This window comes from Pseudomonas schmalbachii (genome assembly GCF_017589465.1).
GTDB classification, from domain to species: Bacteria; Pseudomonadota; Gammaproteobacteria; order Pseudomonadales; family Pseudomonadaceae; genus Pseudomonas; species Pseudomonas schmalbachii.
In genome coordinates, this window is the sequence record NZ_JAELYA010000009.1 from 56,212 (window position 1) to 169,134 (window position 112,923).

Annotated in this window: 97 protein-coding genes, 2 pseudogenes and 1 riboswitch (2 of these 100 cut by a window edge); of the genes and pseudogenes, 59 read left to right on the top strand and 40 right to left on the bottom strand. The window is 66.9% G+C overall.

Annotated elements, in window-relative coordinates; genetic code table 11:
• Together JFY56_RS20710 and JFY56_RS20715 are read right to left on the bottom strand one after the other, a co-directional pair.
• On the bottom strand, positions 1 to 623 hold the 5' portion of the coding sequence (locus JFY56_RS20710; protein ID WP_208316034.1) for a putative 2-dehydropantoate 2-reductase. The gene continues 289 nt to the left of window position 1, outside the view; the window shows 623 of its 912 coding nt (coding positions 1-623); its start codon is at positions 621 to 623; its stop codon lies off the left edge, out of view.
• Between the two features lie 88 nt (positions 624 to 711).
• Positions 712 to 1,677, bottom strand: coding sequence for a response regulator (locus JFY56_RS20715; protein ID WP_208316035.1), 966 nt, complete (start codon positions 1,675 to 1,677; stop codon positions 712 to 714).
• A 140-nt stretch (positions 1,678 to 1,817) separates the two neighbouring features.
• Between JFY56_RS20715 and JFY56_RS20720 the strand changes: the two genes are divergently transcribed.
• Both JFY56_RS20720 and JFY56_RS20725 read left to right on the top strand, forming a co-directional pair.
• Positions 1,818 to 2,297 (top strand): YajQ family cyclic di-GMP-binding protein, encoded by a 480-nt coding sequence (locus JFY56_RS20720; RefSeq protein ID WP_208316036.1) that lies wholly within the window; start codon positions 1,818 to 1,820, stop codon positions 2,295 to 2,297.
• Positions 2,298 to 2,674: 377 nt separating this feature from the next.
• Positions 2,675 to 3,517, top strand: a complete 843-nt coding sequence (locus JFY56_RS20725; protein ID WP_208316037.1) for a mechanosensitive ion channel family protein — start codon at positions 2,675 to 2,677, stop codon at positions 3,515 to 3,517.
• A 62-nt stretch (positions 3,518 to 3,579) separates the two neighbouring features.
• On the opposite strand, the gene JFY56_RS20730 is transcribed toward JFY56_RS20725, so the two are convergent.
• Positions 3,580 to 5,370, bottom strand: a complete 1,791-nt coding sequence (locus tag JFY56_RS20730) for an AmpG family muropeptide MFS transporter (protein WP_208316038.1) — start codon at positions 5,368 to 5,370, stop codon at positions 3,580 to 3,582.
• Positions 5,371 to 5,406: 36 nt separating this feature from the next.
• On the bottom strand, positions 5,407 to 5,766 hold the full coding sequence (locus tag JFY56_RS20735; protein ID WP_208316039.1) for an MGMT family protein: 360 nt from the start codon (positions 5,764 to 5,766) through the stop codon (positions 5,407 to 5,409).
• 222 nt (positions 5,767 to 5,988) lie between these two features.
• Here JFY56_RS20735 and JFY56_RS20740 point away from each other — a divergent pair, with 222 nt between their 5' ends.
• Positions 5,989 to 6,996, top strand: a complete 1,008-nt coding sequence (locus JFY56_RS20740; RefSeq protein ID WP_208316185.1) for a DUF481 domain-containing protein — start codon at positions 5,989 to 5,991, stop codon at positions 6,994 to 6,996.
• 60 nt (positions 6,997 to 7,056) lie between these two features.
• Here the strand turns inward: JFY56_RS20740 and JFY56_RS20745 are convergent, their stop codons facing one another.
• A complete protein-coding gene (locus JFY56_RS20745; protein ID WP_208316040.1) occupies positions 7,057 to 7,815 on the bottom strand; it encodes an SDR family oxidoreductase in 759 nt (252 codons plus the stop codon).
• A gap of 111 nt (positions 7,816 to 7,926) precedes the next feature.
• On the opposite strand from JFY56_RS20745, the gene JFY56_RS20750 reads away from it, so the two are divergent.
• From JFY56_RS20750 to JFY56_RS20775, 6 genes are all read left to right on the top strand, one after another.
• A complete protein-coding gene (locus JFY56_RS20750; protein WP_208316041.1) occupies positions 7,927 to 8,664 on the top strand; it encodes a HugZ family pyridoxamine 5'-phosphate oxidase in 738 nt (245 codons plus the stop codon).
• A gap of 61 nt (positions 8,665 to 8,725) precedes the next feature.
• Complete coding sequence (locus JFY56_RS20755) at positions 8,726 to 9,196, top strand: FxsA family protein (RefSeq protein ID WP_208316042.1); 471 nt, start codon at positions 8,726 to 8,728, stop codon at positions 9,194 to 9,196.
• A gap of 193 nt (positions 9,197 to 9,389) precedes the next feature.
• The gene (locus JFY56_RS20760; RefSeq protein ID WP_003094064.1) at positions 9,390 to 9,683 is read left to right on the top strand and encodes a co-chaperone GroES; all 294 of its coding nucleotides are present in this window, start codon (positions 9,390 to 9,392) and stop codon (positions 9,681 to 9,683) included.
• A 51-nt stretch (positions 9,684 to 9,734) separates the two neighbouring features.
• Positions 9,735 to 11,375 (top strand): chaperonin GroEL, encoded by a 1,641-nt coding sequence (groL, locus tag JFY56_RS20765; protein WP_208316043.1) that lies wholly within the window; start codon positions 9,735 to 9,737, stop codon positions 11,373 to 11,375.
• A 205-nt stretch (positions 11,376 to 11,580) separates the two neighbouring features.
• A riboswitch (Fluoride riboswitch) is annotated at positions 11,581 to 11,644 on the top strand.
• A gap of 69 nt (positions 11,645 to 11,713) precedes the next feature.
• Positions 11,714 to 12,097, top strand: a complete 384-nt coding sequence (crcB, locus tag JFY56_RS20770; protein WP_208316044.1) for a fluoride efflux transporter CrcB — start codon at positions 11,714 to 11,716, stop codon at positions 12,095 to 12,097.
• A 16-nt stretch (positions 12,098 to 12,113) separates the two neighbouring features.
• Entirely contained in the window at positions 12,114 to 12,428 is a 315-nt protein-coding gene (locus JFY56_RS20775) for a DUF190 domain-containing protein (protein ID WP_208316045.1), read from the top strand.
• On the opposite strand, the pseudogene JFY56_RS20780 reads toward JFY56_RS20775, so the two are convergent.
• A pseudogene (locus JFY56_RS20780) lies at positions 12,386 to 13,185 on the bottom strand (phosphatase PAP2 family protein). The gene JFY56_RS20775 and the pseudogene JFY56_RS20780 overlap by 43 nt on opposite strands.
• Before the next feature lie 146 nt (positions 13,186 to 13,331).
• Here JFY56_RS20780 and JFY56_RS20785 point away from each other — a divergent pair.
• From JFY56_RS20785 to JFY56_RS20815, 7 genes are all read left to right on the top strand, one after another.
• A complete protein-coding gene (locus JFY56_RS20785; RefSeq protein WP_208316047.1) occupies positions 13,332 to 14,015 on the top strand; it encodes a response regulator transcription factor in 684 nt (227 codons plus the stop codon).
• Positions 14,005 to 15,279: a sensor histidine kinase gene (locus JFY56_RS20790; protein ID WP_208316048.1), complete on the top strand. Its 1,275-nt coding sequence runs from the start codon at positions 14,005 to 14,007 to the stop codon at positions 15,277 to 15,279. Before JFY56_RS20785 ends, JFY56_RS20790 begins: the two co-directional genes overlap by 11 nt.
• Before the next feature lie 82 nt (positions 15,280 to 15,361).
• Entirely contained in the window at positions 15,362 to 16,033 is a 672-nt protein-coding gene (locus tag JFY56_RS20795) for a class I SAM-dependent methyltransferase (protein ID WP_208316049.1), read from the top strand.
• A 3-nt stretch (positions 16,034 to 16,036) separates the two neighbouring features.
• Positions 16,037 to 16,741 (top strand): lipopolysaccharide kinase InaA family protein, encoded by a 705-nt coding sequence (locus JFY56_RS20800; RefSeq protein ID WP_208316050.1) that lies wholly within the window; start codon positions 16,037 to 16,039, stop codon positions 16,739 to 16,741.
• A complete protein-coding gene (locus JFY56_RS20805) occupies positions 16,738 to 16,968 on the top strand; it encodes a hypothetical protein (protein ID WP_208316051.1) in 231 nt (76 codons plus the stop codon). Before JFY56_RS20800 ends, JFY56_RS20805 begins: the two co-directional genes overlap by 4 nt.
• Before the next feature lie 314 nt (positions 16,969 to 17,282).
• Positions 17,283 to 18,479, top strand: a complete 1,197-nt coding sequence (pncB, locus tag JFY56_RS20810; protein ID WP_208316052.1) for a nicotinate phosphoribosyltransferase — start codon at positions 17,283 to 17,285, stop codon at positions 18,477 to 18,479.
• 97 nt (positions 18,480 to 18,576) lie between these two features.
• Entirely contained in the window at positions 18,577 to 20,052 is a 1,476-nt protein-coding gene (locus JFY56_RS20815; protein ID WP_208316053.1) for a helicase HerA-like domain-containing protein, read from the top strand.
• Positions 20,053 to 20,327: 275 nt separating this feature from the next.
• Here JFY56_RS20815 and JFY56_RS20820 read toward each other — a convergent pair whose 3' ends face one another.
• From JFY56_RS20820 to JFY56_RS20835, 5 genes and pseudogenes are all read right to left on the bottom strand, one after another.
• Positions 20,328 to 22,217, bottom strand: coding sequence for a methyl-accepting chemotaxis protein (locus JFY56_RS20820; protein WP_208316054.1), 1,890 nt, complete (start codon positions 22,215 to 22,217; stop codon positions 20,328 to 20,330).
• Between the two features lie 478 nt (positions 22,218 to 22,695).
• A complete protein-coding gene (locus JFY56_RS24750; protein WP_408004448.1) occupies positions 22,696 to 23,460 on the bottom strand; it encodes a methyl-accepting chemotaxis protein in 765 nt (254 codons plus the stop codon).
• A 90-nt stretch (positions 23,461 to 23,550) separates the two neighbouring features.
• Positions 23,551 to 24,591, bottom strand: a pseudogene (locus JFY56_RS24755) (cache domain-containing protein); the annotation flags it as partial.
• A 120-nt stretch (positions 24,592 to 24,711) separates the two neighbouring features.
• Positions 24,712 to 26,181: an inorganic phosphate transporter gene (locus JFY56_RS20830; RefSeq protein WP_208316056.1), complete on the bottom strand. Its 1,470-nt coding sequence runs from the start codon at positions 26,179 to 26,181 to the stop codon at positions 24,712 to 24,714.
• 222 nt (positions 26,182 to 26,403) lie between these two features.
• A complete protein-coding gene (locus JFY56_RS20835) occupies positions 26,404 to 26,625 on the bottom strand; it encodes a hypothetical protein (RefSeq protein WP_208316057.1) in 222 nt (73 codons plus the stop codon).
• Positions 26,626 to 26,888: 263 nt separating this feature from the next.
• Here JFY56_RS20835 and JFY56_RS20840 point away from each other — a divergent pair, with 263 nt between their 5' ends.
• Positions 26,889 to 27,200, top strand: coding sequence for a PsiF family protein (locus JFY56_RS20840; protein WP_208316058.1), 312 nt, complete (start codon positions 26,889 to 26,891; stop codon positions 27,198 to 27,200).
• 200 nt (positions 27,201 to 27,400) lie between these two features.
• Here the strand turns inward: JFY56_RS20840 and JFY56_RS20845 are convergent, their stop codons facing one another.
• Both JFY56_RS20845 and JFY56_RS20850 read right to left on the bottom strand, forming a co-directional pair.
• Positions 27,401 to 28,339, bottom strand: coding sequence for an RluA family pseudouridine synthase (locus tag JFY56_RS20845; RefSeq protein ID WP_208316059.1), 939 nt, complete (start codon positions 28,337 to 28,339; stop codon positions 27,401 to 27,403).
• A gap of 290 nt (positions 28,340 to 28,629) precedes the next feature.
• Positions 28,630 to 28,860, bottom strand: a complete 231-nt coding sequence (locus JFY56_RS20850) for a DUF2789 domain-containing protein (RefSeq protein WP_208316060.1) — start codon at positions 28,858 to 28,860, stop codon at positions 28,630 to 28,632.
• A gap of 223 nt (positions 28,861 to 29,083) precedes the next feature.
• On the opposite strand from JFY56_RS20850, the gene JFY56_RS20855 reads away from it, so the two are divergent.
• The gene (locus JFY56_RS20855; RefSeq protein WP_208316061.1) at positions 29,084 to 30,286 is read left to right on the top strand and encodes an MFS transporter; all 1,203 of its coding nucleotides are present in this window, start codon (positions 29,084 to 29,086) and stop codon (positions 30,284 to 30,286) included.
• A gap of 40 nt (positions 30,287 to 30,326) precedes the next feature.
• Complete coding sequence (locus tag JFY56_RS20860) at positions 30,327 to 31,190, top strand: LysR family transcriptional regulator (protein WP_208316062.1); 864 nt, start codon at positions 30,327 to 30,329, stop codon at positions 31,188 to 31,190.
• 245 nt (positions 31,191 to 31,435) lie between these two features.
• Here JFY56_RS20860 and JFY56_RS20865 read toward each other — a convergent pair whose 3' ends face one another.
• From JFY56_RS20865 to JFY56_RS20925, 13 genes are all read right to left on the bottom strand, one after another.
• Positions 31,436 to 32,593 (bottom strand): HPP family protein, encoded by a 1,158-nt coding sequence (locus JFY56_RS20865; RefSeq protein ID WP_208316063.1) that lies wholly within the window; start codon positions 32,591 to 32,593, stop codon positions 31,436 to 31,438.
• A gap of 93 nt (positions 32,594 to 32,686) precedes the next feature.
• Complete coding sequence (locus JFY56_RS20870; protein ID WP_208316064.1) at positions 32,687 to 32,908, bottom strand: hypothetical protein; 222 nt, start codon at positions 32,906 to 32,908, stop codon at positions 32,687 to 32,689.
• Positions 32,909 to 32,919: 11 nt separating this feature from the next.
• Positions 32,920 to 34,353, bottom strand: a complete 1,434-nt coding sequence (gene ccoN, locus JFY56_RS20875; protein ID WP_208316065.1) for a cytochrome-c oxidase, cbb3-type subunit I — start codon at positions 34,351 to 34,353, stop codon at positions 32,920 to 32,922.
• A 363-nt stretch (positions 34,354 to 34,716) separates the two neighbouring features.
• Positions 34,717 to 35,535, bottom strand: a complete 819-nt coding sequence (gene ppk2 / locus JFY56_RS20880; protein WP_208316066.1) for a polyphosphate kinase 2 — start codon at positions 35,533 to 35,535, stop codon at positions 34,717 to 34,719.
• A gap of 54 nt (positions 35,536 to 35,589) precedes the next feature.
• A complete protein-coding gene (locus tag JFY56_RS20885) occupies positions 35,590 to 36,882 on the bottom strand; it encodes an NTP/NDP exchange transporter (RefSeq protein WP_208316067.1) in 1,293 nt (430 codons plus the stop codon).
• A gap of 318 nt (positions 36,883 to 37,200) precedes the next feature.
• Positions 37,201 to 38,121, bottom strand: coding sequence for an aldo/keto reductase (locus JFY56_RS20890; protein ID WP_208316068.1), 921 nt, complete (start codon positions 38,119 to 38,121; stop codon positions 37,201 to 37,203).
• 166 nt (positions 38,122 to 38,287) lie between these two features.
• Complete coding sequence (locus tag JFY56_RS20895) at positions 38,288 to 39,664, bottom strand: sensor histidine kinase (RefSeq protein WP_208316069.1); 1,377 nt, start codon at positions 39,662 to 39,664, stop codon at positions 38,288 to 38,290.
• Positions 39,661 to 40,323: a response regulator gene (locus JFY56_RS20900; protein ID WP_208316070.1), complete on the bottom strand. Its 663-nt coding sequence runs from the start codon at positions 40,321 to 40,323 to the stop codon at positions 39,661 to 39,663. Before JFY56_RS20900 ends, JFY56_RS20895 begins: the two co-directional genes overlap by 4 nt.
• A gap of 2 nt (positions 40,324 to 40,325) precedes the next feature.
• The gene (locus JFY56_RS20905; protein WP_208316071.1) at positions 40,326 to 40,970 is read right to left on the bottom strand and encodes a tetratricopeptide repeat protein; all 645 of its coding nucleotides are present in this window, start codon (positions 40,968 to 40,970) and stop codon (positions 40,326 to 40,328) included.
• Complete coding sequence (locus JFY56_RS20910) at positions 40,967 to 41,767, bottom strand: SDR family oxidoreductase (RefSeq protein WP_208316072.1); 801 nt, start codon at positions 41,765 to 41,767, stop codon at positions 40,967 to 40,969. The genes JFY56_RS20905 and JFY56_RS20910 overlap by 4 nt, the downstream gene beginning before the upstream one ends.
• A complete protein-coding gene (locus JFY56_RS20915; RefSeq protein ID WP_208316073.1) occupies positions 41,754 to 42,440 on the bottom strand; it encodes a TenA family transcriptional regulator in 687 nt (228 codons plus the stop codon). Before JFY56_RS20915 ends, JFY56_RS20910 begins: the two co-directional genes overlap by 14 nt.
• A 10-nt stretch (positions 42,441 to 42,450) precedes the next feature.
• Complete coding sequence (locus JFY56_RS20920) at positions 42,451 to 43,917, bottom strand: AMP-binding protein (RefSeq protein WP_208316074.1); 1,467 nt, start codon at positions 43,915 to 43,917, stop codon at positions 42,451 to 42,453.
• Complete coding sequence (locus JFY56_RS20925) at positions 43,907 to 44,581, bottom strand: thermostable hemolysin (protein WP_208316075.1); 675 nt, start codon at positions 44,579 to 44,581, stop codon at positions 43,907 to 43,909. The genes JFY56_RS20920 and JFY56_RS20925 overlap by 11 nt, the downstream gene beginning before the upstream one ends.
• Before the next feature lie 173 nt (positions 44,582 to 44,754).
• Here JFY56_RS20925 and recC point away from each other — a divergent pair, with 173 nt between their 5' ends.
• From recC to JFY56_RS21005, 16 genes are all read left to right on the top strand, one after another.
• A complete protein-coding gene (recC, locus tag JFY56_RS20930; RefSeq protein WP_208316076.1) occupies positions 44,755 to 48,216 on the top strand; it encodes an exodeoxyribonuclease V subunit gamma in 3,462 nt (1,153 codons plus the stop codon).
• Positions 48,213 to 51,902 (top strand): exodeoxyribonuclease V subunit beta, encoded by a 3,690-nt coding sequence (gene recB, locus JFY56_RS20935; protein ID WP_208316077.1) that lies wholly within the window; start codon positions 48,213 to 48,215, stop codon positions 51,900 to 51,902. Before recC ends, recB begins: the two co-directional genes overlap by 4 nt.
• Positions 51,899 to 53,905: an exodeoxyribonuclease V subunit alpha gene (recD, locus tag JFY56_RS20940; protein WP_208316078.1), complete on the top strand. Its 2,007-nt coding sequence runs from the start codon at positions 51,899 to 51,901 to the stop codon at positions 53,903 to 53,905. Before recB ends, recD begins: the two co-directional genes overlap by 4 nt.
• 481 nt (positions 53,906 to 54,386) lie before the next feature.
• Positions 54,387 to 57,230: an ATP-binding protein gene (locus tag JFY56_RS20945; RefSeq protein WP_208316079.1), complete on the top strand. Its 2,844-nt coding sequence runs from the start codon at positions 54,387 to 54,389 to the stop codon at positions 57,228 to 57,230.
• Entirely contained in the window at positions 57,209 to 58,405 is a 1,197-nt protein-coding gene (locus JFY56_RS20950; protein ID WP_208316080.1) for an EAL domain-containing response regulator, read from the top strand. The genes JFY56_RS20945 and JFY56_RS20950 overlap by 22 nt, the downstream gene beginning before the upstream one ends.
• Before the next feature lie 100 nt (positions 58,406 to 58,505).
• Positions 58,506 to 61,742: a hybrid sensor histidine kinase/response regulator gene (locus tag JFY56_RS20955; RefSeq protein WP_208316081.1), complete on the top strand. Its 3,237-nt coding sequence runs from the start codon at positions 58,506 to 58,508 to the stop codon at positions 61,740 to 61,742.
• A gap of 75 nt (positions 61,743 to 61,817) precedes the next feature.
• Positions 61,818 to 62,468, top strand: coding sequence for a response regulator (locus JFY56_RS20960; protein ID WP_208316082.1), 651 nt, complete (start codon positions 61,818 to 61,820; stop codon positions 62,466 to 62,468).
• 498 nt (positions 62,469 to 62,966) lie between these two features.
• Complete coding sequence (locus JFY56_RS20965; protein WP_208316083.1) at positions 62,967 to 63,506, top strand: fimbrial protein; 540 nt, start codon at positions 62,967 to 62,969, stop codon at positions 63,504 to 63,506.
• Positions 63,507 to 63,554: 48 nt separating this feature from the next.
• The gene (locus JFY56_RS20970; RefSeq protein ID WP_208316084.1) at positions 63,555 to 64,295 is read left to right on the top strand and encodes a fimbria/pilus periplasmic chaperone; all 741 of its coding nucleotides are present in this window, start codon (positions 63,555 to 63,557) and stop codon (positions 64,293 to 64,295) included.
• 77 nt (positions 64,296 to 64,372) lie between these two features.
• Entirely contained in the window at positions 64,373 to 66,979 is a 2,607-nt protein-coding gene (locus tag JFY56_RS20975; protein WP_236032957.1) for a fimbria/pilus outer membrane usher protein, read from the top strand.
• A gap of 17 nt (positions 66,980 to 66,996) precedes the next feature.
• Complete coding sequence (locus tag JFY56_RS20980) at positions 66,997 to 68,001, top strand: fimbrial protein (RefSeq protein ID WP_208316085.1); 1,005 nt, start codon at positions 66,997 to 66,999, stop codon at positions 67,999 to 68,001.
• Between the two features lie 383 nt (positions 68,002 to 68,384).
• Positions 68,385 to 68,753, top strand: a complete 369-nt coding sequence (locus JFY56_RS20985; protein ID WP_208316086.1) for a YciI family protein — start codon at positions 68,385 to 68,387, stop codon at positions 68,751 to 68,753.
• Positions 68,754 to 68,771: 18 nt separating this feature from the next.
• Positions 68,772 to 69,299 (top strand): SRPBCC family protein, encoded by a 528-nt coding sequence (locus JFY56_RS20990; protein ID WP_208316087.1) that lies wholly within the window; start codon positions 68,772 to 68,774, stop codon positions 69,297 to 69,299.
• 14 nt (positions 69,300 to 69,313) lie between these two features.
• On the top strand, positions 69,314 to 70,096 hold the full coding sequence (locus tag JFY56_RS20995; protein WP_208316088.1) for a DUF899 domain-containing protein: 783 nt from the start codon (positions 69,314 to 69,316) through the stop codon (positions 70,094 to 70,096).
• Positions 70,097 to 70,130: 34 nt separating this feature from the next.
• Complete coding sequence (locus JFY56_RS21000) at positions 70,131 to 70,571, top strand: YybH family protein (protein ID WP_208316089.1); 441 nt, start codon at positions 70,131 to 70,133, stop codon at positions 70,569 to 70,571.
• Positions 70,572 to 70,583: 12 nt separating this feature from the next.
• Positions 70,584 to 71,831, top strand: coding sequence for an RNA polymerase sigma factor (locus tag JFY56_RS21005; RefSeq protein WP_208316090.1), 1,248 nt, complete (start codon positions 70,584 to 70,586; stop codon positions 71,829 to 71,831).
• Positions 71,832 to 71,956: 125 nt separating this feature from the next.
• Here the strand turns inward: JFY56_RS21005 and JFY56_RS21010 are convergent, their stop codons facing one another.
• Positions 71,957 to 72,379: a hypothetical protein gene (locus JFY56_RS21010; protein ID WP_208316091.1), complete on the bottom strand. Its 423-nt coding sequence runs from the start codon at positions 72,377 to 72,379 to the stop codon at positions 71,957 to 71,959.
• 2 nt (positions 72,380 to 72,381) lie between these two features.
• Entirely contained in the window at positions 72,382 to 72,669 is a 288-nt protein-coding gene (locus JFY56_RS21015) for a hypothetical protein (protein WP_208316092.1), read from the bottom strand.
• A 244-nt stretch (positions 72,670 to 72,913) separates the two neighbouring features.
• Here JFY56_RS21015 and JFY56_RS21020 point away from each other — a divergent pair, with 244 nt between their 5' ends.
• The gene (locus JFY56_RS21020; protein ID WP_208316093.1) at positions 72,914 to 73,561 is read left to right on the top strand and encodes a cupin domain-containing protein; all 648 of its coding nucleotides are present in this window, start codon (positions 72,914 to 72,916) and stop codon (positions 73,559 to 73,561) included.
• A 6-nt stretch (positions 73,562 to 73,567) separates the two neighbouring features.
• Here the strand turns inward: JFY56_RS21020 and JFY56_RS21025 are convergent, their stop codons facing one another.
• A complete protein-coding gene (locus JFY56_RS21025; RefSeq protein ID WP_208316094.1) occupies positions 73,568 to 75,421 on the bottom strand; it encodes an ABCB family ABC transporter ATP-binding protein/permease in 1,854 nt (617 codons plus the stop codon).
• Between the two features lie 196 nt (positions 75,422 to 75,617).
• Here JFY56_RS21025 and ald point away from each other — a divergent pair, with 196 nt between their 5' ends.
• The 3 genes from ald to JFY56_RS21040 all read left to right on the top strand — a co-directional run bounded on the left by ald (position 75,618) and on the right by JFY56_RS21040 (position 78,689).
• A complete protein-coding gene (gene ald, locus JFY56_RS21030) occupies positions 75,618 to 76,739 on the top strand; it encodes an alanine dehydrogenase (RefSeq protein WP_208316095.1) in 1,122 nt (373 codons plus the stop codon).
• A gap of 33 nt (positions 76,740 to 76,772) precedes the next feature.
• Positions 76,773 to 77,420: a dioxygenase family protein gene (locus JFY56_RS21035; RefSeq protein ID WP_208316096.1), complete on the top strand. Its 648-nt coding sequence runs from the start codon at positions 76,773 to 76,775 to the stop codon at positions 77,418 to 77,420.
• A 192-nt stretch (positions 77,421 to 77,612) separates the two neighbouring features.
• The gene (locus JFY56_RS21040; protein ID WP_208316097.1) at positions 77,613 to 78,689 is read left to right on the top strand and encodes an NAD(P)H-dependent flavin oxidoreductase; all 1,077 of its coding nucleotides are present in this window, start codon (positions 77,613 to 77,615) and stop codon (positions 78,687 to 78,689) included.
• A 197-nt stretch (positions 78,690 to 78,886) separates the two neighbouring features.
• On the opposite strand, the gene JFY56_RS21045 is transcribed toward JFY56_RS21040, so the two are convergent.
• From JFY56_RS21045 to JFY56_RS21055, 3 genes are all read right to left on the bottom strand, one after another.
• Positions 78,887 to 79,864, bottom strand: a complete 978-nt coding sequence (locus tag JFY56_RS21045) for a 2-hydroxyacid dehydrogenase (protein ID WP_208316098.1) — start codon at positions 79,862 to 79,864, stop codon at positions 78,887 to 78,889.
• Positions 79,865 to 79,963: 99 nt separating this feature from the next.
• Entirely contained in the window at positions 79,964 to 82,888 is a 2,925-nt protein-coding gene (locus JFY56_RS21050) for an autotransporter family protein (RefSeq protein WP_208316099.1), read from the bottom strand.
• 94 nt (positions 82,889 to 82,982) lie between these two features.
• Positions 82,983 to 83,927, bottom strand: coding sequence for a LysR family transcriptional regulator (locus tag JFY56_RS21055; RefSeq protein WP_208316100.1), 945 nt, complete (start codon positions 83,925 to 83,927; stop codon positions 82,983 to 82,985).
• Positions 83,928 to 84,109: 182 nt separating this feature from the next.
• Here JFY56_RS21055 and JFY56_RS21060 point away from each other — a divergent pair, with 182 nt between their 5' ends.
• Genes JFY56_RS21060 through JFY56_RS21075 form a run of 4 tightly spaced genes read left to right on the top strand, consistent with a single transcriptional unit; the run spans position 84,110 to position 88,901 of the window.
• Positions 84,110 to 85,618 carry an efflux transporter outer membrane subunit gene (locus JFY56_RS21060; protein WP_208316101.1) on the top strand — a complete coding sequence of 503 codons (1,509 nt, stop codon included), beginning with the start codon at positions 84,110 to 84,112 and terminating at the stop codon, positions 85,616 to 85,618.
• Between the two features lies 1 nt (position 85,619).
• On the top strand, positions 85,620 to 87,803 hold the full coding sequence (locus tag JFY56_RS21065; protein WP_208316102.1) for an FUSC family protein: 2,184 nt from the start codon (positions 85,620 to 85,622) through the stop codon (positions 87,801 to 87,803).
• 1 nt (position 87,804) lies between these two features.
• Positions 87,805 to 88,005 (top strand): DUF1656 domain-containing protein, encoded by a 201-nt coding sequence (locus JFY56_RS21070; protein ID WP_208316187.1) that lies wholly within the window; start codon positions 87,805 to 87,807, stop codon positions 88,003 to 88,005.
• Positions 88,006 to 88,016: 11 nt separating this feature from the next.
• Entirely contained in the window at positions 88,017 to 88,901 is an 885-nt protein-coding gene (locus JFY56_RS21075; protein WP_208316103.1) for an efflux RND transporter periplasmic adaptor subunit, read from the top strand.
• Positions 88,902 to 89,449: 548 nt separating this feature from the next.
• Here the strand turns inward: JFY56_RS21075 and JFY56_RS21080 are convergent.
• The 4 genes from JFY56_RS21080 to JFY56_RS21095 form a co-directional block, all read right to left on the bottom strand.
• Positions 89,450 to 90,100, bottom strand: coding sequence for a dual specificity protein phosphatase family protein (locus tag JFY56_RS21080; protein WP_208316104.1), 651 nt, complete (start codon positions 90,098 to 90,100; stop codon positions 89,450 to 89,452).
• 91 nt (positions 90,101 to 90,191) lie between these two features.
• Positions 90,192 to 90,575: a hypothetical protein gene (locus tag JFY56_RS21085; protein WP_208316105.1), complete on the bottom strand. Its 384-nt coding sequence runs from the start codon at positions 90,573 to 90,575 to the stop codon at positions 90,192 to 90,194.
• Positions 90,572 to 91,402 carry an SDR family oxidoreductase gene (locus tag JFY56_RS21090; RefSeq protein WP_208316106.1) on the bottom strand — a complete coding sequence of 277 codons (831 nt, stop codon included), beginning with the start codon at positions 91,400 to 91,402 and terminating at the stop codon, positions 90,572 to 90,574. The genes JFY56_RS21085 and JFY56_RS21090 overlap by 4 nt, the downstream gene beginning before the upstream one ends.
• A 209-nt stretch (positions 91,403 to 91,611) precedes the next feature.
• Positions 91,612 to 92,076: a multidrug transporter gene (locus JFY56_RS21095; RefSeq protein ID WP_208316107.1), complete on the bottom strand. Its 465-nt coding sequence runs from the start codon at positions 92,074 to 92,076 to the stop codon at positions 91,612 to 91,614.
• 99 nt (positions 92,077 to 92,175) lie between these two features.
• On the opposite strand from JFY56_RS21095, the gene JFY56_RS21100 reads away from it, so the two are divergent.
• From JFY56_RS21100 to JFY56_RS21110, 4 genes are all read left to right on the top strand, one after another.
• Positions 92,176 to 92,589 (top strand): MarR family winged helix-turn-helix transcriptional regulator, encoded by a 414-nt coding sequence (locus JFY56_RS21100; RefSeq protein ID WP_208316108.1) that lies wholly within the window; start codon positions 92,176 to 92,178, stop codon positions 92,587 to 92,589.
• Between the two features lie 73 nt (positions 92,590 to 92,662).
• Positions 92,663 to 93,859 (top strand): MFS transporter, encoded by a 1,197-nt coding sequence (locus JFY56_RS21105; RefSeq protein ID WP_208316109.1) that lies wholly within the window; start codon positions 92,663 to 92,665, stop codon positions 93,857 to 93,859.
• Positions 93,856 to 93,978, top strand: coding sequence for a hypothetical protein (locus JFY56_RS24550; RefSeq protein ID WP_268968891.1), 123 nt, complete (start codon positions 93,856 to 93,858; stop codon positions 93,976 to 93,978). The genes JFY56_RS21105 and JFY56_RS24550 overlap by 4 nt, the downstream gene beginning before the upstream one ends.
• Before the next feature lie 204 nt (positions 93,979 to 94,182).
• Positions 94,183 to 94,731 carry a glutathione peroxidase gene (locus JFY56_RS21110; protein WP_208316110.1) on the top strand — a complete coding sequence of 183 codons (549 nt, stop codon included), beginning with the start codon at positions 94,183 to 94,185 and terminating at the stop codon, positions 94,729 to 94,731.
• An 81-nt stretch (positions 94,732 to 94,812) separates the two neighbouring features.
• Here JFY56_RS21110 and JFY56_RS21115 read toward each other — a convergent pair whose 3' ends face one another.
• The 3 genes from JFY56_RS21115 to JFY56_RS21125 form a co-directional block, all read right to left on the bottom strand.
• Positions 94,813 to 96,165, bottom strand: a complete 1,353-nt coding sequence (locus tag JFY56_RS21115) for an outer membrane protein transport protein (protein ID WP_208316111.1) — start codon at positions 96,163 to 96,165, stop codon at positions 94,813 to 94,815.
• Positions 96,166 to 96,332: 167 nt separating this feature from the next.
• Positions 96,333 to 96,812, bottom strand: coding sequence for a hypothetical protein (locus JFY56_RS21120; RefSeq protein ID WP_208316112.1), 480 nt, complete (start codon positions 96,810 to 96,812; stop codon positions 96,333 to 96,335).
• A gap of 336 nt (positions 96,813 to 97,148) precedes the next feature.
• On the bottom strand, positions 97,149 to 98,003 hold the full coding sequence (locus tag JFY56_RS21125) for a sulfurtransferase (protein ID WP_208316113.1): 855 nt from the start codon (positions 98,001 to 98,003) through the stop codon (positions 97,149 to 97,151).
• A 251-nt stretch (positions 98,004 to 98,254) separates the two neighbouring features.
• Here JFY56_RS21125 and rnd point away from each other — a divergent pair, with 251 nt between their 5' ends.
• The 9 genes from rnd to hemP all read left to right on the top strand — a co-directional run bounded on the left by rnd (position 98,255) and on the right by hemP (position 108,672).
• Positions 98,255 to 99,379, top strand: a complete 1,125-nt coding sequence (gene rnd, locus JFY56_RS21130; RefSeq protein WP_208316114.1) for a ribonuclease D — start codon at positions 98,255 to 98,257, stop codon at positions 99,377 to 99,379.
• A gap of 20 nt (positions 99,380 to 99,399) precedes the next feature.
• Positions 99,400 to 99,693 carry a YcgL domain-containing protein gene (locus tag JFY56_RS21135; RefSeq protein WP_208316115.1) on the top strand — a complete coding sequence of 98 codons (294 nt, stop codon included), beginning with the start codon at positions 99,400 to 99,402 and terminating at the stop codon, positions 99,691 to 99,693.
• A gap of 258 nt (positions 99,694 to 99,951) precedes the next feature.
• Positions 99,952 to 100,884, top strand: coding sequence for a D-2-hydroxyacid dehydrogenase (locus JFY56_RS21140; RefSeq protein ID WP_208316116.1), 933 nt, complete (start codon positions 99,952 to 99,954; stop codon positions 100,882 to 100,884).
• 89 nt (positions 100,885 to 100,973) lie between these two features.
• Positions 100,974 to 101,423 (top strand): YcgN family cysteine cluster protein, encoded by a 450-nt coding sequence (locus JFY56_RS21145; RefSeq protein WP_208316188.1) that lies wholly within the window; start codon positions 100,974 to 100,976, stop codon positions 101,421 to 101,423.
• A 233-nt stretch (positions 101,424 to 101,656) separates the two neighbouring features.
• Entirely contained in the window at positions 101,657 to 103,549 is a 1,893-nt protein-coding gene (locus JFY56_RS21150) for a TonB-dependent receptor plug domain-containing protein (RefSeq protein ID WP_236032959.1), read from the top strand.
• Positions 103,550 to 103,635: 86 nt separating this feature from the next.
• Positions 103,636 to 107,562 (top strand): cobaltochelatase subunit CobN, encoded by a 3,927-nt coding sequence (gene cobN, locus JFY56_RS21155; protein WP_236032961.1) that lies wholly within the window; start codon positions 103,636 to 103,638, stop codon positions 107,560 to 107,562.
• Between the two features lie 16 nt (positions 107,563 to 107,578).
• Entirely contained in the window at positions 107,579 to 108,127 is a 549-nt protein-coding gene (locus tag JFY56_RS21160) for a MotA/TolQ/ExbB proton channel family protein (protein ID WP_208316118.1), read from the top strand.
• A gap of 5 nt (positions 108,128 to 108,132) precedes the next feature.
• Complete coding sequence (locus JFY56_RS21165) at positions 108,133 to 108,438, top strand: DUF2149 domain-containing protein (protein WP_208316190.1); 306 nt, start codon at positions 108,133 to 108,135, stop codon at positions 108,436 to 108,438.
• A gap of 51 nt (positions 108,439 to 108,489) precedes the next feature.
• Entirely contained in the window at positions 108,490 to 108,672 is a 183-nt protein-coding gene (gene hemP, locus JFY56_RS21170; RefSeq protein ID WP_208316119.1) for a hemin uptake protein HemP, read from the top strand.
• A gap of 278 nt (positions 108,673 to 108,950) precedes the next feature.
• On the opposite strand, the gene JFY56_RS21175 is transcribed toward hemP, so the two are convergent.
• Positions 108,951 to 111,005: a S9 family peptidase gene (locus JFY56_RS21175; RefSeq protein ID WP_208316120.1), complete on the bottom strand. Its 2,055-nt coding sequence runs from the start codon at positions 111,003 to 111,005 to the stop codon at positions 108,951 to 108,953.
• 95 nt (positions 111,006 to 111,100) lie between these two features.
• On the opposite strand from JFY56_RS21175, the gene JFY56_RS21180 reads away from it, so the two are divergent.
• The 3 genes from JFY56_RS21180 to JFY56_RS21190 form a co-directional block, all read left to right on the top strand.
• Positions 111,101 to 111,571: an MFS transporter gene (locus JFY56_RS21180; protein WP_208316121.1), complete on the top strand. Its 471-nt coding sequence runs from the start codon at positions 111,101 to 111,103 to the stop codon at positions 111,569 to 111,571.
• Positions 111,572 to 111,661: 90 nt separating this feature from the next.
• The gene (locus JFY56_RS21185; RefSeq protein WP_208316122.1) at positions 111,662 to 112,435 is read left to right on the top strand and encodes a class II glutamine amidotransferase; all 774 of its coding nucleotides are present in this window, start codon (positions 111,662 to 111,664) and stop codon (positions 112,433 to 112,435) included.
• Between the two features lie 171 nt (positions 112,436 to 112,606).
• On the top strand, positions 112,607 to 112,923 hold the 5' portion of the coding sequence (locus JFY56_RS21190) for a DUF2937 family protein (protein WP_208316123.1). The gene runs 208 nt beyond the window's last position; only the first 317 of its 525 coding nucleotides appear in the window; the start codon lies at positions 112,607 to 112,609; its stop codon lies off the right edge, out of view.

Genomic DNA, 112,923 nt, shown 5'->3' on the forward strand with positions numbered 1-112,923 from the left:
TCCGCATGCCCGGCCAGTTCGCCGTTGCGGCACTGGTGCAGCACGGTCAGCGGGTTGATTGCGCAGTTCATCGCCAGTTTGCGCCACAACCGTTCGAGGATGTCGTCGTTCCAGCCCACGGGAATCCCGGCGGACTTCAGCTCGTCCAGCCAGCCCGGCGCCGCGCCCTGCTGTTCGTCGCCGACCCAGGTCTGACCCTTGCCGGCGAAGACCACGCGGAAGTCGGCGGCGCGGAAGGCGCCTTCGGTGCTGGAGGCATACAGGCAGCGCGCGCGGGGCAGATGGCTGGCCACCGCCTGCTGGCTGCCGAGGCCGTTCTGCAACAGGATCAGTTCCGCCCCCGGCGCCAGACGCGCAGCCACGCTGGCGGCGGCCGCCTCGGCGTCGTAGGCCTTGCAGGCCAGCAGCAGACGCTGGATCTGGCCGGACTGGTCGGCGGTTTCCGCCGGGATCGGATAGAGGCTTTCCTGTCCGTCTTCGATCAGGCTGATGCCGCCGCAGGCGCGATAGGCATCGAGCCGCTGGCGGTCGCGCAGGAGCAGGCGCACGGGCTGGCCGGCGCGCGCCAGGCGCGCGGCCCACAGGCAGCCGAGGCTGCCGGCGCCGAGGATGTACCAGGTCATGGGTTGGTTTTTTGCCGGATTGCTGGGATAGGCGAAGTCTAGCGCAGGCCAGGGTCTGTTGACGTTTCGCTCCGGCCGCGACGAAACGTCAACAGATCCTCGTCATGCGGCTGGCATTGATTCGTCCACTGGCGTAGGACTCGGGCAGTAGTGTGCGGCCCTGTTCGAGCACGTCGTCGATGGTGGTCGGCAGCGCATGGGTATCCAGGCCGACCATGCCGATCCCGGCCTTGAGGGTGACGAAGCCCGTGCTGGTCTTGAACGCCTTGAGGTTGAGGCCGTCATGCAGGCGGCGGAAGCTGCTCGGCGAACACTCCTGCAGGTCGCCGAGCATGGCGACGAGGGCGAAATGCCGGTCGTCGATGCGCGCCAGTACGTCGAGCGGGCGCACCAGTTGCTGCAGGCGGCGGGCGACGCTATGGAGCAACTCATGGCTGATAGCTTCGCCATGCTGGACGGCGTGGCTGGCGAGCTCTGGAATGCCGATCAGCAGGTAGCACAATGCACCGCCGCGGGATTCCAGCTGGCGCAGGCTGTGCGCCAGCTTCTGCCGCAGGTAGCGCAGGTTGCCGAGGCCGGTGGGAGTATCGACCAGGTTGCGCTCCTCCAGGCGGGCGATGTTGTGGGTGAGCAGGCGGTTCTCCACCAGCAGGCGCTGCAGGGTGTTGCACAGGCGATCGGCGGCGAGCACGCGGGGCACCAGCTGTTCGCTCATCGAGGACTTGCTGATGAAGTCGTCCACGCCACGGTCGAAGGCCTCGGCGAGCGCCTTGTCGCCCTCCTTGCCGGTGAGCAGGATGATGTAGGTGTAGTGGTCGCCGTGCTCGTCGAGCTGGCGGATGCGCGAGGTGAGTTCCAGGCCGTCCATCTCCGGCATCATCCAGTCGGCCAGGACCACGCTGACCGGCTGCTCCTCCAGGCTCTGCAACGCCTCGTTGGCGCTGCTGGCGAAACGCACGTTCTGGTATCCCGCCTGGGACAGGGTGCGCCCGATCATGGCGCTGGAGAACTTGGCGTCGTCGACCACCAGGATGCTGAGGTTGTTGGTAGGCATTTGGAGGCTCGCAGGCAAGGTGGTACGCCTCTGCCGGGCGCACGCGTGACGGTCAGTTATAATGAGCGCGCATTTTTACCGTCAAGCCAGGCGCGCTCCCTTCTGTGAACCCGGTCGCGCCGCCCATCTGGAGAGATGACATGCCTTCGTTCGACGTGGTGTCCGAACTGGACAAGCACGAATTGACCAACGCCCTCGACAACGCCGCCAAGGAGCTCGACCGCCGTTTCGACCTGAAGGGCAAGTGCAGCTTCGAGCCCAAGGACAAGTCGGTCACCCTCACCGCCGAGGCCGATTTCATGCTTGAGCAGATGCTCGACATCCTGCGCGGCAACCTGATCAAGCGGAAGATCGACAGCCAGTGCATGGAGATCAAGGACGCCTATCCGTCCGGCAAGGTGGTCAAGCAGGAGGTGAACTTCCGCGAGGGCATCGACAAGGAGTTGGCGAAGAAGATCGTCGGCCTGATCAAGGACCGCAAGATGAAGGTGCAGGCCGCCATCCAGGGCGAGCAGGTACGGGTCACCGGCAAGAAGCGCGACGATCTGCAGGAAGCGATCGCCATGCTGCGCGGCGAATCGCTGGGCATGCCGCTGCAGTTCACCAATTTCCGCGACTGAGGGGGAACCTTAGGGTCTGTTGACGTTTCGTTCCGACCGCGACGGAGCCTGTTTTTGCGCGGGGCAAGGCGCGAGGAGAGTGGTTTGGTCATTCCAAATGAACGACGAGCAACGCGGCACCGCGCAAAAACAGGCCCGTCCCTTCGGGTTGCGCGGCAAATGGCGCCATGCGTCGTTGCGGGACTTGGCAAGGGAACGACCATTCCCTGCGTCCCGCGCCTAGCCTGGCGCCATTTGACGCAGCAACGCGGTTCGGAACGAAACGTCAACAGACCCTAACCATCCACTCGGCGTCGCATATGGCATCGAGTGGTCATTCTGCCGCCATGGCCACTGCCATGGCGGTTGCGTTTCATGCTGAAGAAAAGGGGGTTCCCATGGAATTCAACTACGACCAGATGCTAAAGCTTACCGAGACCTGGTTACCCATTGTGCTGGCCTACAGCGGGCAGATCCTGCTGGCCATCCTGACCCTGGCGATTGGCTGGTGGCTGATCAACGCCGTGACCAAGCGGGTCGGCCGGCTGCTCGCCGTGCAGCATGTGGACAGGACTCTGCAGGGCTTCATGGGCAGCCTGGTGAACATCATCCTGAAGGCCCTGCTGATCGTCAGCGTCGCCTCGATGATCGGCATCCAGACCACCAGCTTCGTCGCGGCCATCGGTGCCGCCGGCCTGGCCATCGGCCTGGCCCTGCAGGGCAGCCTGTCGAACTTCGCCGGCGGCGTGCTGATCCTGCTGTTCCGCCCGTTCAAGGTAGGCGACTGGATCGAGGCGCAGGGCGTGGCCGGTACCGTTGACTCGATCATGATCTTCCACACCGTGCTGCGCACCGGCGACAACAAGCGGGTGATCGTGCCCAACGGCAGCCTGTCCAACGGCACCATCACCAACTATTCGAGCGAGCCGCAGCGCAAGGTGGTCTTCGACATCGGGGTCGACTACAAGGCTGACCTGCAACTGGCCCGCAAGGTGCTGCTGGAACTGGCACAGGACCCGCGCGTGCTGCGCGATCCGGCGCCGGTGGCGGTGGTGAGCGCCCTGGGCGAGGGCAACATCACCCTGTCGTTGCGCGTCTGGGTGAAGAATGCGGACTACTGGGACGTGATGTTCATGTTCAACGAGAAGGCCCGCGGCGCCCTGGGCAAGCACGACATCGGCATTCCCTTCCCGCAGCGGGTAGTGAAGGTGGTGAAGGGCGAGATGCTGCTGGAGGAGTGACGCCTTCAGTGCTTCTGCAAGGAACAAGGGCCGGCTTATGCCGGCCCTTGCGTTTTCACGGTTCAGCTACGTTCGGCGCTGCCTTGCGGAGTCTCTTCCGGGGCGCCGTTGGTCTCGCCGCGGTTGCTTAGCCATAGCCAGACGATCAGCAGCAGGGTGGGCACGCCCAGCAGCGCGGTGAGCAGGAAGAAATGCTCGTAGCCCATGGATTCCACCATCCTGCCGGAGTAGCCGCCGACGAAGCGCGGCAGCAGCAGCATGGTGGAGCTGAGCATGGCGTACTGGGTCGCCGAGAACTTCAGGTTGGTCAGGCTCGACAGGTAGGCGACGAAGGCGGACGCCGCCAGGCCACCGCTGAAGTTGTCGAGCATGATGGTCAGCACGAACATGCTGACGTGGGGCTCGAACTGTGTCAGCAGGGTGAACACATCCTGGCCGAGGACGTTCGGGTCGGTGATCGTGCCCATCTGCGCCAGCATGGCGAACAGCACGTTGGTGGCCGCCGAGGCGGCACCGCCGAGGAACAGGATCGGCAGGATGCTGAAGCGGGCGATCAGCAGCCCGCCGGCGGCGGCGCCGATCAGCGTCATGACCACGCCGAACAGCTTGCTGACGCTGGCGATGATGTCCTTGGAGAAACCGGTGTCGATGTAGAAGACGCTGGCCATCACCCCCATCACCGTGTCCGACAGGCGATAGGTGGAGATCAGCCCGAGCAGCAGCAGCGCCTGCCAGCGATAGCGGCGGACGAACTCGGTGATGGGCGTCAGTACCGGCGCCATCAGCAGGCGGCCGGGGGCGGAGAAGCAGCTCAGGGCGATCAGCAGGTACATGCTGCCCAGCCACCACTTGTGCGCGCTGAAGGCGTTGGCCATCGCCGTGGTGGTGACCAGCAGGACGATCAGCACGATCACCGACACCGACTGGTGGACGAAGTCGAACTGCGGCAGACCCTTGCCGTGCACGGCCAGCAGCAGCGGGCGGCGCACTTTGGACAGCAGCTCGCGCACCGGGCGGATCTGCCGGCGGCCGTGGGGTGTCATGCACAGGCCGATGAATATCGCGTACAGCGCGGCGCGCGGCCAGGCAGTGTCCATCAGCGCGGTGATCATCGCCGGCACCGAGATCAGCAGCACCAGCAGTTGCAGCACGGACAGCACCTGGTGGTTGAAGGCGAAGGCCGAGCTGCCGGCCTGCGGCTGCACGTTCACTTCCGGCTCGCGGATCAGCAGGCTGGTGATCAGGCCGGGCAGCACGAGCAGGGCGAACAGCGCGTAGGTCAGGCCCCAGGCGGTCTGGCTGTAGTGCAGGTTGCTGGAGCCCAGCCATTCGGCGAGGAACAGCGCACCGGCGCTGGCCAGCAACAGGGAAATCCGGTAGCCGGTCATGTAGCAGGCGGCGAGGACGGCCTGGCGCTTGTTCTCGGCGATTTCCAGGCGATAGGCATCGATGGCGATGTCCTGGGTGGCGGAAGCGAAGGCCACCACCAGGGCCAGGCCGATCAGCACCGGCAGATGCGCCTGCGGATTGCACAGCGCCATGCCGAGCAGGCCGAGGCCGATCAGCGACTGCGAGAACACCAGCCAGGAGCGGCGCCGGCCGAGCTTGCCGATGTAGGGCAGGCGCCACTGGTCGAGCATCGGCGACCACACCCACTTGAAGGCGTAGACCAGACCCACCCAGCTGGCGAAACCGATGGTTTCCCGCGCCACGCCTGCTTCCCGCAGCCAGACCGAGAGGGTGTTGAACACCAGCATGGTCGGCAGGCCGGCGGCGAAGCCCAACAGGAGAAGCGCCAGACTGGCGGGAGACTTGAAGGCGATCAGCGCCTCTCGCCAGGATTGCTGTTTCATGCAGTTACTTCCAGCAAGAAAAAATTACCGCGCACTCTACTCGGACTGCTCCTGTCGAAGCCAGCCGTGTCGACGTACGTCCACACGATCATTATGGATTCTGACCCCCTCGGCACGCAGCCGGGCACGCTGTTCGTGCCCGGAAGGGCTGCCGGCGGGCAGGCTGATGCGCCCGCCGGCGGCGATCACCCGGTGCCAGGGCAGGCGGGTGCCCTCCGGCAACTGGCTGAGGATGCGTCCGACCAGCCGCGCCCCGCGCCCCAGGCCGGCGAGACGGGCCAGTTCGCCATAGCTGATCACCCGCCCCTCGGGAATCTCGGCGAGCACCAGGAACACCGCCTCGCGGCGCGCCTGCTGGCTTTCCAGGGGGTTGTGGGGGGTGCCGGAACTGCTCATGGACGGTCTCCGCTGATGTCCTTCATTCCTTTGTAGCCTGTTTGCCGGCGGCGCCGGCATTGGACCGCCGGCACCGTCCGGCGATCCTTGGGGCGACGGATGGTTCGTGCGGGCCATTCATCCGTCTGGCTGAACTCCCTGGAAGGAAGCCGGTCAGTCCTTGCTCTGGCGTCGGCTTTCCGGATAATGCCCGGCCCGTTTTCACATGGACCCAGATGAATCCTGCTCATGTTGTTGCGAAAACTGTTCTGTCTCATCCTCGTCTCGTTCCCGCTCTCCACCCTCGCCGATACCGTCTGGCTGAAGAATGGTGACCGCCTGACCGGCAAGATCAAGCTCTACGACGGCGGCAAGCTGCTGCTGAGCACCGACTATGGCGGGGATATCGCCCTCAAGTGGGACAAGATCGCCACCCTGGAAACCGACCAGAACCTGCTGGTCAAGCACGACGCCGCCACCGGCGAACACTCCCAGGGCCTGAAACCCGCGGAGCAGGGCAAGGTGACCCTGGTCAACGGCGCCGAACAGACGGTCGAGATGACCAGCATCGAGCAGATGATGCCACCCAAGCCGCTCGTCGAGGACTGGGTGTGGAACGGCAACATCGACTTCTCCCTCGAACGCAAGCACGCCGAGAACGATGTCGAGGACTACGACGTCGACCTGAAGACCAACGCCCGCCACGGCCGCTGGCGGCACAACCTGAAGGGCGAGTACAACCGCGAGAAGAAGGACGACGTGGTCGGCACCGACAACTACTCCGGCGAGTACGCCCTGGACCGCTTCCTCGACGAGCACTGGTTCTGGCAGGGCAGGGGCGAATACACGCGCGACATGATCGAGGACCTGGAGAAACAGCGCTCCATCGGTACCGGCCCGGGCTACCAGTTCTGGGACAACGAACTGGGCGCGTTCTCCATCGCCACCCTGGTCAACCGCAACGACTACGAATTCCGCGAGGCCGGCAAGGAGCACTTCTACTCCACCAGCCTGAAGTGGGACTACAACCGCTACCTGCTGGCCAAGCAGTTCGAGCTGTTCACCAACGGCGAGGTGGGCAAGCCGCTGGACTCGGTGGTCGATTACGCTCTGGAGAGCGAGGCGGGCATCCGCTACAAGCTGACGTCGTGGGCTTCGCTGAGCCTGAAGGCGGAGTGGGACAAGGTCGGCAGCAGCGAGGGCGACGTAGACCAGCGCCGCTATACCTTCGGCCTTGGCGTCGGCTGGTAACTGCGCTAGAAAAGAAAAAGCCCCGTTCTCACGGGGCTCTCGCTTCGCTGTCGACGTCTATTACAGACGCAGACCGCCGTCCAGCTCCAGGATACGACCGGTGTAGTAGTCGTTCTCGAGGATGTAGGCGACCGAGTGAGCGATCTCGTCCGGGCGGCCGAGGCGCTTGAGCGGGATGCCGGAGGTCATTTTCTCCAGGGCTTCCGGCTTCATGGCGTCGAGGATCTCGGTGGCGATGAAGCCCGGAGCCACGCCGGCGACACGGATGCCGTAGCGCGCCAGTTCCTTCGCCCACACCACGGTGTCGGCGGCGACGCCGGCCTTGGCCGCGGAGTAGTTGGCCTGCCCCAGGTTGCCCGCGCGGGAAACCGAGGAAATGTTGATGATCGCGCCCTGGCTTTTCTGCTCGATCATTTTCGCCGCCACTTCACGGGTGCAGAGGAACACACCGGTCAGGTTGACGTCGATCACCGATTGCCACTGGGCCAGCGACATCTTGCTCATCTCGCCGTCCTTGACCTTGATGGTCAGGCCGTCGCGGATGATGCCGGCGTTGTTCACCAGGCCGTGGATCGCACCGAAATCGCCGGCGACCTGCTCGACCATGTGCACTACCTGCTCTTCGTTGGCCACGTTGCAGATATAGGCACGGGCGTCGCCGCCGGCGGCCTTGCAAGCAGTCACCGCTTCGTCCAGTCTTTCACGGTTGAGGTCGACCAGAGCCAGTTTCGCACCCTTGGCTGCCAGGTACTCGCCCATCGCGCGGCCGAGACCCTGGCCACCGCCGGTGATGATGATGACCTTGTCTTTCAGTTGCATGTTGTAAACCCCTAAAAGCAGTTTCTGGTGGAGCCTCGCCGGCAGCTGCAAAAACTATTCTTCTTTATCTACCCGTCCGTTCGTGACGGCTTCTTTGCGAGGAGTCTTACGGTGAGTGTCAAAGCCGCCAAGCATGCCCGAGAATTGCTGCTCAAGGAATACCGTTCGGTGCTCTCCACCCAGTCGAAGAAGTGGGCGGGATACCCCTTCGGCTCCGTGGTGCCCTACTGCCTGGACGAAGCCGGGCGGCCGCTGATCCTGATCAGCCGGATCGCCCAGCACACCCGCAACCTGCAGGACGACCCGAAGTGTTCGATGCTGGTCGGCGAGCGCAATGCCGACGACATCCAGGCCGCCGGTCGCCTGACCCTGCTGGCCGAGGCCCGGCAGATCACCGATGCGGGCGCCATCGAAGCCGCGGCGCAGCGCTACTACCGCTATTTCCCCAGCTCGAAGGACTTCCACCGGGTCCATGACTTCGATTTCTGGGTGTTGGAGCCGGTGCAGTGGCGTTTCATCGGCGGTTTCGGCGATATCCACTGGATCGCCGCCGACAGCGTGCCGCTGGCCAATCCGTTCGTCGGCGAGGCCGAGACGAGCATGGTCGAGCACATGAACAGCGACCACGCCAATGCCATTGCCCACTACGTGGAACTGGCCGAACTGCCCGGCGGGGAGCCGGCGGAACTGGTGGGGATTGATACAGAAGGTTTCCACCTGCGCCTCGGCCAGACCCTGCACTGGCTGCCGTTCCCCGCGCCGTGCGGCAATCCTGGCGCGGTTCGCCAGGCGCTGGTGCAACTGGCGCGTGCGGAGGCCTGGCCGGGTACGGAAGTCATCCAGGCTTGAAATCGGGGGCGGCGGCTCCACGTTGTTAGTATTCGGGCCGCCGCCCGCTTAGGATCTATCAATGCGCGTTTCCCTGTTTTCCCTGTTGTTGTTCCCGCTGGTCGAACTGGCCGTCCTGATCAAGGTCGGCAGTGTCATCGGCGTCGGCTGGACCCTGTTCCTGATCATCGCCAGCGCCTTCGTCGGTGCCGCCCTGCTGCGTGTGGCCGGCCTGGCGACTGCCCTGCGTGCCCGCGAGCGCCTGGCTCGCGGCGAGCTGCCCGAGCAGGAGATGCTCGAAGGCCTGCTGATCGCGATCGGTGGCGGCCTGCTGATGCTGCCGGGCTTCATCAGCGACATCCTCGGCCTGTTCTGCCTCATTCCGTTCACCCGCCGCCTGCTGCTCAAGCGCGTCCGTCAGCGCATGCAGGAGCAGGCACTGCGCCAGCGCGCCTTCGCCGACGATCCGCAGGCACGCGATGCCGCCGGGCCTCAGCGCCCGAACGTGATCGAAGGCGAGTACCAGCGCCGCGACAACGATCGTCTGCGCTGAAAAATTTTTCGGTGCTGCCCTTGAAACATCCACCTGCGACCTCATGTAGCAGTCACCGCAAGGTCCCTGTCGAACGGACAGGCTGTCTTATGCGATTCGCCCGTCGGGTCGCTAGCCGGCCATGCTGGCCTTAAAAAACTTGCCGGACACCTGATCCGGCCGTTGGAAACCACTGTTTGGGAGAGTTACGACTATGAAGCTTCGTCCTCTGCATGATCGCGTCGTCATCCGTCGCAGCGAGGAAGAAACCAAGACCGCAGGCGGCATCGTGCTGCCGGGTTCTGCCGCCGAGAAGCCGAACCGCGGTGAAGTGGTAGCTGTAGGCACCGGCCGTGTGCTGGACAACGGCGAAGTGCGCGCTCTGGCAGTGAAAGTGGGTGACAAGGTGGTGTTCGGTCCGTACTCCGGCAGCAACGCAATCAAAGTCGATGGCGAAGAACTGCTGGTGATGGGCGAGTCCGAGATTCTCGCCGTTCTGGAAGACTGATCCGTCCGCCCATTCCCGTTTTCACCGCATACGAATTAGAGGAAAGAGAACATGGCTGCCAAAGAAGTCAAATTCGGCGATTCCGCTCGCAAGAAAATGCTGGTCGGCGTGAACGTGCTCGCCGACGCCGTCAAGGCCACCCTCGGCCCGAAAGGTCGTAACGTGGTTCTGGACAAGTCCTTCGGCGCTCCGACCATCACCAAGGATGGCGTTTCCGTTGCCAAGGAAATCGAACTGAAAGACAAGTTCGAGAACATGGGCGCCCAACTGGTGAAAGACGTTGCCTCCAAGGCCAACGACGCTGCCGGTGACGGCACCACCACCGCTACCGTCCTGGCCCAGGCCATCGTCAACGAAGGCCTGAAGGCCGTTGCCGCCGGCATGAACCCGATGGACCTGAAGCGCGGCATCGACAAGGCCACCATCGCCATCGTCGCCCAGCTGAAAGACCTGGCCAAGCCGTGCACCGACACCAAGGCCATCGCCCAGGTCGGCACCATCTCCGCCAACTCCGACGAGTCCATCGGTGAAATCATCGCCGAAGCCATGGACAAAGTCGGTAAAGAAGGCGTGATCACCGTCGAAGAAGGCTCGGGCCTGGAAAACGAACTGTCCGTCGTGGAAGGCATGCAGTTCGACCGTGGCTACCTGTCGCCCTACTTCGTGAACAAGCCGGACACCATGGTTGCCGAGCTGGAAGGCCCGCTGCTGCTGCTGGTCGACAAGAAAATCTCCAACATCCGCGAAATGCTGCCGGTGCTGGAAGCTGTCGCCAAGGCCGGCCGTCCGCTGCTGATCGTTGCTGAAGACGTCGAAGGCGAAGCCCTGGCTACCCTGGTCGTCAACAACATGCGTGGCATCGTCAAGGTCGCAGCCGTCAAGGCTCCGGGCTTCGGCGACCGTCGCAAGGCCATGCTGCAGGACATCGCCATCCTGACCGGCGGTACCGTCATCTCCGAAGAAGTCGGTCTGAGCCTGGAAGGCGCCACCCTGGAGCACCTGGGTAACGCCAAGCGCGTCGTGCTGAGCAAGGAAAACACCACCATCATCGATGGCGCCGGCGCGCAAGCCGACATCGAAGCTCGCGTCCTGCAGATCCGCAAGCAGGTCGAAGAGACTTCCTCCGACTACGACCGCGAGAAGCTGCAAGAGCGTCTGGCCAAGCTGGCTGGCGGTGTTGCCGTGATCAAGGTTGGCGCTGCCACCGAAGTCGAGATGAAAGAGAAGAAAGCCCGCGTTGAAGACGCCCTGCACGCTACCCGTGCTGCGGTGGAAGAAGGCGTGGTTCCTGGCGGTGGCGTGGCCCTGGTGCGCGCTCTGCTGGCCATCGAAGGCCTGCAAGGCGACAACGAAGACCAGAACGTCGGTATCGCCCTGCTGCGTCGCGCTGTCGAAGCTCCGCTGCGCCAGATCGTCGCCAACGCCGGTGACGAGCCGAGCGTGGTAGTCGACAAGGTCAAGCAAGGTTCCGGCAACTTCGGCTACAACGCTGCTACCGGCGTGTACGGCGACATGATCGAGATGGGTATCCTCGATCCGGCCAAGGTCACCCGTTCGGCTCTGCAAGCTGCAGCCTCGATCGGCGGCCTGATGGTCACCACCGAAGCCATGGTTGCCGAAGTGGTCGACGACAAAGCCGGCCCGTCCATGCCGGACATGGGCGGCATGGGTGGCATGGGCGGCATGATGTAATCAGCCTCCCGGCACCTGCTGTAGAAAGAGCCCCGCCTTAGTGCGGGGCTTTTTCGTTTCTCCGTAGGTTGGGCTGAGGTACGAAGCCCAACGATTTTCCCCGGCGCGTGCTGATGTTGGGCTTCGCTGTGCTCAGCGCCAACCTACGAAAGAGGAGGTCCCGCCTTGCGCGGGGCTTTTTCGTGGGCGGCTGTTTATGCCAACATGCCGCACAGGAGATGGCATTCCTCCTTCAACCGCCCCTCGTGGCTGATGATGCCTACGCATTGACCTGGAAAGGCGCGTAGGCGCTCGCCTGCAGCCTGTCCGGAACTCTCCGCTCGCAAGGACAGGAAAACATGTGGAAATCCATTCTCGCCATTGCCCTCGGCGCCGCGCTCGGTGCGTTGCTGCGCTGGGTGCTCGGTCTCAAGCTGAATACGCTGCTGCCGTCGGTTCCGCCCGGAACCCTGGTCGCCAATCTGGTCGGCGGCTACATCATCGGCGCGGCCATCGCCTTTTTCGCCAATACTCCGGGGATCGCGCCAGAATGGCGGCTGCTGATCATCACCGGCTTCTGCGGCGGCCTCACCACCTTCTCCACCTTTTCCGCCGAGGTGGTGACCCTGCTGCAGCAGGGCCGGCTGGTCTGGGCAATGGGCGCCATCGCCACCCATGTGGCCGGGTCGCTGGCCATGACGCTGCTGGGCCTGTTCTCGGTCCAGTGGATGATGAGCAGGTAGCTGTCGGGAGGTAGCCATGAACGGGTTTCAACTGACCTTCCTCACCCAGCAGGACCGCCGTCACGATGGCCTGCCGCTGGCGCAATGGCTGCTCGAAGAGGCCCGCCGCCAGGGCATTCGCGGCGCCACCCTGGTATCGGCCAGCGAAGGTTTCGGCAAGACCGGGCGAATCCATGCCGCGCATTTCTTCGAGCTGACCGACCAGCCGCAGGAGGTGCTGATGGCGGTGACGGCGGAAGAGGCCGACCGGCTCTTCGAAAAGCTGCGTGCCGTGGGGGTGAAGCTGTTCTACATGAAGACGCCGATCGAATTCGGCGTGCTCGGCGACTGACAGCGGCGCCTTCTCAGTCGGCAGCTTTCCACGTCCGGATGACCGTCCGTTCGCCGGCTGACGCGGGGCGATACAGCAGCAACGCATACAGCCCCAGGCAGATTACCCAGTCGAGCAGCGCCGTCCAGACATTGTGCGAGAGGAAGTGCGCCCCCTGCGCCATGCGCGACAGCGAGAACAGGCAGCCGAGGCCGAAGGCCAGCCAGAAGGCCTGGCGCGCCAGTTTCGGCTTGCGGTCGCGCAGGGCGAAGTACAGGGCGAACAGGACGAACCCCGAGGAGGCATGGCCGCCCGGCCAGCAGCGTCCCGGGTGATCGGTGGGCGGGCGTGGACTGAGCAGCGAACTGTAGGTCTCCTTGCCGCCGAACTGAGCCAGGTCCCACGGGCACTGCACCGCCGTCAGCACCTTGAGCGGCGTCACCACGCTGGCGGCGATCCCCATCGACAGCACGAGATAACCCAGCGGGCGGCTGAGATGCCGCCAGGGCTTGTGGATCACCCCGGCAAGGCTGGCAGCCAGGGCCAGCACGCCAAGCAGTATGATCAACTGCTTGGCGCGGTCATGCAGGACGTTTTCCAGGAACCAGCTGTGCCTGCCGATGAAGCCGCTACCCGGCTGGTACATCCAGTTCGCCAGCGCAAGATCGAGGCTGACCGGCTCGACGATCAGCAGCAGCGCCATCAGGCCGAGTGGAAGGGCGAGCGCCCACCCATAGTTGAGCGGGCGAGAAGGCAGAAAGGCGCGTGTTGAAGGCATGGGCATTCACATGGATCGGCGTGCAGAATTGCGCCAGCCTGCTCCCGCCGCTGTCGCCGTGCGGTGAATCGAATGTGAAGAAAGCGTCAAGGACGCCCAACCGGGGCGCGGGGACGCTACGCTAGGGAATTGCGGAGGAAAGTCGTATGCGCATTCTGTTGGTTGAAGACAATCGGGACATCCTGGCCAACATGGCCGACTACCTGGGGATGAAGGGCTACACCGTGGACTGCGCCCAGGATGGCCTGACCGGCCTGCACCTGGCGGCGACCGAACACTTCGACCTGATCGTCCTCGACGTGATGCTGCCCGCGCTGGACGGCTTCACCCTGTGCCGGCGGCTGCGCGAGGATGCCCGGCGCGATACCCCGGTGATCATGCTCACCGCCCGCGACCAGTTGGACGACCGCCTGCAGGGCTTCCGCTCCGGCGCCGACGACTACCTGCTCAAGCCCTTCGCCCTGTCCGAACTGGCCGCACGCATCGAGGCGATCCTCCGTCGCACCCAGGGCGGCGGGCGGCGTGAGCTGCAGGTGGCCGATCTGCGCTACGACCTCGACACCCTGGAAGTGACCCGCGCCAGCAAGCCGCTCAAGCTCAACCCCATCGCCCTCAAGCTGCTCGCCGTGCTGATGCAGAAAAGCCCGCACGTGGTGCGCCGTGATGTCCTCGAAGAGGCCGTCTGGGGCGACGACTGCCCGGACAGCGACAGCCTGCGCAGCCATGTCCACCAGCTCCGCCAGGTGATCGACAAGCCGTTCGCCACGCCGCTCCTGCACACAGTGCATGGCGTCGGTTACCGCCTGGCGGACGAGACGCATGGAATATAAGCAGAGCCTTTCCCGCCGGATCGTCTTCGCCTTCATCCTGATGACCGCCGCCGTGGGCGGGCTATTCTCCGTGGGCATCGTCGGCGTGGTGCACGTGGTCGAGGAACGCCTGATCTCCCGCGATCTCGGCGGCGAGCTGGAGCGCATCATCAATGACGACCTGCGCAACCGCCGGCGGCCGCGGCTGGACCCCGGCATGCGCTTCTATGTCAGCGACGGCCCCGGTGTCTACGCCATGCCGCCGGCCTTCTACCGGCTCGACGAAGGTTTCCACGAGGTCTTCGACGGCGCACTGTCGTTCCACGCGCTGGTGCGCGACCGCAACGGCCGGCGCTTCGTCCTGCTGCAGGACCAGAGCGATTTCGAGGCGCGCGAGCAGGTGCTGTACGCCGCCGTGGTCAGTTGCTACGTGCTGAGCCTGATCCTCGCCGGGGTGCTCGGCTGGATGCTGTCGCGCAAGGTGATGGAGCCGGTCGCCCGCCTGGCGCGGCAGGTACGCCATCGCGACCAGTTGCTGGAGCTGGCGCCGCCGATGGCGCCGGACTATGCCAACGACGAGGTCGGCGAACTGGCGGCCGCCTTCGACTACGCCATGGGGCGGCTGCAGGAGGTGCTGAATCGCGAGAAGCTGTTCACCAGCGACGTCAGCCATGAACTGCGTACGCCGCTGATGGTGATCGCCAGTAGCTGCGAGTTGCTGGCCGTGGAGCCGTCACTGGGGCCCAAGTCGCGCGCCCAGTTGCAGCGGATGACCGCGGCCTGCGAGGAAATGCGCGGTCTGGTGCAGACCTTCCTGCTGCTGGCGCGGACCAATCGCGAGGACCTCGCCATGGCCCCGCGCGCGGAGCTGCGGCAGATCGCCGAGGAAATGGCTGAGCAGTGGCGCGGACCGATCGAGGCGAAAGGCCTGCGGTTCGACTATCGGGCGGAGCAGGCGCCGGAAGGGCAGTTCAATGCGCCATTCCTGCGTTCCGTGATGAGCAACCTGCTGCGCAACGCCGTGCATTACACGGAGGCCGGCAGCATCCGCTTACAACTTTCCACCAGTGGATTCGTCGTCGAGGATACCGGCGAAGGCATTCCCGAGGAGCAGCGCGAAAGCGTGTTCCAGCCCTTCGTCCGTGGCCACTCCGCCCGTGGCGAGGGCCTTGGCCTGGGGCTTTCGCTGGTCAAGCGGATCTGCACGTCGGAAGGCTGGGAGGTTTCGCTGCATCCGGTCGAACCGCATGGTTGCCGCTTCGAGGTGCGGCTTCCCGCGGTTTGACGCTTTCTTCACATTTGTCTGACATCTGGATGACGAGTGTGAAGGTAGGTTCTGTTCGAAATTTGAACAGGACCTCCCACAAATGCCCAGCAAAGCCGTAGACCTCGATTTCTCCCGCAAATACGACCGGAGCCACTCCGAACAGTACCTGCACAAGCATCAGGCTGGCTTCTGGCGGAAACTTTCCCACGAGCGCGATGTCCAGATCGCCCGCAAGGCATTGAAACTCGCTGGCCAGCCGAACCTGGTGCTGGACCTGCCGTGTGGCGCCGGGCGCTTCTGGCCGATGCTGGCCGAGATGGAAAACCGCGTGATCATCGGGGCGGACAATTCCGCCGACATGCTCGCCGTCGCCTGCGCCCACCAGCCGGCGGAGGTGGTGAAGCGGGTACGTCCCCTGCAGACTTCGGCATTCGCCATCGATCTGTCGGACAACTCGGTCGACAGCATCTTCTCCATGCGCCTGATGCACCACATCGGCAAGTCGGAAGACCGCATGACCATGCTGCGCGAGTTCCATCGGGTAACCCGGGATAGCGTGGTGCTTTCCCTGTGGGTCGATGGCAATCTGAAGTCATGGAAACGCAAGCAGTTGGAGGCGAAGCGCGAACGGCGCGGCTACCAGAACCGCTTCGTGACCCCGGCTCGCACCATCGAGGCCGAATTCCGCCAGGCGGGGTTCGTCGTGCAGGACCATATCGATTTCTGCCCGCTGCTGCATATGTGGCGGGTTTACATTCTGCGCAAGGAGTAATGGATGTTCGCTGATCTGGCATCTCTGCAGCAAATTTCCGGTGAAAACGCCATCGATCGCTGGCTGCAGCTTCCCGGCAAATGGGTGGAGGAACCGAATCGGCGGCGTGGCGGCGAAAGCGGCGTGCAGCGCGTGCTGACCGACGACGGCCGCCTGCTCTATCGCAAGCAGCAGGTCGGCCACGTCTGCCGGGATTGGCGGCATCCGTTCGGCTACCCCACGGCGATCCGCGAGCGCGACGCGCTGAAGGCGATCCGCGCGCTGGGGGTCAACGTACCCACGGTGGTCTACGCCGGCTGTCGCAAGGTCGACGGCGAATGGCAGGCCCTGCTGATCACCGAATCGCTGGATGGCTATTCCAGCCTGGAAGAGTGCTACGCCCGCGGCGACCAGGATCGCTGGGGCGAGGCGCTGCACCAGCGCATCCTGCAACAGCTTGGTGCCGCCGTGGCCAGGCTGAATGCCGGCCACTGGCAGCATGGCTGTCTGTATCCCAAACACATGTTCGTGCGCGTGGAAGGCGAGAAGATCGACGTAGCGCTGATCGACCTGGAAAAGGCCCGCCGCCGGTTCAGCATCCAGCAAGCGGCCCGGCACGACCTGCAGCAGGCGCGGCGCCGTTCGTCGTGGACGGAAGCGCAATGGAGGGCGTTCGTCTACGGTTATGAAACGGCGTTTGGCAGCGCCATCAAAGGGTTGCGCACATGAAACTAGAAATAACGCGAGGTTTACTGCTCGTTGCAGCGCTGGGCGTCGCGACGCTTGCCGCCGCGGCCTGGCAGGAGCCTTCGCTTTCGGTGATCAAAACCGGCCAGGGAGCGGCCACCCCACACGCCCCGGCCCGGGTTCAGACCGATCAAAGGGCGCAGCCGGACAGCAACCTGCTGCTGCTGATGTTCGGCCTGTCGCAGGGCACCGGCGCGCAATGGCGTTGAGTCCGCGTCACTGGAGAAAAACCCCGCTTCGGCGGGGTTTTTCATGGCTGATCGCCGAGCCAGGGCTCGCGTAGGTTGGTGCTGAACGCAGTGAAGCCCAACGATGGCGATGTTGGGCTTCGCGTTGCTCAGCGCCAACCTACGGTGGGCATTGCGGCCCGTAAGCGGGCCATGCCCGCGATTCGCGCCCATGGGGCGCTCCTGCACCACGGTGTGCGCCAGTCGCAGGGAGGAATCTCTTTTATTGACCATTCGCCATCGCAACCCACTGCGATCCCATAGACTGAAGCCTTGTTGACCCGGACGAGACGAGCATGGCGGACAGCGCATTCTCCCAGCGAATCGTGCAGAACCTGCTGGATACCGACTTCTACAAGCTGAGCATGATGCAGGCGGTGCTGCACAACTACCCCAATGCCGAGGTGGAGTGGGAGTTCCGCTGCCGCAACCGCGAGGATCTGCGCGCGTACCTGGAGCAGATCCGCGAGCAGGTCGAGGTGCTCGCCGGTCTGGCCTACAGCCAGGAGGAACTGGATTTCCTCCAGCGGATTCCGTTCTTCACTGCCGACTTCATCCGCTTCCTGCGGCTGTTTCGCTTCAATCCGGACTACGTGCAGACCGGCATCCACAACGGTGAGCTGTATCTGCGCCTGAAGGGGCCGTGGCTGCATGTGATCCTCTTCGAGGTGCCGCTGCTGGCGACCATCAGCGAGATACGCAACCGCCAGCGTTATCCACAGGTGAGCCTGGACGCGGTGCGCGAGAGGCTGCAGGAGAAGTTCGACTGGCTGCGCCGTGAGGCCAGCGCGGGGGAACTGGACGGCTTCAAGATGGCCGATTTCGGCACCCGCCGGCGCTTCTCCTATCCGGTGCAGGAAACCGTGGTGGCCGGGCTGAAGAACGACTTCCCCGGCCAGTTCGTCGGCACCAGCAATGTCCACCTGGCGCGCACGCTGCAGGTCAAGCCGCTGGGCACCATGGCCCACGAATGGCTGATGGCGCACCAGCAGCTCGGCCCGCGGCTGATCGACAGCCAGATTGCCGCGCTGGACTGCTGGGTACGCGAGTATCGCGGCCAACTCGGCATCGCCCTGACCGACTGCATCACCATGGATGCCTTCCTCACCGACTTCGACCTGTACTTCGCCAAGCTCTTCGACGGCCTGCGCCACGATTCCGGCGACCCGCTGGTCTGGGCGGAGAAGGCCATCGCCCACTACGAGCGGCTGGGCATCGACCCGCTGACCAAGACCCTGGTGTTCTCCGACGGCCTCGACCTGCCCAGGGCCCTGGCCATCTACCGCGCCACCCGCGGGCGGATCGACGTCAGCTTCGGCATCGGCACCCATTTCACCTGCGATATCCCCGGCGTCGAGCCGATGAACATCGTGCTGAAGATGACCGCCTGCAATGGCCATCCGGTGGCGAAGATCTCCGACGCGCCGGGCAAGACCCAGTGCAACGACGAGAACTTCCTGCGCTACCTCAAGCACGTGTTCAAGGTGACCTGAAGGCGATTTCTGCAGCGCCCGGTTTGCGCCGCGGCGGTGGAGGGATCAATCTTGATGGATCGGCGGCGCGTCCGTCATCGCGCTTTCTGACTCAAGGATGTATGGAATGAACGAACTCATCATTGGCGCGGGTCCGGATGGCCAGCCGGTCTGCCAGGCCTGGAAACTGGCCAACCGCCACGGGCTGATCGCCGGCGCCACCGGTACCGGCAAGACCGTGACGCTGCAGCATCTGGCCGAATCTTTCAGCGATGCCGGCGTCGCGGTGTTCGCCGCCGACATCAAGGGCGACCTATGCGGCATCGCCGCCCAGGGCAATCCGCAGGGCAAGGTAGCCGAGCGGATCGCCGGCATGCCCTGGCTGAACCACCAGCCGAAGGCCTATCCGGTCAGCCTGTGGGACGTCGCCGGCAAGACCGGCCACCCGCTGCGCACCACGCTCTCCGAGATGGGGCCGCTGCTGCTGGCCAACCTGCTGGAGCTGACCGACAGCCAGCAGGCCGCGCTGTTCGCCGCCTTCCAGGTGGCTGACCGCGAAGGCCTGCTGCTGCTCGATCTGAAGGACCTGAAGGCGCTGCTCAACCACCTCAAGGAAAACCCCCAGGTACTCGGCCAGGATTCCGCGCTGTTCACCAACGCTTCCTCGCAGGCCCTGCTGCGACGCCTGGCGCTGCTCGAACAGCAGGGCGCCGAGGCGTTCTTCGGCGAGCCGGCGCTGCAGCTGGAGGACATCCTGCGCCCCGATCCGGACGGTCGCGGGCGCATCCACCTGCTGGATGCCAGCAAGCTGGTGCACGAGGCGCCGAAGGTCTACGCGACCTTCCTGCTCTGGCTGCTGGCCGAGCTGTTCGAGCAGTTGCCCGAGCGCGGCGACGCCGACAAACCGGTGCTGGCGCTGTTCTTCGACGAGGCGCACCTGCTGTTCAACGGCACGCCGAAGGCCCTGCAGGATCGCCTGGAGCAGGTGGTGCGGCTGATCCGCTCGAAAGGTGTCGGCGTGTACTTCGTCACCCAGTCGCCCGGCGACCTGCCGGACGACGTGCTGGCCCAGCTCGGCCTGCGCATCCAGCACGGCCTGCGCGCCTTCACCGCCAAGGAGCAGAAATCCCTGCGTGCGGTGGCCGACGGTTTCCGCCCGAACCCCGCGTTCGACACCCTCAAGGTGCTCACCGAACTGGGCATCGGCGAGGCGCTGGTCGGCACGCTGGAAGAGAAGGGTACGCCGGCGATGGTCCAGCGCGTGCTGATCGCACCGCCGCAGTCGCGTATCGGCCCGCTGGGCGATGCCGAACGCGCCGAACTGGTCCGCCGCTCGCCGATGGCCGGCCGCTACGACCAGCCGATCGACCGCGAATCGGCCTACGAACTGCTCAACGGCCGCACCGACCAGAAAATGGCACCCAACGGCGGCAAGGCGGCGAAAGAGACGGACTTTGGCGGCATCGCCGGCGATCTGCTCGGAACGCTGGCCAGCCAGACCGCCAAGACCATGGTCCGCCAGGCCGCCAACCAGATTGGCCGGCAACTGGTGCGCGGGTTGATGGGGGCGCTATTGGGCGGCAAGCGCCGGTAACGGCAGCGCCGCAGGTTGGGTTGACGAGTAGGATGGGTTGAGCCTGCGATACCCATCGATGGGCTTTCACCCTTGGCTCATGGGTATCGCTTCGCTCAACCCATCCTACGACTTGAGCGAAGCCCAACATCGGTCGTGCGTTGGCACCGTTGGCTCACGTAGGTTGGCGCTGAACGCAGTGAAGCCCAACATCGGGTGGGAGTTGGCACCGTTGGGCTTCGCAGGCTCAGCGCCAACCTACGAAGCCGCGTAGGGCGGGTGAAACCCGCCATTTCTCAGATGCGGAAACTATCCACCAACTGCCGCAAACGGCCGGACTGGTTTTCCAGGTCGGCGCAGGCGCGCAGGGTGGCCTGGAGGTTTTCCACACCTTCCTGGTTCAGCGTGTTGATCTCGTTGATATCGATGTTCAGCGACTCCACCACCGCGGTCTGTTCCTCGGTGGCTGTGGCGACCGACTGGTTCATTGCGTCGATCTCGCCGATCCGCCCGGTGACCACGCCCAGGCGCTGGCCGGCACGGTTGGCAATCTCCACGCTTTCCAGGCTGTAGCGTTGGCTCTCGGTCATGGTCGCCACCGCCTCGCGGGCGCCGACCTGCAGTTCCTCGATCATCTGCTGGATCTGCTGCGCGGAATCCTGGGCGCGGTGGGCGAGGCTGCGCACCTCGTCGGCGACCACGGCGAAACCGCGGCCCGCCTCGCCGGCGCGGGCGGCCTCGATGGCGGCGTTGAGGGCGAGCAGGTTGGTCTGCTCGGAGATGCCCTTGATCACTTCGAGGATCTGGCCGATGTTCACCGTGCGGCTGTTCAGCGCCTCGATATGGGTGCAGGACGCGCTGATCTTGTCGGACAGCTGGGTCATCGCGGCGATGGTCTGCTCGACCACCTGGCGGCCATCGCCGGCTTGCTGGCTGGCATCGGAGGCGTGGTGCGAGGCGTCGGCGGCGTTGCGGGCGATCTCCTGGGCGGCGGCGCCGAGTTCGTTGATCGCCGCGGCGACGCTGTTGGTGCGGTTGGCCTGTTCGTCGGAATTACTCATCGACGAGTTGGAGGCGTTCACCACCAGTTGCGAGACGTCATGCAACTGGCGCGCGGTGGTGGCGACCTCGCGGATCGACTGGTGGATACGCTCGACGAAGCGGTTGAAGGCATTGGCCAGGGCGCCGAACTCGTCCTGGCTGTGCACGGCCAGACGGCGGGTGAGATCGCCCTCGCCCTGGGCGATGTCCTGCATGGCGCGACCCATGGCGGTCAGCGGCTGCATCAGCACGCGCATCAGCATGCCCAGCAGGATCAGGATGGCGGCGATGGCCACCAGCGCGGCGACGATGGCCGAGGCGCGGAACTGGTTGAGCATGGCGTAGGCCTTGTCCTTGTCGATGGACAGGCCGATGTACCAGTTCACCGAAGGCAGGCCCTTGATCGGGGTGAAGCTGAAGATGCGCGTCGAGCCATCCAGCTCGGTTTCGCTGATCTCGCCGGCGATCTTCGGCGTGTTCGATGGATAGGCCTCGGACAGGTTCTTCATCACCAGTCGCTTGTCCGGATGGACCAGGATCTTGCCGTCGCCGCTGACCAGGAAGGCGTAGCCCATGCCGCCGAAGTCCAGGGAGTTGATGGTCTGCACCAGGGCCTCCAGGCTGAGGTCGCCGCCGGCCACGCCGAGCGGGCGGTCCGCCGCGCGCACCGGGGTGGCGAGGGTGATGATCAACTGCTGGGTCGCCGCGTCGACGTAGGGTTCGGTCAGGGTGGTGCCGCCGGCAGCCAGGGCGTCCTTGTACCAGGGGCGGGTGCGTGGGTCGTAACCGTCCGGCATCGGGCTCTGCGGACGCATGGTGAAGGCGCCGTCTTCCTGGCCCAGGTAGCTGAAGTTGAAGGTGGAGGCGAGGGCTTTCTGCTCCAGCAGGGCGCTCAGGCCCTCCGGCGAGCCGTCGCGGGCGATGGTCTGTGCGGTCTGCTCGATCAGCAGCAGCCGGCCGCCGAGCCAGTTCTGGATATTGTTCGCCGTCACTCCGCCCATCTCGTGCAGGTAGCCTTCGAGGTCGGCGCGGATGGCGTTGCGTTGCAGGTAGTCGTTGTACAGGGTGAACAGGGAGAACGCGGCGAAAACGACAAGGGAAGCGGCAAGGAGAATCTTGTGACTGAACTGGAGTCTTTTCATCATGCTGCGCGAAGTCCTTAAGGAGTGGGAAGCCTGAGACTGGCAAGGTTCCGGGCGACAGGTCCGTATCGCCCGGATTCATCCGCTGGCGCGGTAGCGCTGCGGAAACGTCCGGCGCGGAGGTAGCCGCGCAGGCCGTGCTGGCACGCCCATGTGCCAGGGAGTCGTCGAGCTGAGGCTCCGAAGGGATGCCGGACGCAGATGACGCGAGTTGCTCCGGACTGGATATCGGCAGCGGCGAGGGGAAGCTTGAGGCGGGGAGACGAATGGCGCTGGCCGGGGGATGACCGTCGGGTCGCGGGCAAACGTAGGTTGGTGCTGAGCTTGCGAAGCCCAACGGTGCCAACTCCCACCCGATGTTGGGCTTCACTGCGTTCAGCACCAACCTACGTGAGCCCAACGGTGCCATGCTCGGCCGATGTTGGGCTTCGCAGGCTCAGCGCCAACGAAGCCGCGTAGGGCGGGTGAAACCCGCCGTTTCTCAGATGCGGAAACTATCCACCAACTGCCGCAAACGGCCGGACTGGTTTTCCAGGTCGGCGCAGGCGCGCAGGGTGGCCTGGAGGTTTTCCACACCCTCCTGGTTCAGCGTGTTGATCTCGTTGATATCGATGTTCAGCGACTCGACCACCGCGGTCTGTTCCTCGGTGGCGGTGGCGACCGACTGGTTCATTGCGTCGATCTCGCCGATCCGCCCGGTGACCACGCCCAGGCGCTGGCCGGCGCGGTTGGCGATTTCCACGCTTTCCAGGCTGTAGCGCTGGCTCTCGGTCATGGTCGCCACCGCCTCGCGGGCACCGACCTGCAGTTCCTCGATCATCTGCTGGATCTGCTGCGCGGAATCCTGGGCGCGGTGGGCGAGGCTGCGTACCTCGTCGGCGACCACGGCGAAGCCACGGCCCGCCTCGCCGGCGCGGGCGGCCTCGATGGCGGCGTTGAGGGCGAGCAGGTTGGTCTGCTCGGAGATGCCCTTGATCACTTCGAGGATCTGCCCGATGTTCACCGTGCGGCCGTTCAGCGCCTCGATATGGGTGCAGGAGGCGCTGATCTTGTCGGACAGCTGGGTCATCGCGGCGATGGTCTGCTCGACCACCTGGCGGCCGTCGCCGGCCTGCTGGCTGGCGTCGGACGCGTGGTGCGAGGCATCGGCGGCGTTGCGGGCGATCTCCTGGGCAGCGGCGCCGAGTTCGTTGATCGCCGCGGCGACGCTGTTGGTGCGGTTGGCCTGCTCGTCGGAATTGCTCATCGACGAGTTGGAGGCGTTCACCACCAGTTGCGAGACATCATGCAGCTGGCGTGCGGTGGTGGCGACCTCGCGGATCGGCTGGTGGATGCGCTCGACGAAACGGTTGAAGGCATTGGCCAGCGCGCCGAACTCGTCCTGGCTGTGCACGGCCAGGCGGCGGGTCAGGTCGCCCTCGCCCTGGGCGATGTCCTGCATGGCGCGGCCCATGGCGGTCAGTGGTTGCATCAGCACACGCATCAGCATGCCCAGCAGCAGGACGATGGCGACGATGGCGACCAGCGTGGCGATGGCCGCCGAAGCGCGGAATTCGCCGAGCGAGGCATAGGCGGCGTCCTTGTCCAGCGCCAGGGCGACGTACCAGGTGACGCCGGGCAGGCCCTTCACCGGGCTCAGGGAAACCAGCTCGGTCTTGCCGTTCGCCTCGATCTCCTGCAGGCCGGCAACCATCTTCGGCGCGCCCTGTGGATAAATCTCGTCGAGGCTCTTGAATACGAGATCGGCATTCGGGTGCAGGAGGATCTTGCCGGCATCGCTGACCAGGAAGGCATAGCCGTTGCCGTTGAACTTCAGCGAATTGATGATCGCGGTGATGGTCTGCAGGCGCATGTCGCCAGCGGCGACGCCCAGCAGTTCGCCGTTGCGTAGCACCGGGACGGCCATGGCGAGGATCTGCTCCCTGGTGCCGGCGTCGATGAACGGCTCGGTCACCACCAGGCGCCCGGCGGCCACCGCGTCCTTGTACCAGCCGCGGGTGCGTGGATCGTAGCCGTCCGGCATCGGGTCGTCGGGACGCATGGTGAAGGTGCCGGTGGCCGCTTCGCCGAGATAGACCGAGGCGAAGTTCTGCTGCAGGACCTTCTGTTCCAGTACCTGCTGGATGGCGATGGGCGAAGCATCGCTGGCGGCCAGTTGCGCCGCTTCGCTTTCCACCAGATGGATGCGGCCTTCCAGCCAGATCTGGATATTGCTGGCGGTCAGGGTGCCGAGTTCGGCGAGATAGGACTGGGTATCCTCGTGGATCGCCTGGCGTTGCCGGTAGTCGTTGAACAGGACGAAACAGGCGAAGGCGAAGATCACGACGAGGGAGGCGGCCAGGAGGATCTTCCTGGCGAAGGACAGCGAGCGAAACATGGGTAAAGCACCTGCGGATGGAGCGGGAACTCCAGCTATCGGCAGGGCAGGATGTTACTTGAACGGTTGCGCAATAAAAAACGCCTGCCGAGGCAGGCGTTTTCATATCGCGGCGCTCTGTCAGACGAAGCGCGTAGCCAGCCAGAACAGGCCGGCGGCCAGGCTCATCGACGCCGGTAGGGTCAGGACCCAGGCCATCAGGATGTTGCGCACGGTGCCGCCCTGCAGGCCGCTGCGGTTGGCCACCATGCTGCCGGCGACGCCGGAGGACAGCACGTGGGTGGTGGAAACCGGCAGGCTGTAGATGTTCGCCAGGCCGATCGCCGCGGTGGCGGTGAGCTGGGCGCTGATGCCCTGGGCGTAGGTCATGCCCTGCTTGCCGATCTTCTCGCCGACGGTCAGTACCACGCGCTTCCAGCCGACCATGGTGCCGATGCCGAGGGCCAGGGCCACGGCGATGATCACCCAGAACGGTGCGTATTCGGTGGTGCTGGTCAGGTCCTTGCGCAGCTTGTCGAGGTCGGCCTTGTCGCGGGCCGGCAGGCCGGCGAGCTTGCTGACCTTCTTCGCCGTATCGTCCAGGCAGAGCAGGTAGCGGCGGACTTCGACGCGCGAATCGGCCGACAGGTCGGCGTAGCTGTTGACGCCATTCAGCGTGCTCAGCAGGCCGGTCAGGGTCGCTTCGGTCTGTTTCGGGTCGCAGCGGAAGTGCTCGGGCAGGTCGACGTTGTTGCCCTTGCCCAGGGCGAGCATTTCGCCGAGGGTCTCGCTGTTGCGCTGGTAGAACTGGCTGAGGTGCACGGCCGCATCGCGGGTGCGTTCGATCTGGTAGGTGGTGCTGTTCAGGTCGAGGACGAACTTGGCCGGGACGATGCCGATCAGCACCAGCATGATCAGGCCGATGCCTTTCTGGCCGTCGTTGGAGCCATGCACGAAGCTCACGGTCATCGCGGAAAGCACCAGGACCAGGCGGTTCCAGAACGGCGGGTGCTTTTTCTCGTCGACTTCGCGGCGAGTTTCCGGGGTTTTGTGCATTTTCGACAGCGGATACAGCTTCTTCAGGCCGATCAGCAGCAGCGCGGCGACCAGGAAGCCGGCCAGCGGCGAGAGCACCAGCGACAGGGCGATGTCGATCGCCTTCTGCCAGTTGATCCCGTCGCCCAGCGGCAGGTCGGTGAGCAGCGCGTTGGCCAGGCCGACGCCGAGGATCGAGCCGATCAGGGTGTGCGAGCTGGAGGCGGGAATGCCGAAGTACCAGGTGCCGAGGTTCCAGGTGATGGCTGCGGCGAGCAGCGAGAACACCATGGCCAGGCCGTGTCCGGTGTTCACGTTGATCAGCAGTTCCACCGGCAGCAGGTGGACGATGGCATAGGCGACGCCTACACCGCCCAGCAGCACGCCGAGGAAGTTGAAGATGCCGGACAGCACCACGGCGCGATAGGGCGACATCGCCTTGGTATAGATGACGGTCGCCACCGCGTTGGCGGTGTCATGGAAGCCATTGATGAACTCGAAACTGAGGACGAAGGCCAATGCCAGCACGAGGCTGACGGCAATCCACGGATCGAGCCCGCTGAAGAGATCAAACATGAAAGTTCTGTGACCAGTCTGAGACAGGGCGGCGATTATGCCAGAAGCTCAACTCGCCGTCCGGAACAAAGGCGGCACTGGCGTTGTCGTGCGACGCCACGCCACACAAGGCTTCCAGCCTGAGGGAAAAAACTTGAAACGCTTCCCCCCGGCGCTACCGGACCCTGTCGTTGGATTGAATTCAGGCGCAGCGAACGCCTTCCGTGCAGCGGGAAGGGCTACCTACTGGCTGCGTAATTCGGCTTCCTTCTCCGCCTTCAGGCGTTGTTCTTCGATCTTCTGCAGCTCCCGGTCGAAGGCCTTGTCGAGCAGGTTCTGGCGCTTGCGCCAGGGCTTCTTTTCGGGGTCCGGTTGGGCGGCATAGAGGGTGACTTCGCCGCCGTAAACTTCCTTGTAGCGTTTCTCCTGGCGCTCCAGTTCCGCGCGCAGTTCGTCTTTTGTCACGGGTCATCCTGATGACAGTGGCTGTTGGATCGCTCCGGAAGTGGCCGAAGCGCATCGTCGGGGGAGCAGTGTAGCCGCTCGGTGGAATCCGCGACCGGCCAAAAAAGGCGCGGGATTATAACCTCGCCTGTCGCGTCGTGGTGCGGACATGCCCGACGGATGGCATGGCGGCCGCCCGGGCATGCGCGGATTCGCCCGCAAACCTCGCGCTGGAGCGGCGGCGAGCTACGCTGAGTGGGGAATTCAACCAGGGAGATCCCGTCATGAACGCATTCCGGATTCCGCTGTTCGCCCTTGCCCTGCTGTTTTCCGCGCAGGGTTTCGCCGCCAGCGAGGCACAGCAGGCGCAACAGGAAAAGATGAAGACCTGCAACGCCGACGCCACGACCAAGGCGTTGAAGGGCGACGAGCGCAAGGCGTTCATGAGCACCTGCCTGAAGGCCAACGGCGATGCCACCACCATGAAGATGACGCCGCAGCAGATGAAGATGAAGAGCTGCAACGCCGACGCGGCCACCAAGGCGTTGAAGGGCGACGAACGCAAGGCATTCATGAGTTCCTGCCTGAAGAAATGATTCCTCGCGGCAAGGCCCGCCGTTACAGGCCGGAAAACACCAGCCAGGCGATCACGATGGCGTAGATTACGATGGCGACTTCCGATTGCAGTGACTGCGGGACCTTGCGGGGGAGGCTCATGGAATGACCTTCTCCGATTGTGGACAGGCCTTATAAAAAACAAGCAGCGCCGTGCCGGGTATGGGTATCGATATTGCTGCTACAGCCGATCCACGGAATCAATGGCCGGAATGACATCCGGCCATTCCAGTTGCAGCCCGCTGTCGAACTTCCTCGGTTCTCCACTCAGCGGATCGCTGAACTCCAGGCCGCGGGCCAGCAGTTTCAGTGGCCGCGAATAGTCCTCGGCTTCCCGCTCCTGGCGGCTAAGCAGCACGGGGTAGAGCGGGTCGTTGCACAGCCCGGCGCCCAGCGCGGCCATGTGCACGCGCAACTGGTGGCGCTTGCCGGTCACCGGCTGGAGATCGTAGCGCCACAGGTCGCCGCGCCGCTCCAGCACATCGATGCGCGTCTCGCTGTTCGGCGTGCCCTCGACTTCCTGCATGAGGATGAACGGATCGCCGTCGACCATGCGCGTGCGCCGGATGTGGGGGAACTCCAGCGCCGGCAGCGCCGGGGCGATCGCCTCGTAGCGCTTGTGGATGCGCCGCTCGCGGAACAGCGCCTGGTAGGCCGGACGACTGGCCGGGTTGGCGGAGAACAGCACCAGCCCGGCAGTGAGCCGGTCGATGCGGTGCAGCGGCACCAGCAGCGGATTGCCCAGGCGTTTGGCCAGGCGCGCCAGCAGGGTTTCCTCGACGTACTGGCCGGACGGCGTCACCGGCAGGAAGTGCGGCTTGTCCGCCACCACCAGATGCTCGTCGACATGCAGGATCGACTCGACGAAGGGAATCGGCGTTTCCTGCACGACCTCGCGGAAATAGTGGATGCGCAGTCCTTCCCGATAGACCGCCTGCGGGCCGACCGGCTTGCCCTCGGCGTCCAGCACGCGTCCGCGATCCATGCGGTCGAGCCAGGTCTCCCGGTCGATGGCCGGGAAGTGCGCGCACAGGCAGTCGAGCACCGTCGCCCACGGCCCGGCGGGCAGGTGCAGGGTGCTGGCGCGTTGCTGCGCGGCGGAGAAGGTGGGAGCGGACATGCTGGCGATGCTGGCAGGGAAAGCGCGCATTAGGCCGCAGCGGGGGCGGATCGTCAAAGGCGAGGGGATGGAGTGCGCGGCGCGGGGGCTGTTGAGGCATTGGGTAGGGCGGGTGCAACCCGCCATGCCCCCTCCGGATTGGCGGGTTGCACCCGCCCTACCTGTCTGGGCCAGAACCCGCGTAGGTTGGTGCTGAACGCAGTGAAGCCCAACGATGGCGATGTTGGGCTTCGCGTTGCTCAGCGCCAACCTACGGTGGGCATCGCAGCCCGTAGGGGCGCGAACGCCGCTCAGGGCGACAACCGCACCGCCAACTCGTCCACCTCCTCGGCCCAGTCGGAGTCATCCTCCAGCGCCTCGCGGAGGAAGTCGGCCTGCGCCTTGTTCCAGAAGGGCGCGTCCGGCAGGGCCTGCCCTTCGGCCAGGCGGTGCTGGCCGAGGAAGGCGTCGATATCGCTCTTGCCGTTGGCCAGTCCGAGTTGCTTGAACAGTTCACCGAGCGTGTGGTGGCTGGTATCCATGGGGCCTCCTGTGGATGGGATGCTGTTCGGTCCGTGCATCAACTATAGGCGCTGGTCCGGCCGGGGCCGTTCGCTGGAGGTGGATTGGCGACCGTTCATCCTGGCTCTCGACGAATGGCGGCATCGTCGCCGCGCCAGGAAAAATAGATAGCAGGCTTTCAATTTTCCCGGCCGCAGGCAATCATGTCGGCCTGTCTCCAGCCCTTGCGCCAGGCCACGTCCCATGAGCTCCGCCGAGCAGCGATCCGCTTCGACGACCCTGCAGATCATCTCCATCGTCACCTTCACCTTCGCCCTGTTCCTCGCCATCGGCGCCATGCTGCCGGTGCTGCCGGGCTTCGTCAGCCACGGGCTGGGTTTCGATGCGTTGGTCGCCGGGGTGGTAATCGGCTCGCAGTACATGGCCACCCTGGTGATGCGCCCGCTCGCCGGCCGGCTGGCCGATACCCATGGACCCAAGCAGGCGGTGGTCTACGGCCTGTGGGCGATGGGCGGCGGCGGCCTGATGTTACTGCTGTCGACCAGCCTGTCCGGGCTGACCTGGCTCAGCGTGTCGCTGCTGCTGATCAGCCGTCTGGCCATCGGCTTCGCCCAGGCGCTGATGGGCGTTGGCACAGCCAGCTGGGGCATCGCGCGGGTCGGTGTGGAGAACACGGCGCAGGTGATTTCCTGGAACGGCATCGTCTGCTACGGCGCCATTGCCCTCGGCGCGCCGCTCGGCGTGTTCATGGCCGATCACGCCGGGCTCTGGAGCCTGGGCGTCGGCACCGTGCTGCTGGCCGGCCTGGGCCTGCTGCTGGCGCGGAGCAAACCGGCGGTGGAGATCGTCCAGGGCGCGCGCATGGCCTTCCATGCCGTGCTCGGCCGCGTGCTGCCCTACGGCATGTGCGTGGCGCTGGGCTCCATCGGCTTCGGCACCATCGCCACCTTCATCACCCTGTATTACGCCAGCCTGGGCTGGGCCGATCCGGCCTGGTGCCTGACGGTGTTCAGCGTGACCTTCGCCGGCGCCCGCGTGGCGTTTTCCGGCATGGTGAACCGCTTCGGCGGCTTCCCGGTGGCGATCACCTGCCTGCTGGTGGAGTCCATCGGCCTGCTGCTGCTCTGGCTGGCGCCGAGCCCGGCCGTCGCCCTGGTCGGCGCGGGGCTCACCGGCGCCGGGTTGTCGCTGGTCTATCCGGCGCTCGGCGTCGAGGCCGTGCTGCGCATCCCGGCGAGCAGCCGCAGCGCTGCGCTGGGCGCCTATGCGCTGTTCTTCGACCTCGCCATGGGTGTCGCCGGCCCGCTGATGGGGGCGATTGCCGCGCATTCCGGCTATGCCTCGATCTTCCTTGCCGCCGCGCTGATGTCGGCGATTGGTTTCGTCGTCTGTCTGGCGCTGCAGCGCTGGACCCGCCGGCGCCACGAAGAACTGCCCCTCGACTGAGGTAAACTGCGCAGCTCCCCCGTGAGCCGATGGGCAGCCGATGGATATCGAACTGGCGCGAACCTTCCTGGAAATCGTCCGCAGCGGCAGCTTCGTCGCTGCCGCCGAGCGCCTGCACGTCACCCAGACCACCATCACCGCGCGGGTGCAGAACCTCGAATCCCAGCTCGATTGCCGCCTGTTCGTGCGCAATCGCGCCGGCGCGCGGCTGACCGCCGACGGCGAGCTGTTCGTCAGCTACGCCAACCAGCTGGTGCAGACCTGGGAGGCGGCGCGGCGCGACCTGCCGCTGCCGGAGGGATATCGCAACGTCCTCAACATCGGCGGCGAGGTCAGCCTGATCAATCCGCTGATGCTCAACTGGGTGACCCACCTGCGCGAGCACATGCCGTCCCACGCGGTGCATGCGGAGGTCGGCGACGGCAAGCAACTGCAGAAGCAGCTGGAACTGGGTCTGCTGGATGCCGCGCTGGTGTATCGCCCCGACTACTGGCCGGGCATGCAGGTCGAGCAACTGCTGGAGGAGAAGCTGGTGCTGGTCTGCCTGCCGGATCGGCCGGAGCCCTACGTGTACATCGACTGGGGCGAGGAATTCCGCCGCCAGCACAACGCCGCGCTGCCGGACAAGGCCAAGGCGGCGGTCAGCTTCAACCTCGGCCCGCTGGCCCTGCAGTACCTGCTGGAATGCGGCGGCAGCGGCTACTTCCGCACCCGCGTGGTGCACGCCTACCTGCAGAGCGGCGTGCTGCGACGGGTCGACAAGGCGCCGGAGTTCATCTTCCCGACCTACCTGGTGTATTCCCGCGAGAAGGACTCGCCGGCCCTGCAGCAGGCCATCGCCATCCTCCACGAGGTGATCGCCGAGGACATCGACTGGTCGCAGCGGTGGGATTACGAGATCTGACCCCGGGCGGGGGTAGGGGGCATTACTGTAGGAGCGCGCCATGCGCGCGATATATCGGCGGCGCCGGGACTTCCTTCGCGGGCATGGCCCGCTCCTACAGGCTGCAATGCCCACCGTAGGTTGGCGCTGAGCAACGCGAAGCCCAACATCGCCATTGTTGGGCTTCACTGCGTTCAGCGCCAACCTACGCGAATCCTGGTCGCGCCAAAGCTTCGCGAGCAGAGCGCGCTCCTACAACATAGGTCTCAGCTCACTGCCTGCAGCGCCGGTCTTTCAACTGCCGAAGACTGCAACCAGCAACGCTGCAACGCCGCGATCAGGTCGGTCTGGCTGACCAGGCCGGCCAGTTCTCCGCGCTCGTCCAGCACCGGCAGGCAATGCCGGCCTTCGTCGGACATGCGCCCCACCAACTGCAGCAGCGGCGTATCCAGGCTCGCCGTTTCCACCTGCCGGGTCATCACCTGCGCCACGCTGGGGCCGCCGAGGGCCAGGCGGCTGAACGGCGAGCGGCCGAGCAGGCCGGCGAGCAGGTCGGACTGGGTGAGGATGCCGACCAGCGCGCGGCGTTCGTCCAGCACCGGCAGCGCCTTGACGTGGAAGCGGCGGAACAGCTGCCGTGCCTGGGACAGGCGGGCGTGCGGGGACACCGTGCGCAGGTCGCGGGACATGATGTCCGCCGCCGTCACGCCGCCCATCACCCGTTCCGCGGCGTGGAGTTCGGTGGTGCGCAGCAGTTGCTCCAGGTCCTCGCGGGTGATGTCGACGAAGCCGCCGAACTCCTTCAGCGCCAGGTCCAGGTCGGCGCGGTTGAAATCCAGGCGCCGGCTCGGCAGCGGGTCGCGGGTGCGGTGCGGGTTGACCGGCGCGATGGCGAGCTGGCGCGGGTAGGCGTGGCGGGTCAGGTTGTTGAGCAGCAGCGCCGCGCCGATCAGCGCCAGCGAGACAACCAGAATGGGGTAGAGCAGCAGCAGGCCCTGCTGCTCCACCAGTGGCCCGCCGAGGGCCAGGCTGAAGGCCAGCGCGCTGCTCGGCGGGTGCAGGCAGCGCAGTGCGAACATCGCCAGCATGCTGCTGCCCATCGCCGCCGTGGCGGCCGGCCAGCCATGTCCAAGCCATTGCCCGGCGCCGAGGCCGATGGCGGCGGCCAGCAGGTTGCCGGCGAGCAGCGGCCAGGGCTGCGCCAGCGGGCTGGAGGCGACGGCGAACACCAGCAGCGCCGAGGCGGCCAGGGGCGGGCCGATGCGCTGGATGGCGTCACTGTCGAAGAGGGCGCTGCACAGCCACAGGCTGCCGCCCAGCGCCAGGCAGCCGCAGACGAGGATGCGCAGCCATTCGCGCGGCGATGCGGGCGCGGCTCCGGAAGACAGGCGTTTCAGCCAGTCGAAGTGGGTGGGAGTGCTCATGCTGGGGGCCCGAATTTAAAGAAGGGGCCGCAACGGCAGCCCCGGAACTCCCGACGGGGCATCGGGAGGGGTTCCATCCCTGGATATGGAAACTCAGGCGAGCAGCGAGTCTTCCGGGCGCTGCGGCAGTTCTTCCAGCGGCTCGATCACCCGTTCGCAGACCTTGCCGGTGGCGGCGGCGACCCGTTCGGCCACCGGCGGGTCGTCGGCGAAGGGCAGCAGCGCCGCCTGCTCGTACTTGCGTTCGCCGGCGCGCAGCGGGGCGACCACCAGGGCGGCGATCGCGGCGAGGAGAAGCCATTCGACGATGATCATGGGCGTTCTCCTCAGGCGGTCGCCAGGCTGTGCGGCAGCGGCTCGCTACCGGCCGCGCGCACCGTGCGCCAGGTGTTCCAGGCCATCAGCAGCATGCCGAAGGCGAAGGTTCCGCCACCGATCAGGCGCACGATGTAGCCCGGATGGCTGGCCTGCAGCGCCTCGACGAACGAGTAGGTCAGGGTGCCGTCGGCGTTCACCGCGCGCCACATCAGGCCCTGGGTGATGCCGTTGACCCACATCGCGGCGATGTACAGCACGGTGCCGATGGTCGCCAGCCAGAAGTGCGCGTTGATCAGCCCGACGCTGTGCATCTGCTCGCGGCCGTACAGCCGGGGGATCATGTGGTAGAGCGTGCCGATGCTGATCATCGCCACCCAGCCGAGGGCGCCGGCGTGCACGTGGCCGATGGTCCAGTCGGTGTAGTGGGACAGCGAGTTGACGGTCTTGATCGCCATCATCGGGCCTTCGAAGGTGGACATCCCGTAGAACGCCAGCGACACCACCAGGAAGCGCAGGATCGGATCGGTGCGCAGCTTATGCCAGGCGCCCGAGAGGGTCATCATGCCGTTGATCATCCCGCCCCAGCTCGGCGCCAGCAGCACCAGCGACATCGCCATGCCGAGCGACTGCGCCCAGTCCGGCAGCGCGGTGTAGTGCAGGTGGTGCGGGCCGGCCCAGATATACAGGGTGATGATCGCCCAGAAGTGCACGATGGACAGGCGATAGGAGTAGATCGGCCGCCCGGCCTGCTTCGGCACGAAGTAGTACATCATGCCGAGGAAGCCCACCGAGAGGATGAAGCCGACCACGCTGTGGCCGTACCACCACTGGATCATCGCGTCGGTGGCGCCGGAATAGATCGGGTAGGACTTCAGCAGGGTGACCGGCACCGCCAGGTGGTTGATCACATGGACCATGCCGGTGACCACGATAAAGGCGCCGTAGAACCAGTTGCCGACGTAGATGTGCCTGACCCGGCGGCGGGCGATGGTGCCGAAGAACAGGTAGGCGTAGACCAGCCAGATCACCGTCACCCACAGCGCCAGCGGCCACTCCATCTCCGCGTATTCCTTGGAGGTGGTGATGCCCAGCGGATAGCTGACGAGCATCGCCACGATGGTCGCCTGCCAGCCCCAGAACACGAACTTCGCCAGCCCGTCGGAGATCAGCCGCACGTTGCAGGTGCGCTGCACCACATAGAACGAGGTGGCGAACAGCGCGCCGCCGCCGAAGGCGAAGATCACCAGGTTGGTATGGATCGGCCGGATGCGGCCGAAGCTGGTCCAGGGCAGGTCGAAGTTCAGTTGCGGCCAGACCAGCTGGGCGGCGATGAACACGCCCATACCCATGCCGAGGACACCCCAGAACAGCGTCATCAGGGTGAACTGGCGGACCACGGCGTAGTTGTAGGACGGTGAATCGTGTTGCGAGGCAATCGTCATGGCTAGCGGTGCACGCGGAAACACCGGCACGCGGCGAAACGCGCGACGGAATGCGGGCTGCTCCTTATCGATGGAGTTTTCTATAGGACCTGTCGGTATTCGTCGCAGGAGGGCAGCGGAATAGACGACAGGAGCACGCGGTGCTTACCCACAAAGGGGTAGCCAGACGATGCTAGGAAAGGTGACGATTCATATCCAATGAATGTTATTGCAGATTTAGTGCAATTATTTTGCGGTTAACCGGAGCCGTAGGTTGGCGTTGAGCTTGCGAAGCCCAACGATGCCAATTCCCGGCAGACGTTGGGCTTCACTGCGTTCAGCGCCAACCTACGAAAAGCTCGCAGGCGTGCCGTGCTCCGGCGATCAGAAAGTCTCGTCCACATACTTGAACGGATAGTTGATCTCCTTGTACCGCCCGATCTTGCCGCGCTTGGGCAGCTTGACCTTCTTCTCGGTGATGTCCTCGTACGGGATGTGCTTGAGCAGGTGGCTGATGAGGTTCAGGCGCACGCGCCGCTTGTCCTCCGAGCGCGCGACGAACCACGGCGCCCAGGGCGAATCGGTGGCGTTGAACATCTCGTCGCGGGCACGGGTGTATTCGTCCCAGCGGGTGAACGACTTCAGGTCCATCGGCGACAGCTTCCAGATCTTGCGGCCGTCGGTGATGCGGTCCTGCAGGCGGCGCTCCTGCTCTTCGGCGCTGACTTCCAGCCAGTACTTGAGGAGGATGATCCCGGAGTCCACCAGGATGCGCTCGAACAGCGGGGTGACGGCGAGGAACTTCGTCGCCTGTTCCTCGGTGCAGAAGCCCATCACCCGCTCGACGCCGGCGCGGTTGTACCAGCTGCGGTCGAAGATCACCACCTCGCCGGCCGCCGGCAGGTGGGCGAGATAGCGCTGCGAATAAAGCTGCGACTTCTCCCGCTCGGTCGGTGCCGGCAGCGCCACCACGCGGAAGATGCGCGGGCTGACGCGCTCGGTGATGGCCTTGATCACGCCGCCCTTGCCGGCGCCGTCGCGACCCTCGAAGACGATGCAGACCTTCAGGCCCTTGTGCACCACCCATTCCTGCAGCTTGACCAGCTCGACGTGCAGCTTCTTCAGTTCCTTCTCGTAGTCCTTGGTTCCCAGTTTTTCGCTGGCGTCAGCGGCCTGGTCTTTTTTCTTCTTGCCTTTTGCCATTGCGTTCTCCGTATGGGTGAGCGGTGTGTCATCCCCGATCAGGATAGTTGCGATTCAGCGGGTCACCTGTGCGGCGTTACCGCGCGGGGCTTCGCGGCCGCCCAGATACCAGCCGAGCAGCCCCCAGATCGCGGCGCACACGGCGCCGGCCAGGGCGGCGAGCAGCACGCCGGCGCCGAGGCTGTCGAGCAGCGCCTTGGCCCAGGCGCTGATCGCGTCGCCGGCGCGGTAGACCACCGTGTCGATGAAGTTCTTCGCCTTGTACTTGGTCTGCGCATCCAGCGGTGCGAAGAGCATCTCCCGGCCCGGGCGGACGAAGGCGTACTCGCCGACCCGCCGCACCACCATCGCCACCGCCAGCACGGCGAAGGTCGGCGCCAGCGCCAGGGCGAGGAAGCCCAGGCAGACCAGCGCCGGCACCGTGGCGAGCAGCGCGCGCAGGCCGTAGCGCTCGGCGACCCGCCCGGCGACGAACAGCTGGGTGGCCAGCGACAGTGCCTGGACGATGAAGTCGAGCAGGCTGAACACGCGGATCTGCGTCTGGCGGTCGGGGAAGTGTTCGGCCACCAGCCGCGCCTGTTCGAAGTAGAGGAAGGTGCTGGCGGTGGCGAGCAGGATGACGAAGGCGCCGACCGCCAGCAGGTAGGGCGAGCGCAGCACCAGGACGATGCCGCTGAACGGGTTGCCGATCACCGGCTTGCGCGGGTTTTCGCTGGGCGGCGCACCGGGGCGGCCGGCGCCGCCGCGTTCGCGCCAGGTCATCAGGTAGTGCTTGGCCGGCAGGGTGGCGGCGAGCAGCGCGGCGGCCAGCAGGGTCAGGCCGGATTGCCCGAACGCATCGATCAGCAGCGCGCCCAGCGCTGGCCCGGCCAGCCCGCCGCAGCTCGCCCCGGCGGCGATGAAGGGAAACAGCCGGCGCGCCTGGCCCTCGTCGAACACGTCGGCCATCAGGCTCCAGGCCACCGAGACGACGAACAGGTTGTACACCGAGATCCACACATAGAACGTCCGCCCGGCCCACACCGACTCGCCGGCCTGGAACAGCAGGGCGAAGCCCAGCAGGTTGGCGACGAAGAAGCCGTATACCCAGTCCACATAGCGCCGCCGCGCCACCCGCGAGTTGAGCCAGGCGAACAGCGGCACCGCCAGCAGCATGACGACGAAGGTCGCGGTGAACAGCCACTGCAGGTTCTCCACCCCGCCAAGAATCCCCATCGCCTCGCGGATCGGCCGCAGCATGAAATAGCCGGCGAACAGGCAGAAGAACAGCGCGAACCCGCACACAGCCGCCACCAGCTCGCCGGGGCGGGCGTTGATGGCGGTGGTGAGGCGTTGGGTGGGGGCCATGGCTACATCGCTCGGCGTAGGAAGCTCTTGTAGGTTGGTGTTGAGCGAAGCGATACCCAACATCGCGGGCCGATTGCGATGGGTATCGCTTCGCTCAGACTGCGCGTCCCGACCCATCCTACAAATGCAAGCCCGCAGCTTGCGATTCCCTCACCCCAACCCTCTCCCGGAGGGAGAGGGGGCGCAACCGCGTCGGGCGATATGCTGTGCCAGCCGGCAACTCCGAACAGTCCCCTCTCCCTCGAGGGAGAGGGTTAGGGTGAGGGGGTAGCCTCGCGACAAAGCAAAGACAGTTACTCCTACGGATACAGGGCGCATTCAGGCGAACACCTGGACGATCTTCTCGCGCAGCGCCGCATCCGGCAGCGGGCCCGTGCCGGCGGTCAGGTTGTCGGCCATGTAGCGCGCCTTCGAGGTGGCCGGGATCGCCACGGTCACCGCCGGGTGGGCGAGGATGAATTTCAGCAGAATCTGCGCCCAGGAGGTCGCCTGCAGCTCCCCGGCCCAGTCCGGCAGCGGCTTGCCTTTCACCTGCTGGAGCAGGGCGGAACGCTGGAACGGCCGGTTGATCAGGGTCGCCAGGCCGTGGTCGGCGCAATACGGCAGCAGGCGCTTCTCGGCGCCGCGCTCGCCCACCGAATAGTTGAACTGCACGAAGTCGACGCCCTTTTCCTTTTCCAGCGTCTCGATCAGGTCGTCGTGGGCCGACTCCACATAGTGGGTGATGCCGATATAGCGCACCGTGCCCTGCTGCTTCAGCTCGCGCAGCAGGCCGAGCTGGGTGGCGGTGTCCATCAGGTTGTGTACTTGCACCAGGTCGATCTTCTCGCGCTGCAGCGCCTTCTGGCTGGCGCGGAACTGCGCCTCGCCGCTGGCCTTGCCGTGGGACGACAGCTTGGTGGCGAGGAAGGCCCTGTCCAGGTCGCCGCTGCGCTTGAGCAGCTCGCCGGTGACTTCCTCGGCGGCGCCGTAGCTCGGCGCGGTATCGATCAGCGTGGCGCCGCCGGCGAACAGCGTGCGCACCACTTCCAGCAGCGGCGCCAGGCTGGCGTCGTCGAGGCTTTCGTTGAACACCCGCGAAGTGCCGAGGCCGATCACCGGGATGTTTTCGCCGCTGCTCGGAATCTTGCGCTGTAACAGCGGCGCGGTGCCCCAGGCGGCGGGCGGGAACCACGGGGCAAGAGTGGCCAGGGCCGCCAGGCTGAGTCCGCCCTGGAGGAAGTGACGACGGTTGGACATGGGAAATCCTCCGCGTGTCGAATGGCGCATCGTTCGAGGATAGTCCCGTATGCCGGGCGGGGCGGGTGCAGATGTATCCCGATGTTTGACAGGAGTCGTAGGTTGGCGCTGAGCGCAGTGAAGCCCAACGATGGCGATGTTGGGCTTCGCGTTGCTCAGCGCCAACCTACGGTTGTTGTTCGGGCGCTGGAAGCTGCAGCAGCGCACACAGGCCGCCTTCGCCACGGTTGCGCAGGTCGATGCGGCCGCCCAGGCGGCGGGCGATCATGTCGACGATGGCCAGACCAAGGCCGGCGCCCTGGGGGTTGCCCTGGCTGTAGAAGCGTTCGAACAGGCGACCGGCCTGCTGCTCGTCGATACCCGGGCCATGGTCCTCGACGCTGAGCAGGAAGTTGCCGTCCGCACGCTGCAGGCGCACGCGGATTTCCCCGCCCGCTGGCGAGAACTGCGCGGCGTTGCTCACCAGATTCTGCAAGGCGATGTCGATGGCGCCGCCGTCGACGCAGGCACGGTAGTCCGCCGGGGCGACCTCCAGTTCCATCTCCAGGCCCTTGCCGAGCACCCACGGCGTCAGCTCCGCCAGACTGCTGCGGACCTGCGCCTCCAGATCGATCTCCGGCCAGTCCTGCAGCGCCAGTTGCGGTTCGACGCGGGCCATGGTCAGCAACTGGTTGACCACCCGGCTCAGGCGATCCACGCCGCCGATCAGGAATTGCAGGGCCTGGCTGCGTGTCTCGTCGTCGCCCGCCTGCAGCGCGTTCTGTGCATGCAGGCGCAGGACCGCCAGCGGCGTGCGCATTTCGTGGGCGGCGTCGGCGATGAAGCGATGCTCGCGCTGCAGCAGGGCGTCGATTTGCGACAGCAGACGGTTGATCGCCGCCTGCATCGGCTCCAGTTCGCGCGGCAGCGGCACCAGTTGCAGCGGTTCGAGGGATTCCGCATGGCGGGCGCGGATCACCCGGGCCATGTTCTGCAATGGCCGCAAACCCCAGCCGATGGCCCACCAGACCAGCGCGGCGAGCGCCACGCTGGCGATCAGGATCGGCCCGAGGGTGTGATGGACGATGCGCTGCACCAGGTCCTGGCGCACGTCGTTGCGTTCGCCGACCCAGATCAGCAGCCCCTGCTGCTCGTCCGGCAGGAGGATGCCGCGCCAGCCGTGACCTCCGGCAGTCAAATTGAACAGGCCGGGCGTGCGCGGCGGCGCGCTGAACGGCGGGGCGCTGGCCGAGCGCACCAGGCTCTCGCCGCCCGTGCTCCACACCTGGAAGGCCAGCTTGCTTTCGTACGGATGGCCGACGCGCTGCGGACCGGTGTGGCTGAGCGCCTCCTCGAAGGCCCGGTAGAGCGCCTGGCGGTCGCCGCCGGGCAGCGGCATGCGCATCACGCCCTGCAGCAGGCGGGCGTTCTGCGCCAGGTGGGCATCGTAGATTTCCGCCACCTCGTGGCTGCTGTCGAGGTAGTTGTAGAGGGCGATGGACAGGGTGCCGAGGGACAGCAGGAACATCACCATGAACAGCGTGCGGCGGCGCAGCGAGGTCATGCCTTGCCTTCCACCAGGTAGCCGATGCCGCGCACGGTGCGGATCAGCTCGCCGAACAGCTTCTTGCGCAGGTGATAGATGTGCACTTCGAGGGTGTTGCTTTCCGCCCCTTCGTCCCAGCCGTAGAGCAACTGGGTCAGGCGTTCGCGGGTGAAGACCTTGCCGGGCTGCGCCAGCAGTTCGTGCAGCAGGACGTACTCCTTCGGCGTGAGAACCACCGGCTGGCCGCGATAGCTGACCTGTTGCGTGGCCGGGTCGAGGCTGACGCCGGCATGCTCGATGACCACCTGGGCGCGGCCGGCGCTGCGGCGCAGCAGGGCGCGCAGGCGGGCCTTCAGCTCGTCGAGGTCGAACGGCTTGACCAGATAGTCGTCGGCGCCCGAGTCCAGCCCGGCGATGCGGTCGCCGGTGGCGTCGCGCGCGGTGAGGATCAGCACCGGCAGTGTCGAGCCGCCGCCGCGCAGGCGCCGCAATACCGTGAGCCCGTCCATGCGCGGCAGGCCGAGGTCGAGCACGGCCAGGTCGAAGTCCTCTTCCTGCATGGCGTGCAGGGCACTGGCGCCATCCAGCAGCCAGTCGATGGTGTAGCCCTCCTGGCGCAGCCCGGTGCGCACACCTTCGCCCAGAGCGGGATCATCCTCTACCAGCAATAGCCGCATGCTCAGTCCTGTTTCTCGCGGATTTCCCTGAGTAAAGCATCGATCTCGCCGCGCCGGCCCTGGTCCGCCAGCTCCCGTCCGGGGCGCGGCGGCGCCTGCAGGGCCTTTTCCAGCGCCGAGGCGGCGGCGTTGTACTGCTTCTGCCGGTACAGGTGGTCGCCCCAGAAGTACAGGCTGTCGATGCCGTCCGGATTCAACTGCAACGCCTTGCGCAGCATCTGCTCGGCCTTGTCCTCGTCGCCGAAGCCGAGCGGCCAGCCGGGCACGCGGTCGTACAGTGCGCCGAGGCTGGTATAGGCCGATCCTTGCAGGGCACCGGGGTCCAGTTGCAGCGCCTTCTCCAGGCTGGCGCGGGCGGTCTTCACCTTGCCCAGCGCACTCAGTCCACCCTCGGCGCCGGCCCAGCTGCTGCTGACGATGCCGTGCCAGATCCAGGCTTCCGCCGCGCCCGGCTGTTCGTGGGTGAAGGCTTCGCTGTCGGCGGCGAGTTTTTCGAAGGCGACGGCGCGTTGCGCTTCGGGCGTGCGGTACTGGATTTCCGCCCAGCGCTGCTGGATCGCGGCGAGGTGCTGGCTGCCGTTCGCGTCCAGCGCCCAGACCAGCGGCGTGACGAGGAACAGGCAGAGGCTGAGGATCAGGCGTTTCATTTCGGGTGCTCCTGGGTATGGCTGTAGCGGCGGATCAGCGGCAGCTGCTTGCGCAGGGCGCGGTCGACGATGCGCGGCAGCATTCCGTTGAGGCGCACGAAGAGCTTTTCCGGCCAGCCGAGGTAGAGCTCGCTGCGGCTCTTCTCGATGGCCTGCAGCACGGCGCGGGCGACATCCTTCGGCTCGTCCATGCTGACCTTCAGCGCGGCGTTCAGGGCCAGCACGGCGGCGCCGTTCATGCTCGTGCGGGTGGCGCGCGGGGCGACGTAGAGCACGTCCACCGGGGTGTCGGCGAGTTCCCGCCGCAGCGCCTCGGAGAAGCCGCGCAGGGCGAACTTGCTGGCGCAGTAGGCGGTGTAGCCGGGGTAGCCGATGGAGCCGTAGATCGAGCCGACGTTGACCACCAGCGCATGCGGGTTGGCGCGCAGCATCGGCAGCATGGCGCGGGTCAGTTGCAGGGTGGCGCCGATGTTGAGGGCGAGCAGGTCGTCGAGCTGCGTTTCGCCGATCTGCTCCAGCAGGGCGAAGCGATTGACCCCGGCGGCGTTGATCAGCAGGTTGGCGCCGCCCATCGCCCTGGCCGCGTCGAGCACCACCTGGCGCCCGGCGGCCGTGCGAAGGTCGGCCATCTGCCAGCCCAGCGTCTGTGGATAACATTGCCGCAGGGCGGCCAGGGCGCCTTCGTGGCGGCTCACCGCCAGCACCCGCGCACCGGCGGCGCACAGCTGTTCCGCCAGTTGCAGGCCGATGCCGCCGCTGGCGCCGGTGAGCACTGCGCGGCATTCAGACAGTCGCATGGCGCACCTCGGCAGCGGTCGCCCCGGCGCGCGGCAGGCCACGGAACATGTCGGCGTACAGGCGGTAGACCACCCGCGCGGAATGGATCACCGCGGCCTGGTCGTCGGCATCGTCGAGGCGGTTCATCAGGCTGCGATAGGTCTGCATGTGGTCCTGGTCCAGCGCGCCGTGGGAGCTCAGGTAGCTGAAGGCGTTCCCGGGCAGGCCGAGGCTGTCGCGGATGCTGCCGGCGGCATGGGTGGCGAGGGCGACGCTGGTGCCTTCGAGGACGTTGACCATGCCGAACAGGCCGACCGGGTTGCCGCGGGCGATGAGGTCGTAGAGATAGGCCACCATCAGCTCGATGGGCAGCGCCGGACGGCTGCCCTGCACGGCATCCGCATCGCCTCCGCAGGCGGCGATGTCGTCGAGAATCCAGCGTTCGTGGCCGTATTCCTCGTCGATGTACTCGCAGACGGCACCGCGCAGCCACTCCAGGCGGGCGGGCAGGCGCGCGCCGCAGGCCATCAGCAGCGGCACGGTATGGCGGACATGGTGGTAGGCCTGGGTGAGGAAGGCGACGTAGCCCTCCAGGCTGACCACGCCGGCCAGCGCCTCGCGGATCACCGGGACGCCGAACAGCGCCTCGCGTTCGCTGGCGGTGGCGGTTTGCAGGGTGTCGAAGAATGGCATGGCAATCACCTCATTCGGTAACCAGGGCTGACAGTTCGTTGCGGTAGCGCTCGAGAATGGCCGCGCGGCGCGGGCGGCCGTTGGCGGTGAGCGTGCCGCTGGCGAGATCGAAGGGTTGCGGCAGCCGCCGCCAGGCATGTATCTGCGCGTAGTCGGGCAGATTGCGGTTGGCCTGCTCCACGGCGGCGGCCAGCGTCGCGTCGGCGCACTGGGGGTCCAGCGGCCAGAGCAGGGCGAGGTTCTGGTGCAGGCCCTCGCCGTGGACGAAGGCCTGGAGGATGACGCCGTTCTGCGTCAGTTCCGCCTCGACCCATTCCGGATTGACGTTGCGGCCGAAGCTGGTGATGAACTGGTTCTTCTTGCGCCCGCCGAGGTACAGGTAGCCGTCCTCGTCGAAGCGGCCGACGTCGCCGGTGGGCCACCACTCGCCGTCGAACGGCGCCTCGCCGAGATAGCCGAGCGCTACCGAGCCGCTGACCAGCACCTCGCTGTCCTCCGCCAGCCGCACCTGCACATGCGGCAGCGGCTGGCCGACGCTGCCGGGGCGGTTGGCGCCAGGGCGGTTCAGGCACACCACCGAGGCGCATTCGGAGAGCCCGTAGCCCTCGTATACCGGCAGGCCGACCTGCGCCGCGCGGGCCAGCAGCTCGGGCGAGACGTGCGCGCCGCCGACCGCGACGAAGCGCAGCGGCCCGACCTGCATCTGCCCGCGCTCGATGGCCGTGACCAGGCCGAGCAGCAGTTGCGGCACGAGGATCAGGCTCTGCGCGCCGCTGAGGGCGATGCAGTCGAGCAGGCGCGGCCAGTCGACGCTGCTGGCGCCGCCGATGCCCAGCCGTTCCTGCGGCAGCAGGACGATCTCGGCGCCGGCCAGCAACGCGGCGTAGATGCCGAGGTTTTCCAGCAGCACCGCCAGCGGCAGGACCGCCAGGTAACGCTGCGGCTCGGCGGGACGGCTGGCCAGCTCCACTTCGTAGGCCACCCGCAACAGCGCCTGCGCGCTCAGGCAGACGCCCTTGGGCGCGCCGGTGCTGCCGGAGGTGTAGGTGATCTTCGCCGTGCCTGCCGGCAGGACCGCATCGCCCCGCTGCGGCCGGCGCCAGAATGGCGGGTCGGCGGCAAAGCCGAGCCCCGCCAGTTCCTCGGCCATGTCTCCATCGGCCAGCAGCAGCGTGGCGCCGGTCTGCTCCAGGCAGTGGGCGCGCTGCGCCGGGGTGAAGAACGGCGGCAGGATCACGCAGGGTCGTCCGGCGAGCAGTGCCGCCAGGTCCCAGAGCAGGGCCTCGGGACCGTTCTCCAGTGCCAGGGCGAATACGCCCGGGGGCTCCGCGCGCAGCCATTCCTCGCGCCGCTCCACTTCGTGCAGCAACTGGCCGTAATGGCAGACCAGGCCGTCGCCGTGCAGGGCGACCCGCCCGGGCTGGTGCGCGCCGAGCCGGCGCAGGGTTTCCCATAGTGCGCTCAGTTCAGGCTGCATGGCCGGTCTCGTTCAGAAAGGGAAAGCCCAGGCCGGCGAACACCCCGCCGCGCTGCAACAGGTCGCGACCGTGGCGGATGTTGCCGGCGAACACGTGCGGCTGCTGCGCGTAGTAGCTGCCCCAGTCGTCGTGCTCGTTTCCCAGCCGCTGCGCTTCGGCGCGGGCCAGCACCAGCGGTTCCAGACCCAGGCGGTGGAAGCTGTTGAGCAGGCTGGCGGCGCCGGTGAAGGCCACCCATTCCAGCCCGCGGGCGGCGAGCAGCCAGGTCGCCGCGATGATGATCAGGCGTGCGCTGCCGGCGCCGACGGAACTCAGGTTGCCGACCTCGACCAGCTCCGCCCGCTCCACCGCGCGCCCGGCCAGGCGCGACACGGGATGTTCCAGCGGCTCGTCGAGATACTGTTCGAGAAACAGCGGCCCCGACTCGGCCAGGCGCATCCCGGCGACCGCCAGCAACCGCCCCTCGGCATCGCGCAGGGCGAGCAGCTCCGGCAGGAAATGGCGGATGTCGGCATGGTGCGCATGGCTGAAACGGTCGTGGATGAACTCTTCCACCTGCTCGCGGCCGGCATCGCCGCTGCGCAGCAGTTCGAGGCTGGCGCGATGCTCCGCGCGCTGGTCGAAATGAAATGGGAACAGCGAACTCCATTCGTCGCCGGTCATGTGTCGCTCCCCCCCTGCGGGACTGTGCAATGGGGGCGAGTATCGGCAGCGAATCTGAAGGCAGTCTGAAGCTGGCCTGCGGGGCGCCCAACGGCAACGCTGGAAAAACCAACAGCGGATCGACGGTTTTTTTGCTGAAATGCCCGTTCTTCCGCCCGGCACATGGAGATTCGATGAGCGCGCAACTCAAGCCCGGCCTGATGGTCATCCACGGTAACCACCCGGAAGACCTGCGCGACCTGCTGGTGCAGTGGATGAGCCTGCATCCGCTGGCGCCGCTGGAGAACGAGGTGATCCTGGTGCAGAGCAACGGCATCGCCCAGTGGCTCAAGCTCGCGCTGGCGCGGGACGTGGAGGAGGGCGGCTGCGGCATCACCGCGGCGCTGGACGTGCAGTTGCCGGCGCAATTCCTCTGGCGTGCCTATCGCGGAGCGCTGGGGCGCGAGGAGATTCCCGAGGTTTCCGTGCTCGACAAGGCGCCGCTGACCTGGCGCCTGATGCACCTGTTGCCGACCCTGCTGGAACGCGAGCAGTTCCAGACCCTGCAGCGCTTCCTCGCCGACGACGCCGATCTGCGCAAGCGCCACCAGTTGGCCGAACGCCTGGCTGACCTGTTCGACCAGTACCAGGTCTACCGCGCCGACTGGCTGGAGGACTGGAGCCTAGGCCGCGACCAGCTGCGCCTGGCCAACGGCACGGTGCGCGAGCTGGACGAGGACAACCGCTGGCAGGCCGAGCTGTGGCGGGCGCTGATCGACGAGGTTGGCGCCGATGGACTGGCGAGCAGCCGCGCCGGGGTGCACCGACGTTTCCTCGATTGCCTGGAAGCCGCCATCGAACGTCCGAAAGCCCTGCCGCGCCGCGTCGTGGTGTTCGGCATCTCCGCCATGCCGGCGCAGACCGTCGAGGCGCTGGCCGCGCTGTCGCGCTTCGCCCAGGTACTGCTCTGCGTGCACAACCCCTGCCGCCACCACTGGGCCGATATCGTCGCCGACAAGGACCTGCTGCGTCACGAATACCGCCGCCAGCGCCGCCGCGCCGGCACGCCGGAACTGCTCGACGACGACCACCAGCACCAGTACGCACAGCCGCTGCTGGCCGCCTGGGGCAAGCAGGGGCGCGACTACATCAACCTGCTCGACCGCTACGACGACCCGGAAAGCTACCGCAACCAGTTCGACGCCGGGCGTATCGACCTGTTCAGCGACGACCAGCCGACCACGCTGCTCGGCCAGTTGCAGGACGACATCCTCGAACTGCGCCCGCTGGCGGAAAGCCGCGAGCACTGGCCGCCGGTCGATCCGCAAGACGACCTGTCGGTGCGCTTCCATGTCGCCCACAGCGCGCAGCGGGAAGTGGAAATCCTCCACGACCAGTTGCTCGCCCGCTTCGACGCCGACCCGGCGCTGCGCCCGCGCGACGTGATCGTCATGGTGCCGGACGTCAACACCTACGCGCCGCACATCGAGGCGGTGTTCGGCCAGTTGCCGCGCGATGATCGCCGCTTCATCCCCTACACCCTGGCCGACCAGGGCCAGCGCGGCCGCGAGCCGCTGCTGGTGGCGCTGGAACACCTGCTGCGCCTGCCGGAAAGCCGCTTCGCAGTGAGCGAAGTCCTCGACCTGCTGGACGTCGCCGCCCTGCGCGCGCGCTTTGGCCTGTCTGATGCCGACCTGCCGCTGCTGCGCCGCTGGATCGATGGCGCCGGCGTGCGCTGGGGGCTGGATGGCGCGCAGCGCGAACGCCTCGGCCTGCCCGCCGCCGACGAGGCGAACAGCTGGCGCTTCGGCCTGCGGCGCATGCTGCTCGGCTTCGCGGTGGGCGAGGGCGAGGCGTTCCAGGGCATCCAGCCGTATGCCGAGATCGGCGGGCTGGATGCCGCCGTGCTCGGCCCGCTGGCGAATCTGCTGGCGGCGCTGGAACGCACCTGCGACGAACTGGCCGGCGAAGCGACGCCGGAGCAGTGGGGCGAACGCCTGGGCGAGTTGCTGGAGCGCTTCTTCCGGGTCAGTGATGAACATGAAGAGCTGCTCCACCAGCAATTGCTGAAGCTGCGCGATGGCTGGCTGGAGACCTGTACCCATGCCGGCTTCGCCGATCCCGTGCCGCTCTCGGTGGTGCGCGAAGCCTGGCTCGGCGGGCTGGATGCCGGCGGCCTGAACCAGCGTTTCCTCGCCGGCGCGGTGAGCTTCTGCACCCTGATGCCGATGCGCGCCATTCCGTTCCGGCTGGTCTGCCTGCTCGGCATGAACGACGGCGACTACCCGCGCCAGCAATCGCCGCTGGACTTCGACCTGATGCGCAACGACTACCGCCCCGGCGACCGCTCGCGGCGCGAGGACGACCGCTACCTGCTGCTGGAGGCGCTGCTCTCGGCGCGCGACCAGCTCTATATCAGCTGGGTCGGCCGCAGCATCCGCGACAACAGCGAGCGGGCGCCCTCGGTGCTGATCGGCCAGTTGCGCGACCACCTCGCCGCCGGCTGGAAGCTGGCAGGCGACGGTAAGCTGCTGAAGGCCCTGACCCGCGAGCACCCGCTGCAACCCTTCAGCCGCAACTACTTCGAAGCCGAGGTCGAGGGCATCGACGGACTCTTCACCTACGCCCGCGAATGGCGCGAAGTGCATCGCGAGGAACTGCCGGCGAGCGGCGAGGAACCGCTGGCGCCGCTCACCCTCGACGCAGCCATCGGCCTGCGCGTGCTGGCCGACTTTCTCGCCAACCCGGTCAATGCCTTTTTCGTGCAGCGCCTGAAGGTGCGCTTCGGCGAGGAACAGCTGACCGGCAACGACGAGGAACCCTTCGAGCTGAATGGGCTGGAAAACTGGCAACTGCAATTCGAACTGAGCGAGCGCATGCGCCCGTGGGTCGAGCAGGACTGGCAGGCCGAGCGTCTGTCGCAGCGGCTGGAAGATGAAGTCGAGCGCCTGCGCCGCGAAGGCCGCCTGCCATTGGCGGCGTTCGGCGACTTCTCCGCGCGGGAACTGGCCGCGCCGCTGCACGACCTGCTTGCCCGCTATCGCGAGCAACTGGACTACTGGGCCATTGCCGAGGAAGAGCAGCGCGAACTTGTCCACAGCCATGCGGGCGTCGAGCTGTCCGACTGGCTCGGCGGACTGCGCCGCAACGCCGACGGCCGTCTCGCCAGCCTGCAACTGATCAGCGGCAAGCTGCACGAAGGGCGCGGCTACAAGTGGCACACGCTGGTACGTCACTGGGTGCGGCATCTGGCCCTGCAACTCTGCGGCGAACCGGTGAGCAGCCTGCTGGTCGGCCTGACCGACACCCTGGAACTGCCGCCGCTGTCGACGGAGCAGGCGCGCGCCGAGCTGGACCGGCTGATCGATGCCTGGCTCGAAGGCATGCGTCGGCCGCTGCCGGTGGCGTGCAAGGCGGCGTTCGGCTGGCTGACCGCTGGCGAGGATGAGCAGCGCAAGCTGGGTGAGGCGGCCAAGCGCTATGACGGCGGCTTCAACCTCAATGGCGAGGCGGCCTCGTCGCCGGCGCTGGCGCGGGTCTATCCGGACTTCGCCGCGCTGAACGCCAGCGGCGAATTCGCCACCTGGGCCGAGGCGCTCTACGGTCCGTTGTACAACCTCCTGACCCGTCAGGACGACGCGGAGGACGCCGCATGAGCGCGCCCGTGCAACTCGACGTACTGGATTTCCCGCTGCACGGCAGCCGCCTGATCGAGGCCAGCGCCGGTACCGGCAAGACCTTCACCATCGCGCTTCTTTATGTACGGCTGGTGCTGGCCCACGGCGGCGAACAGGCGTTCGGCCGGCCCTTGAGTCCGCCGGAAATCCTGGTGGTGACCTTCACCGACGCGGCGACGCAGGAATTGCGCGACCGCATCCGCCTGCGCCTGACCGAGGCGGCGCATTGCTTCGCCGAGCCCGAGGCGAAGCACGACGGCCTGCTGGTGCAGTTGCGCGACAGCTATCCCGCCGAACGCTGGCCCGGCCGCGCGCGCCTGCTGCGCCTGGCCGCCGAATGGATGGACGAGGCCGCCGTCTCGACCATCCACAGCTGGTGCTATCGCATGCTGCGCGAGCACGCCTTCGACAGCGGCAGCCTGTTCACCCAGGACCTCGCCGCCGACCAGAGCGAGCTGCTCGCCGAAGCCGTGCGCGACTACTGGCGGCGCAACTTCTACCCGCTCGCACGCGGCGCGGCGAATGCCGTGGCGCACTGCTGGTCCGGCCCCGAGGCACTGGCCCGCGCGTTGCAGCCGCTGCTGGCGCAGCAGGAAGCCGGCTTCCGCTATGCCGACCGGCCGCTGCTGGCGCCGGAGTCCCTCGCTGCGTTGCTGGAGCAGACCGGCGAGTGGTACGCCAATCGCGATGCCGCCGAAACCGGCGCCCGCGAAGCCTGGAAAGCCGAGCGCGAGGGGGTGGAAAAACTGCTGCACGACCTGCGCCCGCACCTCAACGGCACCAGCTATCGCGGCAAGGACGACGACGCCACCTTCGCCGGCTGGCTGGAAGCGCTGGCCGCCTGGAGCGAAGGCGGCGCTGCGCCGGACAATCTCGGCAAGTTCGGCCAGACGCGGATCAAGCTCAAGGGCAAGGCCACGGTGCCGGAACACCCGGCGCTGCAGGCTATCGATGCCCTGCTGGAGCTGGACGGCGATTGCCCGAATATCGCTCCCAGCCTGCTGCTGCATGCCCTCGGCGAAGTGCGCGCGGCGCTGGAAGCGGAGAAGCAACGCCGCGCCGAACTCGGCTTCGACGACCTGCTGATCCGCCTCGACCGCGCCCTGGCCGGCCCCGGCGGCGGGCATCTGGCCGAGCGCATCCGCGAGCAGTTCCCGGTGGCGCTGATCGACGAATTCCAGGACACCGACCCGCTGCAGTACCGCATCTTCGAGCGCATCTACCGCATTGCCGACAACCCGCCGGACCTCGGCCTGTTCCTGATCGGCGACCCCAAGCAGGCGATCTACGCCTTCCGCGGCGCCGATATCCACACCTACCTGCGCGCCCGCGCCGCCACCGCCGGCCGGCACTACACGCTGGGCACCAACTACCGCTCCACCGTCGATATGGTCGCGGCGGCCAATGGCTGCTTCGCCTTCGCCGAAAAGCACGAGCGTGGCGCATTCCGCTTCGCCGACGAGACGGGCGAAAACCCGGTGCCGTTCCATGGCGTCGAAGCCAACGGCCGCGATGAGGTGCTGGAGCTCGACGGACAGCCGGCGCCAGCCATGACCTTCTGGACACTGGACAACGACGGTCAGGTGGTCGGCTCCACGCTCTACCGCAAGGAAATGGCTGCCCGTTGCGCCAGCGCCATCCGCGACTGGCTCACGCTCGCGCAGCAGGATCGCGCCGGATTCCGCAAGGAAGGCGGATTGAAGCCGCTGCGCCCGGCGGATATCGCCATCCTCGTGCGCGGCCGCAGCGAGGCCGAGGCGATCCGCAACGAACTGGCGGCGCGGCGGCTGTCCAGCGTCTACCTGTCCGACCGCGACTCGGTGTTCGACAGCCCGGAAGCCGGCGACCTGCTGCACTGGCTGCGCGCCTGCGCCGATCCCGGCGATGACGGCGCCCTGCGCGCCGCGCTGGCGACCCGCAGCCTCGACCTCGACTGGCAGACGCTGGAGCGGCTGAACCAGGACGAGCGCTTCTGGGAAGACACCGTGCTGCGCTTCCGCGACTACCGCGCGCTGTGGCAGCAGCAGGGCGTGCTGCCGATGCTGCGTCGCCTGCTCGCCGACTTCGCATTGCCGGCGCGCCTGCTGCGCCAGGCGGACGGCGAACGCAGCCTGACCAACCTGCTGCACCTGGCCGAATGGCTGCAGCGCGAGGCGGTGGAACTGGACGGCGAACATGCGCTGCTGCGGGTACTCGCCGAACAGCTGGAAAACCCGTCCAGCGAGGAAATCCTCCGCCTGGAAAGCGACGCCGACCTGATCAAGGTGGTGACCATCCACAAGTCCAAGGGCCTGGAATATCCGCTGGTGCTGCTGCCGTTCATCTGCAGCTGGCGCGAGCTGGACGGCAAGAGCGCGACGCCGCCGAGCTTCCAGGACGGCGATGCGCGGGTGGTCGAGCTGTCCCGCGACAAGGATCTGGTCGCCGCCGCCTTCGACAAGGCCAACGACGAACGTCTCAGCGAGGACATGCGCCTGCTCTACGTGGCCCTGACCCGCGCGCGGCATGCGGTGTGGCTGGGCATGGCGCCGCTGGTATCCGGTAACGCCAAGAGCCCCGGTTTGCACAAGGGCGCGGTCGGCTATCTGCTCGGCGGGGGCGTGGCGCTGGCGGTGGAGGATATCCACAAGCGTCTCGAAGACCTGCAAACCGGTTGCACAGCCATCGCCATCGAACCGGCGCCGTCGGTGGATGAACAGCTGTATGTCGCGGAAGAGGCGGGCGCGCTGGGCAATGCCCGCGAGCCGCGTCGCCGCGTGGCGGAGAAATGGTGGATCGCCAGTTACTCCGCGCTGGCCGCGTTGGCGGTGGAGGGCGACGAGGACGAAATCCTGCCGCCGCCCGCCGCCGACGAGCCGACCAGCGCCAGCGAGGACCTGCTGCGCGAGAGCGTGCTGGAAGAGCGCCACGAAGCCGAGGCGCTGCCGGCGCCGGGCAGTCTGCATGCGTTTCCGCGTGGCTCCAATCCCGGCAGCTTCCTGCATGGCCTGCTGGAGTGGGCGGCGGACGAGGGCTTCGCTGCGCTGAGCGATGACGCCATTCGCGACCAGATCGCCCGGCGCTGCCGGCTGCGTGGCTGGGAGGAATGGATCGATCCGCTGAGCGACTGGCTGCCGCGTCTGCTGCGTACCGATTTCCTCCTGCCCGATGCGGCGCCGGTGCGGCTGGCCGGTCTTGCCAGCTACCAGAAGGAAATGGAGTTCTGGTTCGCCACGAAGCAGGTCGACAGCCGCCGCCTCGATGCGCTGGCCCGGCAACACACGCTGGGCGGCGCGGTACGGCCGGCGCTGCAACCGAACCAGTTGAACGGCATGCTCAAGGGCTTCATCGACCTGGTGTTCGAACACGAGGGGCGCTACTACGTGGCGGACTACAAATCCAACTGGCTGGGCGCCGACGAGGCCGCCTACGACCGCGAGGCGATTCGCGGCGCGCTGCTGGCGCACCGTTACGACCTGCAATACGTGCTCTACCTGTTCGCCCTGCACCGTCTGCTGCAGGCGCGGTTGGCGGACTACGACTACGACCGGCATGTCGGCGGCGCCCTCTACCTGTTCCTGCGCGGCAGCCAGTCGGCGACTCAGGGCCTGCATTGGGAGAAGCCGCCGAAGCAGTTGATGGATGAGCTGGATGCGCTGTTCCGCCATCTGGAGGTGCCGGCATGAAGGCCGTGGAAATGCTCGACCTGCTCGGCCAGTGGGCCGCACGTGGCTGGCTGCGCGAGCTGGATCGCGCCTTCGCCGCCTTCCTCGCCGAACAGGCGCCGGATGCCGACCCGCTGCTGATTCTCGCCGCCGCATTGGCCAGCCATCAGCTAGGGCGCGGGCACGTCTGCCTCGACCTCGCCGCGACCCTGGCCGACAGCCGCTTCGCCCTGTCGCTGCCGCCGGAAGGGGAGAATGAGAAGGACGCGCCGACACTGCCCGGAGCGCTGCTCGATCTTATCGACCTTACCGGCTGGCAGGCTGCGCTGAGCGATGCGCGACTGGTGGCGAATGGTCCGGGCAATACGCCGCTGGTGCTGGCCGGCCGCCGGTTGTATCTGCGTCGCTACTGGCAGTACGAGCGCGACGTGCGCGCCGGTATCGATGCGCGGCTGCGGCGGGGCGAGGAACTGCGCAGCGCGCTGCCGGAAGCGCCGCTGCGGCAGGCGCTGGATGCGCTGTTCCCGGCGAAGAAGGATGCACCGACGGACTGGCAGAAGCTGGCTTGTGCGCTGATGGCCGGCAATGCCTTCGGCATCGTCACCGGCGGCCCCGGCACCGGCAAGACCACCACCGTGGTGCGCCTGCTGGCGCTGCTACAGAGCCTGGCGCTGGACGGCGGCAGGCCGTTGCGCATCCGTCTGGCCGCGCCGACCGGCAAGGCGGCCGCGCGGTTGAACGAGTCAATCGCCGGGGCGGTGGATCGCCTGGATCTTTCCGCGCTATCCAATGGCGAGGCGGCGCGCGAGGTTATCCCCACCGAAGTCACCACGCTGCACCGCCTGCTCGGCAGCCGTCCGGACAGCCGCCAGTTCCGCCACCACGCCGGCAACCCGCTGGCGCTGGACTTGCTGGTGGTGGACGAGGCGTCCATGGTCGATCTGGAGATGATGTCCGCGCTTCTCGCCGCGCTGCCGCCGCGCGCCCGCTTGATCCTGCTCGGCGACAAGGACCAGTTGGCCTCGGTGGAAGCCGGCGCGGTGCTCGGCGAACTGTGCAGCCGCGCCCGCGAGGGCCACTACCGGCCGCAGACCCGTGACTGGCTGCAACAGGTGACCGGCGAAAGCATCGACACCGCGCTGATCGACGAGAGCGGCACGCCGCTGGATCAGGCGGTGGCCATGCTGCGCCACAGCCATCGCTTCAAGTCCGACAGCGGCATCGGCCAGCTTGCCGAGGCGGTGAACGCCGGCGACGTGGCGGCGCTGAAGGCGGTGTGGAAAAGCGGCTACGCCGATCTGGCGAGGGTCAGCGTGGATGCCAGGGATTCGCGGGTGCTGCGCGATCTGGTGGTGGATGGCGGGCGCGGTGGGGACATGTTCGGGCCGGTCGGTTATCGGAATTACCTGCTGGCCGTTGCCAGGCAACCGAGGCCGGAGGATGGCCCGGAAGTCTTCGATGCCTGGGCGGGAAAGGTGCTCAAGGAGCACGGCGAGTTCCAGCTGCTTTGCGCGCTGCGCCGTGGTCCGTGGGGCGTGGAAGGGCTGAACCAGCGGATCACCGAGCTGCTGCATGGCGAGGGGCTGATTCCATCTGCCCATGGCTGGTTCCTCGGCCGTCCGGTGCTGGTGACGCGCAACGATTACGGCCTCGGGCTGATGAACGGCGATATCGGCATCACCCTGGCGCTGCCGCAGACCGTCGATGGCGTGACCAGGCTGGTGCCGCGCGTGGCCTTCCCGGCTGGCGATGGCACGCAGGGCATCCGCTGGATATTGCCGAGCCGCCTGCAGGCGGTGGAGACGGTATTCGCCATGACCGTGCACAAGTCCCAGGGCTCGGAATTCACCCACGCGGCGCTGCTGCTGCCGGACAGCCTCAACCCGATCCTCACCCGCGAACTGGTCTACACCGGCATCACCCGGGCGCGGAAGTGGTTCACCCTGGCCAGCAGCGGCGGTCGGGTGCTGGAGCCGGCGATCGAGCGAAGGGTGCAGAGGGCGAGCGGGTTGCTGGAGGGGTAGGGCGGTCATGGGTATCGCTGCGCTCAACCCATCCTACGGTAACTTCGGCGCAGGGGGCAGAATGTAGGAGCAACTGTCTTGCATCGTCATGATGCATCCCCCTCACCCTAACCCTCACCCTCAGGGAGAGGGGACTGTCCGGAGTTGCCGGCTGGCATGGTGTACCACCTCACACCGTCGCGCCCCCTCTCCCTCCGGGAGAGGGTTGGGGTGAGGGGATCGCAACACCGGAGTATCCGTAGGAAGCGGACCATGTCCGCGAACGCCGGCAACGCAAAAGCTTCGCGGGCATGGCCCGCTCCTACGGAAGTTCGCCCCACGGCCAATCGTGGGGCCATGCCCGCGATCATTAGGTGCTGGCACGCCTCAGCCGCTCTATGGTGCGGCCCGGCATCATCTTTCATGCCAGCCATGATCGCCGGCGCGACTTTTTAGAATTGTCTTATGGGATAAGGCCGGGCGCTCCGTCACGCTGTCGGCCATGAAGCTCCGACGATTTCTTCACCCACTCGATACGTCGTTTTCCACTCCGCAGGCGCTGCGCAAGTTGCTGCGCGTGCTCGCCTGGGCGCTGCTGTTGTGCCTGGTTTCCACGCAGAGTTTTTTTCTCAACGAATCCTTCAATAGCGAGGTCTCGCGCCATCGCCGACTGATGAACGCCTCGATGTACGAGGCGCAGCTGTTTCTCTACCAGCGCGAGTCCCTGCTGGAGCACCTCGGCCGTGGCGTGATGTTCGGCAGTGGCGACAGGCCGATAGCATTGCCGTTCCTGAGCGAGCCGCTGCCGCCGCATGACTACGTGACCGTCGCCCTTGGCGATGCCGCCGGGCGCAGCCTGTTCCTTTCCGGGCGTGACCTGCGGGAGCTGCGCGAGAAGAATCTGAGCCTTCTGTACGTCGCGCCGGGCCCGGCGGCCACGGTGTCGCGCCTGTACGATTCGGTCGCGCTCAATCCGGTGGTGCCCACGGCGGTGCTCGATGCCCTGCACCGGCCCGGCACCGAGGCGGAGCGGGTCGGGGTGCGCTGGCTGGCCGATCCGACGGATGCCAAGGGGCGGCTCTATCTGTTCGTGCGTGTTTCCACGCTGCAGGAGGCCGGCTGGCTGGGCCTGGAGCTGAGCAATGCGGAGCTGACCGCGGCCTTCGACGACAGCGCCGCCGGCGACTACCTGCTGCTCGACCGGCAGCACCGGGAAATTCTCGGCAGCGACATGACGCCCGGTCTCGGGGAGCAGTTCAGCGCGTTGTGGCAGCACGACACCTTCGCCTTCAGCCGCTCGGGAGCGTTCTCCTGGAACCTGGCGCTGCTGGTGCACCTGGGCAATTCGAAGTGGACGCTGATCCGCTATGTCGACCTGTCCACCCTGCTGGCGCCGCTGTGGCCGCGCATCCTGCTGTCGCTGCTGCTCAGCCTGGCCGCCGGCGGCATGCTCTGGGGACTGTGCCGGCGCATCGAGCGGCGCCTGATCGAGCCGGACCAGCGGCGCCTCGATGCGCTGGTGGACAGCGAGGCGTTTTCCAGCACGGTGATCCAGACCGCGCCGGTGGCGCTCTGCGTGCTGCGCCGCAAGGATGGCGAGGTGGTCATGGAGAACCGCCTGGCGCTGCACTGGCTGGGGGAGGGCGAGCAGCGCCGGCGCTGGAGTCACGCCTGGATCGCCAGGGCCTTCGACGGCGAACCCGGCGGCGCCACGGAAGAACTGGAGCTGGCCGGCGGCCGGCATCTCCACCTGAGCTACGCGCCGACCCGCTACAAGGGCGAGGACGTGCTGCTCTGCGCCTTCAGCGACATCAGCGCGCGCAAGCAGACGGAGGCCGCGCTGGCCGAGGCCAAGCTCACGGCGGATGCGGCGAACGCGGCGAAGACGCTGTTCCTGGCGACCATGAGCCACGAGATCCGCACGCCCCTCTACGGCGTGCTCGGCACCCTCGAACTGCTCGGCCGGACCTCCCTGGACGCGCAGCAGGCCGGCTACCTGAAGGCCATCCAGCGTTCCTCGTCGACGCTGCTGCAACTGATCGGCGATGTGCTCGACGTGTCGAAGATCGAAGCCGGCCAGCTGGGGCTGGAACTGGTCGAGTTCTCGCCCATGGAGCTGCTCGAAGGCGTTCTCCAGTCCTATGCGGCGGCGGCGCGCAGCAAGGGGCTGCAATTGTATGGCTGCAGCACTCCGGACCTGCCGCGGCTGCTGCTCGGCGATGCCACGCGCATCCGGCAGATTCTCAACAACCTGCTGAGCAACGCGCTGAAATTCACCGACAACGGCCGGGTCGTGGTGCGCGTGCGGGTCGAGCGCCGCGAAGGCGAGCGGGTCACGCTGGTGTGGCAGGTCGCCGATACCGGCATCGGTATTTCCACCGAGGCGCAGCGCTACCTGTTCGATCCCTTCTTCCAGGTCGGCGACCATTCGCGCATGGCCGGCGGCACCGGGCTCGGCCTGTCGATCTGCCTGCGCCTGTGCAACCTGATGAACGGCCGCCTGCAGGTGGTCAGCGACGTCGGCCTGGGCAGCAGCTTCACCCTCAGCCTGCCGCTGCAGGCGCTGCCCAGCCCGGCCGAGGTGGAGCCGATGCTGGCCGCGACGCCGGTGTGGGTGCACTCGCCGGTACGCGAGTTCTCCGAAAGCACCTGCGGCTGGCTCAGCCTCCACGGTGCGCGGGCGCTGGTGGTGTCGCCCGGTGGCCTGATCGAGGACGGCGAGGATGCGGTCCTGGTGGACGTGCGCTTCGGCGGCGAGGACGACGACCCGCTGCCGGACTGGCCGGGCTGCCGGGTGATCGTTTCCGAGCGCGGGCATGACTTCCCGCAGCGCCAGGGCTGCGACTGGCTGGTGGGGCGTTACAACATGGCGGCGATCCTCCAGGCCGTCTCCCTGGCCCAGGGCTGCAAGGAGGCAGAGCTGGTCCACGGCGCCGTCCTGGCGACCGAGCGCAGCCTGGGCATGCGCGTGCTGGCGGTGGAGGACAACCCGATCAACCAGCTGATCCTGCGCGACCAGTTGGAGGAGCTCGACTGCAGCGTCGTACTGGCCTCCAATGGCCTGGAGGCGTTGCGGCTGTGGCAGGACGGCGCGTTCGACGTCGTCCTGACCGATGTGAACATGCCGGGCATGAACGGCTACCAGCTTGCCCGGGCCCTGCGCGAGCGGGGCTGCCGCGTACCGCTGATCGGCACCACCGCCAATGCGATGCGCGAGGAAATCGAGCGCTGCCTGGCGTCGGGGATGAACACCTGCCTGGTCAAGCCGCTCGACCTGCACTCCCTTTACGGCTGCCTGAAACCCATCCAGATGGAGGCCCGCGAATGCTCCCCTACCGAATCCTGATCGTCGAAGACCAGGCCTTCCAGCGCGAGTACCTGCTGAACCTGTTCCGCGACCTCGGCGTGCGTTCCCTGGAGGCCGCCGAAGACGGTGAGGATGCCATGCGCCGCCTGCGCGAGCGCGATTTCGACCTGGTTCTGAGCGACCTGATGATGCCCGGCCTGGACGGCGTCCAACTGATCCAGCGGATGTCCGAGCTGCGCGAGCCGCCGCCGCTGGCGCTGATGAGCTCGTCGTCGCGGCGGATGCTCGGCAGCGCCTGCCAGGTGGCGAAGATGCAGGGCATCACGGTGGTCGACATGATCGCCAAGCCGGCCCTGCCGCTGTCCATCCAGCGCCTCATCGACCGGCTGGAAAACCGCATGGGGCGGCGCAGTCCCGGGACTCCGGTCGAACGCCCGGAGTTCAGCCGCGAGGAACTGTCGGCGGCGCTGCGCAATGGCCAGATGCAGGCCTGGTTCCAGCCGAAGCAGTCGCTGGCCGAGGACCGCATCGCCGCCGCCGAGGCGCTGGTGCGCTGGGTTCATCCGCAGCACGGCACGTTGCTTCCCGGCGTTTTCCTGTCGGCGCTGGAAGAGGCGGGCCTGGACGAGGAACTGGTCTGGAAGATGCTCGAACAGGCTATCGATGCGCAGAAGCTGTGGGCCGAGCTGGGCTGCCGCATACCGGTTTCGGTGAACCTGCCGACGCACCTGCTCGACGATCCGAGCCTGCCGGACCGCCTGCACGATTTCGTCGTGGCGCGCCGCGCGGCGCCGGCCGGCATCGTCTTCGAGCTGCTGGAGCGCAGCGCCACCAGCGAACCCGGCAACTACTACGCCGGCGCCTGCCGCCTGCGGATGAAGGGCTTCGGCCTGGCCCAGGACGACTTCAGCCAGGGCTACAGCTCGTTCTACAACCTGGTCTCGACGCCGTTCACCGAGCTGAAGATCGACCGCGCGCTGGTGCACGGCTGCATCGAGGACGAGGGCCTGGCCGCCGCCCTGGACAGCATCGTCCGGCTGGGCCGGCACCTCGGGCTGGAGGTGGTGGCCGAGGGCGTGGAGAGCGCCGACGAGCTGGCCATGCTGCGCCGGCTGGGCTGCGACCGCGCCCAGGGCTTCCTGATTTCCAGGGCGGTCGCGCCGCATCTGTTCGCCCAGCTGCTGATGGAGGAACGCCCGGCCCGTACACACTGAATGGCATCGGCTGGTCGGGTCGGTCGCCGAGCGGGTGTTCGACATCTACAGTCAGCACTGAAGCTCAGTGGCATTCGGCGTGGCCCGGATTCTTTCGCTTATGGACCCTGAAAACAGTTCGATCCGCAAGCTGGCGAGCACTTCGCTGCGCCTGAACATCGTCCTGCTCTGCGCCATCTCCCTGGCGCTGCTGCTGGTCGGCATGTGCTATTGGGCGCTGGAACGGGTGGTCCAGGAGGAAAAGGACAAGATCAGTTTTCACTTCAGCCGGCTGATGGGCGACATCCGCGAGCACGAGAGCTTCCTCCTGCGGATCGCCCACCAGAGCGATGCGGCGACGCAGAAGCGCGACCAGGACCGGGTGCCGCTGCAGCGCCGCCTGGTGATGCGCGAGGGCGACCTGGAGATCCACGAGGGGCGCGAGTTCTCCTTCTCGCTGCCGTTCACCCTGGTCACCCGCGAGCATGCCACGCCATCCGACATGTCCGGCGGGCCGTTTTCCATCGGGGTGCTGGTGGCCAACTACTACAGCAGCTTCTGGAGCACCTCGTCCTATCCGGCACCGATAACGGTGCTGGTCAACCTGGAGGGCGACACCAGCCTGTCGGTGCCGTCGCTGAGCAGCGCGCCCGGCCATGGCGGCCTGGCGCGCGACACCTATCTGGAAGTGATCGGGCGCATCCTCGAACGGCTGCACGAGAAGCCGCCGCCGCGGGACGACATGCGCGTGCACTGGGGCCGCGCCGGCGCCTTCTACGGCGGCAACCAGGCGCTGCTCGGCTACATCAGCATCGACCTGCCGGACTCGCTGTGGTGGGAGAACAGCCCCTCGCGCCATGTGGTCGCCATCACCCTGCTGGAAATGGTGCGGATCAACGACTTCGTGCAACTGCTCGGCCAGCGCTTCTTCACCGAACTGGCCCTGATGACGCCCGACGGCGACGTGGTGTACGGCCCGGCGGCGCTGTTGCAGGACACCGAGGAGGGCCTGAGCCTGACCAGCAAGGGCGTGCTGATGAAGCTCGACAGCCAGCCGGAGGGCGGCTGGGTGGCGGTCTACCGGGTCGACTACGAGAGCTTCTTCAGCTATGCCCGCTGGCAGTTGCTCGGCATCCTCGCCGTGCTGCTCGGCTGCATCGGCGGCGGCTGGTACGCCTCGCACTGGTACTCGCGGCGGGTGGTGCTGCCGGCCCGGCAGGCGCACAGCGAGATCGTCGAGAGCGAAGCCTTCAGCCGCGCGGTGATCCAGACCGCGCCGGTCGCGCTCTGCGTGCTGCGCCGCGACACGCGCGAGGTGGTGCTGCAGAACCGCCTGGCCGAACTCTGGCTCGGCGATGCGCAGGACATCGGCAGGCTGAGCCGGGACTGGGACTTCTCGCTGCTGCCGGAGGAGGCGGGCGGCGATATCTGCGCGGTGCTCGGCGAGCGCTACCTGTACGCCCGCTTCGCGCCGACCCGCTATCACGGCGAGGACGTGGTGCTCTGTGCGTTCAACGACATCACCGCGCACAAGGACGCGCAGAGCGCGCTGGTCGAGGCGAAACGCTCGGCGGATGCGGCCAGCGAGGCCAAGACGCTGTTCCTGGCGACCATGAGCCACGAAATCCGCACGCCGCTCTACGGCGTGCTGGGCACCCTGGAACTGCTCGGCCTGACCAGCCTGACGCGCCAGCAGCAGGAGTACCTGCACACCATCCAGCGCTCGTCCTCGACGTTACTGCAACTTATCAGCGACATCCTCGACGTATCGAAGATCGAGGCCGGGCAGATGGCGCTGGAAGAGGTGGAGTTCAGCCCGCTGGAGCTGGCCGAGGAGGTCATGCGCGGGCATGCCGCCATGGCCGAGAACAAGGGCCTGCAGCTCTACGCCTGCCTGGATGCCGACCTGCCCGGCCTGCTGTGTGGCGACGCGGCGCGGATCAGGCAGATTCTCAACAACCTGCTCAGCAACGCCCTGAAATTCACCGATTTCGGCCGCGTGGTGCTGCGCCTGAAGGTGCTGGAACGCCGGGATGGCCAGGTGGAGCTGCAATGGCAGGTCACCGATACCGGCATGGGGATTTCCCGCGAGCAGCAGAAGCGCCTGTTCGAGCCGTTCTACCAGGCCCACGGCCACCAGCACACCATCGGCGGTACCGGGCTGGGCCTGTCGATCTGCTGGAACCTCTGCCGGATGATGAACGGCAGCCTGCGGGTGGTCAGCGAGGTCGGCCTGGGCAGCAGCTTCAGCCTCGGGCTGCGCCTGGAGGTGGTCGAGGAGCGCCAGCGCGCGCTCGAAGGCATCCGGCTGCAGGCGGACAGCATCTACCTGCGCGCGCCGGCCAGGGAACTGGCGGTCAGCCTGGGCGCCTGGGTCGAGCGCTGGGGGGCGACCGGCATCGTCGTCGACCAGTTGCCGGATGCGCCGCCGCCCCAGGCCGTGCTGCTCGACCTGCTGGCGGATTCGCCGGCCGAGCCCGCCTGGTCCGGCCCGCGGGTCTGCGCCAGCCCCGATGGCGGCTACCAGCCGCAGGCGGAAGGGCAGGGCTGGCGGGTGAGCATCCATCATCTGCGCGGCATCGGCCAGGCGCTGCTGCTCGCCCAGCGCGGCGAAACGGAGCTGGCGCAGGAGGAAGAACCGGCGCCGCGACTGGCCGGGCTCGGCCTGCGTGTGCTGGTCGCCGAGGACAATCCGATCAACCAGTTGCTGCTCAGGGAACAGCTGGAGCAGCTGGGCTGCAGCGTGACCATCGCGGCGAATGGCCAGGAGGCCCTGCAGCACTGGTCGCCGGGTGCCTTCGATGCGCTGCTGACCGACGTGAACATGCCGCAGATGAACGGCTACGAACTGGTCCGCACCCTGCGCCAGCGCGATGCGCAGTTGCCGATCATCGGCGTCACCGCCAACGCCATGCGCGAGGAAGGGGAGCGCTGCATGACGGTCGGCATGAACGCCTGGCTGGTGAAGCCGATGAGCCTGCGCACCCTGCACAACGCCCTGCGCAAGCTCTGCGGCGAGGCTGCGCTGGCGCTGGTCGAGCCTCCGGAGCCGGCGGAAGCGGAAGGGGAGGATCGCATCCAGGTGTCGCCGCGCATGCAGGAGCTGTTCATCCGCACCATGCGCCAGGATATCCAGGGCGTGCGCGAAGCCCTTGGGCAGGGCGACCTGGGCGGCGTGCGGCAGGTGGTGCACCGGTTGCGTGGCGCCCTGGCGGTGGTGCAGGCGCATGCCCTGGCCGACGCCTGTGGCGCGATGGAGGAAACCCTGCTCGCGGAAGTGCCCGGCAGCGACCTGAACGCTGCGGTCGAGGCACTGCTGGGGCGCATGGAAAAAGCCCTGGAGGTACTTGAGGGCTAGTCTTGAACTGATGGCTGGTGGTTTTTTTTCGAGCCGTTCCCGTTGGTCGCAATCGTTTGGAGCGATGAAACGTTTATGGAAGCAGTCAGAGTTGTATTGGCGGACGATCACCCCATCGTGCTGGCGGGGGTGCGCGAAGTGATCGAGCGCGATGCGCGTTTCGTCGTGGTCGGCGAGGCGCGCAATTCGAGCGAACTGGTGCAACTGTGCACGGATGTGCGGCCGGACATCGTCATCACCGACTACAACATGCCCGGCGACCGGGCCTATGGCGATGGCATCAAGCTCATCGACTACCTGCGCCGGCACTTTCCGGACACCCGCATCCTGATCCTCACCATGTTGTCGAACAACCTGATCCTGAGCAGCCTTTACGATCTCGGCGTATCCGGGGTGATCCTGAAGAACGGCGACCTCAACGAAATCCTCGTGGCCCTGGCGGCGCTCTCCCAGGGGCGCACCTACCGTGGCCCCGGCATGCAGTCGGGCAGCAGCGTGGCGACCAACAGGGACGACATCGGCGCGCGCATCGCCAGCCTGTCGGTGAAGGAGTTCGAGGTGCTGCGGCATTTCGTTTCCGGCATGACCGTGGGGGAGATCGCCGAGCATCTGAAACGCAGCGTGAAGACCGTCAGCGCCCAGAAGATCGCCGCCATGCGCAAGCTCGACGTCGACAGCGACCAGGCGCTGCTGCTGTTCTGCATCAAGGCCAATCTGTTCCAGTGAAACGCCCCGCCCCCACCGGATGTTGGGCTTCACCCGTTGGCGCTGAGCGCAGCGAAGCCCAACGCAAATGGCTCCGGCCCCTCCGGATGTTGGGCTTCACCCCGTAGGTTGGCGCTGAACGCAGTGAAGCCCAACACGAATGGCGCAGGCCCCACCGGATGTTGGGCTTCACCCGTAGGTTGGCGCTGAACGCAGCGAAGCCCAACGCGAATGGCGCAGGCCCGACCCGATGTTGGGCTTCGCTTCGCTCAGCACCAACCTACGCCCCGTTCCCCCTCCCCGAAACCCGCGTTCGCGGGTTTTAAGATTCGTCTGATTTTCCTGCTCCCTCTCCTTCCCTAAAGTTCGCGCCAGCCAGACGCATCGACCCACCGCCCTCACCTGGGTTGGTTGGTGCAGCGAAGGGTCTGCAACATGGAGGTGTCTCTTCGGGCTCATGGACGCGACCGGCGCGCCATGCCGGAAGTCAATCAGAAACACGCACACTGGAGTTCGATCATGAAAAAGCAACTGCTTGCCGCAGTGGCCGTCCTGGCAGGCGCCGGGGTATCCATGGGCATCAACGCCGCCCCTCCGCAGACCGGCGTCATCAACATCACCGGCAAGGTCACCGAAACCAGCTGCGTGCTCGAGTCCGGCTCGACCAACCTGGACGTGCACCTGCCGACCGTCGACAAGACCCTGCTGGCCGCTCCGCAGAGCAGCACCGGCCGTACCGGCTTCACCATGAAGGTCAACAGCTGCGCCGACGGCATCAAGGTCTCCACCGCCTTCACCCCGGACAGCAACGTCGATTCCTACGGCAACCTGAAGAACACCGCCGATGCCGACAAGGTCCAGGTCCAGCTGCTCGACCAGAACCAGAACGTCATCAATATCAACACCGACGATGCCCTGTCCCAGAGGGCCCGCGCCATCACCGCGGACGGCATCACTCCGGTGACCCTGCAGTACTTCGCCCAGTACTACTCCCAGGAAGGCAGCGCCGGCTCCGGCGACGTGGCGGCCATGGCCAACTTCCAGCTGACCTACGAGTGATCCCCAAGGCCCGGGGCATTGTCCCGGGCCACCCCAAGGTGCCCTGTAATGCGTTTCCGCTACATCCCGAACCTTCGCCAGCTGGCCGCCGGCCTGCTGCTTTCCGCGTTCGCCATTCCATCGACCTGGGCCGGAGTGCTCATCGACGGCACGCGGGTGATCTATCCAGCCAAGGAACGGGAAGTCACGGTCAAGCTGACCAACAAAGGCAACGGCCCGGTGCTGATGCAGGTGTGGGTCGACCGTGGCGATCCCAAGGCGGAACCGCAGAGCGCCGACGCTCCGTTCCTGATCACGCCGCCGATCTTCCGTCTCGACCCGCAGAAGGGGCAGAGCGTGCGGGTGGTCTTCACCGGCGAAAAACTGCCGCAGGATCGCGAGTCGCTGTTCTGGTTCAACGCGCTGGAAGTGCCGCCGCTGCCGCAGAACGCCGAGCAGAACCTGATGCAGATCGCCATCCGCTCGCGGCTCAAGCTGTTCTACCGCCCGACCGGCCTGCCCGGAAACCTGCCGGCGGCGATCAAGGAGGTGAAGTGGCAGGTGGTGCCGGGCGCCGGCGGCCATGTGCTGCGCGGCGAAAACGACAGCCCCTATCACCTTTCCTACAGCTCCCTCGTGCTGGAGCAGGGCGGCAAGCGCTACGACACCGGCGGCGGAATGATCCCGCCGTATGGCCGCCACGAGTTCTCCCTGCCGGGCTTCAGCGGCCAGGCCGCCGGCGCCAGCCTGCGTTATCGCTGGATGAGCGACCACGGTGTCGCCCCCGAGCAGGAAACCGCCCTGCGCTAGACCCGAGTGACCACCTCAAGGAAGGGAGACTGCATAGCTGGATTACTCCACCCGTTCCGATCCGCGAGAGGGTTCCGATGTCTTCGACGTCCGTATGGCATGGCAGCAGGGAGTGGCTGCCGGCATATCCGCGCCGCGCCCTGCTGGCGGCCGCCGTTGCTGCCGCAGCAGGCTTCATGCCCGACATGAGCGCTGCCGAAGCGGAAGGTTTCGCCGCCTTCAACCCGGCCTTCCTGCGTGGCAAGGAAGGTCGCTCGGTCGATCTGGCGCGCTTCGAGCATGGCAACCCGGTGACGCCGGGCAGCTACCGGCCGGACGTCTACCTCAACCAGAACTGGATCGGCCGTCTGGAAATCAGCGCGCGTGACGGCGATGCCAAGGGCAGCTCTTCCAGCTACTGCTTCAAACGCGCCGACCTCGCCAGCATCGGCCTGAACCTCGACAAGCTGCCCGACGCCCAGGCCGCCCGCGCCCTGGCCGAGCAGGATTGCGTCGATATCGCCCGCCTGGTGCCGGGCGCCCGCGTCGACTTCAACCATGCCGACCTGCGGCTCGACCTGAGCATCCCGCAGGCCTATCTCAGCCGCGTCGCCCGTGGCCAAGTCGATCCGCGCGACTGGGACCGTGGCGTCACCGCGGCGTTCGTCGACTACAACGCCAACGCCTTCCGCAGCGAAGCCGGCGGCAGCCAGCAGACCCAGTACTACACTGGCGTGAACGCCGGGGTGAACGTGGGCGACTGGCGCGTGCGCCACAACGGCAGCTACAACCGCAGCAGCGGCGATGGCGCCACCGCCAGCCGCTACGACGCGGTGAGCAGCTACGCCCAGCGCGACGTCACCCGGCTGAAGTCGCAGCTGACCGTGGGCGAGTACTTCACCCCGGCGGACCTGTTCGACAGCGTGCCGTACACCGGCGTGCAGCTGGCCTCCGACGAGCGCATGCTGCCCGACTCGCAGCGCGGCTTCGCCCCGGCGATCCGCGGCACCGCGGAGAGCAACGCCAGGGTCACCGTGCGCCAGGGCGGCAACGTGCTCTACGAAACCACCGTGGCGCCGGGGCCGTTCGTCATCGACGACCTCTACAACACCGGCTATTCCGGCGACCTGGAAGTGACCGTGACCGAGGCCGACGGCCGCGAGCGGCGCTTCACCGTACCGTTCGCCTCGGTGGCGCAACTGCTGCGCCCCGGCGTGTCGCGCTACAGCGTGGTGGCCGGCAAGTACCGCGACGACCGCCTCGACGATGCGCCGGCATTCGTCCAGGGCACCTACCAGCGCGGCATCTCCAACCTGGTGACCGGCTACACCGGCAGCATCGTCGCCGAGCAGTACCTGGCGGTGCAGGGCGGCATGGCGCTGAGCACCTCGCTGGGCGCCGTCGCCTTCGACGTCACCCACTCGCAGGCGTCCGGGCTGAGCGAGGCCCGGCAGATGGGCGGCAGCCCCAGCGGGCAGAGCTACCGGCTCAGCTACAGCAAGCTGGTGGAGCCGACCCAGACCAACTTCGTGGTGGCGGCCTACCGCTTCTCCAGCGAGGGCTATCTCGGCTTCGGCGACTACGCGCAGCTGCGCGACGAGTCGGCCTTCAACACCTTCCGCCAGCGCAACCGTTTCCAGGTCAACGTCAGCCAGCCGCTGGGCATGAACTACGGCAGCCTGTTCCTCAGCGGCTCGGCGCAGAACTACTGGAACGCCGACAAGGGTGGCGACATGAGCTACCAGGCCGGCTACTCCAACGGTTTCCGCTGGGGCAGCTTCAGCCTCTCGGCCAGCCGCACGCAGTCCGAACGCGGCGACAACGAGACCCAGTACATGCTCAGCGTGTCGCTGCCGCTGGGCCGTTCCGCCCATGCACCGTACCTGAGCAGCACCACCACGCGCTCGGATAACGGCGACCTCAACAGCCAGCTCAGCGTGTCCGGCGCGCTCGGCGAGTACAACCAGTTCAACTACGGCGTGTACGGCTCGCGCAACCGCAGCGACGGCGGCAACTCCAGCGATGCCGGCGTCAACATGCAGTACCGTGCGGCGAAGACCAACCTGTCCGGCAGCTACAGCAGCGGCGACGGCTACAACCAGACCAGCCTGGGCCTGAGCGGCAGCGTGGTGGCGCATCCGGGCGGCGTGACCTTCAGCCAGTCCCAGGGCGAAACCCGGGTGGTGGTCGAAGCCGCGGGCGCCGAGGGCGCGCGCCTGCTCAACAGCAGCGGCGGCCAGGTCGACGGCGACGGCTACGGGGTGGTCTCCGGCCTGATGCCCTACCGGCAGAACGAAGTCGCACTCGATCCCAAGGGCACTTCCGAGGACGTCGAGCTGCAGAACACCTCGCAGAACATCGCGCCGCGCTACGGCTCGGTGGTGATGCTCAAGTACCCGACCGTCACCGGCAAGCCGCTGCTCCTGCTGCTGCGCGACGACAGCGGGCAGAACCTGCCGGTCGGCGCCGAGGTGCTGGACGCCGAGGGCAACAGCCTGACCCTGGTCGGGCAGGGCAGCCGGGTATTCCTGCGCAGCGAAGAGAAGCAGGGGCAACTGCTGGTGCGCTGGGGCGAGGGACCGGACCGGCAGTGCCGGGTCGACTACCGGATGCCGAAGGAACAGGCCAGGGGCGGCGCGCCCTTCCAGCAGGCCGAGGCGGTCTGCTCCAGACAGATTGGCCACACGGAGATCGCCGCGCGTTGAGCGGCAGAGAGGTATTCATGAAAAAGTCGATCCTGCTGTGGCTGGCGCTGCTGATTTCCCCGTCGCTGTGGGCGGCGTGCAGCTTCGATTCCGGCTATTCCAGGTCGGCGGCCGTCATCAACCTGCCGGCCACCCTGAGCGTCCCGCGCGACGCGCCCAACGGCACCGAGCTGTGGAGCAGCGGCTGGATGAGTTTCTCCGGGACGAATATCAGCTGTAACAGCAGCGGAAGCGTGGCGGGATCCCTGGCCACCGGCACAGGGCCACCCGCGCCGGGCTATACCAGCAACGGTTTCAACTCGGTGTTCACCACCAACGTACCGGGGATCGGCGTGTCGGTGTTCTGGTGCAACCAGGTGTCCTGCAACCCGGACTACACCAAGGTGACCCCGCTTCCCAGCCTGGCTTGGTCGGTCATTGCCACCCAATACCCGCTGAGGACCAGCTGGTGGGTGCGACTGATCAAGACCGGCGACATCGACACGTCCGCCGGACCGCTGACGATCGGTGGGGCATCCACGATCTCCTACGCGGGGCTGCCGGTGGCCGACCTGACGATAGCCGGGGCGTCGGTAGTTGGTACGCGGGGATGTGAGTTGCTGTCCGCGCAGAACATGGATGTGCGCCTGCCGACGGTGGCGAAGACCGACTTCAGCGACGCCTCGCCGACGCCGGCCGACAATGGCAAGGCCGCGGCGTTCACCATCCGCCTGCAGTGCGACAAGGGCGTGAAGGTGAGCCATCAGTTCGACGGCACGCAGACGCAAAGCGGCAGCAACGTGCTGGCCAATGCGGCCGGAGCGGACATGGCGGAGGGTGTCGGCGTGCGCCTGTACTACGGCGACGTCTCCAGCACCACGCCGGTCGAACTGGCGCAGAAGAAGTTCATGGGCCTGACGGCCGAAAATATGCCGATGTCCATCCCGGTGGCGGCCAGGTACTACAAGACCGTCCCCCGCGCCGCCGACATCAAGGCCGGGCGGGTGTCCACCATCGCTACGTTCACCATGTATTACGAGTGACTGGCATGGCCTGATGCCGCCCTCACCCTAACCCTCTCCCAGTGGGAGAGGGGACTGCTCGGCGTTGCCGGTTGGCACGACATTCATCCCGACGCCAATCTGCCCCCTCTCCCTCCGGGAGAGGGCAGGGGTGAGGGAAATCGCAACGCCGATGGTTCCACGTGATCGTTCCCACGCTCCCGCGTGGGAATGCAGTTCTCGACGCTCCCGCGTCGAAAGGGACGCAGGAGCGTCCCCGGATGGGTTCCCACGCGGGAGCGAGGGAACCATAGGCCATGCCCACGTTCGTCGCCCCCAGGCTTTTTTCCGACACCCTGTCGATCTCCATCGGGTCCGAACGACTATAGGTATCTGCACTCCGCAGACAACCGAAGGAGTCGACCATGCAATACCTCTGCCTGATCTACGTGGACGAAAGCGCCGCCGCGAAGCTGCCGCCCGATGAGTACCGCGCGGTGGTCGATGAATGCCTGACCTACGAGGAACGCCTGCGCGCAAGCGGCCATTTCATCGCCGCCCAGGCCCTGCAATCGGTGGAATGCGCCACCACCCTGCGCCATCGCAACGGCCAGTTGTCGATTACCGATGGTCCGTTCGCTGAAACCAAAGAGCAACTTGGTGGTTTCTACATGATCGAGGCGCGTGATCTGAACGAGGCGATCCAGATTGCCGCGAAGATCCCGCCGGGGCGGCTGGGCTGCATCGAGGTGCGGCCGATTCGCGACTGGGAGAAACATTTCGCCGGCATGTGACCGGGATAAGGATGAATCATGCTGAAGTATGCAGGGATCGCACTGGCGGTCGCGCTGGTCGTGGTGCTGGCGATGGCCGCCATGTCTCCGGACGGTTTCCGGGTCGAGCGCAGCACCGTCATCCAGGCCCCGCCGGACAAGGTCTACGGACTGATCGAGGATTTCCACCAGTGGCGCCAGTGGTCGCCATTCGAAAACCTCGACCCGGACATGCAACGCATCTACCGGGGGCCGCAGAAGGGACCGGGCGCGGTCTATGAGTGGAAGAGCGAGGGCCGGGCAGGCGAAGGGAGCATGAGGATTCTGTCCGCGACTCCGGCCTCGAACGTGACGATCCGCCTGGAATTCGTCGAACCCTACCAGGCGCGCAATACCGCCGAGTTCAACCTGCGCGAGGAGGGCGGCGCCACCCGGGTGACCTGGGCGATGTACGGCCCCACGCCGTTCGGGGCGAAGGTCGTCCACCTGTTCTTCAGCATGGACAGCATGGTCGGCAAGGACTTCGAAGCCGGCCTGGCCAATCTCAAGCGCCTCAGCGAAAGCTGAGGGGAGAACGCATCATGAACATTCCACAATTCACCCGTCCGCCGGTGGTCAGTCGTGCGCAATGGCTGGAAGCCCGCCGGCAACTGTGGCTCAAGGAACGCGCCGCGACCCACGCCAGGGACGCGCTGAACGCCGAGCGGCGCAAGCTGCCGCTGGTGCGCATCGACAAGGACTACCGCTTCGAAGGCCCGGACGGCCCGCTGAGCCTGCTCGACCTGTTCGAAGGGCGGCCGCAGCTGGTCGTCTACCACTTCATGTTCCACCGCGACAAAGGCGTGGGCTGCGAGGGCTGCTCGTTCGTCATCGACAACATCCCCCGCCTGGAGCACCTGCACGCCCGCGGCACCACGCTGGCGATGGTCTCGCGCGCGCCGCTGGCGGAAATCGCCCCGTTCAAGGCGCGCATGGGCTGGCGGCTGCCGTGGTATTCGTCGTTCGGCAGCGACTTCAACTACGACTTCCACGTGACCATCGACGAGAACGTCGCGCCGGTGGAGTACAACTACCGCGACAAGGCCGAACTGGAACGCCTCGGCCAGACTTGCCACATGCAGGGCGAACAGCCGGGGATGAGCGTGTTCCTGCGCGATGGTGAGGAGGTGTTGCACAGCTATTCCACCTACGGACGCGGCCTCGAAGCCGCCCTCACCACCTACCACCTGCTCGACCTCACCCCGCTGGGGCGCGGCGAGGGCTGGGGCGGCATGGCCGACCTGGAGGGCAAGGGGCTGGAGTGGATGCGCTTCCATGACGAATACGGCCAGGCCGCTCCCGCGCACGGTTGCTGCGAATCCTGAAACACCCGGTCCCCGATCGGGCAGGAGAACTCCGATGAATGCACAACTCGAACCCCGCGTCGATCCAGCCATCCGGGCCTTCCTCGACAGCTGGCTGCTGGCCGTCAAGGCGGCCGACGTCGACGCCATCGCCAGTCACTACGCCGCCGATATCGTCGCTTTCGATGCCATCATCCAGCTGCAGTTCAAGGGCGTGGAGGCGTACATGAAGCACTGGCAGAAGTGCCTGTCGATGTGCACCGACATGGTCTTCGACATCCATGAGCTGGGTGTGGAAAGTTCCGGCGACGTGGCCTTCGGGCATTACCTCGCCTGGTGCGGCGGCACCGACGAGAAGGGCGAGGCGAATGCCTCGTGGATGCGCGCCAGCTTCGGCCTGCGCCGCGAGCAGGGGAAGTGGAAGGTGGCCCATGAGCACTTCTCTGCGCCGTTCGATGTGGAAACCGGGAAGGCCATTTTCGACGCCAAGCCGTGACGGGCCGGCCTGATGCATGACGACGCGGCACTCCCGCTGCGCGACCTGGTGGATGCGCTGTACCGCCAGGAATCGCGGCGGGTGCTCGCCACCCTGATCCGCCTGCTCGGCGACTTCGACCGCGCCGAGGAAGCCCTGCACGATGCCTTCGCCGCCGCCGTCGAGCAGTGGCGGCGCGATGGCGTGCCGGCCAATCCGCGCGCCTGGCTGGTCTCCACCGGGCGCTTCAAGGCCATCGACAACCTGCGCCGCCGCGTGCGTTTCGACGCCTCGCTGGAGCAGATCGCCCGCCAACTGGAAATCGACAGCCAGGCGGCGGAAGAGGACGCGGAAGAACTGCAGGACGACCGCCTGCGCCTGATCTTCACCTGCTGCCACCCGGCGCTGGCGCCGGACGCCCAGGTGCCGCTGACCCTGCGCGAAATCTGCGACCTGAAGACCGAGGAAATCGCCCGCGCCTATCTCGTCACCCCTGCCACCATCGCCCAGCGCATCGTCCGCGCCAAGACCAAGATCCGCGACACGAAGATTCCCTACCAGGTGCCGTCGCAGGCGGAACTGCCGGAGCGCCTGGCCAGTGTGCTGCGGGTGATCTACCTGGTGTTCAACGAAGGCTATTCGGCCTCCAGCGGCGATTCGCTGACCCGCACCGATCTCTGTGCGGAAGCCATCCGCCTCGGCCGGCTGCTGCTGGAATTGCTGCCGGAACCCGAAGTCATGGGCCTGCTGGCGCTGATGCTGCTGCACGACTCGCGGCGCAAGGCACGCACCGACGAACACGGCGAACTGGTGCTGCTGGAGGACCAGGACCGCTCGCTGTGGAACCGCGAACAGATCGACGAAGGCCGCCAGTTGATCGCCCGCGCCCTGGCCGGCCAGGGCTTCGGCCCGTACTGCCTGCAGGCGGCGATTTCCGCCGTGCATTCGGCGGCGACGGACGTGGCCAGCACCGACTGGGAGCAGATCGTCGGCCTCTACGACGCGCTGCTGCGCATCCAGCCATCCCCAGTGATCGAACTCAACCGCGCCGTCGCCCTCGCCATGCGCGACGGCCCCCAGGCCGGTCTCGATGTGGTCGACGCCATCCTCGAACGCGGCGACCTCGCCGACTACCACCTGGCCCACGCCGCCCGCGCCGACTTCTGCCGCCGCCTCGGCCGCACCGACGAGGCGCGCGAGTCCTACCGCAAGGCGCTGGAGCTGACGCGCCAGGAGCCGGAGCGACGCTTCCTCGAACAGCGCCTGCGCGAGCTGATGTAGGTTGGCGCTGAGCTTGCGAAGCCCAACGGTGCCGCGTCCAACAAGTGTTGGGCTTCGCAAGCTCAGCGCCAACCTACGAAGAGCACCTCGGCGCGAGTTCCTGCAAGGACGGTGTGGGGGGAGCGTCAGCCGCTGTCTTCCAGCGCTTCGGCGGGCGGGGTGGCCGGGGGTTTGGGCGGGGCGGCGGGGGGCTTGGCCAGGCGGGTGGTGAGGATGGTCTGGTACAGGTCCTTCGGCGATTTTTTGCCGAGCTCCTGCAAGTCCCGGTAGTTGGCGAGGAAGTCGAGGATGCACGGGCGCAGCGGGTTGGCCTGGAAGTCCCGGCCGGACTTCAGCTTGCGTTCCAGGTCGAGCTTGGTCAGCTCCAGTGCATGCTTGCGCCACTCCGCCTCGCGGTCCTGCAGGTCGCGGGAGCTGACGATCAGCTTGCCGAGCAGGGCGGTGATCAGCGCGGCGACGATGGCTCCGGTGGCGCCGGCCACGGCGGCGATTGCGGCGAACGCGCCGGCCGGGACGCTGGAGAGCTGCTGTAGAAGGTCATCGAGCATGCTCAGACATCCGCTGTGACCAGCTCGCCTACGCTGGTTTCGGCGTCGCCGATGATGAAGCTGCGTTCCTCGACGTTGCCCTGGGTATCCCGGGCGATCACCAGCAATTCGGCGCCGATGGTGCCGTGGGGAATGGCGACCATCTCGTGGCAGGGCGGGTCGGGACAGTCGGTGACCCGTATCGCCAGGCGGTCGATGTAGACCTCGATATGCGTGGGCCGCGTGCCGCCAGTGACGCGGAAGTGGAATTTTTCCCCGGCGATCGGTTGGTTCAGGTTCTCGATATCCATGGCCCGTTGCTCCCCATGTCCCTCTGGAAGCATAGCGAGGGTTGCGGTTATCGGTAGGCGCGGGGGTGTCTGTAGGAGCGAGCTCTGCTCGCGAACGCCGGCAATGCAAAAGCTTCGCGAGCAGAGCTCGCTCCTACGGATTGGCGCCGCCCTGCATCTGTCCCTCCGACCGAAGGGTATCGCTTCGCTCGACCCATCCTACAAACTGTAAAGATCACCCATCCCGTGCGGAGCCCAGCAAGCCATGCGACTGAACGACGATCTGAGCCAGCGCACGCTGGTGCATGCCGCGCGGCTGGACTGGGCGGCGAGTCCGGCGCCGGGGGTGGAGCGGCGGATGCTCTATCGCATCGGCGAGGAGAAGGCGCGGGCGACGTCCATCGTGCGCTATGCGCCGGGCAGCCGCTTCGCCCGGCACGGCCACCCGGCCGGCGAGGAGTTCCTGGTGCTGGAGGGCGTCTTCGAGGACGAGAACGGCGCCTATCCGGTCGGCAGCTACGTGCGCAACCCGCCGGGCAGCCATCATTCGCCGGCGTCCACCCAGGGCTGCACCATCTTCGTGAAGCTCTGGCAATTCCGTCATGACGATGCCGAGCAACTGGTCGTCCGTCCCGGCGAGCGGGCGCTGCTGTTCGACAACGGCTATGAACAGGTGCACATCGAGCACTGGCAGCCCGGCAGTACCCACGAGATTGCCAATCCCCGGGGACTGGAACTGCTGGTGCTGGCCGGCTCCTTCAGGGAAGGCGCCGATACGCTGGAAACCCTGTCCTGGCTGCGCCTGCCCGCCGGCATGCCGCTGCGTGCGCAGGTCGGCGCCGAGGGCGCGCGGGTGTGGTTGAAGGAGGGCGCGCTGGAGCAGCGCGAAGCCTGCGACTTGGACCCCGTCTGAGCCGGCTCAGGTCGCGTCCGGCTGGCCGACCGGCGTCTCCGACTCCTGCTGTTGCAGCATCCACATCTGCGCGTAGCTGCCGCCGGCCGACAGCAACTGGCGGTGGCTGCCGCTCTCGATGATGCGCCCGGCGTCCAGCACCAGGATCAGGTCGGCGTCCATCACGGTGGACAGGCGGTGGGCGATCACCAGCGTGGTGCGGCCGACCTGGATGCGGTCCAGCGCCGCCTGGATGGTCTTTTCCGAGCGCGAGTCGAGCGCCGAGGTAGCCTCGTCGAAGATCAGGATCGCCGGGTTCTTCAGCAGCGCGCGGGCGATGGCCACGCGCTGCTTCTCGCCGCCGGAAAGCTTCAGGCCGCGCTCGCCGACCTGGGTTTCGTAGCCGTCCGGCAGGCGCTGGATGAATTCGTGGATATGCGCGGCGCGGGCGGCGTTCTCGATTTCCTCGCGGCTGGCGTCGGGGCGGCCGTAGGCGATGTTGTAGTAGATGCTGTCGTTGAACAGCACGGTGTCCTGCGGAACGATGCCGATGGCGGCGCGCACCGAGCCCTGGGTCAGCTCGCGCAGGTCGTGGCCGTCGATGCGGATGTGCCCGGAGTCGACGTCGTAGAAGCGGTACAGCAGGCGTGCGAGGGTGGACTTGCCCGAGCCCGAATGGCCGACCACCGCCACCGTGCCGCCGGGCGGGATCTCGAAGTCGACGCCGTGGAGGATCTCGCGGCGCGGGTCGTAGCCGAAGTGCACATTCTCGAAGCGCACGCGCGGGCGGCTGGTCGCCAGCGGTATGGCGTTCGGCGCATCCTGCACGTCCTGGCGCTCGTCGAGCAGGCCGAACAGGCGCTCCATGTTGGTCATCGCCTGCTTCACCTCGCGGTACATCATGCCGAGCAGGAACAGCGGCGCCGACAGCTGCAGCAGGTAGGCGTTGACCAGCACCAGGTCGCCGATGCTCAGCCGGCCATCGACCACCCCGGCGGCGGCGCGCCACATCATGGCGGTCACGCCGACGGCGATCACCGCGGTCTGGCCGAGGTTGAGCAGAGCCAGCGACTTCATCGCCTTGACCTTGGTGTTCTCCAGGTGGCGCAGGTTCTCGTCGTAGCGCTGCGCCTCGTGGGCCTCGTTGTTGAAGTACTTGACCGTCTCGTAGTTGAGCAGCGAATCCACCGCGCGCTCGTTGGCGCGGGTATCGGCCTCCACCGCCGCGCGGTAGTAGCGGGTGCGCCACTCGGTGACGGCGATGGTGAACAGGCCATAGGCGAGCAGGGTGGCGAGGGTGATCAGGGCGAAGCCCCAGTCGTAGGCCCAGACCAGCACCACGGTCACCATCAGCACTTCCAGCAGGGTCGGCACGATGGTGTAGAGCGTCCAGTCCAGCAGGTCGGAAATCGCGCTGCCGCCGCGTTCGACGTCGCGGGCGACGCCACCGGTGCGGCGGCCGAGGTGGAATTTCAGGCTGAGGCCATGCAGGTGGCGGAACACCTGCAGGGTGATCTGCCGCGAGGCGCGCGCCATGACCCGGGCGAACACCACCTGGCGCAGCTCGGTGAACAGGGTCACGCCGATGCGCGAGGCGCCGTAGGCCAGCAGCAGGCCGACCGGCAGCAGCATCAGGCTGGGTTCGACATTGAGGCCGTCGACGATCTGCTTGAGCGCGACCGGCACGTACAGGTTGACCAGCTTGGCGGCGAAGACCAGCCCGAGCGCCGCGCCGATGCGCCAGGCGTAGGGCCGCAGGTAGGGCAGCAGGGCGTTGAGCACGGCGAGGTCGCTGCGCGCACCGGCGGCACGCTCGGCGGCCAGGGCGGGCTTGGCCGGTGCTGCGGACGGGGTGGCGGGCTGCTGGTTCGGTTCGCTCATGATCGGCACTCGGGGGCGGGGTTCTGTTGGCGGGGAGTATAAGCGGGCGGCCCGCCATGGTCGGTGCATGGTTGCCGCACGCCGCTGAAAGATCGGCGATTTTCAGGTAAATCCCCCAAAAGCGCAGGGCCCTTCAGGGGGATTGCCATCGAACTTTTCCTAGACTTCAGATAGGCATTCCTCGCGGAGGTGAGCCATGCGTATCGGTGTCCCCAAGGAAGTGAAAGTCCATGAATACCGTGTCGGCCTCACCCCGAATTCGGTGGCCGAACTGACCGGCCTCGGCCACAAGGTCTGGGTGCAGCGCAAGGCCGGCGCCGCCATCGGCTTCAGCGATGCCGACTACGAAGCCGCCGGCGCGCGGATCGCGCATGACACGGCAGAGGTCTTCGATGCCGCCGAGCTGATCGTCAAGGTCAAGGAGCCGCTGGCCGACGAGCGCGCCCGCCTGCGTCCCGAACATACGCTGTTCACCTACCTGCACCTGGCCCCGGATCGCCAGCAGACCGACGACCTGCAGCACAGCGGCGCCACCTGCATCGCCTACGAGACGGTCACCGACGCGCAGGGCCGCCTGCCGCTGCTGGCGCCGATGTCCGAGGTCGCCGGGCGCATGTCGATCCAGGCCGGCGCGCATTGCCTGGAGAGCGCCCAGGGCGGCCGCGGCGTACTGCTCGGCGGAGTGCCGGGAGTGGCGCCGGGGCGGGTGGTCATCCTCGGCGGCGGTGTGGTCGGCACCCATGCGCTGGCCATGGCGGTCGGCCTCGGTGCCGAGGTCTGCGTGCTGGACAAGAGCGTCGATGCCCTGCGCCGCCTCGATGCGCAGTTCGGTAACCGCATCACCACGCTGTACTCGACCCGCGCGGTGGTGCGCGAGCAGGTGCTGGCCGCCGACCTGGTGATCGGCGGCGTACTGATCCCAGGGTCGTCCGCGCCGAAGCTGGTCAGCGCCGAGATGGTCGCGCAGATGAAGCAGGGTTCGGTGCTGGTCGACGTCGCCATCGACCAGGGCGGCTGCGCCGAGACGTCGCGGCCGACCACCCATGCCCATCCGACCTACGAGGTCGACGGCGTGGTGCATTACTGCGTGGCCAACATGCCGGGTGCGGTGGCGCGCACCTCGACCCTGGCGCTGAACAACGCCACCCTGCCGTTCGTCATCGCCCTCGCCGAGAAGGGCGTGCGCGCCGCGCTGGAGGCCGATCCGCATCTGCGCAACGGGCTCAACGTGATCCGTGGCGTGGTGACCTGCGCCGGCGTGGCCGAGGCGCATGGGATGGCGTATCGCAGCGCGGAGGAAATGCTCGGGAAGTCGTAGGCGCGGTGGTACGTGCCGCGTCGGGAGGTACCCATGCGGGGACTCGCCTGCAATCGCCGCCAGTTCGTCGGCGGCTGCCTGACCGCGGCGCTGGCGCTCGGAGCGCCGGGCAGCTGGGCCGCGCTGATGCTGACGCCCCGGCAGACCGCCGGGCCGTTCTACCCCGACCGCCTGCCGCTGGACCGCGACAATGACCTGGTGCGCGTGGAGGGCGCGGCGGCCGCCGCCATCGGCACCGTGGTGCAGTTCCACGGGCGCATCCTCGACGCCCGGGGCGAGCCGCTGAACCACGCGCTGATCGAGATCTGGCAGGCCGACGCCAACGGCATCTACCTGCACAGCCGGGGCGGCGATCCGCAGCACCGCGACGTCGGCTTCCAGGGCTACGGCCAGTTCGAGACCGCCAGCGACGGCGGCTACCGCTTCCGCACCATCCGCCCGGTGCCCTACAGCGGGCGCACACCGCATATCCACGTGGCGGTGACGCTGCCCGGCCAGCCGCGCTTCACCACCCAGTGCTACATCCGTGGCGAGCCGCAGAATGCCCAGGACTACATCTTCACCCGCGTCGAAGACCCGCGCGCCCGCGAGGCGCTGCAGGCGGACTTCCTGCCGCTGGCCGACGGCAGCGGCCAGCAGGCGCGCTTCGATATCGTGCTGGGACTGACGCCGAAAGCCTGAGTGGATTTGGCGCGTAGGTTGGCGCTGAGCTTGCGAAGCCCAACGTTGCCATCGTTGGGCTTCACTGCGTTCAGCGCCAACCTACGAGAAGCGCTGCCACTTCTGCGGTGGACTTCACCGGCATTGTCATCAATCCTGTATGCCGCTAGCGGCCGCCCTGCGCCGCGCTTTTTGACCTGCCGGAGAGAACCGATGAGCGATTGGCCCGACAACCGAATCCGCGATCTGCTTGGCATCGAGCTGCCGATAGTCCAGGCGCCGATGGCCGGGGCCAACGGCTCGGCGCTGGCCATCGCGGTGGCCGAGGCCGGCGGGCTGGGTTCCCAGCCGTGCGCGCTGCTCAACGCCGAGCAGATCCGCGTCGAGGTGGCGACCTTCCGCGCGGCCAGCCGCAAGCCTCTGAACATGAACTTCTTCTGCCACCAGCCGCCGCAACCCGACGCCGAGCGAGAGGCGCGCTGGCGGGCGCGGCTGAAGCCCTACTACGAGGAACTCGGCGCCGACTTCGATGCGCCGTACCCGCCGTCCAACCGTGCGCCGTTCGATGCCGACCTGTGCACGCTGGTGGAAGAACTGCGCCCTGAGGTGGTCAGCTTCCATTTCGGCCTGCCGCAGGCGGAGCTGCTGGCGCGGGTCAAGGCCACCGGGGCAAAGGTGATTTCCTCGGCGACCACCGTGGCCGAGGCCGTCTGGCTGGAGCGCCACGGCTGCGACGCGATCATCGCCATGGGCCTGGAGGCCGGCGGCCATCGCGGCACTTTCCTCGATCTCGACATGAACACCCAGGTCGGCCTGTTCGCCCTGCTGCCGCAGGTGGTGGACGCGGTGCGGGTGCCGGTGATCGCGGCCGGCGGCATCGGCGACGCCCGCGGCATCGCCGCCGCCTTCATGCTCGGCGCCTCGGCGGTGCAACTGGGCACCGCCTACCTGTTCTGCCCGGAGGCCAAGGTCTCCGCCGTCCACCGCCGCGCCCTGCACGAAGCGCGCGACGACAGCACCGCGCTGACCAACATCTTCACCGGCCGCCCGGCCCGCAGCATCGTCAACCGCATCATGCGCGAGATCGGCCCGCTGACCGACCTCGCCCCGGAATTCCCCCTGGCCGGCGGCGCGCTCGCCCCGCTGCGGGCGAAGTCCGAACCGGGCGGCTCGGGCGAATTCATCAACCTCTGGTCCGGCCAGGCGGCACGCTTCGGCCGCGTATTGCCGGCGGGGGAATTGACCCGCAAGTTGGCCGAGGAAGCGTTGGCGCGGTTCTCGCGGGGATAATGGGTTGGTGCGGCGTGTGTAGGAGCGCCCCATGGGCGCGAATCGCGGGCATGGCCCGCTCCTACGGTTTGCCGTCACCGGAAACGTAGGGTGGAAAACCGCGAAGCGTTTTCCACCAGGACTCGGTGCCGAGGCTGAAGGTGGACAAGCTTCGCGTTGTCCACCCTACGAATCACGGCGCCGTACGGGCGATACCGCTACCGCTCGCGCCACACCTGCGGATTGACCAGGTTGCGCGGCCGTTCGCCGCGTATGGCGGATTCGAAGTTTTCCAGGGCGCATTCGGCCATGGCGCGGCGGGTTTCGTGGGTGGCGGAGCCGATGTGCGGCAGGGTCACGGCGTTGGGCAGGGCGAACAGCGGCGATTCGACCAGCGGTTCCTTCTCGTAGACATCCAGCCCGGCGCCGAGGATGCGCTTTTCTTGCAGCGCCTCGACCAGCGCCGCTTCGTCGATCACCTGGCCGCGGGAGATGTTGACCAGGATGGCGCTGGGCTTCATCAGCTCAAGCTCGCGCTTGCCGATCAGCTTGCGGGTGGCGTCGGTCAGCGGCACCACCACGCAGACGAAATCGGCCTCGCCGAGCAGTTCGTCGAAGCCGCAGAAGCGTGCGGCGAACTGTTGCTCCAGCTCGGGCTTGCGGTTGTTGCCGTGGTAGAGCACCTGCATGCCGAAGCCCAGGTGCCCGCGCCGGGCGATGGCCGCGCCGATGCGGCCGAGGCCGAGGATGCCAAGCTTCTTGCCGTACACGTCGACGCCGAATTGCGGGGTGTCGACGGTGCGCTTCCACTGGCCGGCCTTGGTCCAGGCGTCCAGTTCGGCGGTGCGCCGGGCCGCGCTCAGCAGCAGGGCGAAGCCGAGGTCGGCGGTGGATTCGGTGAGCACGTCGGGGGTGTTGGTCAGCGGGATGCCGCGCTGGTTGAGGTAGGCGAGGTCGTAGTTGTCGTAGCCGACCGAGACGCTGGAGATCACTTCCAGCTTGCCGGCCTGTTCCAGCTGCTTCGCGCCCAGCGGGCGGCCGACGCCGATCATGCCGTGGGTTTCCGGCAGGGCGGCGGCGTACTGGGCGTCGACGTCGCCGAGCTTGGGATCGAGGACGGTGACGTTGAACTGGCTGCGCAGGCGTTCGAGGTGTTCGGGGGCGAGGCGGCTGAAGACGAAGACGTTCTTTTTCATGGCGGCAAGGCTGCTGGGGAAACGAAGCGCCAACCCTACCATCGCGTGGGCCGTCGCTGGCAAGCGCCCCGGTGTTCGCGGGCGGTAATCGAACCGAGTCTAGAAGGCGAAACGCAGGCCGATCTCGGCGCCGATCGCGGACGCGTCGTTTTCGCCTTCCAGCGCATGCGCCTGCGCCCATCCGCTCAAGCCGGCGGCCAGTTCCATCTGCAAGCCCAGCTTGAGACCGTACTGGTCGTTCGATGCCGAACGATGGAAGCGCGCACCGTTCAGCTCGATGCTGGCGTCGTTGTCTTCGTTCCACCAATCCAGTTGCGCGAATGGCTGCAGCCGATAGGCCGTTTCATCCAGCGCCCGGGCATACAGGCGCACGCCCAGGCGCGTGGTCAGGCCATCGCTGTCTGTCGTGTTCAACCGGGTGCCGTTGGCCTCGGTGAGGCTGTCCGCGCCGAATTCGCTGTGGATAACTTGCACCTGCGGCTCGACGAAATACCCATGGCCGGTGCTGCGCAGTATTTCGAAGGCATAACCCGCCTCCACGGAAACGGCCCAGGTGTGGCTGTCGTAGTGCTCTTTCGGCAGGCTGTCGCCGCGCACTTCGTTGTCGTAGTCGGCATATTGCAGCCAGCCGTCCACGTACAGGCCGGTAGCTTCGGAGGCACTCTGGAACCAGGTGGCATAGATTCCCGCGCCGGTGCCTTCCACTTCGCCCTTGGCGCCGAAGCCGGTCGCGTCGTTGTCCGTATCGGTGTCGGCGCTGCCCTGTGCGGCCATCACGCCGAGGTGGAAGCGATTGTCGCCGTCGCTCCAGCGCAGCAGTTCGGCGCCGACCTGGAGCAGGCGGATGCGGCTGTCCAGGTCCAGCGCGTCGTTCGCCGCCGATGCGTCCACGTCGCTGGCCTCGGTCCGCATCCATACCGCGCCGCCGCCTCCTTCGCTGCGCTGGCGCTCGCTGAAGTCGATTTCACCGAGCCTGTCATGCAGGGTCAGGCGGTTGAACATGCGGTTGGCGACGAACTGGTTGCCCAGATAGGCGCCGATTTCCGGCCGGAAGAAGGGTTGTGGCGCTGGAGTCGGCGTCGGTGATGGTGCCGGCGTTGGCGTTGGCGTTGGCGCTGGCGCTGGCGCTGGCGGTGCTGGAGTGGGCGCTGGAGTTGGTGTTGGAGTGGGTGAAGGCGCGGGCGGATTCGCCGAGCGCAGGTACCAATCGCCGTCGTTGGGATCGACGCCGCCCTTGAACAATCGATAGTCATACGCGCCGGCGACCACGCGCCCCTGCAAGGCGAAGGAGCCAGCGGAATTGCCATCCACCTGCACCACGCGAATGCCATCCGCGACGGTCGGGGCGCCCGCGCCGCCAAGGTTGATCACCTGCACGGCGGTATTGCCGCTGGTGTTGCCCTGCACCACCAGCCGGTCGCTGGGAGAGTTGTCGTCGCCGAGCACGCTTTCGATTTCCAGCAGGCCGTTGGCGCCCGTGTAGTCACCGACGGTCAGTACGCCAATGGAGTTGCCAGGGGTGAGGCGGCCGGCGTTGGTCAGCGGGGCCAGCAGCGTGCCGGTGCCCGCCAGGGTGCCGGCGCTGTCGATCAGCGTGGCCGAGCGCAGCGTACCGTTCAGCGACAGGGTGCCGGCCTGCACGCGGGTGTCGCCGGAATAGTCGTTGTCGCCATTCAGTTGCAGCGTGCCGGCGCCGGTTTTATTCAGCTCGCCTTCGCCGCTGCCGGCGCCATCGAGAGTGAGCACGGTGTCCGGTGCGGTGTCGATGGTGCCACCCGGTGCGCTCAGGCTGAACGGCCGGGTGCTGGAGAAGCTGCCGATGGTTTGCAGGGTTCCGCCGGAAAAGTCCAGCGTTCCGCTCGCCGCGCCAAGGTTGGCATCCTGCTCCACCACCAGCGTCCCTTGATTGATGCCGGTGCCGCCGAGGTAACTGTTGATACCGCTCAGGACCAGACTGCCCGGGCCCACCTTGAGCAGGGCGCCGCTGCCACTGACGATTCCCGACTGGGTGGCGCTGCCGCCTTCGGTGAGAAGGGGAACGGTGGTGTGCAGCTCGATCGGACTGGCGACTGCCACGTCGTCGGCGTAGGCGAAGCGACCTCCGGTGACATTGAAGCGGGCGAAGCCGAAGGTGTTGGTGGCGAAGCGCAGGGTGCCGCTTTGCACCTGCCATTCGAGGTCCCGCGTCGCCGCGCCGGTCAGGCTCCAGGTCGCGTTGTCCTGCACGCGGAAGGCGCTGAATGCCTGATATTGCGCGTCGGGGCCGATCAGGCCGAGGTCGAAACTGGCGGAGACATTTCCGCCCAGCACCAGCGTATTGGTGCCGACGCCCCGTACCGTGCCACGGATATCCGAGCCTGCCTCCAGGACCAGGGTGTTGCCGCCGCTGTCCCGCCAGAGGATGGCGGTTCCGGAATCGCCCTGGATGATTCCGGAGTTGATGATGATCACATCGGACTGACCCTGGCTGAGAATGCCCTGCTGCTGGCCGATGATCACGCCGCGATTGATCAGCAGCTGCGTGCCGGCGGAGATGAAGTTGATGCCGCGCGCGTTCTGTCCCTCTATCCGGCCATCGTTGATGATCGTATTGCCCGCTCCGCGAGTCTGGATGGCTTCGGTGTTGGGGTTGCTGCCCGCGGAAAGGAGCTGGGCGCTGCTTTCGACTCGCACCAGCGTGCTGCCATTGATCTGCACCAGGTCGTTGTCCTGATCCGCCGCCTGGTTCGCCACCACGGCATTGCTGCCGATGGTGATGGTCGAACCGGCGCCGGTGCTGATCGCGGTGGCATCGCCGACGACCAGTTGCGTCGCCGGCTCGCCCGCTGCGCTGGCGGCCAGGGTGACGCTGGCGCCGGTTACCGAGCCGAGGTTGATCCCTGTGGTTGCGGGGTTGGGCGGGCTGGCGTCGCAGGTGGCCGTCGAGCCGCTGATCGTGCACTCGGCGGCGACTTGCATCGACAGGCCACACAGGGCAGTGGACAGCAATCCACCGAGCACGGCGGAGCCGTTCGAACGAAGCATCCGGTGCTCTCCCTGGCCTTCTGCATCGGAGCTGAAGTCTAGACGAGCCGAAGCGGGTCCGCCGCGCCAGCAGGTGAGCGATCTGCCTGGCCCGCTAGGACTGCGGGCGGCCGCCCTCGGGAATCCGCGCTTCGTCGGCCTGCAATATGCCCGGCAGGGTTTCGCGCAGGTAGGCGACCCAGGTGCGGATCTTCGCGTCGAGGTACTGCCGCGACGGGTACAGCGCGTAGACGTTGAGGATCTGCAGCTTGTAGTGCGGCAGCACGCGCACCAGCGAGCCGTCGCGCAGGCCGGCGCTGGCCGAGTACACCGGCAGCGCGCCGATGCCCATGCCGGCGCGGATCGCCTCGGTCATGGCGTCGCCGACGTTGACCTGGAACGGCGACGGGCCGAGGGTGATCATCTCCTGGCCGTGGGGGCCGTCGAACAGCCACTTGTCCAGCGGCAGTACCGGGCTGACCAGTCTCAGGCAGTCGTGTTCGATCAGTTCCGCCGGGGTGCGTGGTGCCCCGCGTGCGGCGAGGTAGGCCGGCGCCGCGCAGAGGATGCTGTAGGTCTCGCCGACCCGCTGCGACACCAGCCCGGAGTCCGGCAGATCGGTGGCGACCAGGATGGCCACGTCGTAGCCCTCGTCGAGCAGGTCGGGCACGCGGTTGGCCATGGTCAGCTCGAAGGCGACTTCCGGGTGCAGCTTGCGGTAGCCGGCGATGGCGCTGATCACGTAGTGCTGGCCGATGCCGGTCATCGAGTGCACGCGCAGCTTGCCGGCGGGGCGGGCGTGGGCGTCGCCGGCTTCGGCCTCGGCTTCCTCGATGTAGGCGAGGATCTGTTCGCAGCGCAGCAGGTAGCGCTGGCCGGCTTCGGTCAGGGCGATGCGTCGGGTGGTGCGGTTGAGCAGGCGCGCGCGCAGGTGCGTTTCCAGGCTGGCGACCGCCCGCGAGACGTAGGCGGTGGTGGTGTTCAGCTGCTGCGCGGCGGCGGTAAAGCTGCCGGTTTCCGCGACGCTGACGAAGGCTCGCATGGTTTGTAGCGTGTCCATAGTTCTCTCGTGCGGCTCTGCCCGGCCATTGTCCCACGGAAGTCGTGACCAATTGTTTCAGTATCGGTAATAAAGAATCGCATTTCAGCCGTCTTATCCCTTCCCGCCAGCCTCCCTAGAATTCATCTGCCACACTGGCTTTACCGGCCACCCGCAAGATCATTCTCCCAGGACCCTTGACCGTGCCGCGTCACCTCGTGAAAGGACTGACGTTCGTCTGCTCCTTTGTCGTTTTCTCAACAATCGCCGGCTGCATCAGCACCAACGGCATCGCTCCGCAGGAGCAGCGCCTGGCCGATGAACAGCTCGCCACCGATGCCGCCATCCAGCACGCCAACAGCGATGCGGGCTGGCCGGCGGAGCAGTGGTGGCGCGCCTATCGCGATCCGCAGCTGGACGCCTGGGTGCGCACCGCGCTGGACGGCAGCCCGAGCCTGGCCCAGGCCGAGGCGCGGGTGCGCATGGCGATGTCGCTGGCCGGCGCCGCCGAGGCCGCCGAGGCGCCGCAGGTCAACGGGGACGTTTCGCTGCAGCGCCACGGCTGGCCGGAAGACTTCTTCTACGGCCCCGGCGAGCTGGCCAAGACCACCACCTGGAACAACAACGCCGCCCTCGGCTTCAGCTACGCCCTCGACCTCTGGGGCCGCGAGCGCAGCAATACCGAGCGCTACCTGAACATCGCCTACATGGCCGCCGCCGAGGCGCGCATGGCGCAGCTGGAGCTGGAGAGCAACATCGTCCGCGCCTATATCCAGCTGTCGCTGCAGTACGCCGAGCTGGAAGTCGGCGAGGCCATGCTGCACCAGCAGGAACAGATCCTCGCCCTGGCCCAGCGCCGCCTGGCCGGCGGCATCGGCACGCAGTTCGAGGTCAGTCAGGCGGAAGTGCCGCTGCCGGAAACCCGCCGCAAGCTGGAAGCCCTCGACGAGGCCATCGCCCTCAGCCGCAACCAGATCGCCGCGCTGGCCGGCAAGGGGCCGGGGGCCGGCGCCTCGCTCAAGCGCCCGACGCTGGTCCTCGCCGAGCAGCCGGGCCTGCCGGGCAAGCTGCCGATGGAGCTGGTCGGCCACCGTCCGGACGTGGTCGCCAGCCGCTGGAAGGTTGCCGCCCAGGCCAAGGGCGTGGATGTGGCGCGCGCCGAGTTCTATCCCAACGTCGACCTGGTCGCCAGCATCGGCTACAGCGCGGTCGGCGGCGGCATGCTGGAATTCCTCACCGGCCAGAAATTCACCTACGCCGTCGGCCCGGCGATCTCCCTGCCGATCTTCGATGGCGGCAGCCGCCGCGCCCAGCTTGGCCAGGAATCGGCGGGCTACGACGTGGCGGTTGCGCAGTACAACCAGACGCTGGTCAACGCGCTGAAGGGCATCTCCGACCAGCTGATCCGCATGCACTCGATGCAGATCCAGCAGGACTTCGCCGCGCAATCGGTAGCGGCGGCGCAGAAGACCTACGACATCGCCACCATCGCCTACAAGGGCGGCCTGACCGATTACCTCAACGTGCTCAATGCGCAGACCCGCCTGTTCCAGCAGCAACTGGTGGCGCAGCGCGTCCACGCCGCGCGGCTGGCGGCCCACGCCGGGCTGGTGGTGGCCCTCGGTGGCGGACTGCTGAGCGGCCGGGACACGCCGAAGGAAGCGCAGATGGTGCCGGACACCGTCTCCGTACGCCCGCCGGAAGGACGCTGAGATGGCCCGTAGCATTGGCTCGGTCATGCCGAGCGGCGGAGACCTGCGCCGCGCCGCGTTCGACTGGGCGCGCAGCGACGGGGTGACCTGGATCTACCTGCTCAAGGTCCTGCTGGCCGCCTTCGCCACCCTCTGGCTGGCCATGCGCCTGGAGCTGCCGCAGCCGAGCACCGCGGTGATCACCGTGTTCATCGTCATGCAGCCGCAGAGCGGGCAGGTGTTCGCCAAGAGCTTCTACCGCATCCTCGGCAGCATTCTCGGCCTCAGCGTGATGGTCACGCTGATCGCCCTGTTCGCCCAGGAGCGCGTGCTGTTCCTGCTCAGCATGGCGATCTGGATCGGCCTGTGCACCGCCGGCGCCGCCCGCTACCGCGACTTCCGCTCCTACGCCTGCGTGCTCTCCGGCTACACCGCCGCGCTGATCGGGATTCCCGCCACGCTGCATCCGGACGCGGCGTTCATGCAGGCGGTCTGGCGGCTGCTGGAAGTCGGGCTGGGTATCGTCGTCGCCACCGTGGTCAGCGCGGCGATCTTCCCGCAGAGCGCCGGCGCGGCCATGCGCAACGCCCTGTACCTGCGCTTCGGCGCCTTCGCCGGGTTCGTCCTCGACCACCTCGACGGCGGCGACTCGCGGGCCTTCGAGGCGGCCAATGTGAACTTCGCCGCCCAGGCCGTCGGCCTCGACACCCTGCGCAGCGCCAGCACCTTCGAAGACCCGCACATGCGCCTGCGTAACGGCCGCCTGCTGCGCCTGAACAACGAGTTCATGGTCCTCGGCACCCGCTACCACGCCCTGCACCAGCTGCTCGAACGCCTGCGCGGGCAGGGCGCGGAACAGGTGCTGCAGGCTTTCGAACCCTGCCTCGACGAACTGCGCGGCGTGCTCGAACCCTGGCGCGGCCGCGCGGTGACCGACGAGGACGCCCGCCGGCTCGCCGAGGACCTGGACAGCCACCGCCTGCGCCTGATGCGGACCATCCGCCGGTGCCGCGCGGATCTCGTCGACCGGCAGCCGGACGAGGATGCGCTGCTCGATTTCAACACCGCCGCCGAACTGCTCTACCGCTTCGCCGACGACCTCTACAGCTACGCGCAGACCCACGCCTCTCTGGCCGATCATCGCCACGAGCGCGAGCAGTGGAGCGGCGACTTCGCCGCCAGGGCGAATGCGCTGGGCGCGGCGGTCGCCGGGATGCGCACCGGGATGATGATCCTGCTGTTCGGCAGCTTCTGGATTTCCACCGCCTGGCCCAGCGGCAGCACCTTCGCGCTCAACGCAGTGGCCGTCTCGGCGCTGGCCTCCGCCGCGCCGAACCCGGCGAAGCTGGCGATGCAGATGGCCATCGGCACGGTGATTTCCGCGCTGCTGGGCTTCGCCACGACCTTCTTCGTGTTCCCGCACATCGACGGCTTCCCGCTGCTGTGCATGGTGATGGCGCCGGTGTTCGCCGCCGGCGCCTTCGCCTCCACCCGCCCGCAGTGGGCCGGCTACGGGCTGGGCTTGCTGGTGTTCTTCAGCTTCGGCTCGGTGCCGGCCAACCTGACGGTCTACGACCCGGCGCGGATGATCAACGAATACATCGCCCTGGTGCTGTCCATGGCGCTGTCGGCGGTGGCCGCCGCGGTGATCCTGCCGCCGACCAGCGCCTGGCTGTGGCGGCGCCTGGAGCGCGACCTGCGCATGCGCGTGGTGCAGGCGATTCGCGACGAGCGCGCGGATCAGGCACCGGCCTTCGAAAGCGCCACCCGCGACCTGCTCAACCAGGCCTACGGCGTCGCCGCCGGCCGCCCGGACGTGCAGCGCGGCCTGCTGCGCTGGACCTTCGTGGTGCTGGAAGTCGGCCACGCGATCCTCGAACTGCGCCGCGAACAGGACGCCCTGCCGGACGAACCCTGCTACGCCGAATCGAGGCCCTGGCGGCAGTCGATCCGCACGCTGGGCAGGGCGCTGATCCGCCTGTTCATGCAGCCCGACGAAAGCAATCGGCAACGCGCCGTGGCTGCCGTGGAGCACGCCATCGACGCCATCCGCCACACCGACGAGCAGCGCGCGCCGGACTTCGAGAGTTCGCCGCTACGCCGCCTGCTCAGCTACCTGCATTTCATCCGCACCACCCTGCTCGATCCGCAGTCGCCGCTGCGCGATGCCGAGCCCAGCCGAGGGAACGCTGCCCATGTTGCTTGACCTGCCCCGCGAGGTCGCCTTCCACGGCGTGTACATGCCGGTCATGACCCTGCTGTTCATCGTCGCCGCGCTGCTCGGCTGGGGCCTCGACCGCCTGTTCGCCTGGGTCGGCCTGTACCGATTCACCTGGCACCCGGCGCTGTTTCGCGTGTGCCTGTTCGCCTGCCTGTTCGGCGCTCTCTCACTCACCGTGTACCGCTAACGAGTTTCGCCATGACCTTGAAATCCGTCTTCAGCCTGCTGGCGACCCTGATCATCCTCACCTGCGCCGCATTGCTCGGGCGCGCCCTCTGGGTGAACTACATGGACACCCCGTGGACCCGCGACGGCCGCGTGCGCGCCGACATCATCAACGTCGCCGCCGACGTTTCCGGCGTGGTGGTGGACGTGGCGGTGCGCGACAACCAGCAGGTGAAGAAGGGCGACCTGCTGATGCAGATCGACCCCGACCACTACCGCATCGCGGTGAAACAGGCCGAAGCGCTGGTCGCCTCGCGCAAGGCCACCCTGGACATGCGCCGGCTCAACGCCAGGCGCCGCGCGGCGATGGACGAGCAGGTGGTTTCCCGCGAAAGCCTCGACGACGCCAGCAACACCGCCGCCGCCGCCGAAGCTGATTACCAGCAGGCGCAGGCCGCGCTGGATGCCGCCCGGCTCAACCTCAAGCGCACCGAAGTGCGCGCCTCGGTAGACGGCTACGTGACCAACCTCAACGTGCACCGTGGCGATTACGCGCGGGTCGGCGAGGCGAAGATGGCGGTGGTCGACGAGAGTTCCTACTGGATCTACGGCTACTTTGAGGAAACCAAGCTGCCGCACATCCGCATCGGCGACCCGGCCGAATTGCAACTGATGAGCGGCGAGCGCCTGAAGGGCCACGTCGAGAGCATCGCCCGCGCCATCTACGACCGCGACAACCCGGAAAGCCGCGAACTGGTGGCCGACGTCAACCCGACCTTCAACTGGGTCCGCCTGGCCCAGCGCGTGCCGGTGCGCATTCATATCGACGAAGTACCGGACGGCGTGCTGCTGGCCGCCGGCATCACCGCGACGGTGATCGTCAAGCCGGAACGGCGCGAGGCGGTGGCTGCGCACTGAGCCCAACATACTTGGCACCGCTGTTGGGCCTGGATTCGTAGGTTGGCGCTGAGCAACGCGAAGCCCAACATTTGTCGGGCGTGGCATCGTTGGGCTTCACTGCGTTCAGCGCCAACCTACGGCGCAAACCTTTCCGCACCGGCGTTGGGCCTGGATTCGTAGGTTGGCGCTGAGCAACGCGAAGCCCAACATTTGTTGGGCGTGGCATCGTTGGGCTTCACTGCGTTCAGCGCCAACCTACGGCGCAAACCTTCCCGCACCGGCGTTGGGCCTGGATTCGTAGGTTGGCGCTGAGCAACGCGAAGCCCAACATTTGTTGGGCGTGGCATCGTTGGGCTTCACTGCGTTCAGCGCCAACCTACGGCGCAAACCTTCCCGCACCGGCGTTGGGCCTGGATTCGTAGGTTGGCGCTGAGCAACGCGAAGCCCAACATTTGTCGGGCGTGGCATCGTTGGGCTTCACTGCGTTCAGCGCCAACCTACGGTGCAAACCTTCCCGCACCGGCGTTGCAATCCCTGGACGCTCTAGCGTCCGCTCTTGTGGGCTCTCAGCGGTCGACCGGCTCATCCAGCCACGCCAGCACGCGGCAGCTGGAAAACAGCGTGGTGCTGCACTCGCCGCTGGCCAGGGCCTGGCGCAGTGCCGGTACGTCGGCGTTCTCCACATAGGCGATGGCGTCGTCCATGTAGGCCGGGTCGCCGAAGCCGCCTTCGCGCATTTCCTTCAGCGCATCCTCCTTGCTCCAGCCCTCGATCACCGTGCGGTACATCGCTGCGAACAGGCCGGTGCGGTCGCGGCCGTGCTTGCAGTGCATCAGCACCGGGCCGTGCTGCTGGGCGTCCTGCAGGGTGCGCAGGACCTTCAGCACGTCGGCGTCGTCGACGCGGTCGGCGTGCATCGGCAGGCTGACGAGGTTCACCGGCTGCTGGCCGAGCCAGGCGCGGTCGTCGTCCTTGATGAAGCTGACCACGGTATGCACCTTCAGCCGGCGCAGCAGCGGCACGTCGGCCTGGTCGGGCAGGGCGCTGCGGTAGAGGGTCGGCGACATCCGGTAGAGGTTGAATGAAGTATCCACCGGCTGCGCCCATGGCGCCGGCGGGCTGGCGGATTCGGCGGCCCTGCCGGGCACGCCGGCGAGCAGGGCCGCCAGCACGGCGGCGCAGCAGGCAACGCGCAGGATGGTGAGGGGCTGGGTCATGGCGCCTCCTGTCAGTCGAAGGCGTGACCCTAGCGCCCGGGCGGTAAAGCACGGATGAAATGCGCGTGAAAAATTCGTGAAGCGATCCGGCTCAGCGCGGCAGGAAGCGCGACATGACCGTGGGGCGGAAGAACCACCAGGCAGCCAGCGGATAGCACAGGTAGTTGAGCAGGTAGAGCAGCAGGGCGGCCGGGCTCGGTGGGTTCTTCCAGGCGGCCATGCCGACCAGCCACGCATAGAACAGCGCCAGCGTGCCGCCATAGATCGCCAGCAGGCGCCAGCGCTCGCCGGTGGTGGCTTCGCGACGGACGATGCGGGCGAAGCAGAAGGCCATGCCGGCGCCGATCAGCGCGGCGACCAGCAGGTTGGCCGGCAGCCCGCCGACGCGGATCACCGCGCGCAGCACGACGTTGAGCAGCACCGCGACGGCGATGCCGGAGAGGGCGTAGTAGCGGATGGCGATCTGTGCGCTCATAGCTGGCCGTTCAGTCCGAAGCGTCGCTTCAGCGCCCGCTCGACCAGCGCGGCCGGCAGCCAGCGGGCCATGAACGGCAGCGCCCGGCTGCCATTGCCGATGCGCAGCAGGCGGGGGCGCGGCTTGTTCTGCACGGCGGCGAGCAACTGCCGGGCGAATTCGCTGGCCGGAGTCGGGCTGTCCTGGGAGGCGGCGGCGCGGGCGCGGATCGAATCGCGCAGCGGCCACCAGGGCGAGCTCTCGTCCACCACGCTCTCCATCTCGCGGCTGGCATTGGCGCCGAAGCTGGAGGCGATGGCGCCGGGCTGCACTTCCATCAGTTCGATGCCGAACGGCGCCAGTTCCAGCCGCAGGGCGTCGGACAGGGCGTGCACGGCGGCCTTGGAGGCGCAGTAGGCGCCGGCGAAGGGCGTCACCAGCACGCCGGACACGCTGCCGATGTTCACCACCAGCCCGCGGCTTTCGCGCAGCAGGGGGAACACCGCGCGGGTCAGCCCGACCACGGCGAACACATTGGTTTCGAACTGCTTGCGGATGTTCTCGCTGCCGCCATCGAGCAGCGGTCCCATGGCGCCATAGCCGGCATTGTTGACCAGCACGTCGAGCCTGCCGGCCTCGTTGCGCAGGCGCCCGACCAACTGGGCGATGGCGGTCTCGTCGTTGACGTCCAGGCGTATGCCGCGGAAGCCGGCCATGCTCAGGGTGGCTACGTCTTCGTCACGCCGCGCGGTGGCCCAGACCTGGTAGCCGGCGGCGAGGAAGGCGTCGGCGAGGGCGCGGCCGATGCCGCTGGAGCAACCGGTGATGAGGATGACGGGTGTCGGCATGCTGCTGATCCTTGCGTAAGAGCCTGTTCAATGTCTGCCTGCGCTTGCTCATGCTGCGTTAAAAACAGGCTCAAAATGCTCATTTACAGCGCGTAAACTGCGCTTTTTCGCCTGTTTTTGCCTTGCCTGAGCTGCGCTCGGCGAGACCTTGAACAGACTCTGGGTGGCGAGCTGACCGGACGAATCATGCTGGCCATTTGCACCGTTTGTCACTCGCCAAAGGCGCCTTCGATGCGTTCGGCGCGGAATTCCAGGGTACTGGCGCGGTATCCCGGCCGCAGCGGTGGCAGGGGCAGGCAGTCCTTCCACTCTGCGCCGCTGAGCAGCACGCCGGGGCCGCGATAGCGCGGCGCTTCGTAGAGGTTCTCGGCGAGGTCGGTGGTTTCGCCGGGACGGTAGGCGGCGATCTTCCAGCGCAATTCGCGCAGCGGGTGGTCGCTGCCGTTCTTCAGGCTCAGCGCCAGCGGGCGGTCGGCGGGGCACTGCGTGGGAGCGTAGGCGATGCGCAGTTCCAGGCGGTCGAGCTGGCGCCGGTCGCTGCTGTCCTGCCAGATCGCCAGGGCAATCACCAGCCCCAGCCCGACCAGCGCCGCCGCGGAGATCGGCAACGCGCGAGTGGGGAAGCGGATGAGCAGGACGATCCAGGTGACGATGAGGAGGATGCCGTAGAGCATGGGAGGTTCCGCGCCGATGACAGGCAGAGCTTAGCAGCGGGGGATGCCAGTCGGCTCCGCCCGCTTGACCATCAGGTGATGCGGGTATATACACGCATCATGCTGACCACCAAATGCCTGTGCACCAAGCTGCGTCGCGCCGCACGCAGCGTCACCCGCGTCTATGACGATGCCCTGCAGGACGTCGGGCTGACCACTGCCCAGTTTTCCCTGCTGCGTCATCTGGCGCGGCTCGACCAGCCGAGCATTTCCAGCCTGGCCCAGGCCATGGGGCTGGACCGCAGCACGTTGGGCCGCAACCTGCGGCCGCTGCAGGCGGAGGGGCTGGTGCTGCTGCATGACGGCGAGGACCAGCGCAACCGCATCGTCGCGCTGACCGCCGCCGGCCAGGAGCGCATCCGGCAGGGCGAGCAGGCCTGGGACGAAGCCCAGCGCAAGGTGGCCGGGCAGCTCGGCGAACAGCGCCGCGCGCAGTTGATGGCACTACTGGATGATCTGGAACGCCTTGGCTAGACGGCATGTCTGGCAGGGAATAATTGCAGGAAAAAGCGGGCATATACCCGCAATGGGGTAAATGATGGACAAGATGTCGCGTGCGGGTTTCTGGATTCTGTTGTCCGGGGCCCTGATCCTTGCCCTGTCGCTGGGCATCCGCCACGGCTTCGGCCTGTTCCTGCCGCCGATGAGCGCGGAGTTCGGCTGGGGACGCGAGGTGTTCGCCTTCGCCATCGCCCTGCAGAACCTGATCTGGGGTATCGCCCAGCCGTTCACCGGCGCGCTCGCCGACCGCTTCGGCGCAGCGCGGGCGGTGGCGGTCGGCGGGCTGCTGTACTGCGTGGGACTGATCCTGATGGGCTCGGCGGATTCGGCGGCCAGCCTGTCGCTGAGCGCCGGCCTGCTGATCGGCATCGGCCTTTCCGGCACCTCGTTCTCGGTGATCCTCGGCGCCGTGGGACGGGCCGTTCCGCTGGAGAAGCGCAGCCTGGCGATGGGGATTTCCGCGGCGGCCGGCTCCTTCGGCCAGTTCGCCATGCTGCCCGGTACGCTGGGGCTGATCAGCTGGCTCGGCTGGTCGGCGGCGCTGCTCGCGCTCGGTCTGCTGGTGGCGCTGATCGTCCCGCTGGCCGGGCTGATGCGCGACAAGCCGCTGCCCGTGCAAGGCCATGAGCAATCCCTCGGCGAGGCGCTGCGCGAGGCCTGCGGACACTCCGGGTTCTGGCTGCTGTCGCTGGGCTTCTTCGTCTGCGGTTTCCAGGTGGTGTTCATCGGCGTACATCTGCCGGCCTACCTGGTGGACCGCCACCTGCCGGCCACCGTCGGCACCACGGTGCTGGCGCTGGTCGGGCTGTTCAACATCTTCGGCACCTACATCGCCGGCTGGCTCGGCGGGCGCTGGTCGAAGCCGCGCCTGCTGACGGCGCTGTACCTGATCCGCGGGCTGGTGATCCTGGCCTTCGTCTGGGCGCCGCTGAGCGTTTGGAGCGCCTACGCCTTCGGTATCGCCATGGGCCTGCTGTGGCTGTCCACCGTGCCGCTGACCAATGGCACCGTGGCCACCCTGTTCGGCGTGCGCAACCTGTCCATGCTCGGCGGCATCGTCTTCCTCTTCCACCAGATCGGCGCGTTCCTCGGCGGCTGGCTGGGCGGTTATCTCTACGACCACACCGGCAGCTATGATCTGGTATGGCAGATATCCATTCTCCTCAGCCTGCTGGCCGGCGTGCTCAACTGGCCGGTCCGCGAACGCCCGGTGGAGCGCCTGCGCAACCTGGAGACGGCATGACCCGGATTTACCTGCGCCTGCTCATCACCATGCTCGGTGCGACCTTGCTCGCCCTGGCGTGGTGGGGCTGGCTGCACGGCGGACTGGCGTTGATGCAACTAGGCATGGGCAACTGCTGAGAACCTGTTTACGATCTGCTACGCGTCGGAAAAACTGCGTTGAAAACGGCATTCGGAGTGCTCATTTACTACTCGTAAACTCCGCTTCCTCAGCCGTTTTCGCCTTGTTTTTCTCTAGCTCGCGAGATCGTAAACAGGTTCTGAAAGGTTTGCCGAGGGGCCGCCGGCGGCGTAGCGTGACGAAAAAATCCGAGGATCGACGCCATGCGTGCCCGTCTGTTACCCATCGCCCTTGCCCTCTTGCCATTGTTCGCCCAGGCCGCCGATTGCCCGGCGTTGCTGCAGGGCGAGCTGATGAAGCTGCGCTCGAAGGAATCCCTCGACCTGTGCGAGCTCTACGCCGGCAAGCCGCTGGTGGTGGTGAACACCGCCAGCCACTGCGGCTTCACCCCGCAGTTCAAGGGGCTGGAAGCGCTCTACCAGCGCTACAAGGCGCAGGGCCTGGAAGTGCTCGGCGTACCCTCGGACGACTTCAAGCAGGAAGCCGCCGATAGCGCCGAGACGGCCAAGGTCTGCTACGGCAACTACGGCGTGACCTTCAACATGACCGCCGTGCAGCATGTCACCGGCGACGAGGCGATCCCGCTGTTCCGCGACCTGACGCAGCAGAGCGGCCAGGCGCCGCGCTGGAATTTCTACAAGTACGTGGTGGACCGCCAGGGCAGGGTGGTCGGCCAGTTCTCCAGCAAGACCACACCGGACGACCCGGCGCTGCAGGCCGCAGTGGAAAAGGCCATCGCCAGCACGCCGTGAGCGTAGGGCGGGTGCAACCCGCCATGATGCAACGCATGAAAAAGCCGGGTGAAAACCCGGCTTCTTCGTTTCAGCTGGCTATCAGAAGCGATAGGTCAGCTGCGTGCCCAGGATGTGCGCGGTGTTGTCGTACTTGGCGCTGTAGGCCGGTTGCAGGGCGGAGCTGGCCTCGTGGTTCACGCCGGCAGTGGTTTCCCACAGGTAGCCGTAGGCCACGTCGATGGTCAGGTCGTCGTTCGGCGAATAGCCGGCGCCCAGGGTGAAGACCTTGCGGTCGCCCACCGGGATACGCACGCTGCGATTGTCGTTCCGGGCCGGCGACGGATCGTAGGCGAAGCCGGTACGCAGCACCCATTGCTTGTCCAGCTGGTAGGACGCACCGATGGCGCCGGACCAGGTGTCTTGCCAGTCCAGTTCTTCGCTGACGGTGCCGAAGAGTGCCTGGCCGATCGGGTTGGTGAAGCCGGTGTTGTCCACCACGATGGACTTCAGGCGGCTCCAGCGGGTCCAGGTGGCGCCGATGTAGCCGGTCCAGCGGTCGTCGAACTTGTGGGTGATGGAGGTATCCACCGACTCCGGCAGGGTGATGTCCAGGGTGGCGTCGTACTTGCCGTTCACCAGCGGGCCCAGCGGTGCGGCAGGCAGGCCCGGGTTGAGCGCAGAGGCCGGCACGTTCGGGGCATTCTTGATCTTGGTGCTGCCTTCCAGCTCGTACTTGACCTTGGAGTGGTAGGTGGCGCCCCAGGTGGTGTCGTCGCTCAGGTCGACCATCACGCCGAGGTTGAAGCCGGCGGCGACGTCATCGCCCTTGATACGCACGGCGGTGTCCTGGCCGTTGCCGCCAATCGCGGAAGGGATGGGCGCGGTGTTCAGGTCGCTGTCCAGCTTGCCATCGATGCGGTTGAAGGTCGGGCCGAAGCCGACGGAAACCCGGTCGTTGAACTTGTAGGCCAGGGTCGGCTGGATGGTGATGACCCGCACGCGGCTGTTGGAGCCGTGGGAGCGGCCGGCGAAGCTGCTTTCGTAGTCGTTGACGATACCGTAGGGCGCGTAGATGCCGAGGCCAAAGGTGACCTTGTCGTCCAGTGGGGTGGCGAAGTAGCCGAACGGAACGGCGCTGAGCGGTACCGAATCCCCTTTGCTGGTGCCCAGGGCGCGGTTGGCGCCGCGGGAGCCGCCCTGCGCATCGCTGATGTCGTCCTTGGCGGCGACCAGCGCGAGACCGCCGCTGATCTCGGTGCGCTTGAGCTTGCTCAGGCCGGCCGGGTTGCCGAACACGGTGCTGGCGTCGATCGGGGTGGAAGCGCGGCCGGCGTAGGCGGTGCCCGCGGTGCTGACGCTCTGCTCGTTGATCTGGAAGCCGTTTGCGAGGGTATGGGTGGAAATGGCGCCAATGGTCAGGGCCAGGGTGGACTTAAGCCATGTTTTTTTCATTGTAAGAGCAACTCCTGTGTTGAACGGCGCGCAAACTACCAAGATTTCCAGTCCATTGGTAGTGCGACAATTTGTGCCTTACTGCAGGAATTTTCCAGAGAAAATGCAGCTATCTAGGCATCAATTGCTGGGAAATTGATTCTGACTGATCGGTCATCTAATGGCATTCATGCGGCATGGCTGAGATTGCCGATGAAGTTCTGCCAGGCGTCGACGAAATCGTGCAGGCATCCGTTGGGATGGAAGACCCGTCGCCAGATGCGCGCCTGGCCCAGGTGATCGCTGGCGGAGGGTAGGGGGAGCTGTTCCGCTTCGATCAGCATCCAGGCGATGGCGGTGCTGTAGCGCAGGTTGACGGTCAGCTCCAGGTGCGGGGCGGCGAGGAAGGCGTGCTGGCTGGCCAGGCCGCGAACCCGGCTGGCGAGGTCGGGATCGCGGGCCAGGTAACGGTCCCAGAGGTTCTGGTGGCGGCTTTCGGTGATGCGGAACAGGCCGTGGCCGTGGCGGTCGTCGAGGGCGCTGCCGAGCGCCGACTGGCAGGCGGCGGTGCCGAGCAGCAAGGCTTCGGCGGCGGCGCTATGGCGTTCCAGGTAGATCAGGGTGGGGCGGATGACATGCTGGCACAGATCGCTCGCTGCTATACCCATGATGACCTCGTCCTCATATGGACGGCGGGGCTGGGCGTTGTGGCAGCTTCTGATAATTTTCCTGGGCCCCGCCGTAAGCGGACTTAGCCGCTCCACTTGAAGTCTAGTGCGATCTTTGTGCTGTAAAGGACTGTTTTTAAATTGTTTTGATTTCCCAGTTATTTTCCATATGCCCTGTGGAAATTAACCGGCGCTGCATGCCGCTCAAGTCGGCAGCGGGTGAAGCGGGAGATCCAGCGATCCGTAGGGCGGGTGCAACCCGCCGTTTCCAGGCGAGGAATCTGGTGGGTTGCACCCGCCCTACGGATTTTCCGGCAAGCCGCCGCTCGCAGGCGCCTAGTCGCCGGTGGCGATGGGGTGGCGCGAGTCGTTGATCCACTCGCTCCAGGAGCCGGCGTACAGGCGGCCCAGCGGGTAGCCGGCGAGGCTGAGGGCGAACAGGTTGTGGCAGGCGGTGACGCCGGAGCCGCAATAGGCCACCAGCTCTTCCGCCGGACGGCCGCGCAGCAGGGCGGCGAAGCGCTGGTGCAGCTGTTCCGCCGGGAGGAAGCGGCCGTCGCTGCCGAGGTTGTCGGTGAAGGCGGCGCACTGCGCTCCGGGAATGTGGCCGGCGACCGGGTCGATCGGTTCCACCTCGCCGCGGAAGCGCGGCAGGCCACGGGCGTCGAGCAGCGGCAGTTGCGGGTCGTCGAGCAGCGTGGCGAGCCCGGCCGCATCGATCAGCAGGCTGTCGTCCGCTTCGCCGTGGAAGTCGCCACGGGTGATGGCGATTTCCGCGGTGGTCTGCGCCAGTCCCGCGGCGCGCCAGGCCGCCAGGCCGCCGTCCAGCAGGTAGACGCCATCGCGCTTGCCGAGCCACAGCAGCAGCCACCAGGCGCGTGCGGCAAAGGCGCCCTGGCCGTCGTCGTAGAGCACCACCTGGCTGTCGTTATCCACACCCCAGCCGCGCAGGCGGCGGACGAAGATATGCGGGTCGGGCAGCGGATGGCGGCCGGTCACGCCCTTGGTCACCGGGCCGGACAGGTCTTCCTCGAGGTCCGCATAGAGTGCGCCGGGAATGTGGTTCTCGCGGTAGACGCGCGCCCCGTAGCCGGGATCGTCGAGGGCGAAGCGGCAGTCGAGTATTACCAGGTCGGGTTCCTCCAGGCGGGCTGCCAGTTGTTGCGGGCTGATGAGGCGGGCGAGGGCCATGGGACGGGCTCCTGTGTCGTGGCATGTTGTCAGGCATCATAAAACTACTTATGCGGTAAATGCGCTGGCATTCTGCTGCGTTCCAAGCCTCCCGCCGGCAACCCGGGGAACAATTCCTCGTCGTGGAATGAGCTGCGGCGGACGCTGCCGCCAATCGCGCGGAATGCCCGTGAGCGGGCAGCCCTCCTATATAATGCTGCGCATTTGCCACGGGCCGCCGGCAAACCCCGGCAGCCCTCAAGGAGATTTTCGTGAGCGCACTCGATATCCAGTGGATTCGTGACGATGCCAGCCTGGAGCGGCAATGCCACGACTGGAAACAGCGGCCGTACCTCGCAATCGATACCGAGTTCATGCGTGTCGATACCTTCTACCCCGCAGCCGGCCTGGTGCAGGTGGGTGACGGCGAGCGGGCCTGGCTGATCGATCCGCTGCTGATCCGCGACTGGTCGCCGTTCGCCGCCGTGCTGGAAGCGCCGGAGGTGGTCAAGGTGTTCCATGCCTGCGGCGAAGACCTCGAAGTGTTCCAGCGCCTCACCGGCAGCCTGCCGCAACCGCTGTTCGATACCCAACTGGCCGCTGCCTATCTCGGCATGGCGTTTTCGATGGGCTACTCGAAGCTGGTGCTGGAGATCCTCGGCGTCGACCTGCCGAAGGACGAAACCCGCTCCGACTGGCTGCAGCGCCCGCTCACCGAGATGCAGGTGCGCTACGCCGCCGAGGACGTCCAGCACCTGGCCGAACTCTACGTCCGCCTCGACCCGCGCCTCAGCGACGAGAAGCGTGCCTGGCTGCTGGCCGATGGCGCCGACCTGGTGCGCAACCAGACCCGCGTCAGCGATCCGCAGGAAGCCTGGCGCGACGTCAAGCTGGCGTGGAAGCTGAACCCGGCGCAACTGGCGGTGCTGCGCGAGCTGTGCGTCTGGCGCGAGGAACAGGCGCGGCTGCGAAACCAGCCGCGCAGCCGCGTGCTGCGCGAGCAGACGCTGTGGCCGCTGGCGCGTTTCCAGCCGAGTGACAAGGTGGCGCTGGCACGCGTCGAGGAAATGCACCCGCGCACCGTGCGCCAGGACGGCGACACCCTGATCGCGCTGATCGCCCACGCGGCGGCCCTGCCGTCCAGCGAGTGGCCGGAGGTCCTGCCGGAGCCACTGCCGCGCGAGGCCAGTCCGCTGTTGAAGAAGCTGCGCGAAGTCGGCCAGCGCCAGGCCGAACGGCTGGGCATGGCGCCCGAGCTGATGCTGCGCAAGAAAGTCCTCGAGGCGCTGCTGAAGAGCGGCTACCCCGATGGTCCCTACCAGTTGCCCGATTCCCTGCAAGGCTGGCGCCGCGAACTGATGGGCCAGGCCTTGCTGGATTGCCTGGCCGCCCATTGAGCGCGCGCCGCGGAGAACCCATGAAACGTATCTGCTCCATCTACAAGAGTCCGCGCAAGAACGAGATGTACCTGTACGTCGACAAGCGCGATGCCCTGCAACGCGTGCCCGAGGCGCTGCTGGCGGTGTTCGGCGCGCCGCAGCACGTCTTCGACCTGCTGCTCACCCCCGAGCGCAAGCTGGCGCGGGAAGATATCGGCAAGGTGCTGGAGAACATCGAGTCGCAAGGCTTCCACCTGCAGATGCCGCCGGGCGAGGAAGAGTACATCGAGCACCTGCCGGAAGAACTGCTGCGCATGAACGACCCGCTCTGACGCAGCGGGCGCTGGCCCGCCTTTTTTCAAGCCGTGAACTGGTACCGTGCTGGCACTGTGCAACTTCACGGCTTGAGCGCATTATGGGACGACAAAAATGCCACGCAGGTATGGAACGCCTGGACTTTGGCTGTGTCCAATCGCCCCCGTACACCTGCCGGAACAATCGCTGACTAAATGCAGGGATGAAGTCATTGAAGCGAACCATGATGCGCCAGATGGAACAGCCACAACGCCCGGGCGGCACGGTATAACGCCATGCGCCTGCTCATTCTCGATCGCGAACACAAACTCTACGCCGCGCTGATCATGGCCGCCGAACCCGGCCTCGTCGTGGTTTCCGGCAACGATCCCGACGCCCTGCAGGATGCCGCCGCTGAATGCCCGGTATGGCTCGGTGAGCCGGACCTGGTCGGCGCGATGCTGCGCAAGGGCGTATTCCCGGTCTGGGTGCAGTCGACCTGGGCCGGCATCACGCCGCTGCTCGCCGACGACCTGCCGAAGGACTACACCCTGACCCGCGCGGTGGGGATCTTCGGCCAGGTGATGGCCGAATACCTGCTCACCTACCTGCTCGCCCACGAGCGGCAACTGCTCGGCCGGCTGGCCAGCCAGGTCGGCGCGCAGTGGGACGACCGCCCGCCGGGCAGCCTGCACGGCCGGCAGGTGCTGATCGTCGGCGCCGGCGAGATCGGCCAGGCGGTGGCGCATCTGCTGGCGCCCTTCGGCGTCGAACTGGTTGGCGTGGCGAGCACGGCGCGCGCGCTGTCGCCGTTCAACCGGGTCGGCTCGCTGGCCGATCTGCCGCGCCTGGTGCAGACCGCCGACTACGTGATCAACCTGCTGCCGGATACCCCGGACACCCGCGATATCTACGACCTGGCGCTGTTCAAGCGGATGAAGCCGAGCGCCCTGTTCGTCAACGCCGGGCGCGGAACCGCGGTGGTCGACGCCGACCTGACCGCCGCCCTGGAGGCCAACCAGTTGGCCGGCGCGGTGATCGACGTCTGCCGCGAGGAGCCGCTGCCGGCGCAGCACCCGTTCTGGCTCACGCCGCGCCTGCTGCTCACCGGCCACACCGCCGCGCCGACCCTGCCGGGACTGATGGTGCAGCTGTTCCGCGATAACCTGGCGCGCTTCTGGGCGGGGCAGGGGCTGCGCGGCGAAGTGGATTTCACCCGGGGTTATTGAGCAAATTTTGACCAATGGTCGCCTGCGCTTGGCCGGCGACCGCGTCAGGCTTAGACTTGGCGCCCCGTGAAATGCCCCCTACCAAGAAAATGGCCGCCAAAGTCGAACCCTTCTGGAAACGCAAGACCCTCGCCCAGCTCGATCAGGATGAATGGGAGTCGCTCTGCGATGGCTGCGGCCTGTGCTGCCTGCAGAAGCTCGAAGACGAGGACGACGGCAGCGTCTACTACACGCGCATAGCCTGCAAACTGCTCGACCTGAAGACCTGCCGCTGCAGCGACTACGCCAACCGCCGCGCCAGCGTGCCGGACTGCATCCAGCTCACCCCCGCGCAAGCCGACGAATTCCAGTGGCTGCCGCCGACCTGCGGCTATCGCCTGGTCGCCGAGGGCAAGGACCTGCCGCTCTGGCACCACCTGGTCTGCGGCGATCCGGACGCGGTGCACCATGAGCGCATCTCGCAGTCCGGCCGCATGCTCAGCGAAACCCAGGTGGCCGAGGACGACTGGGAAGACTATCTAATCTTCCGCGCCGGCTAGATCCCTCCCGAACCTTCTATCCCCATGGTGGTGCGTATTTCCGTTCCACTGTGGGTACCCGCGCCTGTTTCAGTTCAAAAATTGACGAGAATCATTTTCGATTGAGAGTGATTCTCCTAGTCTGCGCTGCAACTTTCACCGCCGGCCGCAACCCGTCGGCGTGAATCCCTCCAGCCAGCCAGGGACCAGAGCCCAAGCCAGCCGCTAACCACTCACTCTTGTTGGAGTTGAATATGCGCAAGCTGGCTTTGCCCGCTGTTCTTTCCGCCATGACCCCCATTGCGGCGTTCGCGACCGATGCGTTCGAGCTCAATCCGACGACCATCACCGCCAGCCAGAGCGAACATGCCGTGGCCGACGCGCCGGCATCGGTGGCCGTGATCAGCGCCGAGGAAATCCAGGCCAAGGGCGCGACCAACCTGCTGGAGGCGTTGCGCGGCCTGCCGGGCATCACCCTGAGCGGACGCCAGGTGGGCGGGCGGAAGAACATCAGCATCCGCGGCATGGAGGATCGGCACACGCTGGTGCTGATCGACGGCCGGCGCATCTCCTCCACCGACGACGTGATCGGCCACTCGGACTACCAGTACGGCTGGGTGTCGCTCGACCAGGTGGAGCGCATCGAACTGGTCCGCGGCCCCATGTCGGCGCTCTACGGCTCCGAGGCCATGGGCGGGGTGGTCAACATCATCACCCGCAAGGCCGAGCCGGAGTGGCATGGCATGGGATCGCTGCGTGGCGATTCCGGCGCCGGCGATGGCCACGTGCTGTCGGCGATGGCCAGCGGGCCGATCGGCGGCGGCTTCAGCCTGGCGCTGAACGCCGAGGACCTGCGCCGGGGCGCCACGCCGCTGGAGGAAGATCACCGTATCTCGGAAATCGAAGGCCAGTCGCGGCAGACCGGCGGCCTGTCGCTCGGCTACCAGTTGGCGGAAGGCCACGACCTCAGCCTCGACCTGCTGCGCAGCGACGAGGAACGCTGGCGCCACGAGCTGCGTGGCACCAGCGTGTACCGCGACCAGTACGACCTCGACCGCAGCCAGGAGTCCCTCGGCTACTCGGGGCAGTGGAGCGACGTGCATTCGGAACTGCGCTACACGCGTTCGAAGTTCGATGTCACCAACCGGCGCAGCAACGGCGTCAGCCCTACGCGGCCCCAGGCGCTGCAGGACGACATCCTCGACGGCAGCCTGGCGTTCGCCCTGGGCGAGCGGCACTTCTTCACCGTCGGCGGTGAATACCGCGAAGAACAACTGGAGAACGCCGGCCTGATCGGCGGCTCGGACGAGGCCTACCACGAGGCCGTCTACCTGCAGGACGAGGTGTCGCTGGCGGAAGACTGGGCCCTGACGCTGGGCGCGCGCCTCGACCGCCACGAGCTGTTCGGTTCGGAAACCAGCCCGCGCGCCTACCTGGTCTGGCGGGCGACCTCCGACCTGACCTTCAAGGCCGGCTACGGCGAGGCGTTCCGGGCGCCGACCCTGAAGCAGATATCGCCGAACTACGTCGGCGCCGAGGGACCGCACACCTTCTACGGCAACCCCGACATCCAGCCGGAAACCAGCCGCTCCTACGAGCTGGGCGTGGACTGGCGGCGGGATGACAGCGCCTACACCGCGACCCTGTTCCACAACGATGTCGAGGACCTGATCGACTACCGCCTGCTGCGCCAGGTGGGGCCGCGCCGCTTCTACATCTACGACAACATCTCCAAAGCCACCATCGACGGCTTCGAGGCTTCGGCATGGCAGTCACTTGGGTATGGCTTCGCGCTGTCCGCCAGCTTCCTCTACCTGGACCCGCGCAATGGCGACACCGACGACAAGCTCAATGGCCGGCCGGAAGTCAGCATGACCCCGACCCTGGAGTGGAGCGGCGGCCCGTGGGCCTTCCAGGTCAGCGCGCAATACACCGGCGAGCAGTACCTGAGCGGCAACGACGGCCAGGAGAAGGCGCCGGATTACACCCTGATGAACGTCACCGGCAGCTATCAGGTGAACGACAACCTGAAGCTGCGCGCGGGCCTGCTCAACGCCACCGATGTACGGCTGGAGGACAAGTCGCCGCTGTTCGGTTACTCGGAGGCCGAGCGTTCCGCCTATCTGGCGGTGGACATGAGTTTCTGAGGTTCTTTTCCCGGCCGCCGGTCATGAGACCGGCGGCCGTTTTGCATTGATAGCGAGGGGAGTTGCAGGGGATGCTGGGGAGGTTGATGTCGTGGTTCGTCTGGCTGCTGTTGCTGGCCTGTGTGCCGGCCCATGCGGCGAAGAGCGTGCTGTTCCTGAGCGCACCGCCACTGCAGGCCGGGAAGTACCAGAGGATGGTCGACCTGGCCAGGGAGCAGGGGCTCGTCATGGAGTACCGCTTCGTCAACCAGCCGGGCGCCGCGCTGACTGTTGATGAACTGGCGAAGCACGACCTGCTGGTCATCGATGCCCCCTACGGCGCGGCCCTCGGCGCCGCCCAGCGAGTCCTCTCGCCATTGTTGCCGCAGGTGCGCAAACCCTGGCTGTGGATCAGGTCGGATGGAGCCGAGGCGCGCGGGATCGCCGCGGCGGTGACCACGCACTTGTACCAGTACTATCACCATGGCGGCCCGGCCAACTTCGCCGGATTCTTCTGCCAGCTCAATCGCGAGGTGTTTGACCAGCGCGGGTCGGACTGCGCGGAGCCCGTGCGCTATCCGGAGTCGGGCGTCTATCACCCGGACTATTCCGGACGGATATTCGCCGATGTCGCGGACTACCTGCGCTGGAAGGGAGTCGATGCGGATGCGCCGCCGCCGATGGTCGCGGTGCTGTTCCACAAGAGCTACCTGGATTCCGGCCTGACCGGATTCATCGATGACACGCTGCGGCGGGTCGAGCAGTCCGGCGCGCTGCCCCTGGCGTTCTACGTGCCGGCCATGGCCAACGGCGAAATCACCCGGATGCTGTCGCCGCATGGCAAGCCGCTGGAAGGCGTGCTGATCAACACCCAGATCATGCTCAACGGCGAAGGGCGCAAGGCCGAGTTCGAGCGCCTGGGCCTGCCGGTGCTGCAGGCCATGCCCTACCGCAAGGGCGAGCAGGCGGACTGGGAGGCCGATCCGGTGGTGCTGGAGGCCCAGGACATCCCGTTCTACCTGGCGCAGCCGGAGTATGCCGGCGTGGTCGATCCGCTGATCACCGCCTACACCCGCGAAGCCGATGGCGACATCGTCGGCATCGACCGGCAGATGCGCGGGCTGGTGGGCAAGGCGCTGGCGCTGATCCACCTGCAGCGGACGGCGAACGCCGAGAAGAAGGTGGCGGTGTTCTATTACAACTACCCGCCGGGGGAGAAGAATCTCGGCGCGTCCTTCCTCAACGTTCCGCGCAGCCTGGAAACCCTGCTGGCGGCATTCCAGAAGCAGGGATACAAGGTCGAGACCCGCGACGAGCAGGCGCTGATCGAGCAGCTGTCGGCCCTGCTCGCGCCGTACTACCGCGATGGCGCGCTGCCGGACCTGCTAGCCCGCGACTTGGCCGAGCGGCTGCCGCTGGAGCGCTACAAGGCCTGGTTCGCCGGTTTGCCGGAAGAGCTGCAGCACTCGATCGAGCAGCGCTGGGGGCCGCCGGAGAAGTCCGGGCTGCTGGTCCGCGAGGGCGGCAAGGCCTGGCTCGCCGTGCCGCGCCTGCGCCTGGGCAATGTCGTCCTGCTGCCGCAACCGCCGCGTGGCGAGCGCCTGGACGACCGGGAAAAGGCCCTGTACCACGACACCAGGGTTCCGCCTTCGCACAGCTACCTGGCCACCTACCTGTGGGCCCGGGAGTCGGCCGCCAGCGACGCGCTGGTGCACCTGGGCACCCATGGCACCTACGAGTGGCAGCCCGGCAAGGAGCGCGGCCTGTCGGTGCACGACTATCCCTACCTGGTGGTGGGCGACATGCCGGTCATCTATCCCTACATCGTCGACAACATCGGCGAAGCGCTGCAGGTCAAGCGCCGCGGGCGCGGCGTGACCATCAGCCATGCCACGCCGACCTTCTCGCCGGCCGGGCTGCATGGTGAGATCAACCAGCTCCACGACCTGCTGCACCAGTGGCTGAACATGAGCGAAGGCGAGGTGCGCAACAAGAGCGCCGAGCAGATCCGCAGCCTCGCGGACGGCCTGAACGTCGGCAAGGACATGGGCTGGGACGCCGCCGCCGTCGCCAGGGATTTCCCGGCGTTCGTCGATGCCCTCCATGTGCATCTGCATGAGCTGGCGCTCTATCAGCAGCCGCTGGGCCTGGCCACCTTCGGGCGTGCGGCGGACGAGGACCTGCGCCTGTTCACCGTGATGCAGATGCTCGGCAAGCCGCTGCTGGCCGCCCTCCATCCGCAGGACCCGGAAGAGCAACTGGCCGGGGACTACCAGCGCCTCAAGCAGACCGACGTCTGGCAATGGCTGGACCGGCATGTCCGCCAGCAACAACCGGTGACGGCGGACGCCACCCTGCAGGAGCTGCAGCAGAAGGGTCGCGCCTACTGGCTGGCGCTGACCGGCAAGCGAGAGCTGGAGGGCTTCTTCACCGCCCTTAACGGCCGCCACGTCGCCACCTCCTACGGCGGCGACCCGATCAAGAACCCCGACAGCCTGCCGACCGGGCGCAATCTCTACGGTTTCGACCCGTCCCGCATTCCCACCCCGCAGGCGTGGGAGGCCGGTCGCGAGGCCGCCGAGAAGCTGATCGCGCAGTACCGCGAGGAACATGGCGCATTCCCGGACAAGCTGGCGTTTTCCCTGTGGTCGGTGGAGACCATGCGCCACTACGGCGTACTGGAGGCGCAGGTGCTGGCGGTGATGGGCTTCAAGCCGAAATGGGACGCCGGTGGCCGGGTGATCGGCATCGAGACGATTCCGTCCGCCGAACTGCAGCGGCCGCGCGTGGATGCGGTGGTCTCGGTGACCGGCCTGTACCGCGATCATTTCCCCAATGTCATGAAGTGGCTGGCCGAGGCGGCGCGCCAGGGCAGCGAGCTGGACGAGGCCGACAACGCCATCGCCGCGAACAGCCGGGCGGTGGAGCAGGCGCTGCTGGCCAGGGGCATGAGCGCCAGCGACGCAGCGGATGCCGCGCGGACGCGGATCTATTCCTCCGAGTCGGGCGCCTACGGCACGGGACTGAGCGACGCCACCCTGGCCTCGGACACCTGGGGCGAGACGGCGGCCGGCGGCCAGTCGCGCAGCGAAGGCGAGAGCAAGCTGGCCAGCCTCTACCTGGAGCGCATGCAGTTCGCCTACGGCCCGGATTCCGCCAGGTGGGGGACGAAGAGTTCGGTCAATGCCTACGCCGAACATCTCAAGGGCGTGCAGGGCGCGGTGCTGTCGCGCTCGTCGAACCTCTACGGGATGCTCACCACCGACGATCCGTTCCAGTACCTCGGCGGCATCGGCCTGGCCGTGCGGCACCTGAGCGGCAAGTCGCCCGAGCTGTTCATTTCCAACCTGCGCGACACCGACAACCCGCGCAGCGAAACCGCCGCCGGCTTCCTCGCCAAGGACCTGCGCGCCCGCTATTTCCATCCCGGCTGGATCAGGCAGATGCAGCAGGAGGGCTACAGCGGCGCGCTGGAAATCCTCGATACCGCCAACAACCTGTGGGGCTGGCAGGTGACCGCGCCGGAAACCGTGCGCAACGACCAGTGGGACGAGTTCAAGGCGGTGTATGTCGACGACAAGTACCAGCTCGGCATGCAGGAGTGGTTCGAGAAGAACCACCCGCAGGCCCAGGCGCAGATCATCGAACGCATGCTGGAGGCGGCGCGCAAGGAATACTGGTCGGCGGATGCCCGGACCCTGGAGCAACTGGCGCAGCGCTGGCAGGAGCTGGCCGAGAAGCACGGCGCGAGCAGCGAGAACAACAAGTTCCTCGAATTCGTCGAAAAGGCCGCCGCCGGCTACGGACTGCAATCGCCCGCCGCGCAAGCGGACGCGGCGCCGGCCGAGCAACCCGAGGCTGCGCCGCAGAGCGAGGCGGACACGCAGCAGGTGAGCGGGATGCGTATGGAGAAACAGGCGAGCGACGTCGACCCGACCGTGGACTGGTCCATGTTGCCGGTGCTGGCGCTGATGCTCGCCTCCCTGTTGTTCGGCCTGTGGCGGCAAGCCGCCCGCAGCGCCTGCTATCGCTGAAGTCCAGGAGTCATTCATGCAGTTCTACATCGAGTCCATGCTCTACAACGCCAGCCAGCTGTTCATGTTTCCGGTGCTGCTGGCGGTGTTCCTGCTGTTCCTCTACGCCTTTTTCGCGCTCGGCTGCTTCCTCTGGCAGGCCCGCCAGCGCAGGAGCGGCGATCCACGCGGCTTCGACCTGCTCGCCAGTTGGCGAACGGACCCGCAGATGAGCGCCGAGGCCCTGGAAACCCTGGCGTTCAAGCGCCTGGAAACCCCGCGCATCGTCACCCGCGTGACGCCCATGCTCGGTCTGGTGGCGACCATGATCCCGATGGGCCCCGCCCTGAAGTCCCTGGCCGGCGGCCAACTGGCCGAGGTCAGTGACAACCTCACGGTGGCTTTCTCCGCGGTGATCCTGGCATTGGTCGCCGCCTCGCTGACCTACTGGGTGGTCAACGTGCGTCGCCGCTGGTACGCCGAGGAACTGGTGCAGATCGAGCGCGACAGGGCCAGCAACAGCGCATCCGGCGGACGCGCCGCCTGGGATGCGGCGATCCACGACCTGGCCAGGGAGCATGAGTGATGGGCCTGAAGCTGCTGGAAGACGCGGAAGCCGACGACCCGATCCTCTCGGTGGTCAACCTGATCGACGTGTTCCTGGTGATCATCGCCGCGCTGCTGCTGGCGGTGGCGAACAATCCGGTCAACCCCTTCAGCCACGACGATGTCACGGTGATCACCAATCCGGGCAAGCCGGACATGCAGATCATGATCAAGCAAGGGCAGAAGCTGGAGCACTACAAGGCCAACGGCGACATCGGCCAGGGCGAGGGCGCCAAGGCCGGGGTCGCGTATCGGCTCAAGGATGGCTCGATGGTCTACGTGCCGGAATAGCCCGGACCATCGTTGTCCTGCCGCCCGTCATGGGGCGGCAGAGGAGCAGGCATGAACGAATACCGCAGGCAGGAGGAGGGCGTGGCGCCCGACAGGTTGAAGAGTCGCACTCCACGCCGCCACATTCCCAGCCACATATTGCTGGGTGAAGCGAAGGAACTGGTCATCGAACACGAGGGTGTCGAATACGTGCTGCGCCTGACCCGGCAGAACAAGCTGATTCTGACGAAGTGATCTGCATCGCCGGAGCCATGAAAAAAGGCGCTTTTTGTAGGAGCGAGCTCTGCTCGCGAACATCGGCCCGACAAAAGCTTCGCGAGCAGAGCTCGCTCAAGATCAAGACCGCGCTTCAGTCGGCCGTAGGAGCAACTGAGTGGCTGGGCCAGAACTCGCGTAGGTTGGTGCTGAACGCAGTGAAGCCCAACGATGGCGATGTTGGGCTTCGCGTTGCTCAGCGCCAACCTACGGTGAGCATTGCAGCCCGTAGGGGCCATGCCCGCGAAAGGCGGGTATTACTCCGCCAGCCCCAACACCTTGAGCAGGAACGCATACTCCAACGCCACGTCCTTCAGCCCCTGGTAGCGCCCGCTCATGCCTCCGTGGCCGGCGCCGAGGTCGGTCTTGAGCAGCAGCAGGTTGTCGTCGGTCTTGCTCGCGCGCAGTTTCGCCACCCACTTGGCCGCTTCCCAGTACTGCACGCGGCTGTCGTTGTAGCCGGCCACCACCAGCAGCGCCGGGTAATCCTGGGCGGAGACGTTCTCGTAGGGCGCGTAGCCTCTGATCCGCGCATACACCTCCGGCTCCTGCGGGTTGCCCCATTCGTCGTACTCGGTGACGGTGAGTGGCAGGTCGGGGTTGAGCATGGTGTTCAGCACGTCGACGAACGGCACTTCGGCGATGGCCGCGGCGAACAGTCGGGGACGCTGGTTGAGCACCGCGCCGATCAGCAGGCCGCCGGCGCTGCCGCCGCTGATGGCGAGCTGCGCCGGAGTGCTGTAGCCCTCGGCGCAGAGGTGCTCGGCGCAGGCGATGAAGTCGCCGAAGGTGTTCTCCTTGTGTTCCAGCTTGCCGGCGCGATACCAGGCCTCGCCCAGTTCGCCGCCGCCGCGCACGTGGGCGATGGCGAAGACGAAGCCGCGCTCCAGCAGGCTCAGGCGCGCGTGGGAGAACCACGGGTCGAGACTTTCGCCATAGGCGCCGTAGCCGTACAGGTAGAGCGGGGCGGGCTGGCCGTTGGCGATGGCGTCCAGCACCTCGCGGCGGGCCACCAGGCTGATCGGCACTTGCATGCCGTCCGCCGCCTGCGCCCAGAGGCGTCGGCTGAGGTAGGCGTCGGCGTCGAACGGGCCTTCCACCGGGGTTTCCTTCAGGACTTTCTGCTCGCCGCTGGCCAGGTCGAGCTGGCGGATCTGCGCCGGACGGTTCAGCGCCTCGTAGCGCAGGCGGGTCACCGGGCTGTCGAATTCCAGGTTGTCCTGCACGTACAGGTTGTAGGCCGCGTCCGGCAGTTCGACGCGGTGTGGCTCCAGACCCTGGGGATGCACCTCGACGATCGGCAGGCCGCCTTCGCGCAGGCTGAGGATGTAGGCGCCGGCGCCCAGGCTGACGCCTTCCAGCATCACCTCGTCGCGGTGCGCGATCAGTGGCTGCCAGTGTTCGCGGGTCGGCTGCTGCTCGCTGGTGTGGAACAGGGCGAAATTGATGCCGGTCTGGTTGCTGCGCATGAACCAGGTCCACTCGCCGTCGAGGCGGCCGTGGTCCGGGTAGTACTCGTGGCCTTCCTCGCGGGTTGCCAGGCAGCGGAACTCGCCCTGCGGCGCGTCGGCGTCGAGGGTCCAGGCCTCGCAGGTGGTCTTGCTGTTGAGCAGGAGGATCAACTGGCGCTCGGAGCTGGAGCGGTAGCAGTGCAGGAAGAAGCGGCCGTCGGTCTCCTCGAACACCTGCTCGGCGCCCTCGTCGCCGAGGCGATGGCGGTACAGCTTGTGCGGGCGGTGGGTGTCGTCGAGTTCGCCGAAGAACAGTGTGCGGTTGTCGTTGGCCCAGGTCATGCTGCCGTCGCAGTCTTCGAAGGGCAGGGCGCGCACTTCGTCGCTGGCGAGGTCCTTGACGTAGAGCTGGTAGATCTCGTCGCCGCTGGTGTCGAGGCTGTAGGCGAGCAGCGAATGGTCCGGGCTGACGCTGAAGGCGCCGAGCGACAGGTAGCCGCCGTCGGCCAGCGCATTGGGATCGAGCAGCAGCTGCTCGGCGGCGTTGTCCACCGTCAGCGAACCGTCCGCCGGACGCGGGCAGCGGTAGTGGCGCGGGTATTCGTCGCCGGCGGTGGTGCGCTGGTAGTACAGCCACGGGCCCCACGGCGTCGGCAGGGACAGGTCGGTCTCGCGGATGCGCCCCTTGATCTCCTCGAACAGTTGCTCGCGCAGGGTGGCCTGCCCGGCCAGCTGTTCTTCCAGGTAGGCGTTCTCCGCCTTGAGGTAGTCGAGCACGTCGTCGGCGTCGCGGTTTTCCAGCCAGGCGTAGGGATCGGCGGCGGCTTCGCGGCGGGCGATGGGGGGCTGATGGGCGGACATGCGCTCTCCTGGCTGGCGGCGGGGACGCTGGCTGCGCACCCCGGGGGAAAAGGAGCTATCATAAGCGCCCCTTCGCCGCCATCGCACGCACGCGCATGAACGAACACGATTATATGCTCGCCTGGGGCGCCTACCTGGTCGCCGGCTTCGGGCTGCTGCTGGTCTGCTTCCTGGCGACCGGCTGGATGTGGCGCTGGCTGCGCGAATCGCTGCGAATCATCGCGCTGGTCCTGCTGTTCACCCCCACTCCGGTGGACCCGGCGAACAACCTCTACGCGCCGGCCATCGCCATCACCGCCATGGACATCCTGTTCAAGATCGGCAACAACGCCTGGCGCGCGGTTTCCGACATGGCGCTGATCATGGTCCTCGCCTTCATCGTCTACCTGGTGTTCGCCGGCATCCGCTGGTCCATCGAGCGGGCCAGGAAGAAGAGCCAGCGCCAGGCCGAAGCGGCCGACGAGCCGACCCTGCGGCAACTGATGCAGCCGTCGCTGATGCCGGATGTGGATACCCGCACCGACGAAGGCGGCGAGCGCCGCATGCGCATCGAGCCGCGCCTCTGATCGACATAGACAGACCTTGCTACCCGCCGGACGGGCGTCCAGCATTGCCATGGATGCCCGCGCCAAACGCTGCCTGAGGAGAACCGAGCCATGTGCGAACTGCTCGGCATGAGTGCAAACGTACCCACCGATATCGTCTTCAGCTTCACCGGCCTGATGCAGCGCGGCGGCGGCACCGGCCCGCATCGCGACGGCTGGGGCATCGCCTTCTACGAAGGGCGCGGCGTGCGGCTGTTCCAGGACCCGCGGGCGAGCATCGATTCGGAAGTGGCGCGGCTGGTGCAGAACTATCCGATCAAGAGCGAAACGGTGATCGGCCACATCCGCCAGGCCAACGTCGGCAAGGTCTGCCTGTCCAACACCCATCCCTTCGTGCGTGAACTCGGCGGGCGCTACTGGACCTTCGCGCACAACGGCCAACTGGCGGATTTCCACCCCGAGCCCGGCTGGTACCGGCCGGTGGGCGACACCGACAGCGAGGCGGCCTTCTGCGACCTGCTCAACCGCGTGCGCCAGGCCTTCCCCGAGCCGGTGCCGGTGGAGGTGCTGCTGCCGACTCTGGTCCGCGCCTGCGACGCCTACCGGCAGAAGGGCGTGTTCAACTGCCTGCTCAGCGATGGCGACTGGCTGTTCACCTTCTGCACCAGCAAGCTGGCCTGGATCACCCGCCGCGCGCCGTTCGGCCCTGCGCGGCTGAGGGATGCCGACCTGACGGTGGACTTCCAGGCGGAAACCACGCCGGACGACGTGGTCACGGTGATCGCCACCGAACCGCTGACCGACAACGAGGACTGGAATCTGCAGCAGAGTGGCGAATGGATGCTGTGGTGGCGCGGTGAGATCGTCGACCAGGGCAGGGTTTGAGACCTGTTCCGCATAAATCACCGCAAAATCGACATGAATCCCATTCACCGACTTGCCAGTCCGCGACCTTCGGACCAGCCTGAAATCATTCTTCGTGCCTGTGCATGACGCCCGTATTCCCTCCGGACCCAGGGAGGGCGCGAAGGCAACCGAACGATCGGGTGAAGAGCCATGCTGCGCAGCTACATTCGTCTGGCCATGTTCGCACTGGGATTGCTGGTAGCGGTACAGGTGCCGGGCTTCATTCATGACTATCAATTGCGGGTGGACGCCCATCGCGTCGAGGCCGGGAAGGCCCTGGACGGTTTCAGGGAGACCGCGACGCGATTCTTCGACGGCGACCTGAACGCACTGCTGGCGCACTACCGCGGCAGCGCCGACCCGGTGTTCCAGCGCGACGCGGACAGCGTGGAAGTGCTGATACGCCGGGCGAAACTGTTCGACACCGAATGGAAGGTCCTGCAGGCCCCCTGGTATGCGCGGGCCTG

What these genes read in the sequence shown, in the direction of transcription:
- JFY56_RS20730 (WP_208316038.1), bottom strand. Translation starts at nt 5,370, where the DNA reads ATGAAACAGCAATCCTGGCGAGAGGCGCTGATCGCCTTCAAGTCTCCC.
- JFY56_RS21090 (WP_208316106.1), bottom strand. Translation starts at nt 91,402, where the DNA reads ATGCCGACACCCGTCATCCTCATCACCGGTTGCTCCAGCGGCATCGGC.
- recB (WP_208316077.1), top strand. Translation starts at nt 48,213, where the DNA reads ATGAGCGCGCCCGTGCAACTCGACGTACTGGATTTCCCGCTGCACGGC.
- JFY56_RS20795 (WP_208316049.1), top strand. Translation starts at nt 15,362, where the DNA reads ATGCCCAGCAAAGCCGTAGACCTCGATTTCTCCCGCAAATACGACCGG.
- JFY56_RS20960 (WP_208316082.1), top strand. Translation starts at nt 61,818, where the DNA reads ATGGAAGCAGTCAGAGTTGTATTGGCGGACGATCACCCCATCGTGCTG.
- JFY56_RS21085 (WP_208316105.1), bottom strand. Translation starts at nt 90,575, where the DNA reads ATGAGCGCACAGATCGCCATCCGCTACTACGCCCTCTCCGGCATCGCC.
- ccoN (WP_208316065.1), bottom strand. Translation starts at nt 34,353, where the DNA reads ATGACGATTGCCTCGCAACACGATTCACCGTCCTACAACTACGCCGTG.
- JFY56_RS21110 (WP_208316110.1), top strand. Translation starts at nt 94,183, where the DNA reads ATGCGTGCCCGTCTGTTACCCATCGCCCTTGCCCTCTTGCCATTGTTC.
- JFY56_RS20865 (WP_208316063.1), bottom strand. Translation starts at nt 32,593, where the DNA reads ATGAGCACTCCCACCCACTTCGACTGGCTGAAACGCCTGTCTTCCGGA.
- JFY56_RS20785 (WP_208316047.1), top strand. Translation starts at nt 13,332, where the DNA reads ATGCGCATTCTGTTGGTTGAAGACAATCGGGACATCCTGGCCAACATG.
- cobN (WP_236032961.1), top strand. Translation starts at nt 103,636, where the DNA reads ATGTCGTGGTTCGTCTGGCTGCTGTTGCTGGCCTGTGTGCCGGCCCAT.
- ppk2 (WP_208316066.1), bottom strand. Translation starts at nt 35,535, where the DNA reads ATGGCAAAAGGCAAGAAGAAAAAAGACCAGGCCGCTGACGCCAGCGAA.
- JFY56_RS20980 (WP_208316085.1), top strand. Translation starts at nt 66,997, where the DNA reads ATGAAAAAGTCGATCCTGCTGTGGCTGGCGCTGCTGATTTCCCCGTCG.
- JFY56_RS20800 (WP_208316050.1), top strand. Translation starts at nt 16,037, where the DNA reads ATGTTCGCTGATCTGGCATCTCTGCAGCAAATTTCCGGTGAAAACGCC.
- JFY56_RS20965 (WP_208316083.1), top strand. Translation starts at nt 62,967, where the DNA reads ATGAAAAAGCAACTGCTTGCCGCAGTGGCCGTCCTGGCAGGCGCCGGG.
- JFY56_RS20775 (WP_208316045.1), top strand. Translation starts at nt 12,114, where the DNA reads ATGAACGGGTTTCAACTGACCTTCCTCACCCAGCAGGACCGCCGTCAC.
- JFY56_RS21025 (WP_208316094.1), bottom strand. Translation starts at nt 75,421, where the DNA reads ATGAGCGAACCGAACCAGCAGCCCGCCACCCCGTCCGCAGCACCGGCC.
- JFY56_RS20715 (WP_208316035.1), bottom strand. Translation starts at nt 1,677, where the DNA reads ATGCCTACCAACAACCTCAGCATCCTGGTGGTCGACGACGCCAAGTTC.
- JFY56_RS20805 (WP_208316051.1), top strand. Translation starts at nt 16,738, where the DNA reads ATGAAACTAGAAATAACGCGAGGTTTACTGCTCGTTGCAGCGCTGGGC.
- pncB (WP_208316052.1), top strand. Translation starts at nt 17,283, where the DNA reads ATGGCGGACAGCGCATTCTCCCAGCGAATCGTGCAGAACCTGCTGGAT.
- recD (WP_208316078.1), top strand. Translation starts at nt 51,899, where the DNA reads ATGAAGGCCGTGGAAATGCTCGACCTGCTCGGCCAGTGGGCCGCACGT.
- JFY56_RS21175 (WP_208316120.1), bottom strand. Translation starts at nt 111,005, where the DNA reads ATGTCCGCCCATCAGCCCCCCATCGCCCGCCGCGAAGCCGCCGCCGAT.
- ald (WP_208316095.1), top strand. Translation starts at nt 75,618, where the DNA reads ATGCGTATCGGTGTCCCCAAGGAAGTGAAAGTCCATGAATACCGTGTC.
- JFY56_RS20910 (WP_208316072.1), bottom strand. Translation starts at nt 41,767, where the DNA reads ATGCGACTGTCTGAATGCCGCGCAGTGCTCACCGGCGCCAGCGGCGGC.
- JFY56_RS20760 (WP_003094064.1), top strand. Translation starts at nt 9,390, where the DNA reads ATGAAGCTTCGTCCTCTGCATGATCGCGTCGTCATCCGTCGCAGCGAG.
- JFY56_RS20755 (WP_208316042.1), top strand. Translation starts at nt 8,726, where the DNA reads ATGCGCGTTTCCCTGTTTTCCCTGTTGTTGTTCCCGCTGGTCGAACTG.
- JFY56_RS20815 (WP_208316053.1), top strand. Translation starts at nt 18,577, where the DNA reads ATGTATGGAATGAACGAACTCATCATTGGCGCGGGTCCGGATGGCCAG.
- JFY56_RS21000 (WP_208316089.1), top strand. Translation starts at nt 70,131, where the DNA reads ATGAATGCACAACTCGAACCCCGCGTCGATCCAGCCATCCGGGCCTTC.
- JFY56_RS20970 (WP_208316084.1), top strand. Translation starts at nt 63,555, where the DNA reads ATGCGTTTCCGCTACATCCCGAACCTTCGCCAGCTGGCCGCCGGCCTG.
- JFY56_RS21050 (WP_208316099.1), bottom strand. Translation starts at nt 82,888, where the DNA reads ATGCTTCGTTCGAACGGCTCCGCCGTGCTCGGTGGATTGCTGTCCACT.
- JFY56_RS20975 (WP_236032957.1), top strand. Translation starts at nt 64,373, where the DNA reads ATGTCTTCGACGTCCGTATGGCATGGCAGCAGGGAGTGGCTGCCGGCA.
- JFY56_RS20890 (WP_208316068.1), bottom strand. Translation starts at nt 38,121, where the DNA reads ATGTCCAACCGTCGTCACTTCCTCCAGGGCGGACTCAGCCTGGCGGCC.
- JFY56_RS21035 (WP_208316096.1), top strand. Translation starts at nt 76,773, where the DNA reads ATGCGGGGACTCGCCTGCAATCGCCGCCAGTTCGTCGGCGGCTGCCTG.
- JFY56_RS20745 (WP_208316040.1), bottom strand. Translation starts at nt 7,815, where the DNA reads ATGCAACTGAAAGACAAGGTCATCATCATCACCGGCGGTGGCCAGGGT.
- JFY56_RS21180 (WP_208316121.1), top strand. Translation starts at nt 111,101, where the DNA reads ATGAACGAACACGATTATATGCTCGCCTGGGGCGCCTACCTGGTCGCC.
- JFY56_RS20725 (WP_208316037.1), top strand. Translation starts at nt 2,675, where the DNA reads ATGGAATTCAACTACGACCAGATGCTAAAGCTTACCGAGACCTGGTTA.
- JFY56_RS20735 (WP_208316039.1), bottom strand. Translation starts at nt 5,766, where the DNA reads ATGAGCAGTTCCGGCACCCCCCACAACCCCCTGGAAAGCCAGCAGGCG.
- groL (WP_208316043.1), top strand. Translation starts at nt 9,735, where the DNA reads ATGGCTGCCAAAGAAGTCAAATTCGGCGATTCCGCTCGCAAGAAAATG.
- JFY56_RS20925 (WP_208316075.1), bottom strand. Translation starts at nt 44,581, where the DNA reads ATGACCGGCGACGAATGGAGTTCGCTGTTCCCATTTCATTTCGACCAG.
- JFY56_RS20985 (WP_208316086.1), top strand. Translation starts at nt 68,385, where the DNA reads ATGCAATACCTCTGCCTGATCTACGTGGACGAAAGCGCCGCCGCGAAG.
- JFY56_RS21120 (WP_208316112.1), bottom strand. Translation starts at nt 96,812, where the DNA reads ATGGGTATAGCAGCGAGCGATCTGTGCCAGCATGTCATCCGCCCCACC.
- JFY56_RS21055 (WP_208316100.1), bottom strand. Translation starts at nt 83,927, where the DNA reads ATGGACACGCTACAAACCATGCGAGCCTTCGTCAGCGTCGCGGAAACC.
- JFY56_RS20855 (WP_208316061.1), top strand. Translation starts at nt 29,084, where the DNA reads ATGAGCTCCGCCGAGCAGCGATCCGCTTCGACGACCCTGCAGATCATC.
- JFY56_RS21040 (WP_208316097.1), top strand. Translation starts at nt 77,613, where the DNA reads ATGAGCGATTGGCCCGACAACCGAATCCGCGATCTGCTTGGCATCGAG.
- JFY56_RS20955 (WP_208316081.1), top strand. Translation starts at nt 58,506, where the DNA reads ATGGACCCTGAAAACAGTTCGATCCGCAAGCTGGCGAGCACTTCGCTG.
- JFY56_RS20830 (WP_208316056.1), bottom strand. Translation starts at nt 26,181, where the DNA reads ATGTTTGATCTCTTCAGCGGGCTCGATCCGTGGATTGCCGTCAGCCTC.
- JFY56_RS20995 (WP_208316088.1), top strand. Translation starts at nt 69,314, where the DNA reads ATGAACATTCCACAATTCACCCGTCCGCCGGTGGTCAGTCGTGCGCAA.
- recC (WP_208316076.1), top strand. Translation starts at nt 44,755, where the DNA reads ATGAGCGCGCAACTCAAGCCCGGCCTGATGGTCATCCACGGTAACCAC.
- JFY56_RS21185 (WP_208316122.1), top strand. Translation starts at nt 111,662, where the DNA reads ATGTGCGAACTGCTCGGCATGAGTGCAAACGTACCCACCGATATCGTC.
- JFY56_RS21115 (WP_208316111.1), bottom strand. Translation starts at nt 96,165, where the DNA reads ATGAAAAAAACATGGCTTAAGTCCACCCTGGCCCTGACCATTGGCGCC.
- JFY56_RS21015 (WP_208316092.1), bottom strand. Translation starts at nt 72,669, where the DNA reads ATGGATATCGAGAACCTGAACCAACCGATCGCCGGGGAAAAATTCCAC.
- JFY56_RS20990 (WP_208316087.1), top strand. Translation starts at nt 68,772, where the DNA reads ATGCTGAAGTATGCAGGGATCGCACTGGCGGTCGCGCTGGTCGTGGTG.
- JFY56_RS21140 (WP_208316116.1), top strand. Translation starts at nt 99,952, where the DNA reads ATGCGCCTGCTCATTCTCGATCGCGAACACAAACTCTACGCCGCGCTG.
- JFY56_RS21045 (WP_208316098.1), bottom strand. Translation starts at nt 79,864, where the DNA reads ATGAAAAAGAACGTCTTCGTCTTCAGCCGCCTCGCCCCCGAACACCTC.
- JFY56_RS20860 (WP_208316062.1), top strand. Translation starts at nt 30,327, where the DNA reads ATGGATATCGAACTGGCGCGAACCTTCCTGGAAATCGTCCGCAGCGGC.
- JFY56_RS21100 (WP_208316108.1), top strand. Translation starts at nt 92,176, where the DNA reads ATGCTGACCACCAAATGCCTGTGCACCAAGCTGCGTCGCGCCGCACGC.
- JFY56_RS21005 (WP_208316090.1), top strand. Translation starts at nt 70,584, where the DNA reads ATGCATGACGACGCGGCACTCCCGCTGCGCGACCTGGTGGATGCGCTG.
- JFY56_RS20840 (WP_208316058.1), top strand. Translation starts at nt 26,889, where the DNA reads ATGAACGCATTCCGGATTCCGCTGTTCGCCCTTGCCCTGCTGTTTTCC.
- JFY56_RS21150 (WP_236032959.1), top strand. Translation starts at nt 101,657, where the DNA reads ATGCGCAAGCTGGCTTTGCCCGCTGTTCTTTCCGCCATGACCCCCATT.
- JFY56_RS21105 (WP_208316109.1), top strand. Translation starts at nt 92,663, where the DNA reads ATGTCGCGTGCGGGTTTCTGGATTCTGTTGTCCGGGGCCCTGATCCTT.
- JFY56_RS20820 (WP_208316054.1), bottom strand. Translation starts at nt 22,217, where the DNA reads ATGATGAAAAGACTCCAGTTCAGTCACAAGATTCTCCTTGCCGCTTCC.
- JFY56_RS20905 (WP_208316071.1), bottom strand. Translation starts at nt 40,970, where the DNA reads ATGAAACGCCTGATCCTCAGCCTCTGCCTGTTCCTCGTCACGCCGCTG.
- JFY56_RS21065 (WP_208316102.1), top strand. Translation starts at nt 85,620, where the DNA reads ATGGCCCGTAGCATTGGCTCGGTCATGCCGAGCGGCGGAGACCTGCGC.
- JFY56_RS20850 (WP_208316060.1), bottom strand. Translation starts at nt 28,860, where the DNA reads ATGGATACCAGCCACCACACGCTCGGTGAACTGTTCAAGCAACTCGGA.
- crcB (WP_208316044.1), top strand. Translation starts at nt 11,714, where the DNA reads ATGTGGAAATCCATTCTCGCCATTGCCCTCGGCGCCGCGCTCGGTGCG.
- JFY56_RS20915 (WP_208316073.1), bottom strand. Translation starts at nt 42,440, where the DNA reads ATGCCATTCTTCGACACCCTGCAAACCGCCACCGCCAGCGAACGCGAG.
- JFY56_RS20720 (WP_208316036.1), top strand. Translation starts at nt 1,818, where the DNA reads ATGCCTTCGTTCGACGTGGTGTCCGAACTGGACAAGCACGAATTGACC.
- JFY56_RS20870 (WP_208316064.1), bottom strand. Translation starts at nt 32,908, where the DNA reads ATGATCATCGTCGAATGGCTTCTCCTCGCCGCGATCGCCGCCCTGGTG.
- JFY56_RS21125 (WP_208316113.1), bottom strand. Translation starts at nt 98,003, where the DNA reads ATGGCCCTCGCCCGCCTCATCAGCCCGCAACAACTGGCAGCCCGCCTG.
- JFY56_RS21010 (WP_208316091.1), bottom strand. Translation starts at nt 72,379, where the DNA reads ATGCTCGATGACCTTCTACAGCAGCTCTCCAGCGTCCCGGCCGGCGCG.
- JFY56_RS20845 (WP_208316059.1), bottom strand. Translation starts at nt 28,339, where the DNA reads ATGTCCGCTCCCACCTTCTCCGCCGCGCAGCAACGCGCCAGCACCCTG.
- JFY56_RS21075 (WP_208316103.1), top strand. Translation starts at nt 88,017, where the DNA reads ATGACCTTGAAATCCGTCTTCAGCCTGCTGGCGACCCTGATCATCCTC.
- JFY56_RS20945 (WP_208316079.1), top strand. Translation starts at nt 54,387, where the DNA reads ATGAAGCTCCGACGATTTCTTCACCCACTCGATACGTCGTTTTCCACT.
- JFY56_RS20950 (WP_208316080.1), top strand. Translation starts at nt 57,209, where the DNA reads ATGCTCCCCTACCGAATCCTGATCGTCGAAGACCAGGCCTTCCAGCGC.
- JFY56_RS21020 (WP_208316093.1), top strand. Translation starts at nt 72,914, where the DNA reads ATGCGACTGAACGACGATCTGAGCCAGCGCACGCTGGTGCATGCCGCG.
- JFY56_RS20900 (WP_208316070.1), bottom strand. Translation starts at nt 40,323, where the DNA reads ATGCGGCTATTGCTGGTAGAGGATGATCCCGCTCTGGGCGAAGGTGTG.
- JFY56_RS20790 (WP_208316048.1), top strand. Translation starts at nt 14,005, where the DNA reads ATGGAATATAAGCAGAGCCTTTCCCGCCGGATCGTCTTCGCCTTCATC.
- JFY56_RS20920 (WP_208316074.1), bottom strand. Translation starts at nt 43,917, where the DNA reads ATGCAGCCTGAACTGAGCGCACTATGGGAAACCCTGCGCCGGCTCGGC.
- JFY56_RS21145 (WP_208316188.1), top strand. Translation starts at nt 100,974, where the DNA reads ATGGCCGCCAAAGTCGAACCCTTCTGGAAACGCAAGACCCTCGCCCAG.
- JFY56_RS24550 (WP_268968891.1), top strand. Translation starts at nt 93,856, where the DNA reads ATGACCCGGATTTACCTGCGCCTGCTCATCACCATGCTCGGTGCGACC.
- JFY56_RS20895 (WP_208316069.1), bottom strand. Translation starts at nt 39,664, where the DNA reads ATGACCTCGCTGCGCCGCCGCACGCTGTTCATGGTGATGTTCCTGCTG.
- JFY56_RS21135 (WP_208316115.1), top strand. Translation starts at nt 99,400, where the DNA reads ATGAAACGTATCTGCTCCATCTACAAGAGTCCGCGCAAGAACGAGATG.
- hemP (WP_208316119.1), top strand. Translation starts at nt 108,490, where the DNA reads ATGAACGAATACCGCAGGCAGGAGGAGGGCGTGGCGCCCGACAGGTTG.
- JFY56_RS24750 (WP_408004448.1), bottom strand. Translation starts at nt 23,460, where the DNA reads ATGAGCAATTCCGACGAGCAGGCCAACCGCACCAACAGCGTCGCCGCG.
- JFY56_RS21095 (WP_208316107.1), bottom strand. Translation starts at nt 92,076, where the DNA reads ATGCTCTACGGCATCCTCCTCATCGTCACCTGGATCGTCCTGCTCATC.
- JFY56_RS20885 (WP_208316067.1), bottom strand. Translation starts at nt 36,882, where the DNA reads ATGGCCCCCACCCAACGCCTCACCACCGCCATCAACGCCCGCCCCGGC.
- JFY56_RS21080 (WP_208316104.1), bottom strand. Translation starts at nt 90,100, where the DNA reads ATGACCCAGCCCCTCACCATCCTGCGCGTTGCCTGCTGCGCCGCCGTG.
- JFY56_RS21160 (WP_208316118.1), top strand. Translation starts at nt 107,579, where the DNA reads ATGCAGTTCTACATCGAGTCCATGCTCTACAACGCCAGCCAGCTGTTC.